We start from the raw sequence: 82,380 nt of genomic DNA on the forward strand, positions 1-82,380 counted from the left end.
TTTTATACGTATTGCGAGTACATCACAGGTTGCGCCGTGCAGAATGCCATTGGCTGTAGAGCCTAATAACAGCGCAATACCATGGCGGCCATGACTACCGACAATGATTAGGTCAATAGCTAAATCATCAGCAATACGGTGGACCTCAGATTCAGTTTGGCCGGTTGCTACTTGTTTTGTTGTAACGGGGTAGCCAAGTGATTGGCAGAATGCTTCAAGCTTATTTTTCGCATGTTCATCAAGTTGTTCTTGAATAGAGGTTAAATCCATCGGCACATCACCGCCGTAAGCGAAGCTTAACGGCTCTATTACATGCACAATATGTAGTTCTGCCTGGTTTTGTGAAGCAATCTCACGAGCTTTGTCTTGTAGTTGTTCCGATTCAGTGGACAGATCTAGAGCAAGCAAAACTCTTTTATAAATACTCATGATTATTTCCTTGAAGTGCTTATCGGTCACATGCTGAACCTATTTATAGGGCTCAACACTCATTGTTAATCAGATTAGCATAGAGCGTGTGGCTTAGTACTCTGTTAAACTTCATGGCATTGATATTTATCAATTAACTAAAGCTTACAAGAATCCTAACTCACTTATTTATAACTGATTTTAAGCCTCTTTGCTTACAGTTAAACGGAGTACCGTTTATGAAATGGATGATCATAATTGTTATTATGATGTCGCTCATTGGTTCAATGATGTGGGTAATGCCTACACCACGACAGAAGTATCAGGCAGCACTGAGGATGAAAGCTAAGAAAATGGGTTTTCTTGTTCAGTTAGAAAGGCTGACTGCACCTAGGGCTAAAGGTGAAATGGAGCCAGAATCTCGTGATATAACGGCTTATCGAGTTATTCGTGAAGGTCTGAATAGGGAAGAGAAAAATCATTTTACAACATGGCAAATTTTTAGACTTGAATCAATTTCTGATATAGGTCTCCCCTCTGGGTGGAGTTGGTCTGAGGGTGAGCGAGCCTTGTCTGAAAAGCAGTTAGATAGGTTAGCAGAGGTGATTTCTAAATTACCTGACGGTGTTTTTTCTCTTGAATCTACACCTATTCATGCTGGTGTATATTGGAATGAAGAGGGCGGTGATGAGGCTCTGGACGAAATTAAAACGCTATTAGATAGCTTAGTGGCAGAGAGGTTTTAGATAGTGCAGATTGAATTAGGGCGTTATAAGCATTATAAGGGCGCTGAGTATGAAGTGATTAACCTAGCTAGACACTCTGAGACAGAGCAATGGCATGTCATCTATCGCCAGTGTTACGGTGATGAGGGCCTATGGATACGGCCTCTTGATATGTTTATTGAGCAGGTAAGATTAGAAAATGGTCAGCAGATTGCTCGGTTTGCCAAAATCTAGAGTAAACGATCTAATGATTCAGCTAAAGAGCCTTGGGGTCTAGGCTTTTTAGGTTGTATCTCTTCAATCAGTTTCTCAACGGCTTCCATTCTGGATTTTTTGTTTTGAGTTGGGATGTTAGCTCGAACAAGCAGCGCTTTGGCATGGCGATAATGAGAGAGTGCTGTCATCAAATCATCTGATTTTTTGAAGCGTTCACCTTGCATAAGGTGGGCATCTGCTACGACAGTGATACGTAACCAATAAAGTTCCTGTTGATAGCTTCGGGCTAAAGGGCGTGTTATTTTTCCGCCACGTGCTAGTTGAAGTATGAGTTTCTCTGCAAAATTAATGTAGATTTGGGCCCGTTTTAGCGCTCGGTCACTGTCAAAAGCGTCTGGAGATGAGAATGCTTTATCAGCGGTATCTTTTTGTTGTGTTAATGCTTCGAAAAGCTCTGAATCAGGTGCGAGCATAGCGACTTCTTCTAATAGTGCTGTTGCATGCTCATTAATTTTTTGAACTATTTCAGGCTTACAATCGGCCTCCCTTAATACCGCGAGTGCTTGCAGAATATGCTCAGCTTGGCCTTGAAGCCAGGTTAAACGTTTTTCTTTAGCTTCTTCCTGCTGCTCGCGTGTAGTAATGACAAAATTAACGGTAATAGCAACTAACCCAACTACAGCAATCAGTACTACTAATAGAATATTGTCATTTAACATGAGGTTGTTTCAGCCAGTTGAGATGTTGTTGATTATGCTGAATATTGTGGCCTTTAAGGCTCCATTGGTAAAGTTCTAGTTGGTCTATTAGTCGACTTTTATCACAATTGTTGCTTGACCCCAGCATTCTCAGCACTTATATATGCACCCAAATTATTATTTATTATGTCGTTATTTAAAAGAAGCGTTGTAGATTTGCTTACAGTGTCGTAGGTTAAAAGACAAAATCATGGTTGAATTTTGCTTTCTAACCCTTTTCTGTTTTTAAACTATAGCTTCTTAATTATAGCCCTGAGGAAAGAAGGACTCTATGGGAAAGTCTCTTGTTATCGTCGAGTCACCAGCTAAAGCGAAGACTATCAACAAATACTTGGGCAACCAGTTTGTTGTGAAATCCAGTGTAGGCCATATACGCGATCTGCCAACGAGCGGTAGCACTAAAAAGACCGATCCAAAAGAAAGGGCTCGTTTGGCGGCGCTAACACGTAAAATGTCGCCTGAAGCAAAAGCTGAGCATAAAAAGAAGAAGGCGCGTGAACAACTGATCGGGCGCATGGGGATTGACCCTGAAAAAGGGTGGGAGCCTCACTACGAAATTTTGCCGGGCAAAGAAAAGGTCGTAGACGAATTAAAACGGCTGGCAAAAAATGCCGATGAAATCTATCTCGCGACCGATTTGGACCGTGAGGGAGAGGCGATTGCATGGCATCTACGCGAAGCGATTGGTGGTGATGAAAGTCGTTATCGTCGCGTGGTGTTTAACGAGATTACCAAAAAAGCAATTACTGAAGCATTTGAAGAGCCATCTCTATTAGATATGGATCGCGTCAATGCCCAGCAAGCGCGCCGCTTTCTTGACCGTGTTGTTGGTTACATGGTGTCCCCTTTATTATGGGAGAAAGTTGCACGTGGTTTGTCTGCAGGTCGTGTTCAGTCGGTTGCGGTCAAACTTGTTGTCGAACGTGAGAAAGAGATTAGAGCGTTTATTCCTGAAGAGTTTTGGGAAGTGCAGGCTGATGCCCTAACTGAAGGCAAAGCACCGCTTAAATTACAGGTGAACCGTGTTAACGGTGATACCTTTAGGCCTGGCTCTGAAGCTGAGACAAAAGCACATTTAGAGCGTTTACAGTCAGCCTCCTTAGAGGTCATTAGTCGCAAAGATCGACCTACAACAAGTAAACCTTCTGCACCTTTTATTACCTCTACGCTTCAGCAGGCTGCCAGTACTCGCCTTAGCTTTGGGGTGAAGAAAACTATGATGATGGCTCAGCGTCTATATGAGGCGGGCTACATCACCTACATGCGTACTGATTCTACCAATTTAAGTGCAGAGGCTATCGCGGCTTGTAGGGAATATATAGGTGATAATTTCGGTAGTAAGTATCTGCCGGAGAATCCATTGAGTTACAGCAGCAAAGAGGGAGCACAAGAGGCTCATGAGGCGATTCGCCCCTCAGATGTTACTGTTGAGGCCACAGCCCTCAAAGGCATGGATCGCGATGCTGAGCGCTTGTATGAGCTTATTCGTCGACAATTCCTCGCATGCCAGATGACACCTGCTAAGTTTTTGAGTACGCGGGTAACGGTTGCCGCTGCAGAATTTGAATTAGTAACTAAAGGTCGTATCTTACAATTTGATGGTTACACACGAGTGATGCCAGCAAAAGGTAAAGGGGAAGAGGATATACTCTTACCTGACGTTAATGCAGGCGAAACACTTTCTCTCGTTGAGTTAACACCCAAGCAACACTTTACTAAACCAGCGCCTCGATTTACTGAAGCGAGCTTGGTAAAAGAGCTAGAAAAACAAGGAATTGGTCGCCCATCAACCTATGCGACGATAATCTCTACGATTCAAGATCGAGGTTATGTTCAAGTACAGAATCGACGTTTTTATGCGCAGAAAATGGGCGATATTGTTGTTGAGCGCTTAGGTGAGAACTTTGCTGACCTGATGGATTATAGCTTTACCGCTCGCATGGAAGAAAGCTTAGATGATGTTGCTGAAGGAAGCGCAGATTGGAAAGCATTGCTTGATCAGTTTTATGCGGATTTCTCTGCAAAATTAGAAGAGGCACAAAGTGATGAGCATGGGATGAGGCCTAATACGCCGACAGAGACGGACATTAGCTGTCCTGACTGCGGCCGTCATATGATGATCCGCACGGCGAGTACAGGTGTTTTTCTCGGTTGTTCTGGATATAGCTTACCTCCGAAAGAACGTTGTAAATGTACTATTAACTTAACCCCTGGTGATGAGGTGGTTAGCGTTGATGGTGATGACGAAGAAGAGTCACGTATTTTACGTAATAAACATCGTTGCGGCATATGCGGTTCGGCGATGGACTCTTATCTAATAGATGAGAAACGTAAACTTCATGTGTGTGGTAATAATCCCGATTGTTCTGGTTTTGAGGTTGAGGCTGGAGAATATAGAATTAAAGGTTATGACGGGCCTGTATTAGAGTGTGATAAATGCTCGGCTGAAATGCAGTTAAAAACAGGTCGGTTCGGTAAATATTTTGGTTGTACAGAGTGTAAAAACACCCGCAAGTTGCTAAGAAGTGGTGAAGCTGCACCGCCAAAAATGGATCCTGTTCCTATGCCTGAATTGGCTTGTGAAAAGGTTGAGGATACATATATTCTTCGTGATGGGGCATCAGGCTTATTTCTTGCTGCCAGTCAGTTTCCACGAAATAGGGAAACAAGAGCACCAAAAATTGTTGAGTTGTTGCCGCACCAAAGTGAAATAGATCCTAAATATGAATTTTTGTTTAGTGCGCCTAAAAAAGATGCTGATGGAAATTTAACGGTTGTTCGATATAGTCGCAAGACTAAGGAGCAATACGTCATGACCGAGGTCAATGGTAAAGCGACCGGTTGGCGGGCATTCTATCAGGATGGGAAGTGGGTCGTTGAAGAAGCCCGCAAAAAGGCGAAAAAATAGTTAGGGTACTCCATGAGCGGTATTTATTTAGCACGGACTAATCAGAAATTAAGTTTTACACGTATTCATCTTGAGCTACTAAAGCAAGCTCAAGATGATACCAGCTGGAATAAACATGCACTCATCGAATCATTTAATGAATCTGTTCTTTTTCACTTAATGTCTGCTTATGACGCGTTTTTACGTGAAATAGCAGAAGTTTATAAAGTGGATACTGAAACTTTAGAGGGTTACCGATCGTTAGCTGCTGAACTTGAAGTTACCGGTGTTGAAAGCCCCGAGCTAAAACAATTAAGTGTGCTAGAGAATGATTCGACAGCTTGGCTACATAAGATGATAGGTGCTTATGAAGCCTGTTGGCATGGTGCGGATAAGAAAGGGGCTACTAGCGATACTAAAAGCCTGTCAGAGATCCATGTGTTGCAGGTTAATCCTGATCATGCGGAAGATAAGGCGATTATAGTCGAGTATGAAGGTTGGTTTAATGCTTTGTCTCAGTTAGTTGATTCTCTGAGAGAAGGAATGCAGGAGTGGTAAAATAAGTGTCAGGTATAGCGTCGGAAATGGTATTAGAAATAATAGAGCTTGAAAATGGTGAATTGGCCATACGGAATGCAGATAGTGATGCGGAGCCAATGATTAAGGTTAATTTCTCATCTGAGTTGAAAGATAAGTTAAATGGGCACTATCTTGACGTAGCGCGGGTCATGTTAACCGCGGGTATTCAGATGGTTGCCGAATCAGGTTTTGACTTGGATGATAATGCCGAGTCTGAATCAGAGCCAGAACCTATTATTCATTAAACTGGATTGCAAAAGCCCTCTTATCTATCAGGGCCTTAGCTATGCTGTCTTCGACGTATAACTATTCCGTGGCTTTGCCCTTGCTTTGCCGCATTTTCTAACTCATTTAGCTCCTTTTCTGAAAGGTAACCAGGCCATGAAATGACGGAGTGGCTTGTGCCTGTGCTTAAGGCTTGTTTAGCTAAAGCGAAGGTGCTGTGCTTGTTATCTGGGTTTAACAGAATTACTTTGTTTAGATCTATGCCCGCGTCAGCTAGAAGCTGTTTAGGTAAAAGTACAGGGGGTGCAATCCAGACAAACCATCTATCATCTTGACTCAGTTGTGCCAGTAGAGGCATGAGCATAGGGATGTTAGAGAAGTTGTTATTCTGCACTACAATTTCTGTAACACTGCCAGCTAACTCCGATTTTGTAGAAGGGGTTACCGGAAGGGATGTAACTTTAGCTGATACTTTGTTTTTTAGAAGAACAAGTGGAGCCTTAGTACTTACTGGAAGTGCCATCATTTTTAGTTACCTCTGCGAATTACACCAACGCTTAAGCCTTCAATCGCGATTTCTTGCTCTTTCAAGTCAATGACAATCGGTTCAAATTCTTCATTTTCAGCGATAAGATAAACGATATTTCCCTCTTTCTTAAAACGTTTAACCGTGACTTCATCTTCAATTCTTGCAACGACAATTTCGCCATCTTTTGCTGTATTACATTGGTGTACTGCAAGTAGGTCTCCATCCATAATGCCAATGTTTCTCATACTTTCACCTTTTACTCGAAGCAGATAATCTGCTTTGGGTTGGAAAAAGTTTGACGAAATTGTGCAGTGATCTTCTACATGTTCTTCGGCTAATATCGGGGAGCCTGCAGCAACTTGACCAATAATAGGCATACCTAAATCTGCTTCGAGCTCAGGGACTCTGATTCCTCGTGATGTACCTGGAATAATTTCAATAGCTCCTTTACGTGCTAAAGCCTTCATGTGTTCTTCAGCTGCATTAGCTGATCGGAAGCCTAAGTCCCGGGCAATATCGGCACGGGTAGGCGGGTAACCCGTTTCGTCGATGTGTCGCTTGATACATTCAAGCACTTCAGTTTGTCGTTTCGTTAGCTTCATAGTATTTGTCTGTTTGTTTATACAGTACGTGTATTTTTATACAGTATTTTGCGTTTGTAAAGAAACTTATGTTTTTTTATACAGTGTTTTTTGTTTTTCTTCCTAGTGAGCTGTTAGAATTACATCTAGACATCCAATCCTAGGTTCGGTACTTCCTTTGTTAGATAAGCAGCTTAAACAGTCAATACAGCAGGCCTATAGTACGTTCTTAAGTAATCGTGGGCTTCAATCTCGTTATGGTCAAAAAATGATGATTGCTGAGATTGCGCGAACTTTAGCTGCGATCTCGCAGAACAGTGAAGGCGAACGTAATGGTGGTTCGCATATTAGTGTGGTAGAAGCGGGAACAGGTACGGGTAAAACATTAGCCTATTTGTTGGCGGCTGTTCCCATTGCCCAGCAGCGAAAGAAAAAGGTTGTTGTATCTACGGCAACAGTTGCTTTGCAAGAGCAGCTAATCATGAAGGATCTGCCCCAGTTAGTAACAGAGGCTGGCGTTAATCTGACCTATGGCTTGGCGAAAGGACGTGGTAGGTATTTTTGTATTTCTAGTGCAGAAAAAGTACTAGAGCAGCAAAATGAGTTAGGCCAGATCGCGTTGTATGAAGATGAAGTTGCGCAAAAAATTGATCAGTCAGATATTTCTCAAGTTCAGGAATTGCTGAGTTTGTATGCTTCTGGTGAGTGGGATGGCGATCGTGATGGATTAAAAAATACTGTGGCTGATCCTATTTGGCGGTTATCCACCAGTGATCATATGCAGTGTACTAATCGGCGCTGCAGTAATTTTTCAATTTGTCCTTTTTTTAAAGCCCGACAAGAGCTTGACCGTTGGGATCTGATTGTTGCAAATCATGACTTAGTGTTAGCTGATCTCTCCCTTGGCGGTGGTGCGATTCTTTCCGCTCCGGAAGATACGATCTATATTTTTGATGAAGGTCACCATCTTGGTACGAAAACTACAGGTCATTTTTCTTATAGATTACGTGTTAAGTCTAGTCAGCGCTGGTTGGCGAAAGTTACTCGTTCATTAAATAAGCTGCTAAATGACACATCAGCGCATGTGGTATTGCAGGGCTATGTAGAAAAAATGGCTAACCCCTTCTCTGATATGGAGCGTTCACTTGAGGAGTGGCAGTTGCTGTTGCAGCAGTTATTAATAGATAAACTTCAGGGGGCAAGTGACCGTTATCGGTTTGCTCAAGGGGTTATTCCTGAGCCTTTGCAACTTATTTGTCATAACTTCGCTACGGCAGCCGAACGTGTTGTACTCAAATTGGAGCAGATAGTCGATCTATTAAAAGAGGCGATGGATGGTGAGTTGGCTGATATTGATAGATCCATTGCTGAAAAATGGTACCCGCAAATGGGTGTTTTTCTCTCAAGAATGCAGGCTATGTTTGGTTTAGCTCGCTCTTATGCATCTCCTGATGAGAAAGGGGGGCTTCCGACAGCACGCTGGGTCTTACGTGTTGACGGTAATGAAGGTTTAGATCTGGAGTGTTGTAGTAGCCCTGTATCAGCTGCCGCGACACTTCAGGAACATCTTTGGTCCCAATGTTATGGTGCTGTTGTAACTTCAGCAACACTAACAGCATTAGGACGTTTTGATCGTTTGTATGCCGATTTAGGTATTCCTGTAGATAGTCCGTGCGCTATATTTCCTAGCCCGTTTAATTTTAGTGAGGCTGCTGAGCTACGGGTTCCAGCAATGCGTACTGATCCCAGTAATCCGAATGATCATAATGGCGAATTGGCTGAAATTTTGTTGGCTTCTTTGCCTAAAGAAAAATCGACCTTAGTGTTATTTAGTTCTTGGCGACAGATGCGGTATGTTCTTGAGCAGATGCCTGATAAGATGGTCGACAATATTTTGGTTCAAGGTGACCTTGCAAAGCATGAGATTTTGCGACTGCATCGTGAACGTATAGATAATGAACTGCCAAGTATTATTTTTGGACTTGCTTCGTTTGCGGAAGGGGTAGATCTTCCTCACGAATATTTGACGCATGTGGTTATTACTAAACTGCCTTTCGGCGTGCCTGATGACCCTGTGGATGCCACATATTCAGAATGGATAGAATCTCAAGGCGGCAACCCGTTTGCTGAGTGGGTTATACCTATGGCCTCGATGCGTCTTACTCAGGCGACTGGCCGATTACTTAGAACAGAAAAAGATCAAGGTATAATTACTCTACTGGATCGGCGGTTTATTACGCGTCGTTATGGTAAGCAGTTGTTGGCAGCATTACCGCCGTATAGGCGAAATTTTTCTTAGGATATATTGAGTTGACTATAGATAATACAATGGATATGCATGAAAAAAATAAGACCGAAAGGAAGGTGAGATCTGTACCTTCTCACGCATCACGGTCGGATGACCGCGCTGAATGGAGTCCAGACCAAGTAAATATTCCTGCGGTTGAAGGAAAACAGCGTTTTTGTGATTTCAATTTGCCAGATACTGTTCTTCATGCTATCGCCGATCTTAATTTTGAGTACTGTACAGGGATTCAGGCTGCAACAATTCCGGCTGCGCTGGATGGTAAAGATATAATTGGTAAGGCCCAGACAGGTACAGGTAAAACTGCTGCTTTTCTATTGGGAATTATCACCGACTTAATCGATTTCCCAATCGAAGAAAAACGTCGTAAGGGTGAGCCAAGGGCTTTAATTGTCGCGCCGACTCGTGAGTTAGCGTTACAAATCGCTGATGATGCTGAAAACTTAGCTAAGTATACGGATCTTCATGTGGTTAGCCTTGTTGGAGGTATGGATTACGATAAGCAACGCCAAAAGCTAAAGAAAAAACCTGTCGATATTCTGGTCGCAACGCCTGGGCGTTTAATCGATTTTGTAAACCGTAAAGATGTCGATCTGTGGAATGTGGAGATACTGGTTCTTGATGAAGCCGATCGTATGCTAAGTATGGGCTTTATCCCTGATGTACGTACTATTGTTCGTAATACACCGCGCAAAGGGAGTGATCGTCAGACATTGCTTTACAGTGCAACGTTTACCGATGATATTTTGAGCTTGGCGGAACAGTGGACACTTGATCCCGTGGTTATTGAGATCGCTCCAGAGATCAGAACCACTGATAATGTGAGTCAAACCGTATATCTTGTGGCGGCGGATCAGAAATACCGCTTACTGCGGAATTATATGGATAAAGATCAAGCTGAGAAGGTTATTGTTTTTGGTAATCGTCGAGATGAAACACGTCGTTTAGCCGAAAAATTATCTAAAGATGGGATTAAAGCGGCGCTAATGTCGGGTGAAATTCCACAGCAAAAACGTGTACGTACCTTAGAAGATTTCCGTAATGGGAAAATCCAAGTACTGGTTGCAACAGATGTGGCTGGGCGTGGTATCCATATTGATGGTGTGACCCATGTTTTTAACTATCAACTGCCTGAAGATCCTGATGATTATGTTCATCGTATTGGACGCACAGGGCGAGCGGGCGCTGCCGGCGCTTCTATCTGTTTTGCCTGTGAAGATGATTCCTTCCTTATTCCAGAGATTGAGGCGGAAACAGGGGTTAAGTTAAACTGTATCCACCCGGAACCAGAGCTTTTACAAGAGCCGCAAACGGCTCCTCGTACACCCAAAAAAGAGTCGCCGGTTCCGCAAGAATTAGATTTAAAAACTGAAGCTGTCAGCAAAGATAGCGGAAGTGAAATTAATGGAAGTGACGATGCAAAAGGACATACACAAGACAAAGCGTCTAGCTAATATTGTTGCGGTAGTATTTAGTGCGGTGATTGCCGCATTAGGTGTTGCCGGGTATCAGCGCACAGATGATCCTTTACAGTTGATGCTTTTTTTAGGCTTGGCGTGTTTAGGGTATTTCATCGTTCTGCTGTTATTTAAAGGCATTAATAAAATGCTGGATAGCTTGGACGATTCTGTTAAATAAGTTTGTACTGGAAAAAGTTATGTCTCAGATACGTAAGGTGGCCGTTCTTGGTGGGGGTAGCTTTGGTACCGTTATCGCAAATATGGTAGCGGAAAACGGTTCTTATGTTCGTTTGTGGTTAAGAGATGAAGTGCTTGCCGAAGCTATAAATCACAAGCATGAGAACGCTCGCTACCTTCCTGGTTATATACTTTCTGACCGTTTGTCAGCTTCAACTTCGTTACAAGACGTTTTGTCAGATGTTGATCTAGTGTTTATCTCCATTCCTAGTCAATCCTTTCGTCAGGTTGTTCAGCAAGCTCGCCCTTTTTTAAAGGCGGATCAGATGCTGGTGTCTACTACAAAAGGGATTGAAGCCAATAGCTTCCGTTTAATGAGCGAGATTCTTCGAGAGGAGATGCCCTCTGCCCGTATAGGCGTACTGAGCGGACCTAACTTAGCGAAAGAAGTGGCGGCTAAGCAGTTGACGGCAACAGTTATTGCGAGTGATTGTGCAGAGTTACGAAGCGAAGTGCAGGCTAGGCTTCATTCATCCTATTTTAGAGTCTATGCCAGTTCGGATACTTATGGTGTTGAACTAGGGGGAACCTTAAAAAATATCTATGCAATTGCTGCAGGCCTTAGTGCTGCTCTTGGCATGGGTGAAAACACCAAAAGTATGTTGATGACACGAAGTTTAGCCGAAATGAGTCGCTTCGCTGTTTCTATGGGGGCAAATCCCATGACCTTTATTGGTCTTGCTGGTGTAGGCGATCTTATAGTGACGTGTATGTCTCCATTAAGCCGTAATTACCGCGTAGGTTATGCTTTAGGTGAAGGCAAAAGTCTTGAAGAAGCTGTAGAGGCTTTAGGGCAGGTAGCTGAAGGTGTAAACACTATAAAGCAAGTTAAAGAGAAAGCTTCTGAAATGCAGATTTATATGCCTTTAGTAGTTGGGCTGTATGAGGTGGTTTTCAATAAAGCGCCTATTGCTGAGGTCGTTAAAATGCTAATGATGAGTGAGCAAAGCACGGATGTAGAGTTTGTTCTTCCACGTGAGGGAGTATGAAGTTCTTTTTGATGCGTCATGGTGAAGCGGAGCATTCAGCTTCATCGGATGCTAAAAGACATCTAACGACAAATGGGATTAAATCAGTAAGAGGAAGAGTGAATCAATACTCTGAGGACTTATCTGAGATTGATCTTATTATTCATAGTCCTTACCTTCGTACGATTCAGACATCGGAGATTATAGCTGATAGCCTGAACTTATCGTCGGCTCTCGTAGAGTCTGCTCTCTGGACGCCAGACTCTGACCCTTTAGTTGCACTGGAGTCGTTGGCGCATCATAGCAAGTCAACACCTATAATTGTGACCCATATGCCGCTAATCTCTATTGTCGAAGCTTTATGCTGTGAGGGCGTAATATCTTACCCTAGATCATTTTCTTGTGCTGAAATTGCAGAGATCACGGCTGACTGGCCTGCGGCTGGGCTTGGGAGCTTGATTCGACGTTTTTAGCTTTAAGAGCGTTTTTGCCTTTTATGCGCAGTTTTTGCTGTAGCTCTAATAGCCCACTATGAGTAGGAAACATGCTCAATGCTTTGTCTAATACTTGATCCCTATCTTCTTCCTTTCCAATTATATCGTAAGCAATGGCTAAATCTCTATAAGTTACAATCGCCGGTGTAACTTTAACTGATTGCTCAGCCCAATTAATATAGTCCTGTGCTGGTTTTTTGTTATTTTTAGAGGCGCTAATTAGCATGTTACGTCTAAGTAATAGATAGGTTGTGTATTCTCTAAAATAAGCTGATTCGAGCGATGAACGTAGATATTGAGGTTGGCTCTGATTACGTTGCAAATAACTTACAATGCCTGCGCTTGCTATCTGTGTCTGGATTAAAGTAATTGTTGCGAAAATAGAGAGGGTAGCGAAGCTAATCGGTATAGTTCTTTGCGCCGCCATTGATAGCTTTTCGGTTGTTATCGATTTTTTACCATGTTGATGGGTTAAAAATAGTAGGAAAAGCAATAAAAACCAATGGGTATTGGAGATATAAAAGGGGAGTTCCACTTGAGTATGGAAGACTAGCGGTAAGAGGAGTGCTGAATAGCCCCATCCTCTCTGCCAGCCTGCTTTGAATAATTGAACTAGTGTAAAAATTGCGGCTGCGAGTATACCAATAATTGATACAATCCCACCTTCAACCAGCCAGAAGATCAATTCATTATGAGGGTGGCTAAAACGGGGAGCAGATCTAAGACTACTGTCTGTTTGCTGTTGATATTCGATGCGCTCTTCTTGGAAAACCTTTTGGAAACTCCCCAATCCGTGACCAATAAGTGGGGCTTGAGCGAAAATATTTAAGGAAAGGCTGTATATATGCCATCTGACATCAGCGCTAACTCCACCAATTGCCCTGTCTACTTTATCTGCTGTTTTCTCAAGTCCGCTTTTGCCTAAAATACCACCTGCTAAGGTTGCTATGATGAGTGCAATAAAAATTATTTTGGTCTGTCGAAATAGTTTCCAGCGACCGATAAATAGGCAGAGTAAGCCTAAGGCTGCACCGAGCAGTCCGACCCTAGAACCACTGGTTGCTATATTGTAACTTGCACCTAATGCAGCGATTAATAAGGTTGCTTGTATTATAAAGCTAAAGCTACGAAGCGATGGCCTAGATGCTAAATAGTAAGTAAGCACCAAAAATGTAGCCATAAAAGAGGCTTGTAAATTTACTTGTTGGAAGATACCTACTGGTAGATGGTTAGGACTTACAGGCATTAAAAAACTTAAATTAGACGCTCCTGTTAGGGCTTGAATAATGCCGTAAGTAGCAGCAATGAGTCCCATAGCCAAAATTATATAAAGACTGCGTTCTATATGTTTAGATTTAAGCTGGAATTGAAAAAGGCTAAGAAAAAATAGATAGCCTCCCATAATAACGGATAATCTGACAATCCATTCAGTTGGATTGTTTTTATCAGCAATAAAGCCTGTTACTAAAGCACCAATAGGTAACAGCGCTAGACCTAGCCAATATTTTGGTAAAATAATTTGTTGGTTTTTATAAATCAAAAAGCTAGCACTAGCAATAATCCAGCTTGCAACAATCCAAATAGCTCCGTTGTAAGGTAGAAACAGCCCTTCGCCACCTAAATTTGGTTGGTAGTAAAAAGGCGCAATTAAAAACAAACAGCCGAATAATATAAAAAAAAGGCGTTGCGGCTTTTTTAAGCTTGGGTCATGTTCCAGTTGCTGTCCTAATATCATCAAACTTTCCTTGCAGTGCTTATTTCTGCACAAGATATTACCCGAATTTCTGTTTATAGTATGCAAATAGCTTTGTGTATCAGCTGATTAGTGAGAATTTCAATGTCGGATTGTCGTGAGTATTATATCGATGCTGCTGGATATAAAGTTGCTGTTGTGGAATATGGAAACCCTAATGGGCGGCCGGTATTGGCGTTGCATGGATGGTTAGATAATGCCGCCAGTTTTTATCTATTAGGGCAGCATATATCGGAGATTCGTTTCATTGCGATTGATTTAGTTGGGCATGGCCTTTCAGATCATCGACCTAAAGGGATGCCTTATCATATTTGGGATAATGTGACTGACCTGCATGGAGTAATAAACGCCCTAAATCTTGATCAAGTTGATTTGATTGGGCATTCAATGGGAGCAAGTATCGCTATGATGTTTGCAGCGTGCTTTCCTTTGAAGGTTGATAATCTGATGTTCATTGATGGATTAGGACCACTGTTTTATGAGGTGGATGAGCTACCACAGGTTTTTTCTGATGCGATAATCAAAAGAGAGAAAATGCTTTCACGTTCTCTTAAGCCTTATGGGAGTTTTGATGCGGCTGTTGAAGCACGAGCGAATGGTCGATGGCCTGTATCAAAAGAAGCCGCAGAGAAATTAATGGCGCGGGGGTTAACATATACGGACAAAGGTTATATTTGGAACAATGATCCTAAATTGCTACTACCCTCATTGATACGTTTCAGCCCTGAGCAGGCGAAATCCTTTATTCGGAAAGTGAAATCTAACGCTATAGTTATAATAGGTGAAGAGGGGGCACGTGATAGTATTGTCGATCCGTGGCTAGATGATTTGGCCTCTTCAGAGGTTATCGAGTTGGTAGGTGGGCATCATCTACATTTAGATCTTCCCATAGCAACGTTATTGGCTAGCAAAATAGATAGCTGGGGGAGTAAAAAGTAGATGGTCATTTGTTAGTAGATTAGATTTAGTTTTAGTAAACGAATCGGGATAAAAAAGTTATGCGGTTTTCTGTTTTTCTATATGTATTATTTTATTCCACTTTTGCAGTAGCAGAGGCGGACCTTACTAATTCAAGTGATTACTTTCAGCTTGAACGTTTTCCAGGCTCCTACATTGTTCAATATGATAAAAAGGATGAAAACTACCGACTGATACTGGGTGGTTTAAAGAAAATAAAGGGCGTTGTTACACCAGAAAAAGAACGTCGGGTTACAGGGGAATTAACACAAATTACATACCGGATACCTGAGTTGAATACGCCTGATGAAGCATTTTCAGTACTAGAAAATCAGCTGATCAAATTAGGTGCTACGAATTTATTTAAATGTACTGGGCGGGATTGCGGAAGTAGCAATCAATGGGCTAACGCTATATTTCGCTATTCTCGCTTGTATGGTTTGGAAGAGAGTCAAACCTTTGCATCTTACCGTATAAATAATAAGTACTTTTCTCTATATGCGGTTAAGCGCGGTAATAAACGTGTTTACTTAAGAGTAGAGGTGTTGGTGGAAAATGTTCTAGGCATGGAAGCCCAAGCTGAGCAAGGTGATGGAATACCATTCACTGGAAAAGAATCTGAATTTAAAGCCTTAGTTAAATATTTAACAGAGAACCCCGAGCGAACATTATGGCTTGTCGGGCAAAACTTTTCAGGCTCTACCTATAGACAGCAATTGGATAAGTCGAATGATCAGATTATGGCTTTAAAAAATCGCTTAATAGAGCAAGAGATTGATGCGGAACGTATATCTTTATATTCCTTAGGTGGTTTTTCTTCAGAGCAAAATACTGAAGTGTTAATTTTTATTGAGTAATGCTTTACTTCAAGGGTGTGAATATATGGCAACTGTTTCGCTGGTTTTAGGTAGTGGTGGTGCGCGTGGTTATGCTCATATAGGTGCGATTGAAGAGATTGAACGTAGAGGCTATGAGATTGTTTCTGTTTCCGGAAGCTCTATGGGCGCATTGGTTGGGGGTATGTATGCCGCGGGTCGGCTAGCGGAATATAAAACATGGGTTTCATCGCTAAACTGGATGGGCGTTGTTAAGCTACTTGATTTTACTTTGTCTAAAGGAGCGATTAGAGGAGATAGAATATTTGTACAACTTGCTGAAATCTTAGGTCCTCGTTTAATCGAAGAGCTAGACATTGATTTTACCGCCGTTGCAGCGGATATTGCTCATCAAAAAGAGGTTTGGTATCAAAAAGGTTCATTGCTTGAAGCGATTAGGGCGTCGGTTGCTGTACCGGGATTATTTACGCCTGTGATTAAAGAGGGGCGGGTACTTGTTGATGGAGGAATTCTCAACCCTCTGCCAATTATTCCTGTCGTGGCTGCACAAGCTGATCTTATTGTTGCGATCGACTTAAATACAGGTGACTCTAGTCATAGTCATTTATCTTTACCACGTAATCAATATTTGAATCGCAGTGGAATAAGCGATGAATGGAATATGCCAGACCACGATAGACCTGAGGATAGGTATATTCCTAAAGCAGATAAGATTGGTGGGCGAATGGATATACTGCTTAATTCTGTTGAGGTTATGCAGGCCAGCTTAGCTGAATATAAAATAGCAGGTTATCCCCCTGATCTTGTTATTCGTATCCCTAAAGTTTTATGCAGTTTTTATGATTTTCATCACGCAGTACCTATCATCGAATATGGGAGGCTTGCTGCTCGCGAAAGGTTAGAGGCGTTTGAGAATGGTCAGCCGCTATAATGGCTGTCAGAATTTACTTTGAAATTTTATTTCTCTCGTTTAAGTAATACATAGAGTGCACCGGTTCCACCATCTTTTGCTTGAGCTGAACAGAAGGCCAATACGCCAGGCAAGCGTTTTAGCCATTCATTGACATAAGACTTTACCATGGGTTGTTCACTGGCTGATGAATGCGCTTTACCATGAACTACTATAACGCAGCGGCACTTGTTTCTACGTGCATCGAAGATAAAACGGCTGAGTTGGTCCCTTGCCTGGTCAACGGTATAACCATGAAGATCTAAGCCTTGTTCCCAAGGCAGATGGCCTTGTTTAAGGCGTTTTAAAACGCTGAATTGTACACCAGGGTTAGCAAAGAGCAGCTCCTCAGTTGATTCAACTAATTCTACAGCTTGATCAGATAGGCCATCGATCACTTTATCTTCTTCAAGTGTTGCCGCTTGGCGACGATAAAGCAGACTGTGTTTATCCTTAGGTTTTGTTACTGAAAGGTCTGCTTTGTCGTGTTTATGTTGTTGGACGCCCTCCATTGCATCAAAAAAGGATAATTCGTTAGTTGGATTATCATTCGGGTCTTTCATGGTGTTCCCAAGCAAAGTTTATTAATATGGCGGTCTTTCATAAACAAATTATCGGTCCAGAGTGTATGAGTGATCAACCCTTGTTTTCTAATTCGGTGAAAAATGAACTGCATAGCCTTAGAGATTATATCCGTTTTGCGATGAGTCAATTTGGTGAACACCGAGTTTATTTTGGGCATGGGACGGATAATGCTTGGGATGAGGCGACACAATTGGTCTTGGCCGCTGTTCATCTACCTTGGAATATAAATCCTGCTGTTTTGGACGGTCGTTTAACGGAAGATGAAAAGGAGCGGGTATTAGATTTTATTAAACTACGTACGCTAAGGCGTAAGCCATTGCCATATATCACTCATGAATCTTGGTTCTGCGAACTGCCTTTCTTTGTTGATGAAAGGGTGCTGATTCCTCGTTCTCCTATTGCTGAGCTTATTCAAAGTGAGTTTGCTCCATGGCTAAGAGAGGGGAGTGTTGATCGCATTTTAGATCTTTGTACTGGGAGTGGTTGTATTGGTATAGCTTGCGCTTATGCATTTCCCGAAGCGGAAGTTGATCTCGCGGATATTTCTAAGGGGGCACTCGATGTTGCAAATATTAACATTGAGAAACATGAGATGATTGATCGTGTGCATACCATTGAAAGTGATCTGTTTTCCGATTTAGACGGTAGAAAGTATGATCTGATTGTCAGTAATCCCCCTTATGTTGATGAGGCCGATCTAGCGTCTATGCCCGATGAATATAGCCATGAGCCAGAAATCGCTTTAGGTTCAGGCTCTGATGGATTGGATATTACGCGTAGAATTTTACGGGAAGCATCTGAATATTTAACCGATGACGGTCTTCTTGTGGTTGAAGTCGGTAATAGCGAAGTACATTTAATGGAAACTTATCCAGAGCTTCCTTTAATTTGGCTAGAATTTGAGAATGGTGGAAATGGCGTATTTACCATTACTGCTCAAGAGCTACGTGCATATAGAGATAGCATTTAATTTGCTATAATTACGCGCCTAATTTTTTATATATGTTTTTTTGTTTCTTAATGGACCGATACAATGTCAGGAAATAGCTACGGTAAACTGTTTACGGTCACCACTTTTGGTGAAAGCCACGGTAAGGCATTAGGTTGTATTGTTGACGGCTGTCCTCCCGGCATTGAATTGTCTGAAGCTGATCTTCAGCTTGATCTGGATCGTCGTAAACCAGGTACATCTCGTCATACTACACAACGTCGAGAGGCGGATGAAGTGGAGATACTATCAGGTGTATTTGAAGGTAAAACGACTGGTACACCTATAGGTTTGTTGATTAAAAATACAGATCAACGTTCTAAAGACTACTCTAATATTGAAGAGACTTTTCGACCTGCCCATGCGGATTATGTTTATACGCATAAATATGGTTTCCGTGATTATCGTGGTGGTGGGCGCTCTTCTGCCCGTGAAACAGCTATGCGGGTAGCGGCTGGAGCTATTGCTAAGAAGTTTTTGGCATCGAAAGGGGTGGAGGTAAAAGGTTATTTATCTCAGCTTGGCCCGGTAAAAATTGACCACGCAAAGTTTGACTGGAATGAAGTTCACAATAATCCTTTTTTCAGTCCAGATGCTGAAATAGTCGCGACTATGGAGCAGTATATGGATGACCTTCGTAAAGAGGGAAATTCGGTAGGTGCAAAAATTAGTGTGGTAGCTACAGGTACACCTGTTGGTTTAGGTGAGCCTATATTTGATCGTTTGGACGCGGATCTAGCCCATGCTTTAATGAGTATTAATGCAGTCAAAGGTGTTGAAATTGGTGATGGTTTTGATTGTGTTGCTCAAAAAGGGACTGAGCATCGGGATGAGATGACACCGGATGGTTTTCTCTCAAATCATGCTGGCGGTGTATTAGGTGGTATATCAACAGGGCAGGATATTATTGCTCATATAGCTTTAAAACCGACCTCAAGTCTCCGCTTGCCAGGTCGTAGTATTAATAGCCGCGGTGAAGAGATTGAGGTTGTGACTACGGGACGTCATGATCCTTGTGTTGGCATACGTGCCACTCCCATTGCCGAAGCGATGATGGCGATTGTGCTGATGGATCATCTACTGCGTCACCGTGGGCAAAATGCTGATGTGATGTGTGATGTGCCTATTATCACTTAACGATTGTCAGCATAATTTATAGATCAGGAAGGATAAATTAGCGATAGTTTATCCTTCTTTTAGTTTGGGGCTTCAAACCTCACTTTTTGGTATAGAAAATGTCTTTCGACTTGCTAGATCACTATTCATTGTATACACAGCCTCATTTTCCACCACGGACACTTCCGGTGGGTTTTATGCTGCGTCTAGCACGAGCATTGCATACTTATGGTATGACGGCTTATGAACTCGAAAGCACAATGAACCGAGTCGGTATTCGGTTGGGCTTTGGGGTGCAGTGTCTGGCGCAACCTACGACTTTAATTATGAGCTTTTCACATCCAGAAGAACCTGAGCCGAAGACTTATGTTTTTCGGGTTGAGCAGGGCGAAGTGAATTTAGAGCGCCAAATTGAAGTGCAGGAGATCGTAAGTGCTGTACTTGATGAATCTTTATCGGTGGAAGAGGGCGCTGGGCGTTTAAAAACTATTTCTAATACGCCTCCTCGTTTTGGTGTAAAAGGCCAAATGGCTTCATTTGGACTATTAGCTAGTTGTGTTGCCCAGTTATTAGGGGGCGCGATCTCTGAAATGATCGTTGCTCTTTTTGTTGGGATTGTGACTGGGTTTGTTGCCGTTAAACTTTTACAAACTGAGTCTCTCAAGTACCTTTTCCCGACCATTTCTGCCATTATTTCTGCTCTATTAGCAAATTTTGTGGCGAGTTTTGGCTTATTGTCCTCACCAGATATTGCAACCGTCGCTGGGGTTATCGCTTTAGTGCCGGGATTGCCTTTAACTACTGCAGTTGCTGAATTAGCGAGACAAAACATGGTGTCAGGCACTTCTAGGCTTGTATATTCAGGAACTATCTTGTTACAAATTGGTTTTGGAGTAGCTATAGGTAATGCTTTGGGTGTTGAGCTTTTTCCTGCAACAGAGATTAGCCGAGAATTTTTCCTACCTGATTGGAGTATTTGGATCTCCATTGTTATTGCCGGTATATCGTTATGTTTTTTATTCCAAGGGCGACCAAAAGATATTCCATGGATTGTATTGGGAGGATTAATTGCATTTTCGACGACTTGGTATGGCAAAGAGTTCTTTGGCCAAGTTATGGGGGCGTTTATGGGAGCCTTAGTCACAGGCTTAGCCGCTAACTTATTTGAGAGGATTTCTGGGATTACGCGTGGGGTTATGCTTATGCCAGGTATTTTACTTTTAGTGCCTGGAAGTGTTGGGTTGCAGAGTTTGTCGTTACTTGTTGAGAAAAATGTTTTAGAAGGGATCGATACCGCATTTAGTATGAGCTTTGTTGCTATCGCTTTAGTAACTGGATTATTATTTTCATCTTTAATTGTACCGCCGAAAGATATCTGACTATCCTTTGTTGAATGCTAAACTGCAATTATGGGTAATAAAGACGCTGTTGTGATTAATATTAAACGCTACCTAGTACATCATTGTGTCATTACGTTGTGCTGTATATTTAGCGCAGCTTATGCGGGCGAAGTGCGGAAAATTGTTCATCCTGATGGGCGGGTTGAGTATACAAACTTAACGGACCAACAACGAAATATTCATTTCACCAATCAAAGTAAGAGTTCGACGAGCAGCGTTTATAAATATCGAAATAATAAAGGGATTCTTGCTTTTTCAGATCAGAAACCCGTTAACGCTGACTTTGAAGTACTTCGTTTTGATTGTTATGCCTGTAGCCTTTCGTCAAACGTGAATTGGCATACAACACCGTTAAATCTTTCCGCTTATAAGCAGCAAGTGAAGATCATGTCAGAGAAATATGGTGTTGAAGAATCATTAGTTAGAGCGGTTATCCATGCAGAATCAGCATTTAATAAAAATGCTACTTCCCGGGCTGGGGCTCAAGGGTTAATGCAATTAATGCCAGCGACCGCTAATGAGCTAGGTGTGAAAGATAGTCTTAATGCAGATCAAAATATCGAAGGTGGGGCTAAATACCTTGCTCAGCTCTTAAATAATTTCTCTGGCGATATGCGTTTGGCAACTGCTGCATATAACGCAGGCCCTGGCGCCGTATCGCGCTATAATAGTGTGCCCCCTTACGCGGAAACTCAAGCTTATGTGAAGCGTGTGGCTATACTCAAGAAGCGTTACGCAAAAGCAGAGTAAGTCAGTCTTAATTATCGTAAGGGTCATGGTCATAGTTGCGCTGAGCTTATTATCGATTGATAATCCTTGGGATACCGCTGATACCTAACCCCTGTAGCAGAAAACTTATAATCTGAAGAAATGAGCTAACAACATCTATTTATCTCTGAGGGAGAAGTGATGGCGATGAAATTGATCATAGGCAATAAAAATTACTCATCTTGGTCTTTACGTGGATGGTTGATGTTAAAAGCGTTTGATATCCCATTTGAAGAGATTTCTTTAACGCTGTTTAGCGACCATTTTTATACTGTTTTAAAAGATTATACCCCAGTAGAAAAGGTTCCTGTGCTGGTGGATGGGGAGCTAAGTGTTTGGGATTCATTGGCTATCTGTGAATATATTAATGAACAATATCTTGATGGCAAAGGGTGGCCAAAAGAGGTTCAAGCTAGAGCTATTGCCCGAGCAATGGTGAGTGAAATGCATTCTGGTTTCACCGCATTACGTAATGAGATGCCGATGAATTGTAGAGCGCGCCGATCTATTTTGTTGAGTGAGGCCGCTAAGAAAGATATCTCACGCATTGACCGACTATGGGCAGAGTGTTTGTCTAATTATGCAGGCAGTAATCCATGGTTATTTAGTGAGTTTAGTATTGTGGATGTGTTTTTCGCACCTATAGCCCTGCGATTTAAAACATATGGGGTTCAACTTTCTACTGAGTCTGCTGCTTATCAAGAACATTTGCTTGCACATCCTGCTATGGCGTTATGGTTAATCGATGCGCTTAAAGAAACAGATATAGTGCAGGAAGATGAGGCTGGTGAAGAGCTTGGACCACTTAATTAAGTAGCTAAAAAGCCGTAACTTATATCAAGTTACGGCTTTTTAGCTATCTCATTGAAAATTAATGATCAAGTATTTGGCTTAAGAATAACTGTAATCTATCCGTTTGAGGGTTGTTAAATAGCTCTTCCGGAGTGTTTTGCTCAACAATTTCACCTGCATCCATGAAAATGACACGGTCAGCTACTTTTTTTGCAAACCCCATTTCATGAGTTACGCATAGCATCGTCATTCCTTCATCGGCGAGTTCCACCATGACATCGAGTACTTCTTTGATCATTTCTGGATCAAGTGCCGAGGTTGGTTCATCAAAAAGCATGATTTCGGGATTCATACAAAGAGATCGGGCGATAGCAACACGTTGCTGTTGTCCCCCAGATAGCTGACCTGGAAATTTCTGTGCTTGATCTGGAATTTTAACGCGCTCAAGGTATTTCATAGCGATCGCTTCAGCTTCTTTCTTAGGCTTCTTCTGAACCCAGATCGGACCTAAAGTTAGATTCTCAAGAATAGTCAGGTGCGGGAAAAGGTTAAAATGCTGGAATACCATGCCTACTTCACGACGGATCGCTTCGATGTTTTTTACATCTTCTATCATCTCAACACCGTTCACGATTAGTGAACCACGCTGAAACTCTTCTAGGCGGTTAATACAGCGAGTCATGGTAGATTTACCCGAACCCGAAGGGCCACAGATAACAATACGCTCACCTTTTTTGACGCGCAGGTTGATATCTTTCAACACATGAAAATCGCCATACCACTTATTAAGGTCTTTGATGATGATAATGTCGTCATTGTTTTCAATACTTTGTTCGTGGTTAATGCTCACAAAGATATCCTCTTAATTTTTATGGCTAGTGTCTAGCTTACGTTCAATGGATGAGCTGATCATGGACATACTGAAACAGCAGATCCAAAAAACAACCGCCACAAATAGATAGCCTTCCGTTGAATGCCCGCCTAACCAGTTTGAGTTGGTTAATGCGGTTTGAGTTGTACTTAACATCTCAAAAATACCAATAATCAATAGGAAAGTTGTGTTTTTAAATAGCATAACGAAAGTTGCCAAAATATTTGGCATAGAGATTTTGATAACTTGCGGAAGAATAATTAGGAGTGTTTTTTGCCAAAAGCCAAGCCCTAAAGAGTCGGCCGCTTCGTACTGGCCATTAGGTACTGCTTGGAAACCGCCTCGAAATACTTCTGCCATATAGCCAGACATAAAGAGTGTCAGTACGATCCAAACACGTAACAGTTTGTCTACATTGGTTCCTTCAGGAAAGAACAGCGGTAGCATAACCGAGCCCATAAAAAATAGGGCTAATACAGGTACGCCGCGGAAGAACTCAATTAATATAACACTCACGCTGCGAATGAATGGCATATCAGATCGTCGTCCTAAAGCCCAAAGAAAGCTCAAAGGAAAAGCGACGATGATGCTAGCAGCGGCTAGCATTACGTTAAGAGTGAAGCCGCCCCAATAGTCGGTGGCAACATATTCTAGACCGATGAGAGAGCCGTCTAAAAGTATGATGGATAAAAACGGCAGTAATAAAAATAAGGGAATAGCGATTTTATTACGTAAATCTTTATGGAGTTTAAAGGACGCGACAATGATTGCTACCAAAGCGAGTAAGCAAGTGTTAATTCTCCATAGCTCTTCGACAGGGTAGCTGCCGTAGAAAAACTGTTTAGACCAAGCAATGACAAATACCCAGCACGCACCGTCTTTGTTTGTACAGGCCGCTTGGGTTGTTCCAGACCAGTTGGCGGAGAAAAATAACCAATCAAATAGCGGCGGTATCACGGTTACAAAAAAAGCGATGATTGCAAGGGTGACCAGTGAGTTTAAAGGTGTTGGAAAAAGGTTATCTTTTAACCACGGAATAATACCTACAACATCATTTGGAGCGGGTTTATCGGGTAATGGTGTAAATTCTTTCATAGCATCAATTCCGTTCCGCCAACTCTACGCTTGCGTTGAATCGATTCATCACAAACGAGATAGTCATATTGATCACAAAGTAAACCGCCATGGTCATAAACACGATCTCAATCGCTTGACCTGTTTGGTTTAACGTTGTCCCTACAAACACGGTAAAAAGGTCTGGATAGCCGATGGCTGTCGCTAGCGTCGAGTTTTTAACTAAACTTTGATATTCACTGTTTAGCAAAGGAACAATAACGCGCATCGCTTGAGGCACAATAATTAGTTTCATTATTCTGCTCTCTTTTAATCCAAGGCTTCGAGCTGCTTCTGTTTGACCATGGGGTACGGCTTGGACGCCAGCACGTACCGCTTCCGCAATGAAGGCACCGGTATAAACGGTTAAGGCTAAGGCGAGTGCCATAAGCTCAGGGATCACCGTGATGCCGCCACGGAAGTTAAATCCTTTCAATGCTGGGAAGTCCCAAACAAAAGGAATACCGGACAGTAATAACGCAATCAGGGGGAGGCCAAATAAAATGCCTAAACTTGTTAGAAATACCGGAAACTGCTGCCCTGTGTCATTTTGGCGCTTTCTAGCCCATCGAGCTAAAAAAAAGATCGCGGTGAATGCTAGGCCAATAGCGGTATAGACAAACCCTGCACCGGATTCGGCAATCAAGCCGGGTAGGTATAAACCACGCACATTGAGAAATATAGCCTCTCCGATGCTAAGACTCTGGCGCGCACTAGGTAATGTTGCTAGCACAGCGAAATACCAGAAAAATATCTGCAGTAGTAAAGGGATGTTACGAAATGTTTCAATATAAGCAACGGCTAGTTTTCTGATTAACCAGTTTTTGGAAAAATGGGCAACACCCATCAAGAAACCCACAATAGTCGCGAGTACTATGCCTATAGTAGAAACTAAAATAGTATTTAACAGGCCTACAATGAATGTCCGGCCATAAGAATAAGTAGCATCATAGGGAATCAGTGACATTAAGATATCAAAGCCTGCGGTTGTAAATAAAAAGTCGTAACCGCTTTTAATGCCTCTGGCTTCCATATTCGCCAGTGTGTTTGTGATAATGCCGTAGAAAAAATAGACCAAGCCCGCGAGTAATAAAAACTGATAAATCAGTGAGCGGTTTCTTGGATTATTGAAGAAGGAGGGTGAGGATTTCACCTGAGGCTTTTCAGACATAATTAAGCACTTATCTTCAGAAGGTTAGTAGTAAACATAGCAGAGGGACAATATATGTCCCTCTTTTTTATGTTTTATTAACGTACTGGAGACGAATACATAAGACCGCCTTCATTCCACTGAGCATTTAGACCGCGAGCAATCTTCAGTGGTGAACCTGCGCCTACATTGCGTTCAAAGCTCTCTGCGTAGTTACCAACCTGCTTCACGATGTTGTAACCCCACTCTGCTGGGATGCCCATTTTAGCACCGGAATCGCCTTCAGAGCCCATCAAACGTTTCTGTGATGGGTTGCCTTCTGCTTTGGCTTTATCGGCAGAAGCGCTGTCAATGCCTAAGAATTCAGCTTCTACCATTGCCATTAAGGACCAACGAACAATATTAAACCAAGCATCATCACCTTGGCTTACAACAGGGCCTAGTGGTTCTTTAGATATCACTTCTGGAAGTACGATGGCTGAGGAAGGGTCAGATAAGCCAATGCGCAGCGCATAAAGTTGAGATTGATCAGACGTTAGTACATCGCAACGGCCACTCTCAAATCCAGCACGAGTTTGGTCAGATGTGTCAAACGTAATGGCGTTATAAGTAAGGCCGTTTGCGCGGAAATAATCGGCTAAGTTTAACTCGGTTGTTGTTCCTGCTTGAATACAGACGGCCGCTCCGTCTAGTTCCAATGCACTTTTAACCCCTAGGGCTTTAGAAACCATAAAGCCTTGTCCATCATAGTAGTTAACCCCAGCGAAATTCAAACCTAGCGATGTATCGCGAGTATGGGTCCATGTAGTGTTACGGGATAAAATATCAATTTCACCAGACTGTAAAGCGGTAAAACGCTCTTTCGCTGTTAATGGTTTGTATTGAACTTTGCTTGCATCGCCGAGTACGGCGGCTGCAACTGCACGACATACGTCCACATCCAATCCACTCCATACACCGTTTTCATCCTTCTGAGAAAAACCAGCTAAACCTGTGCTCACGCCACAAGAAACGTTGCCGCGTTTTTGAACGTCTTCCAATGTTCCAGCTTGTGCGCTCAAAGATAAACTGAGTGCTAAGCCCGTAGCGATTACTGAGGTAAGTTGTTTCATGATGTTTCTCCGTCAATTTTGGTGGCGATGATGCCGTTTTTTGTTGTTTTTATTGTTATTATTTTAGGCCAGTGATTAATAAAAACTGCTTACTAGATACACTAGCAGAATATATACCAGCCTGTGATTTAAATTATACTTTGGTTTAGATTGTCTCGAACCCCTTTGTTTTTAAGGGCTGTGGCTTTGTTGTGATTTGTCTAATATGACGGTGGGCGCACTAAAAGGGAACGTTGTGAATTTTATGGTGCAAAATCAAGCGTTGACCTTGAATGTCACTCATTGTGAATATTATTGTTACTCGGTGTTCGTTTTTTTACCGTTGAATGCTAAGGCATGTTCTTTTGTAGATTAGCCTTATCTGTTTGGATAAAAAGGGCTAAGAAACTTCTCATTTTTTGCTTTGACTCTTGATAAAGAGTGACTTATTCGTATTTGGTTTGTTCCACCAGATTAAGTGGTTTTTAATGAATATATTCAAAGCGCTCTGTTTTTTTATAAATATTTAAAAGAGAGATAATACGAGGAATAAAGTTATTTTTTTATCTGAGTTTGCGGTATAAAATGCGCGCAAAATTGACGTCTTAAACTCAGCCGTCAAATCCTGTTACCTTTTAGTGTCTTAACTTGCTGATAGTGAGTGAGTTTAAGATAGGATGATATCCATATGATAACTGCTTATAGTGAAACGCTTCATAAGGGCTATGGCCAGACGTTTGATGTTGAGGAAGTCTTATTCGAGCAGCAAACGGATTCTTGGCATTTAATTATTTTTCGTAACCCTGTTTATGGAACCGTCATGGCATTGGATGGAATTATTCAAACGACTCAGCGTGATGAGTTTGTTTACCACGAAATGCTAACCCATGTACCATTAATTGCTCACGGAAATGCTAAGCGTGTATTGATTATTGGTGGAGGGGATGGCGGGATTCTGCGTGAAGTCTGTCGTCATGCTACGGTTGAGCATGTAACTCAAGTTGAGATTGATCAAGCAGTAATTGATATGTGTAAAGCGCATTTACCTGATCATTCTGCAGGTGCTTTTGATGATCCGCGTGTAAATATTGTTATTGCCGATGGCGTTGAATACGTTAACAAGGAAATGGATGACAAATTTGATGTCATTATCTCTGATTGTACGGATCCGGTTGGTCCCGGTGAAGTATTGTTCTCTAGCCGCTTCTATGAAGGTTGTAAGCGTTTGTTGAATGAGGGTGGTGTGTTTGTAGCGCAAAATGGAGTGCCGTTCCTACAACAAGATGAGGTGATCACTACCCGTCGTCGTTTGAGCCCTTATTTTTCAGATCAATCTTTCTATACTGCTGCTGTTCCGACCTATATTGGCGGTGTTATGACTTTAGCGTGGGGATCTGATAATACTGCATTACGTAAGCTAGGATTGGATGAGTTAAATCAGCGTTATGAAAAGAGTGGTATTATTACTCGTTATTATAACCCACAGATGCATATAGGCTGTTTTGGGCTTCCGCAATATTTGCTCACGGCGTTGGAAGAAGTTTAGCTTTTTCTATACTGAAGAGCCGGTCGACTGACCGGCTTTTTTGTGTCTTTTTTCTGCTAGGCTCTAAATGTGAATTCTATGCGTTTTTTTAGGTTTTTATCTTTTGAATAGTTATATCCGCCTTTCAGGTTTCTATTTTTTCTACTTTGCTCTGCTCGGTGCTTTGGTTCCTTATTGGAGCTTGTATCTGATTTCGTTTGATTTTGATGCACAAACAGTGGGTTCTTTAATGGCACTGCTCCAAGCGTCTCGAATTGTGGCGCCTAATTTATGGGGATGGGTCGCGGATAAAAGTGGTAAACGTGTAGAGATTGTTCGTTTTGGCGCGTTAATGACCTGCTTAATGTTTATCAGTATGTTTTGGCAAGATACCGCTTTAGGCATTGGTTTAGTGATGTTGGCATTTAGCTTTTTTTGGAATGCAGTTTTACCTCAGTTTGAGGTGATTACACTAGAAGAGTTGGGTGATCAGAAAGATAAGTACAGCCAAATCAGATTGTGGGGATCAATCGGTTTTATTGTTACGGTGGTTGGGATAGGTGCGTTACTGGATTTTATTAATATTCGGTGGTTGCCGGGCCTTATGCTTATCTTAATGTTATGTATTTGGTTGAATACACTGCTAATTCCTAAGCCTGCGGTGCTTGATCAGATTGATGTAGAAAAAAGCTGCAATTTGGGGTTTATGGCGTTATTGCTACGACCGCAAGTTGTTATCTTTTTTATTATCTGTTTTCTTGTTCAGTTTGGGCATGGAGCTTACTACACATTTTACAGTGTATTGATGGTTGATGTCGGTTACAGCCGTACAGAGATTGGCCTACTTTGGGCTGTAGGTGTGATAGTTGAAGTTTTAGTGTTTATTTATATGCATTGGATGCTACAGCATTGGGGCATCCGTAATATTATGTTGGTGAGTTTGTTTTTATGTGTTGTACGCTGGCTGTTGATTGGAACTGTGCCGGAAAATTTAGGTCTCATGTTGTTCGCACAAACGTTGCACGCTGCTACATTTGGTAGTTTACATGCGGTAGGAATTGCACTAGTGCATCAGTATTTTTCAAGGCAGACTTATGGACAAGGGCAGGCCCTGTTTTCAAGTGTAGGTTTTGGCTTAGGTGGTGCATTAGGAGCTTTTCTTAGTGGTATCTTATGGGATGATTTTGGCGCGTTTTATACCTTTGGATTGTCCGCTTTAGCGAGTATTTTGGCTATGCTCCTAGCATTGATATGGATCTATCCTGAAAGGGTGAAGAAAAACTATTGATCTGGATATTTTGCACTGCGGTTATTTTACTATAGGATTAGAGATACAGAGCTATCCGACCTAGGAGTCAGAGAGTGAAATTTAAGATTGATATTGATATGTCCCCTGAAGAGCTGCGTAAAGTACTGGGTTTACCAGATGTGCAGCGATTACAGGAAGATATGATGGCAAAGATCACTGAACGAATGGAATCCGGTGCTGAGGGATATGATCCTTTGACTTTGTTTAAGCCATATTTGACGGGTGGGGTTGGCTCAATGGAAGCACTGCAAAAACTTATGATGAATCTAATGACATCTGCGTATAAAAATTCTAACAGTGCGGATAATAAAGATGACTGATCAAAGTGATGGTCAGGCTAATTCAAAGGAATCTTATGAGAGAGATAGTAGCTTGCGTATTCTAAGAAAATATACCAATCGTCGTTTGTATGACACATCCCGCAGTTGTTATGTGACATTAGATGATGTAAAGCAGCTTGTATTAAGCGGAGAAGCTTTTAAAGTTGAAGATTCTAAAACGGGGAATGATTTAACCCGTAATATCCTTTTACAGATTATTAGTGAGCAGGAAGCCCTAGGGCATGGTACTTTGCTTACTAATCAAGTTTTACAGCAACTGATCCGTTTTTATGGTGATAGTATGCAAGGAATGATGAGTCAGTATTTAGAGCAGAGTATTGCTTCATTTTTAGAACATCAAGATCGTATTCGTGATCAGATGCAAACCATGATGGGGGCCGCTAATCCATTAACGATGATGAACCGTATTGCTGATCAAAATATGCAGATGTGGGGTATGTTCAAGCCGGGTGAAAACCCTGAAGGAACTGTTGATGATGATCCTGATACTAAGAATAAGCTTTAATATTTGATGTGACCTTTCTTCATGATTGAAAGAGTTTATGCTTGAAAAAAGCCGCTATTAAGCGGCTTTCTTATTTCTGTGACTTGCCTTGAAATAATTTGACACCTAAGAGGAATATTTCTGCATATCTGGCATATTCCGGCCGTAGAAAATTTCATTCATCTCTTTGTGAAGACGTTCTGTTATCTCTTGTACATCTGCTTCAGGAAGCTCCTCTTTCGTCGTACCAAAGAGGTAAGTATTGAGATCCAGATCTTTTTGCATCATTTTTGTGTGGAAAATATTTTCCTGATACACATTTACATCTAACATCTGATAGTTGTCATGGATATCAGGGGTAAAGAAGTTTTGAATAGAATTAATATCGTGATCGATATAATGTTTTACTCCTTTAATATCGCGTGTAAAACCGCGGATACGGTAATCAATAGTAACGATATCAGATTCCAATTGGTGGATTAGGTAGTTCAAGGCTTTCAGTGGCGAAATAATGCCGCACGTGGATACTTCAATATCTGCTCTGAATGTACAGATGCCGTCATCAGGGTGTGCTTCAGGGTAAGTATGAACACAGATATGACTTTTATCTAAATGTGCGACTACAGAGTCAGGCATAGGGCCTGGCTTCTCTGTTGTATCCACATCTTCTGAGTCTTTAATAGGCTCTTCTGCAACCAATATAGTAACGCTAGCACCTTGGGGCTCATAATCTTGGCGGGCTATATTGAGAACATTGGCACCAATAATCTCACAACACTCACTGAGAATTTCAGTTAAACGGTCAGCATTGTATTGCTCGTCTATATATTCAATATACTCCGCTTTTTGTTGTGGAGTTTGAGCGTAGCAGACGTCATAGATACAAAAGCTCAGGCTTTTTGTCAGGTTGTTAAAACCTTCAAGCTTGATTTTCTTATTCGTTGGCAAGGCGGTTTGCTCCGAAAAAGCACTACAAAGTTTTAGTCGCGCGATTTTAGTAAACTATTTGGCGTGGAGGAAGTAAAAAATTACAGTAATATCGTTTGGTTAAACGCATTCCTGTTTAATTTTTTAGCGATTTTTATTCTTTCGTGTTGATATATAAGAGGTTTAATCTCTATTCACCAACCAATCAGCAATATTAGGTGCAACTTGTGTTTGAGATTTACCTGATACAAAAACACCAATATGGCCAGCCTTCACCTCTATCGCTTGGTAATCAGAGGATGAAACGTACTTATTAAGTACTTTTGATGCGTTTGGTGGGACTAGGTGATCGAAACTGCCAAAAATATTAAGTATTGGATGGGTTATATTGGCTAAGTCAACGCGTTTATCGCCGATCATTGCCTCAGCCTTAATTAGCTTGTTCTGTTGAAAAAATTGAGTGATAAACTGCCGAAAAGCTTCACCCGCCTGATCGGGGCTATCGTAGATCCACTTCTCCATGCGTAAAAAGCTTAACGCACGCTCTTTGTCTTCGAGTTGGTTTGGCATACCTAAGTTTTTCTGTACCCCTAAGCGCATCGGCATTAAAGAATTGTAGGAATCATTCAGCATACTGCCGGGTATATTCCCATAAGTTTCAACAGCCAGATCAGCGTCAACATATTTGGCTAAGTGATAAAGTAGGTTGTCGTCAGTTTGAAAGTCAACGGGCGTAACCATGGGAATAAGGTTTTTAATTTTATCTGGGTTTAGTGCTGTGTAGCATAAGCTAAAAGTCCCACCTTGGCAGATACCAAGCAGGTTTGTTTGCTCTGTTTCAGCGTGTTGGAGCACAGAATCAACACAATTATTGATATACTCATTGATGTAATCGTCGAGATCTAAATAACGATCAGCCGCATCCGGGTAGCCCCAGTCAATCAGGTAGATATCTAAACCTAGCTCTAATAAGCGTTGCAGCATCGATCGCTTTGCTTCTAGATCGATCATATAAGGGCGGTTCACCAGTGCGTAGCAGATCAATAAAGGGGTTTTACAGCGCTTCTCTGACGTAGCCTGATAATAACGAAGTTTCAGTTTGTCTTCTTTGTAGATTACATCATAAGGGGTGGAGTCGACATCAACCTCTTTAAGTTGGGCGAGCGTATTATAGCTTTTTAATAGTTTCCGATTAAACTCAAAGAGTTCCTGAGATACGGTGGCTATATCAAGATCGAATCCGTTCATAACCGATTACCCTTTAACTGCTTTTTTTAGTGTCGCCAGCTCTTTTTTTAAAGCAGCAACCTCATTTTTAAGTTCTACTAGCATCGCGGTTGTGGAATCAGTTTGTAATTTATCGACTTGTTGTTGCAATTGGACGAAATCGCGGCGATTGGCCCTCATCTCCTTACGAAGCTTATGTTGGCGCTGCAGTGCTGTGTCTAGCCCTTTATGTGTCGCTAGGCCGACAGATTGAAAGTGTATGTCTCGTACATCTTGGACAAACTTTTTAAGTCGCATTAGGGCGTTGCTGATACGGCCATGCGCTCGCTGGTAAACATCGGTTAGTATCGTTTTGGTATAAGCGGATTCGTATGCATCGACCCAAATATCATGTAGCTGTTGCAAGCTGGAGATTTTTGTATCGCCATTCGTCAGTGTTTTTAGCATCTGATTAGAGGCGCTTTTATTGATAGAACTGTAATGTTTTACATAGTCCTGTAAAGCTTCTTGATATTCCATCGTTAATTTAATGGCTTCTCTTAACTGCTCTTGTGTTTCTCTTTGGGTGCCTACAACCGGTGTTTCTAATAAACTTTTCATACCGCTAATAAACGGATTCTCAAAAAACAGGTCATCTTGAAAACTGTGAGTTTTAAACAGTGCGGCAAACTGTTCAGGAAACTGCCATTGTTGCATCAGCGCGTCTGACGTTTGCTGTTGCATATATTGTTGGAAATGCAAAACAGCTTCATTTAAGTGTTGTTCGCCGCCTTCTTTGTACTGCTTAAGCAATTGCTCACCGTACTGAGTGAAATTGCTTGATTGTGCACCGAGTATATCGAGCAGTTGCGAAAATTGTTGAGGTACTTCTTGATGGACCTTTTTTTGGTTCTTAGCAATAAATTCAGCCCATTCTTCAGGTGATTGAACATCGCTACCAGAAGAAATGCTCTTCCAGTATGTTTTTTGGGCATCCAGCAAGGCTTCAATGTTTAAGCCGCTATTTTCCATCAGTTCCATCTCTCCGGCGTTGCTAAGTAGACTTATCTTATTACATCCTGCAGCGGCTGACATTAGATTATCGTTGGGACTTTAGCATCTCTACTAGATGACTAGCTGCATTAGATAGTGTTCTGTTTCTATGATAGATAATGCCCAAATTACGATGAACAGGCTCTGAATCAACAACATTAAGTACCTTGAGCTCCTCTCCAACTAAACTTTGTGGTAAAAGGCTCCAGCCTAAGCCAATTGTGACCATCATTCTTATGGTATCTAGATAATTTGTCGACATCGTTACATTTAATATTAATTCATGTTGCAGAAACAATGTTTCAACTAAAGAGCGAGTAAATGTATTACTACTAGGTAATATTGCATTGTAATGGGTTAACTCTTCTAGACTGATTTGGTCTTTTTTCGCTAAAGGGTGGTCTTTAGAGACTACGTACATGAGTAAATCATCCCAGATAAGGTCAGAATGTATGGATGGATCTGGTTCTGGAGAGAGTGTGATCAGCGCGAGTTCAAAGTCTCCTTTTAATACGCCTTCGTAAGCGACTTCAGATTCCGCAAACTGTAGATCGAGTTCTACCTTTGGGTATTCTTTAGAGAACTGCTTTAAGTGTGGTGGTAGCCTATGTAGGCTTATATGATGACTTGCTGCGAGCGATAACCCTCCGGTGACTTCGCCTGCAGTAAGATTCCCAATCGTTCTTTTAGCATCATCTAATTGTAGCAGTATATCTTTTGCTCTAGGTAGCAGAGCATTTCCTGCTTCTGTTAATGAAACGGTACGTCCGATACGATCAAATAGCTTACTGTTTAGCTGATCTTCCAGTAGCGCAATACGTTTGCTTATAGCTGATTGAGTTAAATAAAGGTGATCTGCTGCTTTTGAGAAAGAGCTGCTTTCGGCAACGGCTATAAAAGCTTGTAGGGTGTTTGTGTCCATTTTTTTGCTCCAGAAACTTAGCTAGATCTTATCTATTCCTTTTGGGAATGCAAACTATTAAAAATATGAATTTGTGTTGTGCAATTATCTACACTAGGATGGCGACATACAAAAAATTGATAGGCTCTTTGGGCGGATCTATCAATATAAGAAGAGAGTGAGGTGAGTTCCCATGGCTGGACAAACATTATATGACAAATTATTTGATGCGCATTTAGTGCGTACCAATGATGACGGTAGTTCGTTGCTTTATATTGACCGTCAGGTACTGCATGAAGTGACATCGCCGCAGGCGTTTGAAGGGCTAAGAATTGCGGGTCGTAAGCCATGGAGAATTGATGCCAATATCGCAACGCCGGATCATAATGTGCCGACTACCGAGCGTTCCGGTGGTGTAGATTTGATCGTTGATCCTGTCTCTAAAATCCAGGTTAAAACCTTAGATGAAAACTGCAATGAATTTGGCATTCTTGAATTTAAAATGAATGATCACCGTCAAGGTATCGTTCATGTAATGGCACCAGAGCAGGGCGCTATTCTTCCAGGCGTAACGGCTGTTTGTGGTGATTCACACACAGCAACTTTAGGTGCACTTGGGGCACTTGCTCATGGTGTAGGTACCTCAGAAGTTGAGCATGTATTGGCAACACAGTGTTTGATCACCAAAAAAATGAAAAACATGCTAGTGCGTGTTGATGGTGAGTTGGGCATTGGTGTTACACCTAAAGATGTTGTCTTGCATGTTATTGGTGTAATTGGTACAGCTGGTGGAACAGGGTATGCCATTGAGTTTGGTGGCGAAGTATTCCGCAATATGTCTATGGAAGGGCGTATGACGGTCTGTAATATGGCGATTGAAGCAGGTGCTCGTGTAGGTCTGGTCGCTGTAGATAAAATCACATTGGATTATGTTGAAGGTCGTCCATTTTCACCTAAAGGTGAACAGTGGGATCTTGCTGTTAAAGCATGGAAAACATTAGTTTCTGATGCGGATGCTGAGTTTGATGAGGTTGTCGCGATTAATGGTAGTGATATTGAGCCTCAAGTGACTTGGGGTACATCCCCAGAGATGGTTGTAGGTGTAAGTGATCAAGTACCAAATCCAGCAAATGAAACGGATTCTGTGAAAATAGACGGTATTAATCGAGCATTAAAATACATGGGGCTTGAAGCCGACCAGAAAATTACTGATATCAAGCTTGATCGTGTATTTATCGGTTCTTGTACAAACTCACGTATTGAAGATCTGCGCGATGCGGCGAAAGTAGTGGAAGGGCGTAAAGTTGCAAGCAATATTATTCAAGCGCTGGTTGTACCAGGTTCTGGTTTGGTGAAAACCCAAGCGGAAAAAGAGGGATTGGATAAGATTTTTATCGAAGCGGGTTTGGAGTGGAGAGAGCCGGGTTGCTCAATGTGTCTAGCAATGAATCCTGATAAGTTAGGCAATGGTGAGCATTGTGCATCGACCTCTAACCGTAACTTTGAGGGTCGCCAAGGCTTTGGTGGACGTACTCATTTAGTGAGTCCTGCAATGGCTGCTGCTGCTGCCGTGACTGGGCATTTCGTTGATGTGCGTGAATTACTTCAGGCAAATGGTTAATTTAAGGTATCGAGGAGAGCCTAATGAATAAGTTTACTTTGCATACAGGTATTGCTGCTCCGCTTGATCGAGCAAATATCGATACTGACATGATCATCCCAAAGCAGTTTTTGAAGTCGATTAAACGCTCAGGGTTCGGTAAGAATTTATTTGATGAGTTGCGTTATCTAGATGAGGGGCAGCCTGATCAAGAATGTACGGGTCGCCCATTAAATGAAGACTTTGTACTGAATAAAGCCCGTTATCAGGGCGCAAGTGTATTGTTGGCGCGCGAGAACTTTGGTTGCGGTTCAAGCCGTGAGCATGCCCCCTGGGCGTTAGAAGATTTTGGGATTCGCTCTGTGATTGCGCCGAGCTTCGCTGAGATCTTCTATAATAATTGTTTCAAAAATGGCCTGTTACCTATTGTTCTTAGTGATGAGCAAGTCGATCAGTTGTTTACTGAAGTGGAAGCGTCTGAAGGTTATCAGTTAACGATTAATCTTGAAAAACAGCTTGTTGTTACACCATCAGGCGAAGAGATAGCCTTTGATATTGATGGCTTTCGTAAACACTGCTTGCTTAATGGTTTAGATGATATAGGGCTAACTCTTCAGCATGCTGATGAAATTAAGGCTTATGAAGCTAAGCGTAAAGCAGAGGCGCCTTGGTTGTTTGGTGCTATTCAGTAATCGTTTTTATGTTTGTTCATTCCAGCATAAGTAGATAAAAATTTTAAATCTTGCAATCGTAAGATGAAGGAAAGGTTAAGTAGATGTCTAAGAATGTATTGATCCTGCCAGGTGATGGTATAGGTCCTGAAATTGTAACTGAAGCTCGTCGTGTTTTAGAGTTGGTAAATGCGCAGGATAATTTAGGTCTTGAGTTGACAGAAGCGCTTGTCGGCGGTGCTGCTATTGATGCTGATGGTGTGCCGCTTCCTGAAGCGACGCTTGCCGCGGCTAAAGCTGCAGATGCTATTTTGTTAGGAGCCGTGGGTGGGCCACAGTGGGATACTAACCCTGATTTCCAGATCCGTCCTGAAAAAGGGCTGTTAGGTATTCGTTCTAATTTGGGACTGTTTGGTAACTTGCGCCCAGCTATTTTGTACCCTCAGCTGGCTCATGCCTCTTCGCTGAAACCAGAAATTGTTTCGGGCCTTGATATTCTGATTGTACGTGAATTAACGGGCGGCATTTACTTTGGTCAGCCGCGGGGTATTCGTGAGAAAGAGGGTGGTATTCGTGAAGGCTACAATACCTATGTTTATGATGAGAATGAGATTCGTCGCATTGGTCGTGTGGCCTTTGAAGCGGCGATGGCTCGTGATAAGCGCCTTTGTTCTGTCGATAAAGCTAATGTATTGGAAGTAACTGTTCTATGGCGCGAAATAATGGAAGAGCTTGCTAAGGAATATCCGGAAGTCGAGCTTAGCCATATGTATGTAGATAACGCTGCAATGCAGTTAGTACGTGCACCTAAGCAGTTCGATGTAATGGTAACCGGCAATATGTTTGGTGATATTCTGTCTGATGCCGCCGCAATGCTAACGGGGTCTATCGGTATGTTGCCTTCGGCTTCTCTTGATGTGGATGGTAAAGGCATGTACGAGCCATGCCACGGTTCTGCACCTGATATTGCTGGGCAAGGCCTTGCTAACCCATTAGCTACCATCTTGTCTGCAGCGATGATGTTACGCTACTCCTTAGGTGCAAGTGATAGTGCTGATCGTATTGAAAAAGCAGTTAGCACCGTGCTAGATCAAAACTTCCGTACAGGGGATATTTGGTCTGAAGGTATGCAGAAAGTCTCTACTTCAGAGATGGGTGATGCGGTGGTTGCAGCACTTAGTTGAGCTGTGAAATAGAACCTTGATAGATAAGCTCAATTATAGCGTCTAACACGGTTTTATTGCATAATGTTCGTCCTTGTCGGTTCCAGAGGTAGTAATTTACTTTTGGAGCCGATTTTGTGTTTATTTGAACCCGAATTTTTTGGTGAATTTGATGAAACGTGTAGGTTTTGTTGGCTGGCGCGGAATGGTTGGTTCCGTGTTAATGCAACGCATGATAGAAGAACGAGATTTCGATCACATCGAAGAGCCGGTCTTCTTCACTACTTCTCAGGTAGGACAGGCTGGTCCAGATATTGGTAAAGATATTCCAGCGTTGAAAGATGCAGCATCTATTGAAGAGCTTAAACAGATGGATGCCATTATTTCCTGCCAAGGTGGTGACTACACGAAACAGGTTTACACTGACCTGCGTTCAGCTGGTTGGGATGGTTATTGGATCGATGCTGCCTCTTCTTTGCGTATGGATGATAGTGCGATTATCGTGCTAGACCCCGTTAACATAAATGTCATCAAAGATGGCTTGAGCAGCGGCGTTAAAACCTTTGTCGGTGGTAACTGCACTGTATCACTAATGCTTATGGGTCTAGGTGGTTTGTTCCAAGCAGATCAGATTGAGTGGATGACATCTATGACCTATCAGGCTGCTTCAGGTGGCGGTGCGCGTCATATGCGTGAATTGATCTCCCAAATGGGGGTGATCAACGATTCTGTAGCGACCGATTTAGCAAATCCAGCCAGTGCTATTCTTAATATAGACCGTCAAGTGGCTGAAACGATTCGTAGTGACGCGATGCCGGTCGATAATTTTGGTGTACCTTTGGCGGGCTCTTTGATTCCATGGATCGATACTAAGCTTGAAAATGGTCAGAGCCGTGAAGAGTGGAAGGCTTATGCTGAAACTAACAAGATTCTTGGTTTAGACGATAGACCGATTCCTATTGATGGTACGTGTGTTCGTATTGGTGCAATGCGGTGTCATAGCCAAGCATTTACCATCAAACTGAAACAAAATGTGCCAATGGATGAGATCGAGTCTATGCTGGCAGAAGCGAATGATTGGGTTAAGGTTGTACCTAATGAACGCGATATAACGGCGCAAGAGTTAACACCAGCTAAAGTGACTGGGACATTGAGTGTGCCTATAGGTCGTTTGCGCAAAATGAATTTAGGCGATGAATTTCTAAATGCATTTAGCGTAGGTGATCAGTTGTTATGGGGTGCGGCTGAGCCGTTGCGTCGTATGTTGAGAATCTTGTTGGAAGATTAGCTTTTCTGGCACGAATCAAATTTTTTACTAGCCCGACTTTGTTCGGGCTGGTTTGTTTTTAGGGTATGAAAAAATGGAACAAGGCTATAAAGTTGCAGTTGTTGGCGCAACAGGTATGGTTGGTGAGGCTATATTAGAAATTTTGGAACAAAGGGAGTTTCCTGTTGATGAGCTGTTCTTGCTTGCAAGTAGTAACAGTGTAGGGAAGAGTATGCAATTTAGTGAAAAATCGTATCGTGTGACTGATATAGATGAGTTTGACTTCTCTATTGCCCAGATTGCTTTCTTCACGGCAGGATCGTTGGTTTCAGAGGAGTATGCGCAAGCCGCAGCGGATCAAGGCTGTATTGTTATTGATAATACCTCCTGCTTTCGGTATGAATATGATGTTCCGTTGGTTATTCCTGAGGTTAATCCTGAAAGTATTGCTGATTTCCGTAACCGAGGGATTATTGCTAATCCTAATTGTTCTACGATCCAGATGCTTTTGGCATTAGCTCCAATTCACCGTCATGCTTCAATAAAGAGAATTAATGTTGCTACCTATCAGGCAGTATCAGGTAGTGGAAAAAAAGGTATTGAAGAGTTAGCAGGGCAAACGGCCAAACTGCTAAATGCTCAAACGCCAGAAAATGACGTTTATCCTAAACAGATCGCCTTTAATGTGCTGCCGCAAATTGATGATTTCCAAGATAATGGCTACACAAGAGAAGAGATGAAAATGGTTTGGGAGACCCAGAAAATATTGGGCGATGAAGCGCTAAGCGTTAATCCTACCTGTGTCCGTGTACCTGTTTTCTTTGGTCATAGTGAGGCTGTACACTTGGAATGTTGGGATAGTATCAGTGCTGAAGAAGTAAAAGAATTGATGGTGCAATCTCCGGGTATAGAGTTGGTTGATGAACAGGTTGATGGCGGATATGCTACAGCAGTAAGTGACGCAGCGAAGAATGATGATGTATTCGTTAGTCGTGTTAGGGAAGATATTTCTTGTGAAAATGCTATAAATATGTGGATAGTTGCCGATAACGTTAGAAAGGGAGCTGCCTTAAACAGCGTACAAATAGCGGAAATTTTGGTCCAACAGTACATTTAAAGGGCTTATATCATAGGAAATGCAAACAGGTGTTTGTATTTCCTTGACCAATAAGTGGTTTATAAACAATACTGTGGGAAGATTTCGGAATCGCAACCCTCGGATTAGTGTAGGGTTTTGTGGGTAGGGGAACAGGGATACTGATGATGTTGCGAAAACTCGCAGTCAGCCTTGCAGTGGCAGGGATTATAGGCGCGTCTAATGCTAATGCACTTGGTTTAGGCGAAATAAAAATTAATTCGGCACTTAATGAGCCTCTCAATGCAGAGATCAAACTTCTTCAGGTGAGGAAGCTAGGTCCACTACAAATACAGCCTAGGATGGCTGATATTGATGAGTTTGCATTGGCAGGACTTTCTAAGTCGCGATTTCTTACTGATGTTAGCTTTCAAGTAAAAGTTAACCCTGATGGCACGGGTATGATAACCATGCGATCAGCGAGGCCCGTAAAGGAACCTTTTCTTAACTTCTTAGTTGAAGTGAATTGGCCTAATGGACGTCTAGTTAGGGAATATACACTCCTACTTGATCCGCCAGTATTTGATCCTACGCCTGTTCGTAAGACAGTGCAGCCATCTGCGTCTTCTTCTACTAGCAGTGCTTCAAAGCAAACAAAACCTGCTAATACAAGTTCAAACACTAATAACTATCGAGCAACTGACGGTAAAGTTCGGGTTGGTAAGAATGACACGCTTTGGTCAATAGTTATTAAGCATCGTCCGAGCGAGAGCGTCTCTGCAAAAAAGATGATGATCGCTTTGCAGAAAAAAAATCCTAAGGCCTTTGTTGATAATAATATTAACGGATTAAGGTCTGGTGCGGTTTTAACTCTACCTACATTAGATGAAATCAATCGTCTAAATGAGCAAGACGCTGCTCTAGAGGTGGTTCGTCAAGCATCTCAATGGAAAAATAAGACGGCACCTAAAGCAGAAGCGGCTGCCGTAGCACCGATCGATGAGTCGAAAGAAAAGCCGGCCCCAGATAAAGAGACTGGAACGGATCAACCGGATCCAGTGCCGGAAGATGAAAAGTCTGCCGAATTAAAGATTGTTACACCTAAAGAAACGCTTGAGCCTGAAGACGGCGTAGCTACTGATCAAGCAAAAGCTGAGTCGGATTCGGCACCAGAAGAAGTGCTGCCTGAAGCTCAAGATGCGATCGATGATGAAACTCTAGCGCTGAGTGAGCGTAACGAAGAGTTAGAGGCGCGCTTAAGTGAATCTTTAGAGAATGTAGATCGGATTACACGTGAAAACGTAGAGCTGAATGAGCGACTAGATGCTATTCAGTATGAGCTGGAAAAGCTTCGTGAGATGCTTGAGCTTAAAGATAATGAGCTAACAGTCCTGCAAAACAAGGTTGTCGCTGCTGAAGCGGCACCTAAACCGGCACCCGAAAAGAAAGGTTTCTTCAGCTCCCCGCTAATGCTAGGGGGAATTGGTGCGGCAGTTGTTGCGTTATTAGCCGGCTTACTATTCTTTATGCGTCGCCGTAAAGAGGAAGATTCAGACCCCGCTGATGATAGTGCATTGATGCAGGTTCCAGATGAATTGAATAGTGCTCCAGAAGAAGAACTCGCAGTTGAGCCTGAATCAGAGGATGAGCCTGAGCTTGAAGAGGTTGCGGAAGAACTGGATATAGGGGATGAAGCGGATCTACTTGAAGATTCTGATTTAGAACTAGGTGACAGCAATGATTTAGACGATTTAGATGATCTAGATCTTGATATGGACATGGATTTAGATCTGGAAGAAGATCCTGCTGGGGACGTACTGCCGGTAGTTGAATCTGAGAGTGGGCCTGATGATCTGGATGATATCTTAGACGATGATGAATTCGATTTAGGTTTAGATGATGATCTTATCGAAGAAGATACTACATCAGAAAGTGAACCTGATGCTTTAGATGATATATTAGGTGAAACTAACGAAGAATCTGATGATCTTGATGATATTTTAGGCGAGGTTGATGATTCAGATACTGCTGTAGATGATTCAGATATCGATTTAGAATTGGATGATATCGACTTTGATATGGGTGATGAGGCGGATGTTATTGATGCGCCAGAGGAGTCTGTTGATGAGCAAGCTGAGTTAGCTGATGATGGATTAGATTTCGTTGTAGAACCTACTGCGAAAGATTCTGCAGAAGAGAGTGATAGCGAAGCTGATGAATTAGATACCTTGTTAAATTCAGTGTCTTCTGAAGATATAGATGAGCTTAATGAAGCTGCAGAGCAGACGGATGAAGATGATCTTGATTCTATTCTTGGTGAGCTGGATGAAGTCGATACGGATTCCTCTGATATAGAGCTAGATTCCTCCGCTGAATCAGATGCAGAAGCTGATCTTGAGGCTATGTTAGCGGCCAATGAAGATCCTGATGATCAGCCAATGGAAGGCTTAGTCGATATTGATGAGTCAGTAGAGGATGATTCTACTGATGATGATTTAGAGGCGTTGCTGGCTTCAGTTGAGAACGATTCTGATGAGCTGGGTGATTCAGAGCTTGAAGAACTAAATAAGGAAGATGCTGCTTCTGAACTGGATGCCATGCTTGATGATTTAGATGCGGGTGATCTAGCAATGGATTCTTCTGAGACTGCTTCGCTGGTTGATGATGAAGAGCTGGTCGTTGAAGATGAAGGTTTAGAGTCAGGCGTTGCTGATGAATTAGAAGCAGATCTAGATTCAGAGTTAGAAGCTCTATTGAATAGTAGTGATGATATCGAGCTGGAAGAACTTGCAGCTGAGGATGACGATGTGTCAGAAGATGAAGATTTTGACGAATTAGCAGGTTTGAACCTGTTAGAAGGTGCGGATGAAGTTGAAACTAAACTTGATCTAGCGCGTGCGTATATGGATATGGACGATCTTGATGGCGCTAAAGATATCCTTGAAGAGATTGTTTCTGAAGGGAATGAACAGCAGAAAGCTGAGGCTGAAGCGCTGATTACATCCATTAACGAAAAGTAGTATGTCAAAGAAAAAGAATAATGGGCCTGCGGGCCCTTCTCAAGGGGCGATTTCGATCGCCCCTTATCGTTATGCCTTGTGCGTTGAATATTCGGGTGCCGCCTATAGAGGGTGGCAGATTCAAAAAGAAGAGGACGTTCCCAGTATTCAGGAAGAGGTGCAAAAGGCGCTTTCAAAAATAGCAGATTCTCCTATCAGCGTCGTTTGTGCGGGCCGTACAGATGCTAGAGTGAATGCGACTTATCAAATTATCCACTTTGATAGCCCGATTGAACGGGCTGATCGAGCATGGGTAATGGGAACTAACAGCTACCTCCCTGAAGATATTGCAATCCAGTGGGCGACGCCGGTGAGTTCGACGTTTCATGCAAGGTTTTCAGCTTTGGAGCGCCGTTATAGGTACTTGATTTACTGTAATTCGGTTAAGCCTGGGATAATGCCCCGTGGTGTAACATGGACCTATAAAGATCTAGATGTTGCTAGAATGGCTGAAGCGGCTCAGTATTTGATTGGTGAACATGATTTTACCTCTTATAGAGCTGTTGGCTGCCAAGCTAAGAGTCCTATACGTACCGTGAAGCAGTTTGAAGTCTATCAATCAGGTCATTTAATTGTTTTGGACGTCTGTGCTAATGCCTTTTTGCATCATATGATACGCAATTTTGCAGGGGTTCTTATGTCGGTGGGTAGTGGTGAGGCAGAGCCGATCTGGGCAAAAGAGGTTTTAGAAGCAAAGGATCGACGCAAAGGAGGGGTGACTGCGCCTCCTTTCGGGCTTTATTTTGTGGATGCAAAGTATCCTGATGAGTTTGCTCTACCAAAATCCAAAATAGGTCCGTTTTTCCTGTCATAGTTGACTGACGTAAAGCGATGCAATCTGATAAGATCTGCACTCAATGACTTTTTCATGTGAAATTTCAGCTAGTGAATAGAACGCGCGTTAAAATATGTGGCATTACTCGTCTTGAAGATGCTTTAGCAGCGGTTAGCTCAGGTGCTGATGCGTTAGGCTTTGTTTTTTATGCAAAGAGCCCGCGTGCCATTGAGCCGGAGGCCGCTGCGGCTATTATTAGGCAGCTCCCCGCCTTTGTAACGACGACAGGGTTATTTGTTAACGCTGATGCCGCATACATTGATCTAGTTATTAAACAAACACGTATAGATTTACTGCAATTTCACGGTGATGAGACTCCAGATTTTTGCAATAGCTTTTCTCGACCTTATATAAAAGCGTTGCGTATGAAACCGGGTCTCGATCTAGATGTAGAGTCTCATAAATACGCTGAAGGTCAGGCTATTTTATTGGATGCATACCGCCCCGGTGTTCCCGGTGGCACAGGTGAAGTATTTGATTGGGATCTGATCCCTAAAATACATCCATCGCCAATTATATTGGCAGGAGGATTAACCTGTGAAAATGTTGCGCAAGCAGTAAGCGCTGTTCAGCCATTTGCCATTGATGTCAGTGGTGGTGTTGAGCAGAGTAAAGGCATTAAAGATGCCGTTAAAATTGATAAGTTTATAAATGAGGTAACCCGTGCCAACTAATATCGATCTTAAAGCACTTGCTCAGTTGCCCGATAGTAAAGGCCATTTTGGCCCTTACGGTGGGCGTTTCGTTTCCGAAACTCTAATGGCTGCGCTTAAGCAGTTAGAAGAAACTTATGAAAAGTTGTGGCGAGATCCAGCGTTTCAGGAAGAGTTTGACCGCGACCTTGCTCATTATGTAGGCCGCCCTTCACCTCTTTATCATGCGTCGCACCTGTCTGATAAGGTGGGCGGCGCTCAGATCTATCTGAAACGTGAAGATTTGAACCATACGGGTGCTCATAAAATTAATAATACGATTGGCCAGGCATTACTGGCTAAGTTTACCGGTAAACCGCGTGTAATTGCAGAGACTGGAGCGGGGCAGCATGGTGTTGCGACTGCAACGGTTGCTGCGCGCCTAGGCCTTGAGTGCAAAGTATATATGGGTGCTGAAGATGTTCAGCGACAGTCACTTAATGTTTATCGTATGAAGCTTCTTGGTGCAGAAGTGATTGCTGTCGAGTCAGGCACTCGTACACTGAAAGACGCCATGAACGAAGCGATGCGCGACTGGGTAACTAATGTTGATGATACATTTTATATTATCGGCACTGCTGCAGGCCCTCATCCTTATCCCAAGCTTGTGCGTGACTTCCAATGCGTTATTGGACGTGAAGCGCGTCAGCAATGTTTGACGCAAATAGGCCGTTTACCGGATGCTTTGGTTGCTTGTGTGGGTGGTGGCTCAAATGCAATAGGTCTGTTTCATCCATTTATCGAAGATGCTGATGTTAAAATGTTTGGTGTTGAAGCGGGTGGTTACGGTATCCAAACGGGTCAGCATGCCGCTCCCCTATCAGCAGGTAGCCCCGGTGTCTTACATGGTAATCGTACTTACTTAATGTCCGACGATGCCGGTCAGATTATTGGTACACATTCAGTATCCGCGGGTTTGGATTATCCGGGTGTAGGGCCAGAACATTCCTATCTTAAGGATATAGGCAGAGCTGTTTATGTAGATGCTACAGATGATGAAGCGATGGATGCTTTCCGTGCCTTGACACGTATAGAAGGTATAATGCCCGCCATTGAATCTAGCCATGCGGTAGCTTATGCAATGAAATTGGCAAAAGAGATGGATAAGGATCAGACCATTGTGGTCAACCTATCTGGTCGTGGTGATAAAGATATTCATACGGTCGCACAGATCGATGGCATCAATATCTGATTTGTGCGAGGGAACTGAATTATGAGTCGTATAAGTACTAGCTTTGAAAAGCTAAAATCGGAAGGGCGCAAAGCGCTCATTCCTTATGTAACCGCAGGCGATCCTGCACCGAGTGTAACAGTAGGCCTTTTACATGGTTTAGTTGAAGCGGGTGCTGATATAATTGAATTAGGAGTGCCTTTCTCTGATCCTATGGCTGATGGCCCTGTCATTCAATTAGCTTGCGAGCGTGCATTACAGCACAATACTCGTTTGCTTGATGTCTTGGACATGGTAGCGGAGTTTCGTAAACAAGATACCGTTACGCCGATTGTCTTAATGGGCTATTTGAATCCTATAGAGATCATAGGTTACAAACGCTTTGCGGACGAAGCGAAAAAAGCGGGTGTTGATGGTGTATTAACGGTTGATCTGCCGCCTGAAGAGTCTGATAACTTTAATCAGATCATGCGGGCGCATGGCATAGATACCATTTATTTAATCGCACCTACTACTGAAGATGAACGTATTAAATATATCTGCGAAAATGGCAGCGGTTACCTTTATTATGTTTCAGTTAAAGGTGTCACTGGATCGGCTTCACTGAATGTTCAGGAAGTAGCCGATAAGCTAGAAGATATTCGTCAATATACAGATATACCATTAGGTGTTGGCTTTGGGATAAAAGATGCCGATTCTGCAAAAGCTGTTTCTGCAGTAGCTGATGGTGTGATAGTCGGCAGTGTTTTGGTGAATAAGATCGCAGATCTAGTGAAAGAGCATGGGCAGATAGCGCCGCAAGTATCTGCAATTATAAAAGATATGCGTATTGCAATGGACAGCTAATTAGGGTTTTAAAAAATGAGTAACTGGCTGGAAAAAATCGTTCCTTCTCTGGTACGTTCAGAGAAAAAACGTTCAAATATTCCTGAGGGACTTTGGAAAAAGTGCCCAAAGTGTGAATCTGTTCTGTATCGTCCAGAATTAGAGAAAAACCTGAATGTTTGTCCTAAATGTGATCATCACATGCGTCTTCATGCGCGTCGTCGCTTGGAGTTGTTTCTGGATGAAGCTAATCGCCAAGAGATCGGTGTTGATATTGAGCCTATTGATCGCTTGAAATTCAGAGACTCAAAAAAATATAAAGATCGTTTAGCCGCCGCTCAAAAAGCGACAGGGGAGAAAGATGCCCTGATTGCCATGCGCGGTGAGCTCGAAGGTATGCCAATTGTAGCCGTGGCTTTTGAGTTCAGCTTTATGGGTGGCTCTATGGGAGCGGTTGTGGGTGAACGTTTTGTTCGTGCAGCTAATATTGCTCTTGAAGAGAATATACCTTTTATTTGCTTTTCTGCCTCAGGTGGGGCACGTATGCAGGAAGCGCTGTTTTCTCTTTTCCAGATGGCAAAAACGAGTGCTATTCTTGAGAAGCTGCGCTTGCAAGGCACACCTTACTTGTCAGTGTTAACTGATCCGGTTTATGGTGGTGTTTCCGCGTCTCTGGCAATGTTGGGCGATCTAAATATTGCTGAGCCTAAGGCGCTAATGGGCTTTGCTGGACCGCGTGTAATAGAGCAAACCGTACGTGAAAAACTACCAGAAGGTTTTCAGCGTAGTGAGTTCCTATTAGAGCATGGTCAAGTGGATATGATTATTAATCGCAGTGAAATGCGATCAGGCCTATCCAGAATTTTGCGCAAGTTTGTGCATGAGAGTCCTGTACCTATAGTTGAGACTGTTGAAGGAGAGGTAGTTTCTGATGCGGAAATACCACCTTCACCTGTTAATGACTAAGTATTAGCAATAATCTTAATGGCCGACGTGAAAACGCCGGCCATTTTAGTTTTCTATCACTAAGTAGTTATGAATCAAACGGCGAAAAATTTTACTCTGACTGAATGGCTTGCATGGATGGAAAGTTGCCATCCTTCTGAAATTGAGCTTGGGTTAGAACGTATTAAAACGGTTGCTAATTCATTAGCTATAGACCTTTCCGCTTCCAAAGTAATTACTATTGCTGGAACTAACGGTAAAGGCTCTACAGTCAGCTATCTTGATTCAATTTATCACAAGGCAGGTTACTCTGTCGGGTGTTTTACCTCCCCTCATTTTCTTCATTATAACGAACGAGTTAAAATAGACGGTGTGAATGCATCTGATAGTTTGCTTTGTTCTGTCTTTGCAAGAATAGATAACGCTCGGGGTCAAATACCTTTGACCTATTTTGAGTTTGGTGCTTTAGCGGCCTTGCTTATTTTTTCTGACTTAAAACTTGATTTGGTACTTCTAGAAGTTGGGTTGGGTGGGCGCTTAGATGCTGTCAATATAATCGATGCAGATGTTGCGGTGGTAACGACTGTTGCGCTCGATCATATAGATTGGCTGGGCGATAATAGAGAGGATATCGGCAGAGAAAAAGCAGGTATATTTCGATCATCTAGGCCTGCAGTTTGTGGTGATCTTAATCCTCCGTTATCAGTATCTTCCGTTGCGAATGAGCTAGACGCTCAGTTATTTCAGTCAGGAAAAGAGTTCTCTTATACGCAGGAAATGGATAGTTGGTCGTGGCAAGGACTATCTTCAGTAGGAGAAAAGCTGTTTATCCATAATATTCCTCTGCCCCATTTACCTATTCAAAATGCCGCGACAGTTTTACAAGTCATTCAATGTGTAGGTCTGAAGGTGGATGAAGAAGTTATTCGTTCAGGTATAGGTACAGCTACCTTAACCGGACGAATGCAGTTAATAGAAGTAGGTAATACACGTTATTGGTTAGATGTTGCACATAATCCTGAAGCTGCTGAACTTTTAAGTCAAAAAATTGAATCTATGACAGGTGAGGTAACTCTAGTACTCGGGATGCTTGCAGATAAAGATTGTCGTCAAGTGATTGAGTTGTTGGCACCTAAGGTTGATTGTCTCTATTTTGTTGATCTAAATGTACCTAGAGGCCAAAAAGCTTCAGCGTTAGCCGAGTTTCTTCCTAGCAATACGCCGGTAAAGCAGTTTTCCACTGTAGCTGATGCTTTAAATCTATTTAAAAATAACCACAACAGGTCTGGTGATGTTATTATTGCCGGATCGTTTTTTACTGTCAGCGCTGCGCTGGCCGCATTAGGAAAGGAAGAGTAAATGCAGCAAAAAATTAAATATCGGCTGACAGGGTTAGCTGTGATTTTAGTCTCCGCTGTTATTGTTTTTCCTATTTTTTTTGATGGGGCTGGCTATCAAGAACGTCATCTCACATCTGAAATACCAGAAGCGCCCGAACGTCCAGAAATTGTACGAATTCAACCTCAGAATCAAGCATTACCCGATACATCATTAGCTGCGGAACCAATGTCACCAGTACCTTTGCCTAAAGCACCGGAGAATGTACAAAAAGTGATAGATAAAGAAGCCGCAGACCATAAAATCGACATCGATATTCATAAAGAACAACCTGTTTTAGATCAACAAGGCGTGCCAGTTGCTTGGACTTTACAATTAGCTAGTTTTAAAGATGAAGCTAATGCAAAAGGTTTACGCAAACAATTGATCGCCGAAGGACATAAAGTTTTTACCCGAAAGCAGGGTGATTTAGTCAAAGTGTATGTTGGACCTGAGTTCCAAAAGTCTAGATTAGAAGCACTTAAATTGAAGTTAAAAACTGACTTCGGACTTAATGGTATTATTGTTCGCTTTACGACGCAGTAAGAATACGTTTAGTGGTGTTAGAAACTCTGATAAAATGCGCGCAATTTTACATTGAGCAGTGGATATGAATTGGGCTGACTGGACTATCTTAACGATTATAGGGATTTCAAGCTTATTTAGTTTGAAACGAGGCTTTGTCCGTGAGGCGTTATCACTGATTACTTGGGTTTCTGCGTTTGTAGTGGCTCGATTGTTTAGTCAATCACTGTCTTTTTTACTCGAACCTTATATTCAGACACCATCAGTACGTTTGGCCGCAGCCTTCGCTATTCTTTTTATAGCGGCACTAATTGTTGGGGCTTTGGTCAATAAGTTGATAGGGGTTCTTGTCGAAGCGACAGGCCTTTCGGCAACCGACCGGATTTTAGGTATAGGTTTTGGTGCAGCAAGAGGCGGTTTAATTATCGTAGCAATTGTTGCATTGATTGGAATGACTCCAGCGATCAATGATCAATGGTTTAAGGAATCGCAGTTGATTCCACATTTCTTATTAATGGAAGCATGGACGAAAGATGTAGCGGGCGATGTTGGCCGCATGATCTGGAATGCGGGACGCTAAATTTCTTTAGTTTGCACTTTGAGGTGAGTTTTAATGTGCGGGATTGTTGGCATTGTAGCCAAATCTAATGTGAACCAGACTATTTTTGATGCCCTAACTGTATTGCAGCACCGGGGTCAAGACGCAGCAGGCATGGTAACTTGTGAGGGAAACCGTTTCTTTTTGCGTAAAGACAATGGCTTGGTGAACGAAGTATTTCGTACCCGCCATATGAAACGTCTGGCAGGGAATGTGGGTATAGGCCATGTTCGGTATCCAACCGCAGGAAGTTCTAGTTCTGCAGAAGCACAACCGTTTTATGTTAATTCACCTTATGGGATAGCACTTGCCCACAATGGTAATCTAACTAATGCGGAAGATGTTGCAGAACAGATGTTCCGTGCAGACCTTCGTCACATCAATACCACGTCAGATTCTGAAGTACTGTTAAATGTTTTAGCTCACGAGCTGCAACTTCAAGGTAAGTTGAAACCACAAGCGGATGATATGTTTGCTGCGGTTCAGCGTGTGCATGAACGTTGTAAAGGTGGTTACGCTGCGGTTGCGTTGATCACCGGCTATGGCATGTTAGCGTTTCGAGATCCTCATGGTATCCGCCCTTTGATCTATGGTAAGCGTGAAACTAAGAGTGGGACTGAATATATGGTTGCTTCAGAGAGTGTAGCACTAGATATTTCAGGTTTTGAGCGTGTTCGCGATATCGCACCGGGTGAAGCGATCTATATTGATATGGATGGCAATGTATTCACTCAGCAATGTGCGGAAAAGACCAAGCTAGCACCATGTTTGTTTGAATATGTGTACCTAGCACGTCCTGATTCAATAATGGATGAGGTCAATGTACATGTTTCTCGTATGCGAATGGGCAAAAATTTAGCCGATAAAATTATTCGTGAAAGACCTGATCATGATATTGATGTCATTATTCCTATCCCTGATACCAGTCGTACATCGGCGATGGAGATGGCGAAAGAGTTAGGTGTTACTTTCCGCGAAGGTTTTATCAAAAACCGGTACATTGGCCGCACTTTTATCATGCCTGGCCAAGTTCAGCGTAAGAAATCAGTACGTCGAAAACTGAACCCAATTGGTATGGAATTTAAAGACAAAGTTGTAATGTTAGTGGATGACTCTATTGTTCGCGGCACGACTTCTAGTCAAATTGTTCAAATGGCTCGTGATGTTGGGGCTAAGAAAGTTTATTTTGCATCAGCTGCGCCTCCAGTTAAATATCCAAATGTCTACGGTATTGATATGCCAGCGGCTGAAGAGCTTATTGCACATGGTCGAACAGATGAAGAGATTGGTAAAAAGATTGGTTGTGATTGGATGATCTATCAAGAACTAGATGATCTGAAAAAGTCAGTTTCCGATGGTAATCCAAAAATTACTGCGTTTGATACCTGTGTTTTTGACGGTCAATACGTTGCCGGTGATATTGATGCTGGTTATTTGAAACGCTTAAAAGCTGCCCGTAAAGACTCTGCTAAAGGCAAGAATAAACAGGCGGGTAGTAATGAGTCTTCAAACCTATGCAGTAAAATAGATTAAGAGGCGCTATTAATGTCTATTTCTGATTATGAACGTGCAGAGCGTATTCAATTTGATCCTGAAGGATATGATTTGGGTACCTTGGCTGTGCGCGCAGGTCAGCATCGCTCCCTTGAAGGGGAGCATAGTGATCCTATCTATCCTACCTCTAGTTTTGTATTTTCAAGCGCACGTGAGGCCGCTGCACGTTTTGGTGGAGAAGAGGAGGGGAATATCTACTCTCGTTTTACCAACCCAACAGTGCAGTTTTTTGAAGAACGGATTGCTGCCCTTGAGGGGGGGGAGCGCGCAGTAGCTACATCATCCGGCATGGCCGCTATTTTAAGCACTTGCCTCGCGCTAATGAAAGTGGGGGATCATGTTGTATGCTCCCGGAGCGTGTTTGGGTCAACGGTATCTCTTTTTGAGAAATACCTATCTCGGACGGGTATTACTACGACATTTGTTGATCCAACGGATCTTCGATGTTGGGAAGATGCAATTACAGAGAATACCAAAATTCTATTTTTGGAAACGCCCTCAAATCCACTGGCTGAGTTAACCGATATTTCAGCTGTGGCCGAGATTGCCCATAAGCATGATGTTTTGTTGGTTGTGGATAACTGCTTCTGTACACCGGTTCTTCAGCAACCGCTAAAACAGGGGGCTGACATCATTATTCATTCAGCGACTAAGTACCTTGATGGACAAGGGCGTTGTGTGGGTGGTGTAGTTGTTGGCGCGCAGAAAGAGATGGAAGAGGTGTTTGGCTTTATCCGTACTGGCGGTGCTTGTATGAGCCCCTTCAATGCTTGGGTCTTTCTAAAAGGCTTAGAAACATTGAAAATTCGTATGGATGCCCATTGCCGTAATGCTCTTGAGATCGCTAACTGGCTCGAAGAGCAGACGGGTGTTGAACGTGTATTTTACTCTGGATTAGAGAGCCACCCTCAGCATGAGCTAGCTAAAAAACAGCAATCAGGTTTCGGTGGCGTGCTTTCATTTGAAGTTAAAGGTGGTCAAGAGGCTGCTTGGCGCTTTATTGATGCGACCACTATGGTATCGATCACTGGGAACTTAGGTGATGTGAAAACTACGATTACTCATCCCTCTACGACAACTCATGGACGTATGAGTGAAGAGGATCGTGTTTCCGCGGGTATTCATCAAAACCTTATACGTTTGTCAGTAGGTATTGAAGACATCGATGATATAAAGGCGGATATGCAACGGGGTTTAGCTGCGCTCTAGCTTGTTGTAATATCGATAATAAGGGCCCGCCAAGAGCGGGTTTTTCATTATATGAAAGTATATTTTCTTTCAATTGACGGTGAATGGATTACTCAATAATTCGTTTAAGTGGATTGGGAGCCAATTTTTTAGCCCAATCTAATAAATTCTATAGTTTAAAACATCTTATCTTGTTTACTTTGAAGTACCTTTGTTAATAGCAGCTATAATGTAGTGGTTTCCAGTGATTTTACCTGTAATTATATTTTGAAAATTATTCTCGCGCCGATGGAAGGCGTTGTTGATTACACAATGAGAGATTTGCTGACTCAGATAGGCGGCATTGATCAATGTGTTACTGAGTTTGTCCGTGTAAGTGATCGTGTGTTGCCGGCAAAGGTTTTTAGGCGTTTGTGTCCTGAACTGCTTAATGGTGGTAAAACAAGAGCGGGGACGCCCGTGGCATTACAGTTGCTTGGCAGTGATCCTTCGGTATTAGCGGGTAATGCGCGCAAAGCGGCTAAGCTTGGGGCACCTAGTATAGACCTTAACTTTGGTTGTCCGGCTAAAACAGTTAATAAAAGTAAAGGAGGGGCTGTTTTACTTGATACCCCTGAACTTATTTATGAAATTGTTAAAGCCGTTCGAATAGCCGTACCGAGTGATACCCCAGTGACGGCTAAAATGCGTTTGGGGAACAAAGATAAATTCTTAGCAATGGAAAATGCACAGGCGATTGAAGAGGCTAAAGCTGATGGCTTAACTGTGCATGCGCGGACTAAGCTTGAGGGTTATCGCCCACCTGCTCACTGGGAATGGATAAGGCTTATCAAGGAGGAGATTAGTATCCCTGTAACCGCCAATGGTGAAGTCTGGAATTGGCAGGATTATCAAAAATGTAGAAATATTAGTGGCTGTGATGATGTGATGATTGGACGAGGGTTGATCGCTAAACCAGACTTAGGAAAAGTCATAAAGCATCATCAAGCGGATGAAAATGTTAAAGCATTAGATTGGCAGGAAATACTCCTGATTGTGGACAGATATTTAGATCGGGTTGAGCAGGATATTGCCGCTAAATATGTACATGGTCGTGTGAAACAATGGCTATATCACTTGCAGAGAGAATACACTGAAGCAGAGGTTTTGTTTGAAAAAATCAAAAAAATTAAGGAACCTTCTTTACTAAAGCTTGCCTTATATGGCTTGTTTGAATAACCATTCAAAAAATTGTGGAGATGTAAAAAATGGGATCTTGGATTAGACCAGCAGTAAAACTGATGGGTAGCATGAAATACCCAGCAAAGTTCACTATTGTTAGTGTCCTTTTTCTGATTCCGTTGATATTAACGGTTGTTTTGTACTGGCAGGAGTTGAGTCGCAGTATTAACTTAACTCAGTCAGAATTACGTGGCATCGAGATTATTCAGCTGACCGAACCTTTAGTTGTGAATATAGGTCAACATCGTGGGCTGACCAATGCATTTTTAAATGGTAATACAGCAGTAGAAAGTAAAGTTTTAGATCGTCGCGCTAAAGTTGATGCGGCACTGTCTAATCTGATAGCAGGATCAACAGATGTCAGCCCGAAGACACAAGAGATTCTTGCTGACTTAGATATACATTGGCAGAACCTGATCGCTAATATTAACAATCAATCTCCAGCTGAGAACTTTGAATTGCATAACGAATTCTCTGCCAAAGTACGAGATTTCAATCATATTTTGTTGCGTGAGTTTTCTTTAGAGTTGGATCCTAGCGCTAGTAATACTTATTTAATTGATAATGTTGCGGTGTTTTTACCGTTAATTATCGATGAAACAGGCCAGTTGCGTGGCAAAGCAGCGGGTGTTGCAGCAAGGGGGGCTTTCACACCAGATACATTTATTTATCTAAATAATGTTATTGGTCATTTGGATGAAGTATATCCAGCTTTGCGCATTGGATTAGATATGCCTGAATTATCATCTATGGCTGATGACATTAAGGCTGCAAAAGATGGGATCCGAGATTATATTAGTTATATCCATCAACACGTAATAGAACCCGATAACTTGACGGTGGATTCCAATAAAGTCTTTGCCGAAGGTACTGCAGCCATTCAGAAAGTTCTGAGTTTATATCAAAGTATGCTACCCACCTTATATGAGAAAGAGAATGCTTATTTAGAGAAGCAGATTTTTAGTCGTAATTTAATTTTGGCCGTTATCATTATTACCATTTTTTTAGCTTTTTACCTGTTCCTTGGTTTTTATCGCTCAACGATTCAAACAATGCATGAGTTTAAAGATATATCTGAAAAGCTGGCAAATGGCGACTTATCTGCGCGCTTAGATTATCAAGGTAAAGATGAAATGGGAGCCATATCGGCAGGGATGAATAAAGTCGCTGATGGTTTCGAAGTTTTAGTGCGTGAGGCGCAACGGGCGACTGATCTTGTGGCAAGTAATTCAAAACATTTAGTGAGTGAAGCATCTGAAACACGTGATGGTGTTGCGCGACAAAAAGAAGAAATCGCACATATAGCGGATGGTGTAGGCGATTTATCTGCAAGTGCTTCTGAAATAGCACAAAATACAAGTATGGCTTCTACTACAGCTCAAGGTGTTGAAAGCATTGCTTCAGAAGGGCTATCAGTTGTGCAAAAAACCACAGCGTCATTTACTCAGTTATCGAATGAGGTTAGCAGCACAAGTGAAGTTATTAGCGAATTAGATCAAGATGTGCAAAATATTCATGCTGTTTCAGGTGTGATTAGTGAGATTGCAGATCAAACAAATTTACTCGCACTTAACGCTGCGATTGAAGCTGCGCGCGCGGGGGATCAAGGGCGAGGTTTTGCTGTTGTTGCTGACGAGGTTAGAACACTAGCCCAGCGGACACAGGAATCTACCGGTGAAATTCGTGAAACGCTAAGTAAATTGCAAGATTGTGCAACCCGCGCAGTCGCTATGATGGAGCGTACAACGGGTTCAGTTACCGAAAATGTATCCGAAATGGCTCGAACCAGTGATGTCTTGCATGAGATAAACAATGCCCTGTCTGATATGAATATAATGAACACTGGTATCGCATCCGCAGCAGAAGAGCAAAGCGGTTTGGTTAATGATTTACATAACAACTTAGCTGCTATTAGTGATGTGGCGAATAATTCAGAGAGAGCTGCAAAGAATACCTCTAGCCTAGCTGAAGAGATGTCTCTATCTGCATCCGATCTTGAGCGTGCTTTAGCGCGCTTTTCTCGGCGTTAACGAGTATTTAGGTATTTTTATTAAGTCCGTTGTTAATTACTTCGGGTTTTTTCGTATTTAAAGATAAGTAACAGGTTGTACTTAAGTTAATTAAATTGAATGTAGATTATATTGCGTAAAAGGCCATGAATATTGATAAACGTATAGAAATTATTCAAGGCGATATTACCCGTCTACAGGTTGAAGTCATTGTTAATGCTTGGTGATTGCCCTACTGGTGCAGCACGATTAACTAAGAGCTACAACCTCCCCGCAGCTTTTGTCATTCATACTGTCGGTCCCATCTGGTATGGATGGAAATGAGGCAGATCTCTTAGCCCAGAGTCATCTACCCTGTTTAGAGTTGGCGGAAGCTCATCAATTTTTAATGATTGCTTTTCCTGCAATCAGTTGCGGCGTTTATGGTTACTCCTTAGAGGAGACTGCTCTTGTGGCATTAGAGACAACAACTGGTAAGTTAGATTGAATGCCGCATATAGAAAAAGTAATTTTTTGTGTTTTTAGCGATAAAATACAAAAAGCCTATGGGCTGTCAGCTAAAAAGTTGTACATAGGCTCTATTATTCCCCTTTTTTTGTTGAACAGACTATTCCTATCGACACTCCCTCTACTGTAAAAAGAAGTATAGATTTTAAATCAGATAGACTTGTTGAATAGTCTTTTCTATCTATACTTAAAAGACGTAGTTTCTATCTTAGATATTTACCCTAATACAAGGATTGTAACTTTTCACTGTTTCAGCTGTTCTATTTTTATTGCCCTTTATTCTATTGAATAAAGGGCGCTTTTTACTGAATTCTTAATTTTTTTTAGCTTTAAAAAGGAGAGGGAGAAATTATTTTTTACATTATTTCCTCTATAGATTGCACTGGCGCTTCAAACGAGGCGCTATGAGCGATATATCGATGAGGCTATCGGATAATAGAAAGTTATTATTTTTAATCCGTTATACATCTGTTGCTATTGTTTGCGTATTTGCGTTGGTTGCTACACTGGCGGCCATTCAAGACAATCGTATGAAAGCTGTCCGTAGTATCGAAAACCTTAGAAATGAATTGTTAAATCAGCGTAAAGAGCTAGTTAGGTCGCAAGTAAACCAAGTTTATAAACAACTACTCCTTCGGCAATCGAAATTAGAAGCAACCCTGAAAAGCCAAGAAAAAGAGCGAGTTTATGAAGCCTATGCTATAGCTCATCATATCTATGCTAATAACCCAGATAAATCAAAGTCTGAAATGACTAAGCTGATTTCTGAAGCTCTCCGTCCAATAAGTTTTTTTAATGGACGCGGTTATTTTTTTATTCTAGATAACCAAGGAACGGTAGTGATGGATGGTCTTAATCCAAGCCTTGAAAACCAGTCACTATGGAATGTCAAAGATAAAAAAGGTAATTATTTTGCTCGACGGTTGCTTAACATTGTGGATGCTCAAGGAGAAGGTTTTCTGTATTGGACCTTCCCGAAGCAAGATGGCTCCGAAGATAAGCAGTTCGAGAAGCTAGGCTTTGTTCGAGAGTTTGAACCTTATCGTTGGGTTATAGGAGTTAGCGAATATATTGATGATTTTGAACAGGATGCTAAAAAAGACCTGCTCGACTGGTTTACCGGTTATGAGTATGGAGAGGGAGGATATTTCGTCGTACTGGATAAGCAAGGGACGCTCCTATCGCACCATTATAATGATTTTTTAGGTATAGATTTAGCAATAGGCGATAAGCTTAGTGATACTTTGTTTGGTGAAATATCAAAACAAGTTGAGCAGGGAGGAGGCTATGTTAGTTATCAGAAACCACTTACGATTAGTGGAGAAGCCGCGCTTGAACATATAAGTTACGTTCGCGAAGTTAAAGGCTGGGATTGGATTATAGGCACGGGCTTTAACTACAAAACATTTGAAAAGTATCTTAAGAAAAAAGAGAAAGCACTAGCTAAATACAATGATCAAAGCTTAATTCAACTGATCGTTATAGCTGCTGTAGCAATTATTTTGTTGGTTACGGTATCTCTGTACGTCAGCCATTTGATTGCCCGGCGTTTTGAGGCTTTTCAAAAGCGAATTGAGCTAGATTTCTATAGATTACAGAAAGTTAAAGATCAGATGGAACATATGGCTCTACATGATGATTTAACTGGGCTGCCTAATCGGCTTTTATTAACTCAAAAAGTAGAGGCGAGTATTAAATATACCTCTGAGCAAGGGGGAAAGCTCGCAATATTTTTTATCGATATCGATAACTTTAAAAATGTGAATGATCTTTATGGCCATTCAGTAGGGGACCAACTTCTAAGAGAGATTAGCTGCACATTTAAGGCACTTATTACTGAAAAGGACGCTGTGTGCCGATTTGGTGGAGATGAGTTTGTATTTTGTTATTCGAATCTTAAAAACCAAGAGGATGCTCATTTACACGCCAAACGTATACAAAGGGCGTTAGCAGAGCCCTTTATTATAGCTAGTAGAATTATAACGGTTAGCTGTAGTATCGGCGCCACACTATATCCAGACGATAGTAAGGATGTAGGAGTGTTGATTAGTAAAGCAGACACAGTACTTTACCGATCAAAAAATCAGAGACGAGGGCAGATTGTTTTTTATGATGAATCTATCAGTGAGTATATAAAATACTTAATGAATGTGGAGCATGAAGTCGTTAATGCAATAACCAGTGATGAGATATCTGTTTGTTATCAACCCCAGATCGATATAGCAACTAAAAAGCTTGTCAGTGTAGAAGCGCTGGCCCGTTGGAGTAACTCTTATTTGGGAGATGTTCCTCCAGAAACCTTTATTACTGCTGCAGAAGAGACGGGCTTGATACACAGGCTTGGTTTATTTGTGTTAAAAAAGTCTTGTGAAGATATTTACCGGTTTTCTCCTAATGGAAAAGGGGCAATAGGGCTCTCTGTAAATGTCTCGCCTATGCAAGTGTTAGAGCCAGAATTTAGTACGGCGGTTATTGAAATATGTACCCATATAGGGATTGATCCACGTAGAATTACTTTAGAGATTACAGAAAATATTTTTATTCATAAGCTTGATAAAGTCCTACCTGTATTTAATCAACTAAAAGAACAGGGGTTTAGTTTATCACTGGATGATTTTGGTACCGGTTATTCATCGCTTAGTTATATTAATAACTTACCCTTAAGTGAGATAAAAATTGATCGCTCCTTTATTAATAAATTTTTAGAGGGAGGGCAAAGTGACATGCTTGTACGCATGATTATTAGTTTGGGGCATTCGTGTGGAATGACAGTGGTTGCAGAAGGTGTTGAAACGGAGGAACAGTTTGAAAAGTTAGTCGCCTATCAGTGTGATTTGGTACAAGGCTATTATTTTGATCGACCCCTATCAATTGAATCACTTATGGAGCGTTACTCTACTTGATAAAGCATAAATTGTTGAGAAAGGAAATGACTCTGTTTCAAAAAGGCTTCAGTCTCACTTGCAAGAAGCTTTGGATGGCAAAAATGGCCATAATGCTGTCTATGCTCAGTATTTTTCCTAGCCTTTCGTTTTCGGCACCCATTGAGGTAAGCCTTTGGCGTCACCTTGCTAACGAAAAAGAAGTTGATGCCTCTTTAGCAGCAATCAAGCGTTTTAATCAGAGCCAAAAACAGTGGCTGATTGTTCCAGACTTTATTCCAGAGCCTGCCTATAACCAAGTGTTAATTGAAGCGGCTCGGGCAGAAGTGTTGCCATGTATTATTGATATTGATCAGCCTTTGGTCCCTAACTTTGCATGGAATGATGTTATTCGGCCTCTTGATGGGATTATTGATAGGAATCTACTTAATTCGATCAATGCATCGGGTAAGGGAACCTATCAAAAGCACGTTTATTCAGTGGGTCAATTTGATGTTTCGTTAGCGCTATTTACCCGCAAGTCCTTACTTAATAAAGTAGGAGCCAGAATACCTACGCTAGATCATCCTTGGAATAAAAATGAATTAATGGACGTTATTCGCTTAATTAAAGCAACTGGTGAATATGACTATCCATTTGATATGCGTCCCCATGATAAAACTGAGTGGATTACTTACGCTTGGGCTCCTTTAATGTTGTCCTGGGGGGCCGACCTTATTGATCGTGATAACTATACGCAAGTCGATGGTGTATTAAATTCGCCAGAAGCGGTTGAATTTGGTCGATGGATACAGCAGCTTGTTCGTGAAAAGCTTATGGATCCAAACCCTCAAGATGATTTTGGTTTAGTAAAAAGGCGAGTAGGTATACAGCTTAATGGATCTTGGGCATTGCCTTATTATGAAAAATCGCTGGGGGATGATCTTTTAATATTGCCTGTACCGGATTTTGGGCATGGTTCTATTATTGGAGGTGGGTCTTGGCATTGGGCTGTTACTCGGACTTGCTCAAACCTTCCGGCAGCTAAAGCGTTTATAAGTTTTTTGCTGTCGACCGATGAAGTTTTACGAATGACAGGGTCTATAACAGCACAGCCAAGGGAGCTAAAGGAAAAGGCGACAGGGTTATTTCCGACAAGTCGTGAAGCGATCCCTTTAAGTCATTATTATGCAAAAGGCGGGAAATGGAGAATGATTTATGATTATTCTCTGTATTTCGCACACTTAAGGCCTGAAACACCGGCTTATTCTGTTATATCTTCGAGTTATAAAAAAGCGATGACTGATATTTTAGGCGGTATGCCACCTAAAATAGCCTTAGATTTAGCGGTTGAAAATATCGAAGCAGCCATAAAGCGTAATCAATATTATAAGGGACTGTAGTTAGGCCTAATCGATAAAACTTAAATGTAAAGAGGAAGCCAGCCCTTATTAAAGATGGGTTCTCTTAGCTCCTGTTTAACTAAATTTAGCGTCTAATCTTTTGGCTCTACATTAAATCGGTCGATGTCATTAGTGATCTCTACATCAACATTAGGTGAGGGTATTTTGTAATCGTATACACGTTCCCAGCTATCGCTACCGGGAGCTCGTTCCCATACAGTACCTGCATTAAAGGTAACTAGTTCACTGAGTGATGGATCTAAACTACACATTTTTACAACAGGAATAGGGACGAGATTAGATAACTCATCTTCTAAAAACTCTTCAGTCTCATAGCCTGTAAACATTCTCCAACCCGTATCATTAAGGTGCTCAGGCACAGTTTTATACATAAAACGTATAGGCAGTGTTTCTTCAAAGCAGAGTTTTGAAACAAGCGCTAAAAAGCCGTTTTTGGTTTGATTCTTTTCAGAGTCGGTTGAGATAGGCGTGTCTACTTCAGGCGATTTCATAGCGTCTCTTTACTTAAAAATAATCAGCAAAATATTAATTGAGCCTATTCTAAACTTTCAAGCTGAATCAGGCCAGCAGTGGAAAGGTTAAGAAGCAGCTGAGCGAGCTTTTTGGCAATATCTAAGCGTTTCATATGCTGTACAAGCTAAATAAATCTATCTTAACTATAGGGGAAGCGTGATAGAATAAAGCGCTTGTTATGAATCATCTATATCTTCAGGAAAAATGAATGGCCAAGGGTAAGAAATACGACTATCAGGTAGTAGCAGAAGGTGAAACCTGGTCTGTAAAAATTTTGCGACAGGCAAGTGCCCGTAGAATAGTAGTATCAAAACGTCAGGATGGTTTTGAAACTGAAGATGAAGCTAAGGCGTGGGGAGAGTCAGAACTCAAGCAGTTTATGGAGCAGCAGATTGAACGTAATAAACGCAAAGCTGAGCGCCGTGTTGAGCGTGATGAAGCTGAAGAAGCAGCGCAATCTCGCTATGAAGAAGCACAAGCACGTTATGAAGCTTCACGTGTCGAAGACGAGTAAGCTTTCTAAACTTTAGCTTCCACGATCTAGTTTGCTAAGATACAGCTATATAAAAAAAGCCGAGATGAATATTCATTCTCGGCTTTTTTTTATAAGTGATAATTATATAGATGATCCTTAGTAAGAATCGCTATTATTGAAACAGTTGCTTTAAGAGGTCGGTGGTACGTGCTGCAGGATTCTCACGAATTTTTTTCTCTTCTACTGCGAGCATTGTGAATAAACCGTTTAAAGCTTCTTCGGTAACATAGTTATCTAAGTCCACATTTACCTTATCCCCAACGAATGGAATCTCTTTAGCTTCACTGGCTAAGTCGTTGTAGTAACGTGTTGCGCCGACTTGCCCAAGGGATTCTTGAACGGTTGGCTGAAAAAGTTCTCTTAGCTTACCGCTAGTTTTCTCTTTAAAGTACTGAGTAGCAGCATCATCAGAGCCTGAGTAGATCTTTTTCGCGTCATCAAAACTCATCTCTTTTACTGCACCGACAATGAGTTCAGTCGCTTGTGGCGCAGCTTTTTCAGCAGCACGGTTCATACTCTCTTCGAATTCAGTTACTTGACTTTCTAGACCGTATTTTTTAAGTAGTGTAGCAACTTTATTAATGCCGTCTGGTAAAGGTATGCGGATATCTTGGTTGTCTAGATAACCACCGGGCTGGCTAATCTCTTCGATCGCGCGTCGGCTGCCAACCTCAAGTGCTTCTTTTAAGCCGTTAATGACGGTTTCAGTGCTTAGGTTTGTAGTTTGGCCAGATGTACTGCTAGATGTATTACTACCCGTTGCCGTATCTAGAACTTTCTGTTGTACCTCTTCGTCTTGAACTACTTCTTTGAGTTTATCTGCCCAGCCTGCATAAGCAGTTACAGATGTAATTGAAACAGCCAATATTGAAGTGATGAGATATGATTTTTTCATTATGCTTTTTCCTATATCGCAATTGCACTAAGCATATCAGACAAGTACGAATGTAGCCTTAATAGGTTTTAAAATTAGAAATAAGTGTTAATAAAGAGCACGGTTATATTTAGCTGATAGTAGCGCTACTCGGTTCAATTGAATAGGGTGATTTAATGTGTAGAATACTTAGTATCATTTAGCGGAAGCTGCTGACTAGTAATATATTGATTGATTAACGAAGTGAGGACGACCTTACCTCTCAATTATATTGGGGACGACCCCGTCAAGTGAGAGGTTTTATGAATTGGTTTATTCTCGTTCTAGCGGGGTTGCTGGAGATAGGTTGGGCCATCGGTCTGAAATACTCAGAAGGTTTGAGCAAACTGTGGCCTTCGTTAGGGACCATGCTTGCTTTAGTTCTTAGTCTTTTTTTACTCGGTTTCGCAATGAAATCATTACCCGTTGGGACTGCATATGGTGTATGGGTAGGCATTGGTGCGCTAGGAACCGCAGTGCTCGGTATTATTCTATTTAATGAATCAGTAAATATACTTAAGTTAGTGAGCTTAGGCTTTATTTGCTTAGGTATTCTTGGCCTAAAAATGGCTCATTGATAGGCTGTGCTAACAGGTCAGTATTCGATTTTTAATAAAAAAACCGAATGTAATCACATTCGGTTTTTTATTATCTCAATGAGGCTTTAACCTTCTTCTGGTTCATACCCTAAATTAGGAGCTAACCAACGTTCAGCTTCTTTCATCTCCATGCCTTTGCGTTTTGCATAGCTTTCCACTTGGTCTTCGCCGATTTTTGCTACACCAAAATACTGAGAATCTGGGTGGCTGTAGTAAAAACCACTGACGGCTGCTGTCGGGAGCATAGCGTATGAATCAGTAATGGTCATACCGGTGTTTTTCTCAACATCCAGTAGTTCCCACAATAAACCCTTTTCCGTATGTTCTGGACAAGCAGGGTAGCCCGGTGCAGGACGGATCCCTTTATATTTTTCAGCAATTAGGTCGTCATTGCTAAGATTTTCATCGGCAGCGTAACCCCAAAGTTCTTTACGTACTTTATCATGCATCATCTCGGCGAGAGCTTCAGCAAAACGGTCTGCCAGTGCTTTCACCATAATGGAGTTGTAATCATCATGGTCCGCTTCATATATAGCGACCAGTTCATCACAGCCATGACCTGCGGTTACGGCAAAGGCGCCGAGGTAATCAGCTTTACCACTCTCTTTGGGGGCGACAAAGTCAGATAAACACATATGGGGTTTACCGGCGATCTTTTCTGTTTGTTGACGCAGGTTATGAACAGTCATAAGTACTTCAGAACGGCTGTCATCGGTATAGAGTTCAATATCATCATCACCAATTGTGTTTGCCGGAAATAAGCCGACAACAGCTTTGGCCGTCAGCAGTTTCTCATCAATTAGTTTTTTCAGCATAACTTTTGCATCTGCAAAAAGCTTTGTAGCTTCTTCGCCAATGATCTCGTCATTTAGAATGCGAGGATAGCGGCCTGCTAGTTCCCACGAGTGGAAAAAGGGTGTCCAATCTAGATAAGGCTCGATCTCTGTTAAAGAGATATCATCAAAAACGGTAATTCCTGGTTTGATGGGTACCGGTGGCGTGTAACTCTCCCAATCAATCTGAAACTTGTTGGCGCGTGCTGCGTTAAGAGGCACGCGGCGTTTGTCTGTCATACGGGCGGCATGACGTTGGCGTACTGCTTCATAGTCGTCTTGAATTTCTTTTACGTAGGCGGCTTTTTTCTCGTTTAATAGATTAGAGACAACATTCACTGCGCGTGAAGCATTGGTGACATGTACCACTTGGTCACGTTTATAGCCGCGATCAATTTTTACCGCAGTATGGGCTTTAGAGGTTGTAGCGCCGCCAATAAGAAGGGGAATATTAAACTCTTGTCGCTCCATCTCTTTGGCAACATGCACCATCTCATCAAGGGAGGGGGTGATTAGCCCAGAAAGGCCGATAATATCGGCATTTTCTTCTCGTGCTGTGCGTAGAATAGTCTCTGAGGAAACCATTACGCCTAAGTCGATAATCTCATAGTTATTACATTGTAGAACGACGCCGACAATGTTTTTGCCTATATCGTGTACATCACCTTTAACCGTTGCGAGTACAACCTTGCCATTTGTTTGGCTAGAACCGGTTTTTTCCTCTTCAATAAACGGCATAAGGTAGGCGACTGCTTTCTTCATTACGCGGGCTGATTTAACAACTTGTGGAAGAAACATTTTGCCTGCACCGAATAGGTCACCCACTATACTCATACCATCCATGAGAGGACCTTCAATAACATGTAAGGGGCGGTCATGATTTAGGCGAGCTTCTTCTGTATCTTCTTCGATAAATTCAGTGATGCCTTTAACTAGTGCATGGGCTAAGCGTTCATTGACGGGGAGGTTTCGCCACTCTTGGGTTTTTTCTTCAACTTCGACGCCATCGCCACGATATTTTTCTGCAATATCGAGCAAACGCTCGGTGGAATCATCGCGTTTGTTTTGAATAACATCTTCGACCGCAAGGCGAAGCTCTTCTGGTAGGTCATCGTAGATCGCCAGCTGGCCGGCGTTAACGATCCCCATATCCATTCCTTGTTGAATGGCGTGATAAAGAAATACACAGTGGATCGCTTCACGTACAGGGTTATTGCCCCGGAAAGAGAAGGAGACATTGGAAACGCCTCCCGATACTTTTGCATGGGGTAGATTCTTTTTAATCCAGCCGGTCGCTTGAATAAAGTCTACGGCGTAATTGTTATGTTCATCAATACCGGTCGCAACTGCAAAGATATTAGGGTCGAAAATTATATCTTCTGGCGGAAAGCCGACTTCGTCTACTAAAACACGGTAGGAGCGTTCGCATATTTCGGTTTTTCGTTGATAGGTATCTGCCTGGCCATCTTCATCAAACGCCATAACAACGACTGCTGCGCCATATCTGCGTAACTTACGTGCTTGGTAAACAAAATTTTCATGGCCTTCTTTTAAGCTGATTGAATTAACAATCCCTTTACCTTGTATGCATTGCAGGCCCGCTTCGATCACCTCCCATTTTGAGGAGTCGATCATAATCGGCACGCATGAAATATCAGGTTCAGAAGCTATCAGCTTAAGGAAGCGGTCCATGGCAGCAAGGGAATCAAGCATCCCTTCATCCATGTTGATATCGATAATTTGAGCACCGTTTTCAACTTGTTGGCGAGCAACATCTAAAGCTGTTTCATAGTCTTGCTCTTTAATTAGTCGTTTAAACATCGCTGAACCGGTTACATTGGTACGTTCACCAACGTTGACAAATAAAGTATCAGCACCAATGTTCATGGGTTCAAGGCCGGATAGGCGGCACTCTATCGGCAGTTCAGGAAGTACTCTTGGGGCTTCAGTTTCAACGGCTTCTCTAATGGCTTTAATATGTGCGGGTGTGGTTCCACAACAACCACCAATAATATTTAGAAAGCCCGATCGTGCCCATTCGCCAATCTCTTCAGCCATCTGTTCCGGTGTTTCATCATAAGCACCAAACGCATTAGGTAGGCCTGCATTGGGGTGGGCAGACACAAAGGTTTCAGATATGCGCGATAGTTCTTCAACGTACTGACGTAATTCTTTAGGACCTAGCGCACAGTTAAGACCTATAGAAATGGGCTTAGCATGGCGAACAGAGTTCCAGAATGCTTCGGTTGTTTGACCCGAGAGCGTGCGTCCTGATGCATCGGTAATGGTGCCCGAAATCATTACAGGCAGGTGTATATTATGTTCTTCGAAATAGGTTTCTACGGCATAGATACAAGCTTTAGCATTGAGCGTATCAAAGATAGTCTCAATCAAAATAATATCTGATCCGCCTTCGATTAGGCCTGCTAGGGATTCGGTATAAGCATCAACTAGTTCATCAAAGCTGACATTACGGAAAGCTGGATCATTTACATCTGGTGAGATTGAACAAGTCCGGTTAGTGGGACCGAGTACACCGGCTACATAGCGAGGACGATTAGGTGTTTCTTTAAGTATTTCGTCACAGGCTAGACGTGCTAAGCGAGCAGCTTCAACGTTTATTTCACGGCTGATTGATTCCATCTCATAGTCAGCCATTGCAATCTGAGTCGCGTTAAAGGTATTTGTTTCAATAATGTCCGCACCCGCAAGTAGGTACTCACGGTGGATCGCTTTAATAATTTCCGGCTGAGTCAGCACCAATAGGTCATTATTACCTTTTACATCAACCTGCCAGTCAGCAAAGCGCTCACCACGATAATCCTTTTCTTCCAATTTATAATCTTGAATCATCGTGCCCATACCGCCATCTAAAATCATGATGCGGTTTTTTAGGCTTGTGGAAAGTGTTTCATAAAGCGTTTTATCTGTCACAGCAACGTACCTGAATCAGCGACTAAAAATTTATAAGGCGCGATTATAAATCAATTAGTTAAGAAAGGGGGTGAGGAAAGTTAATCTATTGATGAGTAGCGTTCAATTTGCCCTTTCTTTTCGATGTATTGTTAGCAATTAGTCACGGTTGATCTAAAGAATAGGGACTTAACCCTTAAAATTTTTGTAGATGGTGGTAGAATGCGCGCACTTTGCGGTTTATAAGCATAATTTAATGCTCTAGTTGGTTAATCTTTTGAGCTTTTTCCAGTATTATGTGCGCCGCAACATAAATGGCTGTAAAGGTCATTGCTAAAAATACACCCGTAGTTGAGATATAATGATCTGCTTACGTGGCGTTTACGTGCTATTTAATCACTTAGTGATAAGTAGCGAAAGGGGGAAACCGAGGTCACTCGGTAAAGATGAGCAAACGCAGGATTTAGTCTATGCTGCAGACATTCTTAAAGTGCAAGCTACACCGTGTAACGGTCACTCACGCTGAGCTTCACTATGAAGGTTCATGTGCGATCGATGGTGTATTGCTTGATCAGTCAGGCATTCGTGAATATGAATTAATTCATATCTACAATGTGAATAATGGCGAACGCTTCACTACGTATGCAATTCGTGCTGAAGATAATAGCGGAATTATTTCTGTGAATGGCGCAGCTGCGCACAGAGCGAGTAAAGGTGATTTGCTAATCATTGCTTCATACGTTCAATTGGACGAGAAAGAAGCTGATGCTCATCAACCAACGCTTTGTTACTTTGAAAATGCCAAAGCGGATGGCGGTGTTGGTGCATCTGATGAAGAGCTTCATCAGCGTAATGTACTGACAGGAGTTAAACAGGCTATACCTGTTCAACCTAAAGATATTTAATTGCTAAAGCCACCGATTCAGGTCGCTTTTTTAAGAGCCCTCGTTGTTTTCAGCGGGGGTTCTTTTTTTTGTAAAATAAAAAGTTTATTGCTGAAATTGCTATAACGGCTTTCTTGCAAGGCTGCCCGATAGCAGGTAAATTGGCGCGAAAAGAATATTGTTTATTGCATCCGTTTAATAGCTACATCAATTAATTTAATAGGAGTCGCGTGTGGAACTCGCTTGTCTTGACCTTGAAGGGGTCCTAATCCCTGAAATTTGGATCGCTTTTGCTGAAGAAACAGGTATTGAAGAGTTAAAAGCCACCACCCGTGACATCCCTGATTACGATGAATTGATGCAGCAGCGCCTTAGAATTCTTGATGAGAATGGCCTAACATTGCCGCAGATTCAGGATACTATTAGTCGCTTATCTCCTCTAGAAGGCGCGGCGGAGTTTGTTGATTGGCTACGTGAGCGTTTCCAGTTGATTATCTTGTCTGACACTTTTTATGAGTTTGCTCAGCCATTGATGCGCCAACTGGGTTTCCCAACATTATTGTGTCATAAGCTAGAAGTGAATGAAGAGGGACGTATTACTGATTATACGTTGCGCCAGAAAGATCCAAAACGTCAATCTGTACGTGCGTTACAATTGCTTAATTATCGAGTGATTGCGGCAGGTGATTCATATAATGATACAACCATGCTTACGCAAGCTGAGTCCGGTATTTTATTTCATGCGCCCGATAACGTAATTGCTGAGTTCCCTCAGTTTCCGGCTGTACACACTTACGAAGATCTGAAAAAAGAGTTTCTAAAAGCGAGTAATCGTAATCTAACTCTTTAACTTAGAGTTATTTTTTACTAAACCCTAGCTTAAGGTTGTCTTATATCAATCTTAGCTGGGGTTTTTGCTTTATACTAAAACCAGCTTTTGATTGCATCCTTCCAAGTGTGCTTCTATTCTCTTTATAAGTATCAATTAACTAGGTTCTTCATTTCATGCTCAATGCATTGATTCTGACAGATTGTACTGATTTAACCGACCAACTGTCCGGATGTTTTTGTAGCGGGTATGAGTTGAGCTATGGGCTGTGTAGTAGAGATTCTCTTCCCGTTAGTTGTAATTTGGCTATTATTGGTAGTGATCAAATTAATAGTTCTGATAAGGGCGATGTAGCGCATACGCTTGTAGAAAAAACGATTGCGGAATGTGAGCGTCTAGGTATCCCAGTGTTCTTAGCTTGGGCATCTTTAAAAGATGACTTTCGGGCATTGGCTTTAAAATTAGGGTGTACTGATTACCTGGCGCCCCCTTTTATTGAGTCTGTTGTTAATTCTAAATGCAAAACCTATTCAGGCCTTGCGAATCTGAGACGGAACTTATTAATTGAGCCTAGAAGTGCTGCTGAGGGAGCGTTAAGTCTTGCTGATAATCAAGTGAATTTGAATGATCTTAATACAGTACAAGACGCGGCTATCTTATGTTTAGCGACTATTGCGCGGGTTAGAGATCATTCAACGGGCAATCATATTCTTCGTACTCAACACTATGTTAAGGCATTGGCAGAGCATCTACGTCGTAGTCCTGAGTATCGAGATGAGCTTGATGATGAAACGATCGAGCTTTTTTATAAAACATCGGCGTTACATGATATAGGTAAAGTAGGTATCCCTGATCGTATCCTAAAAAATCCAGGGGAGTTATCGACCGAAGAGTATGAGGTTATGAAAACCCATGCTCGGCTTGGGTATGAGGCTATGCACGCTGCTCAGCAATTGATTGAGCATCAATCCAGCAGTCGAACCATTCGTTTTTTAGCTATTGCTCAGCAAGTGACGTTGAGCCACCATGAGCGTTGGGATGGTCAAGGTTATCCTGAAGGCTTAAAAGGTAAAGAGATCCCTTTGGTTGCTCGCTTGATGGCGGTAGCTGATGTCTATGATGCGATGATTTCCCGTCGACCTTATAAAAGTGCAATGGATCATAGTTATGTACGAGAGGCGATAGCTAAAGGCAGTGGTAGCCATTTTGACCCAATCGTTGTTAATGCCTTTTTAGATCTTGAAGGTATGTTTGAACGTATCTCTCAGGCATTAGAAGATGCTTTCCCATCCTCTTCTGAGATGACTCTACATTCACTTTCTGACCTTATGGATGGGGAGAGGGATTTCTAAATTAGAGCATGGTCTCTTCTAAGCAGTGTAGTAAGTTATTGACCTTATCAAAGGTCTCTTCATATTCCATCTCTTTAACAGAGTCGGCAACAATGCCGCCGCCCGCCCAGCAGTAAATATGATTATTTTCACACAACAAAGTTCGGATCGTAATACTGGTATCCATTCTTCCGCATAAGCTGATATAGCCAATTGAACCGCAGTAAACTGCTCGGCGGTGAGGTTCTAACTCTTCGATAACTTCCATCGCACGAACTTTTGGCGCGCCAGTTATAGAACCACCAGGGAAACAATGGGCTAATAAGGAGATCGGCGTGTGTTCTTCGCTTAATGTACCGGTTACTGTGCTTACTTTATGGTGAACGTTAGCATAGCTTTCAATTGTAAATAATTTAGGGACTTTTACGCTGTTATGAGTACAGACTTTACTAAGGTCGTTGCGTAAAAGGTCGACAATCATTAAGTTTTCTGCCCGATCTTTAACTGAATCTATCAGCGATTGTTTTAAGCGTTGATCCTCTTCTGGGTTATTCGATCGAGGTCGTGTACCTTTAATTGGCTTTGTCGTGACCTGCTGCATTTTGGATTCAAGAAACTGCTCCGGCGAGAGAGATAAAATAGGTGAACTCTCTGAATCAATAAAGGCCGAATAGGGTGTAGGTGCAACCTCTCTTAATGCTTTATAGGCCAACCAAGGGTCGCCTGTAAATTGGCTGTCGAACCGTTGAGCGAAATTAACTTGGTAGCAATCTCCCGCATGGATCAGTTCATTCACTTTTTCTAGTTTTTGTTTGTATTCAGGCGCGGAGAGATTAGCTGAAAAAGGGCGCTTTAGCTTAAACTTATTTGTTTCGGGTGCTGATACTATGTCAGCTCTCTTTGTTGTTAATAAGGTGTTTAGTTGCTGAAGAACCTCTGCTTCCACACGGCTATCTGCCACGAGTTGCGTGGTTTGCTCTTTGTGATCAACCACAATCGCCCATAAGTACATGCCAACACGCATGTCGGGTAAAGAGGAAAATTGCTTGGCAGTAGAGGGTATTTTTTCTAGAGCGCGTCCTAGATCATAAGAAAAATGGCCGATAATCCCGCCTTGAAAGGGGAGGTTCTCAATCTCTTTTTGATCTGTTTTGTATTTACTGTAGAGCTGTTCTAGTTGTTCAAAGGCGTTTTTATTATCCGCACTTAACTCAAGTGTCTCCACTGGCGCTGCCGCGATAATGTCATAACGACCCCAAGGACATTTAGGTCGGCCGCTGTCGAGAAACACGGCATGACCAAGATGGCGAATTGTTTCAAAGTAAGGTTGGCTGTCGGCCAAATAGGGAAGTGCGCATTGAGTAATCAAGGGATCGGCTTAAATAGCAAGTTACAAAAGTAGAGGTAGATTGTAAGTAACCCGATTGTCAGTGTCTATTTAAAGTAGGAATAATTGATTGCGACCAAAGATTGTCGACAAAATGCTTAATCTAAAGACGGATTAGTCTAAAATAGCTTTAATAAAGCTCTAGGCGTAAATCTTACAATTTTCTAGGTTAAAAAAGAGACAGTTGTTAATGAAGCATCCTTTTACGGTAGAACAACGTGAATTTCATCTTCCTGATCAACACCTTGTTTATCGACTTTATCGTAATCCAAATATTCAGACCAAGCGTCGTTTAGTGCTACTTCATGGCGCGGGGGTTGCTGGTGTCGATACTTGGGAGTTTATCATTGCTTTCTTAACTCAATGGTCTGAAGTGTTAGTGCCAGATCAGCGAGGAATGGGTGATACCCACTATCCTGATGGGAGAGAACACCCCTATACAGCTCAAGCTTTAGTGGGTGATCTAAATGCATTAGTTGATCATTTGGGCTGGTGGACCTTCGATTTGGGAGGTTACTCAATGGGCGGGTTAGTGGCACTTCTATTTAAACAGCAACACACAGATCGAGTGGATAAGCAGTATTTATTGGAATCCGCTGTCTTGGATCGCCCCTGCTGGGAAACGACAATAGATTTAAGGCAGCAATTTTCTCAAGCAGCGCTTCACCTGCGTGGTGCATCTGATATTAAGAAGGGAATCGTAAACTTTCTTGATGCAATCTCACCGAATCGAAAGATTTCACCAGAGGTTGAAGCACTCACTGTTCAGCGTTTAGGGCTTCGGCCTGAAGGCTTTGCAAATGCGCTTGATTGCGTCACAACAGCTATCCGTCATATTGATCGAGATGAGTTGGTGGCTGCTCAAGGGGATGTGAGTAGTGTTATTGGAGGAAATAGTGTTGAGTTAATGCATCAATATCAACGTGAACTGGCTGAGCGCTTACCTAATTGGCACTATTTTTTGATGACAGGTACAGACCATTCCTTACCATTTCAAAAACCGCGTCAAATCGCACGAATCATGAATGATGAATTGCTGCGCTATATAGACAAATAGAAATATCTAAGTAAAAAGGCAAAACCCTTAAACTTTTGTATTGTGTTGACAATAAATGGACATTTTCGAGTTGACTGCGTTATTTAGCGGTAGTATCGTGGCCTCAGTTCGAGATTGTCGACAATTTATGATGTGAGTTGTTATGACAGAAAGTATAACTAGCAAGATGTTTCAATCTGAAACACGCACTTTGGCTGATAGCGTTTGCGAGCAAATTGTAACTGCAATCGTGATTGGAGAAATTCCACCAGGCCAAAAAATTAGCGAGCCTGAGCTAGCTAAGACTTACGGGATTAGTCGAGGTCCATTACGTGAAGCAATGCGTAAACTAGAAGCCTTGAGACTTGTTGAACGTAAGCCGCATATAGGTGCCCGTGTTGTTAATCTGTCGGCAAAAGAGCTAATCGAAATCTATCGAGTTAGGGAAGCCCTAGAAGGTATGGCTTGTCGTTTAGCGGCGGAGAATATGCCGCAAGATGAGATTGATAGTTTACGAGACCTGCTTGATGAACATGAACAGAGCATCGATCAGCTTGATGGGCGCTCTTATTTTCAAAAAGAGGGTGATTTAGATTTTCACTACCGAATTGTTAATGGCAGCAAAAATGCAAAGCTATTGGAATTTCTCGGCGGAGATCTTTACCACCTTGTACGAATGTATCGATATCAGTTCAGTGTCTCTAGTTCCAGACCAAAACGCGCACTTAAGGAGCATCGCCAGATCATAGACGCTATTGAGTGCCGTGATCCCGAATTGGCAGAAATGCTTATGCGTCGTCATATTGGAGCAGCCCGCAAAAATGTGGAAGAGAAGCTGAATGCAGCGACCGAATCCAGAGGGGAATAACATGTCTAAACACCTATCTGCAGGTGCACGTTTTCGTAAAGCGCTAGCTGACGCTAGTCCATTACAGATTGTAGGTACAACGAATGCTTATCACGCGATGATGGCGGAGCGCGTTGGTCATAACGCTATTTACCTATCTGGTGGTGGTGTTGCAAATGCCTCCTACGGTCTACCTGATTTGGGTATGACGTCAATGAACGACGTACTAGAAGATGTACGCCGTATTAGCAGCGCGGTTGAAACGCCTTTATTGGTTGATATTGATACTGGTTGGGGTGGTGCTTTTAATATTGCCCGTGCGATTAAAGAGATGACTAAAGCCGGTGCTGCCGCTGTACATCTAGAAGATCAGGTTGCGCAAAAACGTTGCGGTCACCGTCCTAATAAAGAGATTGTCTCGTTAGAAGAGATGGTTGATCGTGTTAAAGCCGCAGTTGATGCTAAAACCGACGACGACTTTTTCATTATGGCACGTACCGATGCATTCCAAATGGAAGGCCTTAATGCTGCCGTTGAACGTGCACAAGCCTGTTTAGAAGCGGGAGCCGATGGTATCTTCGCTGAAGCTGTACATACTTTAGATGATTACAAAGCATTCTCTAAAGGGATTAATGGCGCTCATCTGCTAGCTAATATTACCGAATTTGGTGCGACACCACTGTTCAATAAAGGCGAGCTTGCAGAATCTGGCGCAACGATGGTGCTTTATCCGCTTTCAGCTTTCCGTGCGGCCAATAAAGCTGCCTTAAATGTTTATGAAGCTTTACTGCGTGATGGCGATCAAAAAGCAGTTGTTGATACTATGCAAACTCGCATGGAACTTTACGATTTCTTGAACTATCACGATTTTGAACAAAAATTAGATGGCTTGTTTGCTGAAGGTAAAAACAAATAAGTAGGCGAGTTAAGCCGGTGTTATTTTAAATTAGTAACGAGCAGGCCGCTAGAGCCTGCCTTATATAACAGGAGCACAATATGGTAGATAAAAAACTGAGCGGCGCGGGTCTGCGAGGACAATCCGCTGGTGAAACCGCACTGTGTACTGTAGGGCAAAGTGGCGCAGGCCTAACCTACCGTGGCTACGATATTAAAGAGCTTGCTGATAATGCACAGTTCGAAGAAGTTGCTTATCTGCTGCTTTACGGCAAGTTGCCTAATCAGGGGGAACTTGATGCCTATAAAGCAAAATTAAAGGGTATGCGGGCGTTGCCTGATGCACTAAAAGTAGTGTTAGAGCAAATCCCTGCAAGTGCACATCCAATGGATGTTATGCGTACCGGTTGCTCTATGTTGGGTAACTTGGAAACAGAGCAAGATTTTTCTGAACAGCACGATCATATCGACCGTATGTTGGCGACGTTTCCAGGCATTATTAACTACTGGTACAACTTCAGCCACAAGGGCAAACGTATCAATGTAGAGACTGACGCAGACTCTATCGGCGAGCAGTTCCTATGGACGCTACATGATAAAAAGCCAGAGCCTTTGCATGTTGATGTAATGCACGCTTCATTGATTCTCTATGCAGAGCATGAATTCAACGCCTCTACATTTACTGCACGTGTATGTGCATCGACTTTATCTGATATTCACAGCTGTGTGACTGCGGCTATCGGTTCTCTACGTGGTCCACTACATGGCGGCGCTAATGAAGCCGCTATGGCGATGATCGAGAACTGGCGTTCAGCGGATGAAGCTGAAGAAGAAGTAATGGGCATGTTAGCCCGTAAAGATAAGATCATGGGCTTTGGTCACGCAATCTACCGTGAATCTGATCCACGTAATGCGATTATTAAAGAGTGGTCTAAAAAGCTCTCAGAGCAGGTGGGAGATGAGTATCTTTACGCTGTATCTGAGCGAGTAGAAGCCGTTATGTGGCGAGAGAAAAAGCTATTTTGTAATGCTGATTTCTTCCATGCATCTGCTTACCACTTTATGGGCATTCCTACTGAATTATTCACGCCAATCTTTGTTTGTTCACGTGTAGCAGGTTGGACTGCGCATGCGATGGAGCAACGTGCTAACAACCGAATTATCCGTCCAAGTGCTGATTATACTGGCCCTGAAAGTGCGGAATGGGTTGCTATCGAAGATCGTGATTAATTGATCTGATTAGGCTGCTTTTAATTGATAAGCAGCCTAAATTTTTTAAATTTTTTGGATAAGGAAAGCGAGCTTTATGTTGAATGCACGCTTTGCCTCTCTGAACCATAGCTATGGAGTTCAGACCTAATGAACACTGAATATCGTAAACCTTTACCGGGTACTGAGCTTGATTATTTCGATACGCGCGCAGCGATCGAAGCAATTCAGCCCGGTGCTTATGCAAAACTGCCTTATACTTCACGTGTATTGGCGGAACAGCTTGTGCGTCGTTGTGAACCAGAAACACTCACTGACTCACTGAAGCAGATCATTGGCTTTAAACGCGATCTGGATTTTCCTTGGTATCCTGCACGTGTTGTATGTCATGACATTTTAGGCCAAACCGCACTCGTCGATTTGGCTGGTTTGCGTGATGCTATTGCTGAGCAAGGGGGGGATCCTTCCAAAGTAAACCCTGTTGTTCCTACACAGTTGATCGTTGACCACTCCTTAGCTGTTGAAGCAGCGGGTTTTGATCCAGATGCTTTCGAAAAAAACCGTGCTATAGAAGACCGTCGTAACGAAGACCGTTTCCATTTTATCGAATGGACTAAAACTGCGTTTGAAAACGTTGATGTTATTCCAGCAGGTAACGGCATCATGCATCAGATTAACTTGGAGAAGATGTCTCCGGTTATTCAGGCGCGCGATGGTGTTGCTTTTCCTGATACTTGTGTCGGTACCGACTCGCACACTCCTCATGTGGATGCCCTAGGTGTTGTCGCAATTGGGGTAGGTGGCCTTGAAGCTGAAACCGTTATGCTTGGTTTACCATCTATGATGCGCCTACCTGACATTATCGGTGTAAAACTGATTGGTAAGCGTCAGCCAGGTATTACAGCGACAGATATAGTACTGGCAATAACTGAATTCCTACGTAACGAGAAAGTTGTCTCCTCCTACCTTGAATTCTTCGGTGACGGTGCAAAAGAGCTAACCATTGGTGACCGTGCAACGATCTCCAACATGACACCTGAGTTTGGCGCGTCAGCGGGTATGTTCTACATTGATGAACAAACCATTGATTACCTAAAATTGACCGGTCGTGAGCCAGAGCAAGTTGAACTTGTAGAAAAGTACGCTAAATTAACAGGCCTATGGGCGGATGATCTAGAAAACGTTGAATACGAACGTGTACTTGAATTCGACCTATCCACTGTATGTCGTAACATGGCTGGTCCATCTAACCCACACCGTCGTTTGCCAACTTCCGACTTAGAGTCCCGTGGTATTGCGGTGCATTTAGATGAAGCGCTAGAAGAGGAAGCTGAAGGCCTAATGCCGGATGGTGCAGTGATTATTGCCGCCATCACCTCTTGTACTAACACCTCTAACCCACGTAACGTAGTTGCAGCAGGTCTGATAGCTAAAAAAGCCAATGAGCTTGGTTTAGTGCGTAAACCTTGGGTTAAATCTTCCTTTGCTCCAGGATCCAAAGTAGCCAAACTCTATCTAGAAGAAGCCGGTTTGCTTTCAGAGATGGAAAAACTCGGTTTTGGTATTGTGGCTTACGCATGTACAACTTGTAATGGTATGTCCGGTGCACTGGATCCAAAAATTCAGCAAGAGATCATTGATCGTGATCTTTATGCAACGGCAGTGCTGTCAGGTAACCGTAACTTTGATGGGCGTATCCATCCTTATGCGAAACAGGCTTTCTTAGCATCACCACCATTAGTTGTCGCTTACGCGATTGCGGGTACCGTGCGTTTCGATATTGAGAAAGATACTTTAGGAAAAGATAAAGAGGGTAACCCAATTACCCTAAAAGATATCTGGCCAAGTGATGAAGAGATTGATGCATTGGTGGCTAAATGCGTTAAACCTGAACAGTTTAAGCAGGTTTATATCCCAATGTTCGATCTAGGCGCACGTGAGCAAGCAAAAAGCCCACTATACGATTGGCGTCCAATGTCTACCTATATTCGCCGTCCTCCTTACTGGGAAGGCGCTCTTGCAGGTGAGCGTACTATGAAAGGTATGCGTCCATTAGCGGTACTAGGTGACAACATTACAACCGATCACCTGTCACCATCTAATGCGATTCAAGCGTCCAGTGCTGCCGGTGAATACTGCGCGAAAATGGGCTTGCCTGAAGAGGATTTCAACTCTTATGCAACGCACCGTGGTGATCACTTAACCGCGCAGCGTGCGACTTTCGCTAACCCTAAACTGCTTAACGAAATGTGCCGCGATGAAAACGGTGACGTTAAGCAAGGTTCTCTTGCTCGCATAGAGCCAGAAGGAAAAGAGAGCCGCATGTGGGAAGCGATTGAAACCTACATGGAGCGCAAGCAGCCGTTAATTATCGTTGCCGGTGCTGACTATGGTCAAGGTTCCTCCCGTGACTGGGCAGCTAAAGGTGTGCGTTTGGCTGGCGTTGAAGCAATCATGGCTGAGGGCTTTGAACGTATTCATCGTACTAACCTTGTGGGTATGGGTGTGCTTCCTCTACAGTTTAAAGAGGGCGAAACACGCCATACTTATAATATCGATGGCACTGAAACCTTTGATGTTGAGGGTGAACTATCACCCCGTGCAGAATTAACTGTTGTTATTCATCGCACTAATGGTGAAACGGTTAAGGTTCCTGTGACTTGCCGCTTAGACACTGCAGCTGAAGTGCATGTGTATAAAGCGGGCGGTGTACTACAACGCTTTGCTCAAGATTTCCTTGAAGAGAGCGCTTAAGTTCGCGACATAAATGCTGGATAGGTGCAGTGTTAATAGGTTAGTTGGTAGGGTTTCTAACAACTAACCTATTTATCAAAACGCTGCGCTTATCACTATAGCAGTAATTAAAATACAAGATTATTTACTAACAATAACTGGCCAGAGTAGAGACTCCATTAGAGAGTAGGGAAGTTATTGTTATTAAGTGATTCTCACTAAAATAGTTACTAAGTGTTTTTAATAATCGCTGTGGATGTAAGTTCACCGCACAGTTTTGACAGGTCTAGATCATATGGCAGCGCATGTACCTCAGATTAAAATCCCTGCAACTTATATACGTGGTGGCACCAGTAAAGGTGTTTTCTTCCGTCGTCAGGATCTACCTGAAGTAGCGCAAGAGCCTGGCCAAGCACGGGATAATATTTTACTACGTGTAATTGGTAGTCCTGATCCTTATGGCAAACAGACTGACGGTATGGGTGGTGCGACTTCAAGTACCAGTAAAACAGTTATCTTAGATAAAAGTAGTCAGCCAGATCATGATGTTGATTACTTGTTCGGCCAAGTCTCTATAGATAAAGCCTTTGTTGATTGGAGTGGTAACTGCGGTAACTTAACCGCTGCCGTCGGAGCATTTGCCATTAGTGGTGGGTTAGTTGATGCCGACCGTATTCCTGAAAACGGCACCTGCGTTGTCCGTATTTGGCAGGCTAATATTAAAAAAACCATTATTGCTCATATACCAATCACTAACGGAGAAGTACAAGAAACCGGTGATTTTGAGCTAGACGGTGTTACCTTCCCAGCAGCGGAAGTCGCCGTTGAATTTATGGACCCCGCCGATGGTGAAGGTTCAATGTTCCCAACAGGTAATCTGGTGGATGACCTTGAGGTTCCAGGTGTCGGCACCTTCAAAGCCACAATGATCAACGCAGGTATCCCAACTATCTTCCTCAATGCAGAAGAGATTGGTTATACAGGAACAGAACTGCAAGAAGCGATTAATGGAGACCCAGCAGCACTTGAACGGTTTGAAACTATTCGTGCACATGGCGCTATGCGTATGGGGCTGATTAGCGATCTATCTGAAGCCGCTGCTCGTCAGCATACGCCTAAAGTTGCTTTCTGCGCGCCAGCAACAGCCTACGTTTCTTCAAGTGGTAAACAGCTCACTGAAAAAGATATAGATCTTGTTGTTCGCGCACTGTCTATGGGTAAATTACATCACGCGATGATGGGAACCGCTGCCGTTGCTATAGGTACTGCCGCCGCGATCCCAGGTACCTTGGTTAACTTAGCGGCCGGTGGTGGAGAACGTACCGCCGTTACTTTTGGGCATCCATCAGGCTCCCTAAAAGTAGGCGCCGAAGCAAAATTAATCAATGGCGAATGGACAGCGACAAAAGCAATCATGAGCCGCAGTGCTCGCGTATTAATGGAAGGCTGGGTAAGAATACCGGGCGATTCCTTCTGATCTCTGGAGAATGCCACCTAATACGTGGCATTGTTTAGATTTATAGATCTAACTGGATCTAAGAGTTGAAGAACGCCGCGTAGATTGGTTTCCCTATCAGGATCAATCTGCAGTTCTTCTTTGAGCCTTATGTGTAAACATAAGGCTTTTTTTTTCGAAATTTAGAGGGTGCAAGAGTTCGTAAGGTGATACGAAGTTTGTTTGCTTTTATTACTTATATTTACCCGAATGATTCTCTGAATAAAAACAATCTAACGAGAGCTGCTGAAGATAACCCACACCCCGAACACTGATCAATGCTAGGTAAGTTCACATGGGAACAAGAATTACAGCTCCATTTGAAATCAGGAATTCACCACGTTCCATTCTTGACAGCTAAGGATCCACACAGTTTTTTGTTAAACGTTCCATTCCTCAATTTCCCTACCAAACCATAACCTGCGAACAAAACACCCAATACGAAAGTAATCCCTACAAAAGCGATCATCACCATCAGCTTGGGTAACTATTGGATCACCTCCGCGGAAAGATAACTCTCCAGACATCAGGGAGAATACAGCGATAAATATTAATAAGACACCACCTGAAATACTGTTGACGTATTCGCTAAGGCGTTTTTCTTCTCGCTTTGTTTGTATGAACTCTTCTCTCTCTTTACCCTCATATATTTTTTTGATTCGGTCTGTACCTCATCATGTTCTACTTTTGTTGCCTGAGATATCCAGAAGGGGGCTGCAAGGAAAATCCCAATAAAGCCTAGTGGGATTAGTAGCATTAAAAAGAATTCCACAAATACTCCTTGTGACATTTAACGTCCATATTTTGCGGCTAATTTACGAGACCGAAGCGAGCCGCGATAGCAGTTTTTAGCGGGCTTGAACAACAATTATTTGTCAGGTGACATCGTTCCATTTCCCCCAAATAAATGAGTAAAGGGCTAGCAGATCTGCAACACGTTGCGGAGACGATGAGTTTTTAATTTTACTTGCATCTATATGTTCTGCCCCATCTATAACTTCACAAGGAACGCCATATTCAGCTTTAAGTTTTTCTTTAGTCCATTTAGGTGTTGGATATCTGCCAGCCCAAACGACATTGCTTTCCGCTAAAGCCATCAATTCTTCTTGCTCTATGCTGAATGTAATACCATCACACAAATCTAGGACTTGATGTTTATATATTTCTTCTCTATTTCCAATGCGTCGTTTTAAAAAATAGGCTTTTGAAATCAACTCAATTGCTAGAGAACTTAAAAACTGAGAAGTTGGAAGTAATGCAATTCCCTCCCAAGCTTTCACTTTCATCATATCGACATGATCATCCAATAAGTGTTGGGCTGAATAGGCTAGTTGTCTTGCCTGATACTCCCACTGGCTATGATCAAATGCCATTTGATCACCCTGATGCCTAATTGACTTACTAATACTCTTATCCATGATACCTAACGCCGCGCACAGCAGCGAGTCCGGCCGCCGTAGGCGGCGAACTGATGTACTTTGTTATGAAACTGGCCTATTTGCATTTGTAAAACGACCGACTGCCAACCTTTTTAAAGTCGACCTTTTCTTTGTCTTGTAAATGGCGAGCTAGCGTTGCAAATAGCCATCCTGTTTCATTGTCTATTTTGTTCCCTTGTGGGTAGGCAGACTTTTTTAGCTGCAATTGGTCCTTGATGTAGGTTGCTGGAACCCATCCTTCGCTAAACCCACTTTGCGCCTCTTTAATGAAGGCTGCCATTTCGGTTGCCATATCATCAAAAAGCTCATGAATATTTTCTTTATGACTCATGGCTTACTCCGATTTCATAACGCCCGCAGCAGGCGCGGTTTAGTTGTTGTGACGAAGGAGCAACGACTAAACCGTCGCTCTGCCTGCGTTTGTGTACGCCCAGCATGGGCATGAACTAATGAGGTGAAAGTCCTCTGTAGGAAGGTCACCATCCATAGCGATTTATATCGTTTATTAGATGATAACTACTAGCGAATGGCAAGGGCCAACCTGCGAGGGACGGTCTAAAGGAAGCCTGACGCAAAACTGCGAGCTGATGAACAAGAACATCATATGAGGCGTAGGCTGGAGGCGAGTTGGCACAAGACAACGAAGCCGTGTGATCTAACGGCCACCGTAAATGATGCAGTTGCGCAGGGACAGTTCATGCTCTTATCTGGGGAGATCTGCTTAACAAGCGATCGGTAAACCACCAGTAAGGCTCTGGTCAATAAGTGCCTTGGCTCCGCTGAATGTATCGCCAGTGGAGAGCGAACTAGATACAAACCGATAGCGCTGGCAGAGGTAACTTTGCCAGTGATTAAGCAGAAGTCAGCAGACGGCATAGTAGCCCAACGGTCAGCGTAATGGCTGATACATGGTGAAGGCCTGAACATTAAGAATAA

75 protein-coding genes and 1 pseudogene (1 of these 76 running past the window's edge) are annotated in these 82,380 nt (G+C 42.4%); 54 read left to right on the plus strand and 22 right to left on the minus strand.

Translation table 11 applies throughout. The annotated features are described in order from the left end of the window. Nucleotides 1–429, minus strand: partial view of a universal stress protein gene (locus A3774_RS04745; protein ID WP_067863901.1) — the 5' portion only. Its footprint begins 15 nt before the window's first position; the window shows 429 of its 444 coding nt (coding positions 1–429); it begins with the start codon at nucleotides 427–429; the stop codon falls past the left edge of the window. A 218-nt stretch (nucleotides 430–647) separates the two neighbouring features. Between A3774_RS04745 and A3774_RS04750 the strand changes: the two genes are divergently transcribed. After that, nucleotides 648–1,154 (plus strand): hypothetical protein, encoded by a 507-nt coding sequence (locus A3774_RS04750; RefSeq protein ID WP_067863903.1) that lies wholly within the window; start codon nucleotides 648–650, stop codon nucleotides 1,152–1,154. Nucleotides 1,155–1,157: 3 nt separating this feature from the next. Then, on the plus strand, nucleotides 1,158–1,367 hold the full coding sequence (locus A3774_RS04755) for a DUF1653 domain-containing protein (protein ID WP_067863906.1): 210 nt from the start codon (nucleotides 1,158–1,160) through the stop codon (nucleotides 1,365–1,367). On the opposite strand, the gene A3774_RS04760 is transcribed toward A3774_RS04755, so the two are convergent. After that, nucleotides 1,364–2,068 carry a DNA topoisomerase I gene (locus tag A3774_RS04760; protein WP_067863909.1) on the minus strand — a complete coding sequence of 235 codons (705 nt, stop codon included), beginning with the start codon at nucleotides 2,066–2,068 and terminating at the stop codon, nucleotides 1,364–1,366. The genes A3774_RS04755 and A3774_RS04760 overlap by 4 nt on opposite strands. 310 nt (nucleotides 2,069–2,378) lie before the next feature. Between A3774_RS04760 and topA the strand changes: the two genes are divergently transcribed. From topA to A3774_RS04775, 3 genes are read left to right on the plus strand one after another with little or no spacing between them, the layout of a single operon-like run. Further along, entirely contained in the window at nucleotides 2,379–5,015 is a 2,637-nt protein-coding gene (gene topA / locus A3774_RS04765; protein WP_067863912.1) for a type I DNA topoisomerase, read from the plus strand. Nucleotides 5,016–5,027: 12 nt separating this feature from the next. Further along, nucleotides 5,028–5,552, plus strand: a complete 525-nt coding sequence (locus A3774_RS04770) for a DUF6586 family protein (RefSeq protein WP_067863915.1) — start codon at nucleotides 5,028–5,030, stop codon at nucleotides 5,550–5,552. A 5-nt stretch (nucleotides 5,553–5,557) separates the two neighbouring features. Next, nucleotides 5,558–5,818: a hypothetical protein gene (locus A3774_RS04775; protein WP_156473657.1), complete on the plus strand. Its 261-nt coding sequence runs from the start codon at nucleotides 5,558–5,560 to the stop codon at nucleotides 5,816–5,818. 35 nt (nucleotides 5,819–5,853) lie between these two features. Here A3774_RS04775 and A3774_RS04780 read toward each other — a convergent pair whose 3' ends face one another. Then, nucleotides 5,854–6,324, minus strand: coding sequence for a cell division inhibitor SulA (locus A3774_RS04780; protein ID WP_231867936.1), 471 nt, complete (start codon nucleotides 6,322–6,324; stop codon nucleotides 5,854–5,856). A gap of 2 nt (nucleotides 6,325–6,326) precedes the next feature. Continuing rightward, nucleotides 6,327–6,929 (minus strand): transcriptional repressor LexA, encoded by a 603-nt coding sequence (lexA, locus tag A3774_RS04785; RefSeq protein WP_067863921.1) that lies wholly within the window; start codon nucleotides 6,927–6,929, stop codon nucleotides 6,327–6,329. 157 nt (nucleotides 6,930–7,086) lie between these two features. Between lexA and dinG the strand changes: the two genes are divergently transcribed. Genes dinG through sixA form a run of 5 tightly spaced genes read left to right on the plus strand, consistent with a single transcriptional unit; the run spans nucleotide 7,087 to nucleotide 12,351 of the window. Continuing rightward, nucleotides 7,087–9,207 carry an ATP-dependent DNA helicase DinG gene (dinG, locus tag A3774_RS04790; RefSeq protein ID WP_067863924.1) on the plus strand — a complete coding sequence of 707 codons (2,121 nt, stop codon included), beginning with the start codon at nucleotides 7,087–7,089 and terminating at the stop codon, nucleotides 9,205–9,207. Between the two features lie 35 nt (nucleotides 9,208–9,242). After that, complete coding sequence (rhlB, locus tag A3774_RS04795; protein ID WP_067864136.1) at nucleotides 9,243–10,667, plus strand: ATP-dependent RNA helicase RhlB; 1,425 nt, start codon at nucleotides 9,243–9,245, stop codon at nucleotides 10,665–10,667. Further along, nucleotides 10,630–10,851: a hypothetical protein gene (locus tag A3774_RS04800; RefSeq protein WP_067863927.1), complete on the plus strand. Its 222-nt coding sequence runs from the start codon at nucleotides 10,630–10,632 to the stop codon at nucleotides 10,849–10,851. Before rhlB ends, A3774_RS04800 begins: the two co-directional genes overlap by 38 nt. A 19-nt stretch (nucleotides 10,852–10,870) precedes the next feature. After that, nucleotides 10,871–11,899: an NAD(P)H-dependent glycerol-3-phosphate dehydrogenase gene (locus A3774_RS04805; protein WP_067863930.1), complete on the plus strand. Its 1,029-nt coding sequence runs from the start codon at nucleotides 10,871–10,873 to the stop codon at nucleotides 11,897–11,899. Next, nucleotides 11,896–12,351: a phosphohistidine phosphatase SixA gene (gene sixA, locus A3774_RS16330; protein WP_075107903.1), complete on the plus strand. Its 456-nt coding sequence runs from the start codon at nucleotides 11,896–11,898 to the stop codon at nucleotides 12,349–12,351. Before A3774_RS04805 ends, sixA begins: the two co-directional genes overlap by 4 nt. On the opposite strand, the gene A3774_RS04810 is transcribed toward sixA, so the two are convergent. Beyond that, nucleotides 12,299–14,107, minus strand: coding sequence for a PglL family O-oligosaccharyltransferase (locus A3774_RS04810; RefSeq protein ID WP_067863933.1), 1,809 nt, complete (start codon nucleotides 14,105–14,107; stop codon nucleotides 12,299–12,301). The two genes, sixA and A3774_RS04810, sit on opposite strands and share 53 nt — an antisense overlap. Nucleotides 14,108–14,209: 102 nt before the next feature. Here A3774_RS04810 and A3774_RS04815 point away from each other — a divergent pair, with 102 nt between their 5' ends. From A3774_RS04815 to A3774_RS04825, 3 genes are read left to right on the plus strand one after another with little or no spacing between them, the layout of a single operon-like run. Then, a complete protein-coding gene (locus tag A3774_RS04815; protein WP_067863935.1) occupies nucleotides 14,210–15,064 on the plus strand; it encodes an alpha/beta fold hydrolase in 855 nt (284 codons plus the stop codon). Nucleotides 15,065–15,123: 59 nt separating this feature from the next. Next, entirely contained in the window at nucleotides 15,124–15,939 is an 816-nt protein-coding gene (locus tag A3774_RS04820) for a DUF4892 domain-containing protein (RefSeq protein WP_067863938.1), read from the plus strand. A 25-nt stretch (nucleotides 15,940–15,964) separates the two neighbouring features. Next, the gene (locus A3774_RS04825) at nucleotides 15,965–16,849 is read left to right on the plus strand and encodes a patatin-like phospholipase family protein (protein WP_067863940.1); all 885 of its coding nucleotides are present in this window, start codon (nucleotides 15,965–15,967) and stop codon (nucleotides 16,847–16,849) included. A 26-nt stretch (nucleotides 16,850–16,875) separates the two neighbouring features. On the opposite strand, the gene A3774_RS04830 is transcribed toward A3774_RS04825, so the two are convergent. Beyond that, entirely contained in the window at nucleotides 16,876–17,430 is a 555-nt protein-coding gene (locus A3774_RS04830) for a Smr/MutS family protein (RefSeq protein ID WP_067863943.1), read from the minus strand. 65 nt (nucleotides 17,431–17,495) lie between these two features. Between A3774_RS04830 and prmB the strand changes: the two genes are divergently transcribed. From prmB to A3774_RS04855, 5 genes are all read left to right on the plus strand, one after another. Then, nucleotides 17,496–18,422 carry a 50S ribosomal protein L3 N(5)-glutamine methyltransferase gene (prmB, locus tag A3774_RS04835; RefSeq protein ID WP_067864138.1) on the plus strand — a complete coding sequence of 309 codons (927 nt, stop codon included), beginning with the start codon at nucleotides 17,496–17,498 and terminating at the stop codon, nucleotides 18,420–18,422. Between the two features lie 63 nt (nucleotides 18,423–18,485). After that, nucleotides 18,486–19,577: a chorismate synthase gene (gene aroC / locus A3774_RS04840; protein ID WP_067863948.1), complete on the plus strand. Its 1,092-nt coding sequence runs from the start codon at nucleotides 18,486–18,488 to the stop codon at nucleotides 19,575–19,577. A 176-nt stretch (nucleotides 19,578–19,753) separates the two neighbouring features. Further along, entirely contained in the window at nucleotides 19,754–20,935 is a 1,182-nt protein-coding gene (locus A3774_RS04845) for a threonine/serine exporter family protein (protein WP_197468005.1), read from the plus strand. A gap of 30 nt (nucleotides 20,936–20,965) precedes the next feature. Then, entirely contained in the window at nucleotides 20,966–21,706 is a 741-nt protein-coding gene (locus A3774_RS04850; protein WP_067863955.1) for a lytic transglycosylase domain-containing protein, read from the plus strand. A gap of 165 nt (nucleotides 21,707–21,871) precedes the next feature. Further along, entirely contained in the window at nucleotides 21,872–22,537 is a 666-nt protein-coding gene (locus A3774_RS04855) for a glutathione S-transferase family protein (RefSeq protein ID WP_067864142.1), read from the plus strand. A gap of 58 nt (nucleotides 22,538–22,595) precedes the next feature. Here the strand turns inward: A3774_RS04855 and A3774_RS04860 are convergent, their stop codons facing one another. The 4 genes from A3774_RS04860 to A3774_RS04875 all read right to left on the minus strand — a co-directional run bounded on the left by A3774_RS04860 (nucleotide 22,596) and on the right by A3774_RS04875 (nucleotide 26,762). Then, a complete protein-coding gene (locus tag A3774_RS04860; RefSeq protein ID WP_407937490.1) occupies nucleotides 22,596–23,360 on the minus strand; it encodes an amino acid ABC transporter ATP-binding protein in 765 nt (254 codons plus the stop codon). Between the two features lie 18 nt (nucleotides 23,361–23,378). Next, nucleotides 23,379–24,482 (minus strand): amino acid ABC transporter permease, encoded by a 1,104-nt coding sequence (locus A3774_RS04865; RefSeq protein ID WP_067863958.1) that lies wholly within the window; start codon nucleotides 24,480–24,482, stop codon nucleotides 23,379–23,381. A 4-nt stretch (nucleotides 24,483–24,486) separates the two neighbouring features. Next, a complete protein-coding gene (locus A3774_RS04870) occupies nucleotides 24,487–25,671 on the minus strand; it encodes an amino acid ABC transporter permease (RefSeq protein WP_067863961.1) in 1,185 nt (394 codons plus the stop codon). Nucleotides 25,672–25,748: 77 nt separating this feature from the next. Next, on the minus strand, nucleotides 25,749–26,762 hold the full coding sequence (locus A3774_RS04875) for an amino acid ABC transporter substrate-binding protein (RefSeq protein WP_067863964.1): 1,014 nt from the start codon (nucleotides 26,760–26,762) through the stop codon (nucleotides 25,749–25,751). A 667-nt stretch (nucleotides 26,763–27,429) separates the two neighbouring features. Between A3774_RS04875 and speE the strand changes: the two genes are divergently transcribed. The 4 genes from speE to phaR all read left to right on the plus strand — a co-directional run bounded on the left by speE (nucleotide 27,430) and on the right by phaR (nucleotide 30,421). Beyond that, complete coding sequence (gene speE, locus A3774_RS04880; protein WP_067863967.1) at nucleotides 27,430–28,287, plus strand: polyamine aminopropyltransferase; 858 nt, start codon at nucleotides 27,430–27,432, stop codon at nucleotides 28,285–28,287. A gap of 103 nt (nucleotides 28,288–28,390) precedes the next feature. Further along, nucleotides 28,391–29,554 carry an MFS transporter gene (locus tag A3774_RS04885; protein WP_067863970.1) on the plus strand — a complete coding sequence of 388 codons (1,164 nt, stop codon included), beginning with the start codon at nucleotides 28,391–28,393 and terminating at the stop codon, nucleotides 29,552–29,554. Between the two features lie 74 nt (nucleotides 29,555–29,628). Next, nucleotides 29,629–29,895: a DUF6489 family protein gene (locus A3774_RS04890; RefSeq protein WP_067863973.1), complete on the plus strand. Its 267-nt coding sequence runs from the start codon at nucleotides 29,629–29,631 to the stop codon at nucleotides 29,893–29,895. Then, entirely contained in the window at nucleotides 29,888–30,421 is a 534-nt protein-coding gene (phaR, locus tag A3774_RS04895; protein ID WP_231867938.1) for a polyhydroxyalkanoate synthesis repressor PhaR, read from the plus strand. Before A3774_RS04890 ends, phaR begins: the two co-directional genes overlap by 8 nt. Nucleotides 30,422–30,526: 105 nt before the next feature. Here the strand turns inward: phaR and speD are convergent, their stop codons facing one another. The 4 genes from speD to A3774_RS04915 all read right to left on the minus strand — a co-directional run bounded on the left by speD (nucleotide 30,527) and on the right by A3774_RS04915 (nucleotide 34,508). After that, nucleotides 30,527–31,348, minus strand: coding sequence for an adenosylmethionine decarboxylase (speD, locus tag A3774_RS04900; RefSeq protein ID WP_067863977.1), 822 nt, complete (start codon nucleotides 31,346–31,348; stop codon nucleotides 30,527–30,529). 162 nt (nucleotides 31,349–31,510) lie between these two features. Beyond that, the gene (gene phaC, locus A3774_RS04905; protein WP_067863980.1) at nucleotides 31,511–32,575 is read right to left on the minus strand and encodes a class III poly(R)-hydroxyalkanoic acid synthase subunit PhaC; all 1,065 of its coding nucleotides are present in this window, start codon (nucleotides 32,573–32,575) and stop codon (nucleotides 31,511–31,513) included. A 6-nt stretch (nucleotides 32,576–32,581) separates the two neighbouring features. Beyond that, complete coding sequence (locus tag A3774_RS04910) at nucleotides 32,582–33,628, minus strand: poly(R)-hydroxyalkanoic acid synthase subunit PhaE (protein WP_082792349.1); 1,047 nt, start codon at nucleotides 33,626–33,628, stop codon at nucleotides 32,582–32,584. 4 nt (nucleotides 33,629–33,632) lie between these two features. Beyond that, the gene (locus A3774_RS04915; protein WP_067863988.1) at nucleotides 33,633–34,508 is read right to left on the minus strand and encodes a LysR family transcriptional regulator; all 876 of its coding nucleotides are present in this window, start codon (nucleotides 34,506–34,508) and stop codon (nucleotides 33,633–33,635) included. Nucleotides 34,509–34,680: 172 nt separating this feature from the next. Here A3774_RS04915 and leuC point away from each other — a divergent pair, with 172 nt between their 5' ends. The 21 genes and pseudogenes from leuC (at nucleotide 34,681) to A3774_RS05015 (ending at nucleotide 61,033) form a co-directional block, all read left to right on the plus strand. Further along, a complete protein-coding gene (gene leuC, locus A3774_RS04920; protein WP_067863991.1) occupies nucleotides 34,681–36,108 on the plus strand; it encodes a 3-isopropylmalate dehydratase large subunit in 1,428 nt (475 codons plus the stop codon). 23 nt (nucleotides 36,109–36,131) lie between these two features. Then, nucleotides 36,132–36,779 (plus strand): 3-isopropylmalate dehydratase small subunit, encoded by a 648-nt coding sequence (gene leuD, locus A3774_RS04925; RefSeq protein ID WP_067863994.1) that lies wholly within the window; start codon nucleotides 36,132–36,134, stop codon nucleotides 36,777–36,779. Between the two features lie 83 nt (nucleotides 36,780–36,862). Further along, on the plus strand, nucleotides 36,863–37,942 hold the full coding sequence (gene leuB, locus A3774_RS04930; RefSeq protein WP_067863997.1) for a 3-isopropylmalate dehydrogenase: 1,080 nt from the start codon (nucleotides 36,863–36,865) through the stop codon (nucleotides 37,940–37,942). Nucleotides 37,943–38,093: 151 nt separating this feature from the next. Then, nucleotides 38,094–39,209 carry an aspartate-semialdehyde dehydrogenase gene (gene asd, locus A3774_RS04935; RefSeq protein ID WP_067864000.1) on the plus strand — a complete coding sequence of 372 codons (1,116 nt, stop codon included), beginning with the start codon at nucleotides 38,094–38,096 and terminating at the stop codon, nucleotides 39,207–39,209. A gap of 73 nt (nucleotides 39,210–39,282) precedes the next feature. Further along, a complete protein-coding gene (locus tag A3774_RS04940; RefSeq protein ID WP_067864003.1) occupies nucleotides 39,283–40,305 on the plus strand; it encodes an aspartate-semialdehyde dehydrogenase in 1,023 nt (340 codons plus the stop codon). A 143-nt stretch (nucleotides 40,306–40,448) separates the two neighbouring features. After that, nucleotides 40,449–43,283: a FimV/HubP family polar landmark protein gene (locus A3774_RS04945; RefSeq protein WP_067864006.1), complete on the plus strand. Its 2,835-nt coding sequence runs from the start codon at nucleotides 40,449–40,451 to the stop codon at nucleotides 43,281–43,283. A 1-nt stretch (nucleotide 43,284) separates the two neighbouring features. Beyond that, a complete protein-coding gene (truA, locus tag A3774_RS04950) occupies nucleotides 43,285–44,136 on the plus strand; it encodes a tRNA pseudouridine(38-40) synthase TruA (RefSeq protein ID WP_067864009.1) in 852 nt (283 codons plus the stop codon). A 71-nt stretch (nucleotides 44,137–44,207) separates the two neighbouring features. Further along, complete coding sequence (locus A3774_RS04955; RefSeq protein WP_067864150.1) at nucleotides 44,208–44,831, plus strand: phosphoribosylanthranilate isomerase; 624 nt, start codon at nucleotides 44,208–44,210, stop codon at nucleotides 44,829–44,831. Continuing rightward, nucleotides 44,821–46,041: a tryptophan synthase subunit beta gene (gene trpB, locus A3774_RS04960; RefSeq protein WP_067864012.1), complete on the plus strand. Its 1,221-nt coding sequence runs from the start codon at nucleotides 44,821–44,823 to the stop codon at nucleotides 46,039–46,041. Before A3774_RS04955 ends, trpB begins: the two co-directional genes overlap by 11 nt. A 21-nt stretch (nucleotides 46,042–46,062) precedes the next feature. Further along, nucleotides 46,063–46,866, plus strand: coding sequence for a tryptophan synthase subunit alpha (trpA, locus tag A3774_RS04965; protein ID WP_067864015.1), 804 nt, complete (start codon nucleotides 46,063–46,065; stop codon nucleotides 46,864–46,866). Nucleotides 46,867–46,881: 15 nt separating this feature from the next. Next, nucleotides 46,882–47,811: an acetyl-CoA carboxylase, carboxyltransferase subunit beta gene (gene accD / locus A3774_RS04970; protein ID WP_067864018.1), complete on the plus strand. Its 930-nt coding sequence runs from the start codon at nucleotides 46,882–46,884 to the stop codon at nucleotides 47,809–47,811. Between the two features lie 69 nt (nucleotides 47,812–47,880). Continuing rightward, nucleotides 47,881–49,149, plus strand: a complete 1,269-nt coding sequence (gene folC, locus A3774_RS04975) for a bifunctional tetrahydrofolate synthase/dihydrofolate synthase (protein WP_067864021.1) — start codon at nucleotides 47,881–47,883, stop codon at nucleotides 49,147–49,149. Continuing rightward, nucleotides 49,150–49,713, plus strand: a complete 564-nt coding sequence (locus tag A3774_RS04980; protein WP_067864024.1) for an SPOR domain-containing protein — start codon at nucleotides 49,150–49,152, stop codon at nucleotides 49,711–49,713. Nucleotides 49,714–49,777: 64 nt separating this feature from the next. Beyond that, complete coding sequence (locus A3774_RS04985; protein ID WP_067864027.1) at nucleotides 49,778–50,272, plus strand: CvpA family protein; 495 nt, start codon at nucleotides 49,778–49,780, stop codon at nucleotides 50,270–50,272. Between the two features lie 33 nt (nucleotides 50,273–50,305). After that, on the plus strand, nucleotides 50,306–51,823 hold the full coding sequence (gene purF, locus A3774_RS04990) for an amidophosphoribosyltransferase (protein ID WP_067864030.1): 1,518 nt from the start codon (nucleotides 50,306–50,308) through the stop codon (nucleotides 51,821–51,823). Nucleotides 51,824–51,835: 12 nt separating this feature from the next. Further along, on the plus strand, nucleotides 51,836–53,053 hold the full coding sequence (locus tag A3774_RS04995) for an O-succinylhomoserine sulfhydrylase (RefSeq protein WP_067864033.1): 1,218 nt from the start codon (nucleotides 51,836–51,838) through the stop codon (nucleotides 53,051–53,053). 246 nt (nucleotides 53,054–53,299) lie between these two features. Further along, nucleotides 53,300–54,250 (plus strand): tRNA dihydrouridine synthase, encoded by a 951-nt coding sequence (locus tag A3774_RS05000; protein WP_067864153.1) that lies wholly within the window; start codon nucleotides 53,300–53,302, stop codon nucleotides 54,248–54,250. A gap of 29 nt (nucleotides 54,251–54,279) precedes the next feature. After that, nucleotides 54,280–56,283 (plus strand): methyl-accepting chemotaxis protein, encoded by a 2,004-nt coding sequence (locus tag A3774_RS05005; RefSeq protein WP_067864036.1) that lies wholly within the window; start codon nucleotides 54,280–54,282, stop codon nucleotides 56,281–56,283. A gap of 195 nt (nucleotides 56,284–56,478) precedes the next feature. Next, nucleotides 56,479–56,749: pseudogene (locus tag A3774_RS16740) on the plus strand (macro domain-containing protein). A gap of 424 nt (nucleotides 56,750–57,173) precedes the next feature. Continuing rightward, nucleotides 57,174–59,672: a bifunctional diguanylate cyclase/phosphodiesterase gene (locus tag A3774_RS05010; protein WP_231867940.1), complete on the plus strand. Its 2,499-nt coding sequence runs from the start codon at nucleotides 57,174–57,176 to the stop codon at nucleotides 59,670–59,672. An 83-nt stretch (nucleotides 59,673–59,755) separates the two neighbouring features. Then, a complete protein-coding gene (locus A3774_RS05015) occupies nucleotides 59,756–61,033 on the plus strand; it encodes an ABC transporter substrate-binding protein (protein ID WP_231867941.1) in 1,278 nt (425 codons plus the stop codon). 92 nt (nucleotides 61,034–61,125) lie between these two features. Here A3774_RS05015 and A3774_RS05020 read toward each other — a convergent pair whose 3' ends face one another. Continuing rightward, nucleotides 61,126–61,545, minus strand: a complete 420-nt coding sequence (locus A3774_RS05020; protein WP_067864045.1) for an immunity protein Imm33 domain-containing protein — start codon at nucleotides 61,543–61,545, stop codon at nucleotides 61,126–61,128. Between the two features lie 230 nt (nucleotides 61,546–61,775). Between A3774_RS05020 and A3774_RS05025 the strand changes: the two genes are divergently transcribed. Continuing rightward, nucleotides 61,776–62,081: a DUF3622 domain-containing protein gene (locus tag A3774_RS05025; RefSeq protein WP_067864048.1), complete on the plus strand. Its 306-nt coding sequence runs from the start codon at nucleotides 61,776–61,778 to the stop codon at nucleotides 62,079–62,081. A gap of 133 nt (nucleotides 62,082–62,214) precedes the next feature. Here A3774_RS05025 and A3774_RS05030 read toward each other — a convergent pair whose 3' ends face one another. Then, nucleotides 62,215–62,997 (minus strand): DUF4197 domain-containing protein, encoded by a 783-nt coding sequence (locus tag A3774_RS05030; protein ID WP_067864051.1) that lies wholly within the window; start codon nucleotides 62,995–62,997, stop codon nucleotides 62,215–62,217. 281 nt (nucleotides 62,998–63,278) lie between these two features. On the opposite strand from A3774_RS05030, the gene sugE reads away from it, so the two are divergent. Beyond that, entirely contained in the window at nucleotides 63,279–63,593 is a 315-nt protein-coding gene (gene sugE / locus A3774_RS05035; protein ID WP_067864054.1) for a quaternary ammonium compound efflux SMR transporter SugE, read from the plus strand. 86 nt (nucleotides 63,594–63,679) lie between these two features. Here the strand turns inward: sugE and metH are convergent, their stop codons facing one another. Then, on the minus strand, nucleotides 63,680–67,381 hold the full coding sequence (gene metH, locus A3774_RS05040) for a methionine synthase (protein ID WP_075107905.1): 3,702 nt from the start codon (nucleotides 67,379–67,381) through the stop codon (nucleotides 63,680–63,682). Nucleotides 67,382–67,830: 449 nt separating this feature from the next. Between metH and panD the strand changes: the two genes are divergently transcribed. The 3 genes from panD to A3774_RS05055 all read left to right on the plus strand — a co-directional run bounded on the left by panD (nucleotide 67,831) and on the right by A3774_RS05055 (nucleotide 70,425). Beyond that, the gene (gene panD / locus A3774_RS05045) at nucleotides 67,831–68,265 is read left to right on the plus strand and encodes an aspartate 1-decarboxylase (protein ID WP_067864057.1); all 435 of its coding nucleotides are present in this window, start codon (nucleotides 67,831–67,833) and stop codon (nucleotides 68,263–68,265) included. A gap of 211 nt (nucleotides 68,266–68,476) precedes the next feature. Further along, nucleotides 68,477–69,094, plus strand: a complete 618-nt coding sequence (thrH, locus tag A3774_RS05050; protein ID WP_067864060.1) for a bifunctional phosphoserine phosphatase/homoserine phosphotransferase ThrH — start codon at nucleotides 68,477–68,479, stop codon at nucleotides 69,092–69,094. Nucleotides 69,095–69,249: 155 nt separating this feature from the next. Then, a complete protein-coding gene (locus tag A3774_RS05055) occupies nucleotides 69,250–70,425 on the plus strand; it encodes an HD-GYP domain-containing protein (RefSeq protein ID WP_067864063.1) in 1,176 nt (391 codons plus the stop codon). A 1-nt stretch (nucleotide 70,426) separates the two neighbouring features. Here the strand turns inward: A3774_RS05055 and pabB are convergent, their stop codons facing one another. Beyond that, on the minus strand, nucleotides 70,427–71,773 hold the full coding sequence (gene pabB / locus A3774_RS05060) for an aminodeoxychorismate synthase component I (RefSeq protein ID WP_067864067.1): 1,347 nt from the start codon (nucleotides 71,771–71,773) through the stop codon (nucleotides 70,427–70,429). A 208-nt stretch (nucleotides 71,774–71,981) separates the two neighbouring features. Between pabB and A3774_RS05065 the strand changes: the two genes are divergently transcribed. From A3774_RS05065 to prpF, 6 genes are all read left to right on the plus strand, one after another. Next, complete coding sequence (locus A3774_RS05065; protein WP_067864070.1) at nucleotides 71,982–72,848, plus strand: alpha/beta fold hydrolase; 867 nt, start codon at nucleotides 71,982–71,984, stop codon at nucleotides 72,846–72,848. A gap of 142 nt (nucleotides 72,849–72,990) precedes the next feature. Beyond that, complete coding sequence (locus A3774_RS05070; RefSeq protein ID WP_067864073.1) at nucleotides 72,991–73,695, plus strand: GntR family transcriptional regulator; 705 nt, start codon at nucleotides 72,991–72,993, stop codon at nucleotides 73,693–73,695. A gap of 1 nt (nucleotide 73,696) precedes the next feature. Beyond that, entirely contained in the window at nucleotides 73,697–74,590 is an 894-nt protein-coding gene (gene prpB, locus A3774_RS05075) for a methylisocitrate lyase (protein ID WP_067864076.1), read from the plus strand. Between the two features lie 80 nt (nucleotides 74,591–74,670). After that, nucleotides 74,671–75,798, plus strand: coding sequence for a bifunctional 2-methylcitrate synthase/citrate synthase (gene prpC, locus A3774_RS05080; RefSeq protein ID WP_067864078.1), 1,128 nt, complete (start codon nucleotides 74,671–74,673; stop codon nucleotides 75,796–75,798). A gap of 129 nt (nucleotides 75,799–75,927) precedes the next feature. Next, entirely contained in the window at nucleotides 75,928–78,531 is a 2,604-nt protein-coding gene (gene acnD / locus A3774_RS05085; protein WP_067864081.1) for a Fe/S-dependent 2-methylisocitrate dehydratase AcnD, read from the plus strand. Nucleotides 78,532–78,805: 274 nt separating this feature from the next. Further along, nucleotides 78,806–79,987 (plus strand): 2-methylaconitate cis-trans isomerase PrpF, encoded by a 1,182-nt coding sequence (prpF, locus tag A3774_RS05090; protein ID WP_067864084.1) that lies wholly within the window; start codon nucleotides 78,806–78,808, stop codon nucleotides 79,985–79,987. Nucleotides 79,988–80,555: 568 nt separating this feature from the next. On the opposite strand, the gene A3774_RS05095 is transcribed toward prpF, so the two are convergent. The 4 genes from A3774_RS05095 to A3774_RS16980 all read right to left on the minus strand — a co-directional run. Continuing rightward, nucleotides 80,556–80,777: a hypothetical protein gene (locus A3774_RS05095; protein ID WP_156473658.1), complete on the minus strand. Its 222-nt coding sequence runs from the start codon at nucleotides 80,775–80,777 to the stop codon at nucleotides 80,556–80,558. Between the two features lie 103 nt (nucleotides 80,778–80,880). Continuing rightward, on the minus strand, nucleotides 80,881–81,423 hold the full coding sequence (locus tag A3774_RS05100; protein WP_156473659.1) for a hypothetical protein: 543 nt from the start codon (nucleotides 81,421–81,423) through the stop codon (nucleotides 80,881–80,883). A gap of 76 nt (nucleotides 81,424–81,499) precedes the next feature. Continuing rightward, nucleotides 81,500–81,775: a hypothetical protein gene (locus A3774_RS05105; protein ID WP_067864093.1), complete on the minus strand. Its 276-nt coding sequence runs from the start codon at nucleotides 81,773–81,775 to the stop codon at nucleotides 81,500–81,502. Nucleotides 81,776–82,044: 269 nt separating this feature from the next. Next, nucleotides 82,045–82,380: hypothetical protein (locus tag A3774_RS16980; RefSeq protein WP_231867942.1), on the minus strand; the 336-nt coding region annotated here is incomplete at its 5' end.

The sequence above is a fragment of the Neptuniibacter marinus genome (assembly GCF_001597725.1).
Classification (GTDB): Bacteria; Pseudomonadota; Gammaproteobacteria; order Pseudomonadales; family Balneatricaceae; genus Neptuniibacter; species Neptuniibacter marinus.

Coding starts and splice junctions, on each gene's coding strand:
- A3774_RS04750 (WP_067863903.1), top strand. CDS start 648: ATGAAATGGATGATCATAATTGTTATTATGATGTCGCTCATTGGTTCA.
- A3774_RS04760 (WP_067863909.1), bottom strand. CDS start 2,068: ATGTTAAATGACAATATTCTATTAGTAGTACTGATTGCTGTAGTTGGG.
- topA (WP_067863912.1), top strand. CDS start 2,379: ATGGGAAAGTCTCTTGTTATCGTCGAGTCACCAGCTAAAGCGAAGACT.
- A3774_RS04770 (WP_067863915.1), top strand. CDS start 5,028: ATGAGCGGTATTTATTTAGCACGGACTAATCAGAAATTAAGTTTTACA.
- A3774_RS04780 (WP_231867936.1), bottom strand. CDS start 6,324: ATGATGGCACTTCCAGTAAGTACTAAGGCTCCACTTGTTCTTCTAAAA.
- lexA (WP_067863921.1), bottom strand. CDS start 6,929: ATGAAGCTAACGAAACGACAAACTGAAGTGCTTGAATGTATCAAGCGA.
- rhlB (WP_067864136.1), top strand. CDS start 9,243: ATGCATGAAAAAAATAAGACCGAAAGGAAGGTGAGATCTGTACCTTCT.
- A3774_RS04800 (WP_067863927.1), top strand. CDS start 10,630: ATGCAAAAGGACATACACAAGACAAAGCGTCTAGCTAATATTGTTGCG.
- A3774_RS04805 (WP_067863930.1), top strand. CDS start 10,871: ATGTCTCAGATACGTAAGGTGGCCGTTCTTGGTGGGGGTAGCTTTGGT.
- sixA (WP_075107903.1), top strand. CDS start 11,896: ATGAAGTTCTTTTTGATGCGTCATGGTGAAGCGGAGCATTCAGCTTCA.
- A3774_RS04810 (WP_067863933.1), bottom strand. CDS start 14,107: ATGATATTAGGACAGCAACTGGAACATGACCCAAGCTTAAAAAAGCCG.
- A3774_RS04815 (WP_067863935.1), top strand. CDS start 14,210: ATGTCGGATTGTCGTGAGTATTATATCGATGCTGCTGGATATAAAGTT.
- A3774_RS04820 (WP_067863938.1), top strand. CDS start 15,124: ATGCGGTTTTCTGTTTTTCTATATGTATTATTTTATTCCACTTTTGCA.
- A3774_RS04825 (WP_067863940.1), top strand. CDS start 15,965: ATGGCAACTGTTTCGCTGGTTTTAGGTAGTGGTGGTGCGCGTGGTTAT.
- A3774_RS04830 (WP_067863943.1), bottom strand. CDS start 17,430: ATGAAAGACCCGAATGATAATCCAACTAACGAATTATCCTTTTTTGAT.
- prmB (WP_067864138.1), top strand. CDS start 17,496: ATGAGTGATCAACCCTTGTTTTCTAATTCGGTGAAAAATGAACTGCAT.
- aroC (WP_067863948.1), top strand. CDS start 18,486: ATGTCAGGAAATAGCTACGGTAAACTGTTTACGGTCACCACTTTTGGT.
- A3774_RS04845 (WP_197468005.1), top strand. CDS start 19,754: ATGCTGCGTCTAGCACGAGCATTGCATACTTATGGTATGACGGCTTAT.
- A3774_RS04850 (WP_067863955.1), top strand. CDS start 20,966: ATGGGTAATAAAGACGCTGTTGTGATTAATATTAAACGCTACCTAGTA.
- A3774_RS04855 (WP_067864142.1), top strand. CDS start 21,872: ATGAAATTGATCATAGGCAATAAAAATTACTCATCTTGGTCTTTACGT.
- A3774_RS04865 (WP_067863958.1), bottom strand. CDS start 24,482: ATGAAAGAATTTACACCATTACCCGATAAACCCGCTCCAAATGATGTT.
- A3774_RS04870 (WP_067863961.1), bottom strand. CDS start 25,671: ATGTCTGAAAAGCCTCAGGTGAAATCCTCACCCTCCTTCTTCAATAAT.
- A3774_RS04875 (WP_067863964.1), bottom strand. CDS start 26,762: ATGAAACAACTTACCTCAGTAATCGCTACGGGCTTAGCACTCAGTTTA.
- speE (WP_067863967.1), top strand. CDS start 27,430: ATGATAACTGCTTATAGTGAAACGCTTCATAAGGGCTATGGCCAGACG.
- phaR (WP_231867938.1), top strand. CDS start 29,888: ATGACTGATCAAAGTGATGGTCAGGCTAATTCAAAGGAATCTTATGAG.
- phaC (WP_067863980.1), bottom strand. CDS start 32,575: ATGAACGGATTCGATCTTGATATAGCCACCGTATCTCAGGAACTCTTT.
- A3774_RS04910 (WP_082792349.1), bottom strand. CDS start 33,628: ATGTCAGCCGCTGCAGGATGTAATAAGATAAGTCTACTTAGCAACGCC.
- A3774_RS04915 (WP_067863988.1), bottom strand. CDS start 34,508: ATGGACACAAACACCCTACAAGCTTTTATAGCCGTTGCCGAAAGCAGC.
- leuC (WP_067863991.1), top strand. CDS start 34,681: ATGGCTGGACAAACATTATATGACAAATTATTTGATGCGCATTTAGTG.
- leuD (WP_067863994.1), top strand. CDS start 36,132: ATGAATAAGTTTACTTTGCATACAGGTATTGCTGCTCCGCTTGATCGA.
- leuB (WP_067863997.1), top strand. CDS start 36,863: ATGTCTAAGAATGTATTGATCCTGCCAGGTGATGGTATAGGTCCTGAA.
- asd (WP_067864000.1), top strand. CDS start 38,094: ATGAAACGTGTAGGTTTTGTTGGCTGGCGCGGAATGGTTGGTTCCGTG.
- A3774_RS04940 (WP_067864003.1), top strand. CDS start 39,283: ATGGAACAAGGCTATAAAGTTGCAGTTGTTGGCGCAACAGGTATGGTT.
- A3774_RS04945 (WP_067864006.1), top strand. CDS start 40,449: ATGATGTTGCGAAAACTCGCAGTCAGCCTTGCAGTGGCAGGGATTATA.
- truA (WP_067864009.1), top strand. CDS start 43,285: ATGTCAAAGAAAAAGAATAATGGGCCTGCGGGCCCTTCTCAAGGGGCG.
- trpA (WP_067864015.1), top strand. CDS start 46,063: ATGAGTCGTATAAGTACTAGCTTTGAAAAGCTAAAATCGGAAGGGCGC.
- accD (WP_067864018.1), top strand. CDS start 46,882: ATGAGTAACTGGCTGGAAAAAATCGTTCCTTCTCTGGTACGTTCAGAG.
- folC (WP_067864021.1), top strand. CDS start 47,881: ATGAATCAAACGGCGAAAAATTTTACTCTGACTGAATGGCTTGCATGG.
- A3774_RS04980 (WP_067864024.1), top strand. CDS start 49,150: ATGCAGCAAAAAATTAAATATCGGCTGACAGGGTTAGCTGTGATTTTA.
- A3774_RS04985 (WP_067864027.1), top strand. CDS start 49,778: ATGAATTGGGCTGACTGGACTATCTTAACGATTATAGGGATTTCAAGC.
- purF (WP_067864030.1), top strand. CDS start 50,306: ATGTGCGGGATTGTTGGCATTGTAGCCAAATCTAATGTGAACCAGACT.
- A3774_RS04995 (WP_067864033.1), top strand. CDS start 51,836: ATGTCTATTTCTGATTATGAACGTGCAGAGCGTATTCAATTTGATCCT.
- A3774_RS05005 (WP_067864036.1), top strand. CDS start 54,280: ATGGGATCTTGGATTAGACCAGCAGTAAAACTGATGGGTAGCATGAAA.
- A3774_RS05010 (WP_231867940.1), top strand. CDS start 57,174: ATGAGCGATATATCGATGAGGCTATCGGATAATAGAAAGTTATTATTT.
- A3774_RS05015 (WP_231867941.1), top strand. CDS start 59,756: ATGGCCATAATGCTGTCTATGCTCAGTATTTTTCCTAGCCTTTCGTTT.
- A3774_RS05020 (WP_067864045.1), bottom strand. CDS start 61,545: ATGAAATCGCCTGAAGTAGACACGCCTATCTCAACCGACTCTGAAAAG.
- A3774_RS05025 (WP_067864048.1), top strand. CDS start 61,776: ATGGCCAAGGGTAAGAAATACGACTATCAGGTAGTAGCAGAAGGTGAA.
- A3774_RS05030 (WP_067864051.1), bottom strand. CDS start 62,997: ATGAAAAAATCATATCTCATCACTTCAATATTGGCTGTTTCAATTACA.
- sugE (WP_067864054.1), top strand. CDS start 63,279: ATGAATTGGTTTATTCTCGTTCTAGCGGGGTTGCTGGAGATAGGTTGG.
- panD (WP_067864057.1), top strand. CDS start 67,831: ATGCTGCAGACATTCTTAAAGTGCAAGCTACACCGTGTAACGGTCACT.
- A3774_RS05055 (WP_067864063.1), top strand. CDS start 69,250: ATGCTCAATGCATTGATTCTGACAGATTGTACTGATTTAACCGACCAA.
- A3774_RS05065 (WP_067864070.1), top strand. CDS start 71,982: ATGAAGCATCCTTTTACGGTAGAACAACGTGAATTTCATCTTCCTGAT.
- A3774_RS05070 (WP_067864073.1), top strand. CDS start 72,991: ATGACAGAAAGTATAACTAGCAAGATGTTTCAATCTGAAACACGCACT.
- prpB (WP_067864076.1), top strand. CDS start 73,697: ATGTCTAAACACCTATCTGCAGGTGCACGTTTTCGTAAAGCGCTAGCT.
- prpC (WP_067864078.1), top strand. CDS start 74,671: ATGGTAGATAAAAAACTGAGCGGCGCGGGTCTGCGAGGACAATCCGCT.
- acnD (WP_067864081.1), top strand. CDS start 75,928: ATGAACACTGAATATCGTAAACCTTTACCGGGTACTGAGCTTGATTAT.
- prpF (WP_067864084.1), top strand. CDS start 78,806: ATGGCAGCGCATGTACCTCAGATTAAAATCCCTGCAACTTATATACGT.
- A3774_RS05100 (WP_156473659.1), bottom strand. CDS start 81,423: ATGGATAAGAGTATTAGTAAGTCAATTAGGCATCAGGGTGATCAAATG.
- A3774_RS05105 (WP_067864093.1), bottom strand. CDS start 81,775: ATGAGTCATAAAGAAAATATTCATGAGCTTTTTGATGATATGGCAACC.